Annotated in this window: 90 protein-coding genes (1 of these 90 running past the window's edge); 49 read left to right on the forward strand and 41 right to left on the reverse strand. The window is 63.6% G+C overall.

What is annotated here, in order from left to right:
• The first annotated feature begins 2 nt into the window (after positions 1 to 2).
• From ACFC3J_RS00005 to ACFC3J_RS00015, 3 genes are read left to right on the forward strand one after another with little or no spacing between them, the layout of a single operon-like run.
• A complete protein-coding gene (locus ACFC3J_RS00005; protein WP_375194275.1) occupies positions 3 to 125 on the forward strand; it encodes an SDR family oxidoreductase in 123 nt (40 codons plus the stop codon).
• A gap of 17 nt (positions 126 to 142) precedes the next feature.
• Positions 143 to 898 (forward strand): SDR family NAD(P)-dependent oxidoreductase, encoded by a 756-nt coding sequence (locus ACFC3J_RS00010; protein WP_375194156.1) that lies wholly within the window; start codon positions 143 to 145, stop codon positions 896 to 898.
• Positions 899 to 929: 31 nt separating this feature from the next.
• The gene (locus ACFC3J_RS00015; RefSeq protein ID WP_375194157.1) at positions 930 to 2,393 is read left to right on the forward strand and encodes an FAD-dependent oxidoreductase; all 1,464 of its coding nucleotides are present in this window, start codon (positions 930 to 932) and stop codon (positions 2,391 to 2,393) included.
• An 84-nt stretch (positions 2,394 to 2,477) separates the two neighbouring features.
• Here ACFC3J_RS00015 and ACFC3J_RS00020 read toward each other — a convergent pair whose 3' ends face one another.
• Entirely contained in the window at positions 2,478 to 4,832 is a 2,355-nt protein-coding gene (locus ACFC3J_RS00020) for a TonB-dependent receptor (RefSeq protein WP_375194158.1), read from the reverse strand.
• A 443-nt stretch (positions 4,833 to 5,275) separates the two neighbouring features.
• Between ACFC3J_RS00020 and ACFC3J_RS00025 the strand changes: the two genes are divergently transcribed.
• Positions 5,276 to 6,775: a flavin-containing monooxygenase gene (locus tag ACFC3J_RS00025; protein WP_375194159.1), complete on the forward strand. Its 1,500-nt coding sequence runs from the start codon at positions 5,276 to 5,278 to the stop codon at positions 6,773 to 6,775.
• Between the two features lie 46 nt (positions 6,776 to 6,821).
• Here ACFC3J_RS00025 and ACFC3J_RS00030 read toward each other — a convergent pair whose 3' ends face one another.
• Positions 6,822 to 7,466: a TetR/AcrR family transcriptional regulator gene (locus ACFC3J_RS00030; RefSeq protein WP_375194160.1), complete on the reverse strand. Its 645-nt coding sequence runs from the start codon at positions 7,464 to 7,466 to the stop codon at positions 6,822 to 6,824.
• Between the two features lie 93 nt (positions 7,467 to 7,559).
• Between ACFC3J_RS00030 and ACFC3J_RS00035 the strand changes: the two genes are divergently transcribed.
• The 5 genes from ACFC3J_RS00035 (at position 7,560) to ACFC3J_RS00055 (ending at position 14,553) form a co-directional block, all read left to right on the forward strand.
• On the forward strand, positions 7,560 to 9,041 hold the full coding sequence (locus tag ACFC3J_RS00035) for an efflux transporter outer membrane subunit (RefSeq protein WP_375194161.1): 1,482 nt from the start codon (positions 7,560 to 7,562) through the stop codon (positions 9,039 to 9,041).
• The gene (locus ACFC3J_RS00040) at positions 9,038 to 10,114 is read left to right on the forward strand and encodes an efflux RND transporter periplasmic adaptor subunit (protein ID WP_375194162.1); all 1,077 of its coding nucleotides are present in this window, start codon (positions 9,038 to 9,040) and stop codon (positions 10,112 to 10,114) included. The genes ACFC3J_RS00035 and ACFC3J_RS00040 overlap by 4 nt, the downstream gene beginning before the upstream one ends.
• On the forward strand, positions 10,111 to 13,206 hold the full coding sequence (locus ACFC3J_RS00045; RefSeq protein WP_375194163.1) for an efflux RND transporter permease subunit: 3,096 nt from the start codon (positions 10,111 to 10,113) through the stop codon (positions 13,204 to 13,206). The genes ACFC3J_RS00040 and ACFC3J_RS00045 overlap by 4 nt, the downstream gene beginning before the upstream one ends.
• A gap of 376 nt (positions 13,207 to 13,582) precedes the next feature.
• Positions 13,583 to 14,065, forward strand: coding sequence for an Lrp/AsnC family transcriptional regulator (locus tag ACFC3J_RS00050; protein ID WP_375194164.1), 483 nt, complete (start codon positions 13,583 to 13,585; stop codon positions 14,063 to 14,065).
• A 14-nt stretch (positions 14,066 to 14,079) separates the two neighbouring features.
• Positions 14,080 to 14,553, forward strand: coding sequence for an Lrp/AsnC family transcriptional regulator (locus tag ACFC3J_RS00055; RefSeq protein ID WP_375194165.1), 474 nt, complete (start codon positions 14,080 to 14,082; stop codon positions 14,551 to 14,553).
• Between the two features lie 48 nt (positions 14,554 to 14,601).
• Here ACFC3J_RS00055 and ACFC3J_RS00060 read toward each other — a convergent pair whose 3' ends face one another.
• Both ACFC3J_RS00060 and ACFC3J_RS00065 read right to left on the reverse strand, forming a co-directional pair.
• Positions 14,602 to 14,919 carry a hypothetical protein gene (locus tag ACFC3J_RS00060; RefSeq protein ID WP_375194166.1) on the reverse strand — a complete coding sequence of 106 codons (318 nt, stop codon included), beginning with the start codon at positions 14,917 to 14,919 and terminating at the stop codon, positions 14,602 to 14,604.
• A gap of 63 nt (positions 14,920 to 14,982) precedes the next feature.
• Positions 14,983 to 15,603: a TetR/AcrR family transcriptional regulator gene (locus ACFC3J_RS00065; RefSeq protein ID WP_375194167.1), complete on the reverse strand. Its 621-nt coding sequence runs from the start codon at positions 15,601 to 15,603 to the stop codon at positions 14,983 to 14,985.
• Positions 15,604 to 15,819: 216 nt separating this feature from the next.
• Here ACFC3J_RS00065 and ACFC3J_RS00070 point away from each other — a divergent pair, with 216 nt between their 5' ends.
• Genes ACFC3J_RS00070 through ACFC3J_RS00095 form a run of 6 tightly spaced genes read left to right on the forward strand, consistent with a single transcriptional unit; the run spans position 15,820 to position 26,753 of the window.
• Positions 15,820 to 18,039 (forward strand): beta-glucosidase, encoded by a 2,220-nt coding sequence (locus tag ACFC3J_RS00070; RefSeq protein WP_375194168.1) that lies wholly within the window; start codon positions 15,820 to 15,822, stop codon positions 18,037 to 18,039.
• A 3-nt stretch (positions 18,040 to 18,042) separates the two neighbouring features.
• Positions 18,043 to 19,335, forward strand: coding sequence for a glycoside hydrolase family 1 protein (locus tag ACFC3J_RS00075; protein ID WP_375194169.1), 1,293 nt, complete (start codon positions 18,043 to 18,045; stop codon positions 19,333 to 19,335).
• 21 nt (positions 19,336 to 19,356) lie between these two features.
• Positions 19,357 to 20,448: an alpha/beta hydrolase fold domain-containing protein gene (locus ACFC3J_RS00080; RefSeq protein WP_375194170.1), complete on the forward strand. Its 1,092-nt coding sequence runs from the start codon at positions 19,357 to 19,359 to the stop codon at positions 20,446 to 20,448.
• Positions 20,449 to 20,452: 4 nt separating this feature from the next.
• A complete protein-coding gene (locus ACFC3J_RS00085; protein ID WP_375194171.1) occupies positions 20,453 to 23,317 on the forward strand; it encodes a glycosyl hydrolase in 2,865 nt (954 codons plus the stop codon).
• Positions 23,318 to 23,343: 26 nt separating this feature from the next.
• On the forward strand, positions 23,344 to 24,315 hold the full coding sequence (locus ACFC3J_RS00090) for an alpha/beta hydrolase (RefSeq protein ID WP_375194172.1): 972 nt from the start codon (positions 23,344 to 23,346) through the stop codon (positions 24,313 to 24,315).
• The gene (locus ACFC3J_RS00095; RefSeq protein WP_375194173.1) at positions 24,312 to 26,753 is read left to right on the forward strand and encodes an alpha-L-rhamnosidase C-terminal domain-containing protein; all 2,442 of its coding nucleotides are present in this window, start codon (positions 24,312 to 24,314) and stop codon (positions 26,751 to 26,753) included. Before ACFC3J_RS00090 ends, ACFC3J_RS00095 begins: the two co-directional genes overlap by 4 nt.
• 432 nt (positions 26,754 to 27,185) lie before the next feature.
• On the opposite strand, the gene ACFC3J_RS00100 is transcribed toward ACFC3J_RS00095, so the two are convergent.
• Positions 27,186 to 28,607: an NAD-dependent epimerase/dehydratase family protein gene (locus tag ACFC3J_RS00100; RefSeq protein WP_375194174.1), complete on the reverse strand. Its 1,422-nt coding sequence runs from the start codon at positions 28,605 to 28,607 to the stop codon at positions 27,186 to 27,188.
• 360 nt (positions 28,608 to 28,967) lie between these two features.
• Between ACFC3J_RS00100 and ACFC3J_RS00105 the strand changes: the two genes are divergently transcribed.
• The 6 genes from ACFC3J_RS00105 (at position 28,968) to ACFC3J_RS00130 (ending at position 36,236) form a co-directional block, all read left to right on the forward strand.
• A complete protein-coding gene (locus ACFC3J_RS00105; RefSeq protein ID WP_375194175.1) occupies positions 28,968 to 31,379 on the forward strand; it encodes a TonB-dependent receptor in 2,412 nt (803 codons plus the stop codon).
• 520 nt (positions 31,380 to 31,899) lie between these two features.
• Complete coding sequence (locus tag ACFC3J_RS00110; protein WP_375194176.1) at positions 31,900 to 32,133, forward strand: hypothetical protein; 234 nt, start codon at positions 31,900 to 31,902, stop codon at positions 32,131 to 32,133.
• Positions 32,134 to 32,187: 54 nt separating this feature from the next.
• The gene (locus tag ACFC3J_RS00115; protein ID WP_375194177.1) at positions 32,188 to 32,874 is read left to right on the forward strand and encodes a hypothetical protein; all 687 of its coding nucleotides are present in this window, start codon (positions 32,188 to 32,190) and stop codon (positions 32,872 to 32,874) included.
• A gap of 199 nt (positions 32,875 to 33,073) precedes the next feature.
• Positions 33,074 to 35,014 (forward strand): NAD(P)-binding protein, encoded by a 1,941-nt coding sequence (locus ACFC3J_RS00120; RefSeq protein ID WP_375194178.1) that lies wholly within the window; start codon positions 33,074 to 33,076, stop codon positions 35,012 to 35,014.
• Between the two features lie 203 nt (positions 35,015 to 35,217).
• The gene (locus tag ACFC3J_RS00125) at positions 35,218 to 35,574 is read left to right on the forward strand and encodes a hypothetical protein (protein ID WP_375194179.1); all 357 of its coding nucleotides are present in this window, start codon (positions 35,218 to 35,220) and stop codon (positions 35,572 to 35,574) included.
• Between the two features lie 158 nt (positions 35,575 to 35,732).
• Positions 35,733 to 36,236 carry a nuclear transport factor 2 family protein gene (locus ACFC3J_RS00130; RefSeq protein ID WP_375194180.1) on the forward strand — a complete coding sequence of 168 codons (504 nt, stop codon included), beginning with the start codon at positions 35,733 to 35,735 and terminating at the stop codon, positions 36,234 to 36,236.
• A gap of 34 nt (positions 36,237 to 36,270) precedes the next feature.
• On the opposite strand, the gene ACFC3J_RS00135 is transcribed toward ACFC3J_RS00130, so the two are convergent.
• From ACFC3J_RS00135 to ACFC3J_RS00145, 3 genes are read right to left on the reverse strand one after another with little or no spacing between them, the layout of a single operon-like run.
• Entirely contained in the window at positions 36,271 to 38,007 is a 1,737-nt protein-coding gene (locus ACFC3J_RS00135; protein ID WP_375194181.1) for an amidohydrolase family protein, read from the reverse strand.
• 10 nt (positions 38,008 to 38,017) lie between these two features.
• Positions 38,018 to 38,863, reverse strand: coding sequence for a hypothetical protein (locus tag ACFC3J_RS00140; protein WP_375194182.1), 846 nt, complete (start codon positions 38,861 to 38,863; stop codon positions 38,018 to 38,020).
• An 18-nt stretch (positions 38,864 to 38,881) separates the two neighbouring features.
• A complete protein-coding gene (locus ACFC3J_RS00145; protein WP_375194183.1) occupies positions 38,882 to 39,745 on the reverse strand; it encodes a TauD/TfdA dioxygenase family protein in 864 nt (287 codons plus the stop codon).
• Positions 39,746 to 39,859: 114 nt separating this feature from the next.
• Between ACFC3J_RS00145 and ACFC3J_RS00150 the strand changes: the two genes are divergently transcribed.
• From ACFC3J_RS00150 to ACFC3J_RS00210, 13 genes are all read left to right on the forward strand, one after another.
• Positions 39,860 to 41,131, forward strand: coding sequence for a TetR/AcrR family transcriptional regulator (locus ACFC3J_RS00150; RefSeq protein WP_375194184.1), 1,272 nt, complete (start codon positions 39,860 to 39,862; stop codon positions 41,129 to 41,131).
• 85 nt (positions 41,132 to 41,216) lie between these two features.
• Positions 41,217 to 41,972 carry an SDR family NAD(P)-dependent oxidoreductase gene (locus ACFC3J_RS00155; protein WP_375194185.1) on the forward strand — a complete coding sequence of 252 codons (756 nt, stop codon included), beginning with the start codon at positions 41,217 to 41,219 and terminating at the stop codon, positions 41,970 to 41,972.
• Between the two features lie 76 nt (positions 41,973 to 42,048).
• Positions 42,049 to 42,708 carry a TetR/AcrR family transcriptional regulator gene (locus ACFC3J_RS00160; RefSeq protein ID WP_375194186.1) on the forward strand — a complete coding sequence of 220 codons (660 nt, stop codon included), beginning with the start codon at positions 42,049 to 42,051 and terminating at the stop codon, positions 42,706 to 42,708.
• 91 nt (positions 42,709 to 42,799) lie between these two features.
• Positions 42,800 to 43,909 (forward strand): Gfo/Idh/MocA family protein, encoded by a 1,110-nt coding sequence (locus ACFC3J_RS00165; protein ID WP_375194187.1) that lies wholly within the window; start codon positions 42,800 to 42,802, stop codon positions 43,907 to 43,909.
• Positions 43,906 to 44,793: a Coq4 family protein gene (locus ACFC3J_RS00170; protein WP_375194188.1), complete on the forward strand. Its 888-nt coding sequence runs from the start codon at positions 43,906 to 43,908 to the stop codon at positions 44,791 to 44,793. The genes ACFC3J_RS00165 and ACFC3J_RS00170 overlap by 4 nt, the downstream gene beginning before the upstream one ends.
• 216 nt (positions 44,794 to 45,009) lie before the next feature.
• The gene (locus ACFC3J_RS00175) at positions 45,010 to 45,651 is read left to right on the forward strand and encodes a GntR family transcriptional regulator (RefSeq protein ID WP_375194189.1); all 642 of its coding nucleotides are present in this window, start codon (positions 45,010 to 45,012) and stop codon (positions 45,649 to 45,651) included.
• Between the two features lie 202 nt (positions 45,652 to 45,853).
• Positions 45,854 to 47,197 (forward strand): amidohydrolase family protein, encoded by a 1,344-nt coding sequence (locus ACFC3J_RS00180; RefSeq protein WP_375194190.1) that lies wholly within the window; start codon positions 45,854 to 45,856, stop codon positions 47,195 to 47,197.
• Entirely contained in the window at positions 47,194 to 48,516 is a 1,323-nt protein-coding gene (locus ACFC3J_RS00185; RefSeq protein ID WP_375194191.1) for an MFS transporter, read from the forward strand. The genes ACFC3J_RS00180 and ACFC3J_RS00185 overlap by 4 nt, the downstream gene beginning before the upstream one ends.
• Before the next feature lie 88 nt (positions 48,517 to 48,604).
• Complete coding sequence (locus tag ACFC3J_RS00190; RefSeq protein ID WP_375194192.1) at positions 48,605 to 49,003, forward strand: c-type cytochrome; 399 nt, start codon at positions 48,605 to 48,607, stop codon at positions 49,001 to 49,003.
• A gap of 5 nt (positions 49,004 to 49,008) precedes the next feature.
• Positions 49,009 to 50,235: an iron-containing alcohol dehydrogenase gene (locus ACFC3J_RS00195; protein ID WP_375194276.1), complete on the forward strand. Its 1,227-nt coding sequence runs from the start codon at positions 49,009 to 49,011 to the stop codon at positions 50,233 to 50,235.
• A 20-nt stretch (positions 50,236 to 50,255) separates the two neighbouring features.
• Complete coding sequence (locus ACFC3J_RS00200; protein WP_375194193.1) at positions 50,256 to 51,740, forward strand: NAD-dependent succinate-semialdehyde dehydrogenase; 1,485 nt, start codon at positions 50,256 to 50,258, stop codon at positions 51,738 to 51,740.
• Between the two features lie 61 nt (positions 51,741 to 51,801).
• The gene (locus ACFC3J_RS00205) at positions 51,802 to 53,862 is read left to right on the forward strand and encodes a PQQ-binding-like beta-propeller repeat protein (RefSeq protein ID WP_375194194.1); all 2,061 of its coding nucleotides are present in this window, start codon (positions 51,802 to 51,804) and stop codon (positions 53,860 to 53,862) included.
• 16 nt (positions 53,863 to 53,878) lie between these two features.
• Complete coding sequence (locus ACFC3J_RS00210) at positions 53,879 to 54,355, forward strand: c-type cytochrome (RefSeq protein ID WP_375194195.1); 477 nt, start codon at positions 53,879 to 53,881, stop codon at positions 54,353 to 54,355.
• 28 nt (positions 54,356 to 54,383) lie between these two features.
• Here ACFC3J_RS00210 and ACFC3J_RS00215 read toward each other — a convergent pair whose 3' ends face one another.
• A complete protein-coding gene (locus ACFC3J_RS00215) occupies positions 54,384 to 55,166 on the reverse strand; it encodes an enoyl-CoA hydratase (protein WP_375194196.1) in 783 nt (260 codons plus the stop codon).
• Positions 55,163 to 56,350: a CaiB/BaiF CoA transferase family protein gene (locus ACFC3J_RS00220; protein ID WP_375194197.1), complete on the reverse strand. Its 1,188-nt coding sequence runs from the start codon at positions 56,348 to 56,350 to the stop codon at positions 55,163 to 55,165. The genes ACFC3J_RS00215 and ACFC3J_RS00220 overlap by 4 nt, the downstream gene beginning before the upstream one ends.
• Positions 56,351 to 56,497: 147 nt before the next feature.
• Between ACFC3J_RS00220 and ACFC3J_RS00225 the strand changes: the two genes are divergently transcribed.
• Positions 56,498 to 58,423, forward strand: a complete 1,926-nt coding sequence (locus tag ACFC3J_RS00225) for a pyrroloquinoline quinone-dependent dehydrogenase (RefSeq protein ID WP_375194198.1) — start codon at positions 56,498 to 56,500, stop codon at positions 58,421 to 58,423.
• Between the two features lie 9 nt (positions 58,424 to 58,432).
• Positions 58,433 to 58,765, forward strand: a complete 333-nt coding sequence (locus ACFC3J_RS00230) for a c-type cytochrome (protein ID WP_375194199.1) — start codon at positions 58,433 to 58,435, stop codon at positions 58,763 to 58,765.
• A 44-nt stretch (positions 58,766 to 58,809) separates the two neighbouring features.
• On the opposite strand, the gene ACFC3J_RS00235 is transcribed toward ACFC3J_RS00230, so the two are convergent.
• Genes ACFC3J_RS00235 through ACFC3J_RS00245 form a run of 3 tightly spaced genes read right to left on the reverse strand, consistent with a single transcriptional unit; the run spans position 58,810 to position 61,265 of the window.
• On the reverse strand, positions 58,810 to 59,820 hold the full coding sequence (locus ACFC3J_RS00235) for an SMP-30/gluconolactonase/LRE family protein (RefSeq protein WP_375194200.1): 1,011 nt from the start codon (positions 59,818 to 59,820) through the stop codon (positions 58,810 to 58,812).
• A gap of 57 nt (positions 59,821 to 59,877) precedes the next feature.
• Entirely contained in the window at positions 59,878 to 60,306 is a 429-nt protein-coding gene (locus ACFC3J_RS00240; protein WP_375194201.1) for a hypothetical protein, read from the reverse strand.
• Positions 60,307 to 60,356: 50 nt separating this feature from the next.
• Positions 60,357 to 61,265, reverse strand: coding sequence for a cupin domain-containing protein (locus ACFC3J_RS00245; protein WP_375194202.1), 909 nt, complete (start codon positions 61,263 to 61,265; stop codon positions 60,357 to 60,359).
• Positions 61,266 to 61,373: 108 nt separating this feature from the next.
• Between ACFC3J_RS00245 and ACFC3J_RS00250 the strand changes: the two genes are divergently transcribed.
• Positions 61,374 to 62,693, forward strand: a complete 1,320-nt coding sequence (locus ACFC3J_RS00250; protein WP_375194203.1) for an MFS transporter — start codon at positions 61,374 to 61,376, stop codon at positions 62,691 to 62,693.
• On the opposite strand, the gene ACFC3J_RS00255 is transcribed toward ACFC3J_RS00250, so the two are convergent.
• Complete coding sequence (locus tag ACFC3J_RS00255) at positions 62,671 to 63,132, reverse strand: hypothetical protein (protein WP_375194204.1); 462 nt, start codon at positions 63,130 to 63,132, stop codon at positions 62,671 to 62,673. The two genes, ACFC3J_RS00250 and ACFC3J_RS00255, sit on opposite strands and share 23 nt — an antisense overlap.
• Before the next feature lie 103 nt (positions 63,133 to 63,235).
• Between ACFC3J_RS00255 and ACFC3J_RS00260 the strand changes: the two genes are divergently transcribed.
• Together ACFC3J_RS00260 and ACFC3J_RS00265 are read left to right on the forward strand one after the other, a co-directional pair.
• Positions 63,236 to 64,186, forward strand: a complete 951-nt coding sequence (locus ACFC3J_RS00260) for a cupin domain-containing protein (protein ID WP_375194205.1) — start codon at positions 63,236 to 63,238, stop codon at positions 64,184 to 64,186.
• 109 nt (positions 64,187 to 64,295) lie between these two features.
• A complete protein-coding gene (locus ACFC3J_RS00265) occupies positions 64,296 to 67,262 on the forward strand; it encodes a TonB-dependent receptor domain-containing protein (protein WP_375194206.1) in 2,967 nt (988 codons plus the stop codon).
• A gap of 85 nt (positions 67,263 to 67,347) precedes the next feature.
• On the opposite strand, the gene ACFC3J_RS00270 is transcribed toward ACFC3J_RS00265, so the two are convergent.
• From ACFC3J_RS00270 to ACFC3J_RS00295, 6 genes are all read right to left on the reverse strand, one after another.
• Positions 67,348 to 68,310, reverse strand: coding sequence for an alpha/beta hydrolase (locus tag ACFC3J_RS00270; protein ID WP_375194207.1), 963 nt, complete (start codon positions 68,308 to 68,310; stop codon positions 67,348 to 67,350).
• A gap of 26 nt (positions 68,311 to 68,336) precedes the next feature.
• Positions 68,337 to 69,905, reverse strand: a complete 1,569-nt coding sequence (locus ACFC3J_RS00275; RefSeq protein WP_375194208.1) for an alpha-N-arabinofuranosidase — start codon at positions 69,903 to 69,905, stop codon at positions 68,337 to 68,339.
• Between the two features lie 45 nt (positions 69,906 to 69,950).
• Complete coding sequence (locus ACFC3J_RS00280; protein WP_375194209.1) at positions 69,951 to 72,575, reverse strand: glycoside hydrolase family 3 C-terminal domain-containing protein; 2,625 nt, start codon at positions 72,573 to 72,575, stop codon at positions 69,951 to 69,953.
• Between the two features lie 119 nt (positions 72,576 to 72,694).
• Positions 72,695 to 73,825 carry a glycoside hydrolase family 43 protein gene (locus ACFC3J_RS00285; RefSeq protein WP_375194210.1) on the reverse strand — a complete coding sequence of 377 codons (1,131 nt, stop codon included), beginning with the start codon at positions 73,823 to 73,825 and terminating at the stop codon, positions 72,695 to 72,697.
• Between the two features lie 124 nt (positions 73,826 to 73,949).
• Positions 73,950 to 75,494, reverse strand: coding sequence for a tryptophan halogenase family protein (locus ACFC3J_RS00290; protein WP_375194211.1), 1,545 nt, complete (start codon positions 75,492 to 75,494; stop codon positions 73,950 to 73,952).
• Positions 75,495 to 75,559: 65 nt separating this feature from the next.
• Positions 75,560 to 78,433: a TonB-dependent receptor gene (locus tag ACFC3J_RS00295; protein WP_375194277.1), complete on the reverse strand. Its 2,874-nt coding sequence runs from the start codon at positions 78,431 to 78,433 to the stop codon at positions 75,560 to 75,562.
• 291 nt (positions 78,434 to 78,724) lie between these two features.
• Here ACFC3J_RS00295 and ACFC3J_RS00300 point away from each other — a divergent pair, with 291 nt between their 5' ends.
• From ACFC3J_RS00300 to ACFC3J_RS00315, 4 genes are all read left to right on the forward strand, one after another.
• Positions 78,725 to 79,408 (forward strand): SapC family protein, encoded by a 684-nt coding sequence (locus ACFC3J_RS00300; protein ID WP_375194212.1) that lies wholly within the window; start codon positions 78,725 to 78,727, stop codon positions 79,406 to 79,408.
• 2 nt (positions 79,409 to 79,410) lie between these two features.
• A complete protein-coding gene (locus ACFC3J_RS00305) occupies positions 79,411 to 80,424 on the forward strand; it encodes a cupin-like domain-containing protein (RefSeq protein ID WP_375194213.1) in 1,014 nt (337 codons plus the stop codon).
• An 83-nt stretch (positions 80,425 to 80,507) separates the two neighbouring features.
• Positions 80,508 to 81,539 (forward strand): alpha/beta hydrolase, encoded by a 1,032-nt coding sequence (locus ACFC3J_RS00310; protein ID WP_375194214.1) that lies wholly within the window; start codon positions 80,508 to 80,510, stop codon positions 81,537 to 81,539.
• A 112-nt stretch (positions 81,540 to 81,651) separates the two neighbouring features.
• Positions 81,652 to 83,616 carry a sialate O-acetylesterase gene (locus ACFC3J_RS00315; protein WP_375194215.1) on the forward strand — a complete coding sequence of 655 codons (1,965 nt, stop codon included), beginning with the start codon at positions 81,652 to 81,654 and terminating at the stop codon, positions 83,614 to 83,616.
• 12 nt (positions 83,617 to 83,628) lie between these two features.
• On the opposite strand, the gene ACFC3J_RS00320 is transcribed toward ACFC3J_RS00315, so the two are convergent.
• Genes ACFC3J_RS00320 through ACFC3J_RS00335 form a run of 4 tightly spaced genes read right to left on the reverse strand, consistent with a single transcriptional unit; the run spans position 83,629 to position 91,137 of the window.
• Positions 83,629 to 85,539: an NPCBM/NEW2 domain-containing protein gene (locus ACFC3J_RS00320; RefSeq protein ID WP_375194216.1), complete on the reverse strand. Its 1,911-nt coding sequence runs from the start codon at positions 85,537 to 85,539 to the stop codon at positions 83,629 to 83,631.
• Entirely contained in the window at positions 85,536 to 87,881 is a 2,346-nt protein-coding gene (locus ACFC3J_RS00325; RefSeq protein WP_375194217.1) for a glycoside hydrolase N-terminal domain-containing protein, read from the reverse strand. The genes ACFC3J_RS00320 and ACFC3J_RS00325 overlap by 4 nt, the downstream gene beginning before the upstream one ends.
• Entirely contained in the window at positions 87,878 to 89,452 is a 1,575-nt protein-coding gene (locus tag ACFC3J_RS00330) for a glycoside hydrolase 43 family protein (RefSeq protein WP_375194218.1), read from the reverse strand. Before ACFC3J_RS00330 ends, ACFC3J_RS00325 begins: the two co-directional genes overlap by 4 nt.
• 17 nt (positions 89,453 to 89,469) lie before the next feature.
• Positions 89,470 to 91,137 carry a glycoside hydrolase family 43 protein gene (locus ACFC3J_RS00335; protein ID WP_375194219.1) on the reverse strand — a complete coding sequence of 556 codons (1,668 nt, stop codon included), beginning with the start codon at positions 91,135 to 91,137 and terminating at the stop codon, positions 89,470 to 89,472.
• 375 nt (positions 91,138 to 91,512) lie between these two features.
• Here ACFC3J_RS00335 and ACFC3J_RS00340 point away from each other — a divergent pair, with 375 nt between their 5' ends.
• Entirely contained in the window at positions 91,513 to 93,822 is a 2,310-nt protein-coding gene (locus ACFC3J_RS00340) for a TonB-dependent receptor (protein ID WP_375194220.1), read from the forward strand.
• 3 nt (positions 93,823 to 93,825) lie between these two features.
• Entirely contained in the window at positions 93,826 to 95,169 is a 1,344-nt protein-coding gene (locus tag ACFC3J_RS00345; RefSeq protein WP_375194221.1) for an ectonucleotide pyrophosphatase/phosphodiesterase, read from the forward strand.
• 67 nt (positions 95,170 to 95,236) lie between these two features.
• On the opposite strand, the gene ACFC3J_RS00350 is transcribed toward ACFC3J_RS00345, so the two are convergent.
• Both ACFC3J_RS00350 and ACFC3J_RS00355 read right to left on the reverse strand, forming a co-directional pair.
• Positions 95,237 to 95,950, reverse strand: a complete 714-nt coding sequence (locus ACFC3J_RS00350; RefSeq protein WP_375194222.1) for an EthD domain-containing protein — start codon at positions 95,948 to 95,950, stop codon at positions 95,237 to 95,239.
• Between the two features lie 25 nt (positions 95,951 to 95,975).
• Entirely contained in the window at positions 95,976 to 96,737 is a 762-nt protein-coding gene (locus tag ACFC3J_RS00355) for an SDR family NAD(P)-dependent oxidoreductase (RefSeq protein WP_375194223.1), read from the reverse strand.
• Between the two features lie 179 nt (positions 96,738 to 96,916).
• On the opposite strand from ACFC3J_RS00355, the gene ACFC3J_RS00360 reads away from it, so the two are divergent.
• Positions 96,917 to 98,605, forward strand: coding sequence for an FAD-binding protein (locus ACFC3J_RS00360; RefSeq protein ID WP_375194224.1), 1,689 nt, complete (start codon positions 96,917 to 96,919; stop codon positions 98,603 to 98,605).
• 30 nt (positions 98,606 to 98,635) lie between these two features.
• Here ACFC3J_RS00360 and ACFC3J_RS00365 read toward each other — a convergent pair whose 3' ends face one another.
• The gene (locus tag ACFC3J_RS00365; protein WP_375194225.1) at positions 98,636 to 99,436 is read right to left on the reverse strand and encodes an SDR family NAD(P)-dependent oxidoreductase; all 801 of its coding nucleotides are present in this window, start codon (positions 99,434 to 99,436) and stop codon (positions 98,636 to 98,638) included.
• Between the two features lie 108 nt (positions 99,437 to 99,544).
• Between ACFC3J_RS00365 and ACFC3J_RS00370 the strand changes: the two genes are divergently transcribed.
• Positions 99,545 to 100,249, forward strand: coding sequence for an aspartate/glutamate racemase family protein (locus tag ACFC3J_RS00370; RefSeq protein WP_375194226.1), 705 nt, complete (start codon positions 99,545 to 99,547; stop codon positions 100,247 to 100,249).
• 3 nt (positions 100,250 to 100,252) lie between these two features.
• On the opposite strand, the gene ACFC3J_RS00375 is transcribed toward ACFC3J_RS00370, so the two are convergent.
• The 12 genes from ACFC3J_RS00375 to ACFC3J_RS00430 all read right to left on the reverse strand — a co-directional run bounded on the left by ACFC3J_RS00375 (position 100,253) and on the right by ACFC3J_RS00430 (position 110,406).
• The gene (locus ACFC3J_RS00375; protein ID WP_375194227.1) at positions 100,253 to 101,473 is read right to left on the reverse strand and encodes an amidohydrolase family protein; all 1,221 of its coding nucleotides are present in this window, start codon (positions 101,471 to 101,473) and stop codon (positions 100,253 to 100,255) included.
• A gap of 138 nt (positions 101,474 to 101,611) precedes the next feature.
• A complete protein-coding gene (locus tag ACFC3J_RS00380) occupies positions 101,612 to 102,376 on the reverse strand; it encodes an SDR family oxidoreductase (RefSeq protein WP_375194228.1) in 765 nt (254 codons plus the stop codon).
• Positions 102,377 to 102,400: 24 nt separating this feature from the next.
• Entirely contained in the window at positions 102,401 to 102,829 is a 429-nt protein-coding gene (locus ACFC3J_RS00385) for a nuclear transport factor 2 family protein (RefSeq protein ID WP_375194229.1), read from the reverse strand.
• A gap of 24 nt (positions 102,830 to 102,853) precedes the next feature.
• Positions 102,854 to 103,300 carry a nuclear transport factor 2 family protein gene (locus ACFC3J_RS00390; RefSeq protein ID WP_375194230.1) on the reverse strand — a complete coding sequence of 149 codons (447 nt, stop codon included), beginning with the start codon at positions 103,298 to 103,300 and terminating at the stop codon, positions 102,854 to 102,856.
• Positions 103,301 to 103,304: 4 nt separating this feature from the next.
• Positions 103,305 to 103,730, reverse strand: a complete 426-nt coding sequence (locus ACFC3J_RS00395) for a lipocalin-like domain-containing protein (protein WP_375194231.1) — start codon at positions 103,728 to 103,730, stop codon at positions 103,305 to 103,307.
• Positions 103,730 to 104,482: an SDR family NAD(P)-dependent oxidoreductase gene (locus tag ACFC3J_RS00400; RefSeq protein ID WP_375194232.1), complete on the reverse strand. Its 753-nt coding sequence runs from the start codon at positions 104,480 to 104,482 to the stop codon at positions 103,730 to 103,732. Before ACFC3J_RS00400 ends, ACFC3J_RS00395 begins: the two co-directional genes overlap by 1 nt.
• Positions 104,479 to 105,606: a Gfo/Idh/MocA family protein gene (locus ACFC3J_RS00405; RefSeq protein ID WP_375194233.1), complete on the reverse strand. Its 1,128-nt coding sequence runs from the start codon at positions 105,604 to 105,606 to the stop codon at positions 104,479 to 104,481. The genes ACFC3J_RS00400 and ACFC3J_RS00405 overlap by 4 nt, the downstream gene beginning before the upstream one ends.
• Complete coding sequence (locus tag ACFC3J_RS00410) at positions 105,603 to 106,457, reverse strand: sugar phosphate isomerase/epimerase family protein (protein ID WP_375194234.1); 855 nt, start codon at positions 106,455 to 106,457, stop codon at positions 105,603 to 105,605. The genes ACFC3J_RS00405 and ACFC3J_RS00410 overlap by 4 nt, the downstream gene beginning before the upstream one ends.
• Positions 106,457 to 106,870: a VOC family protein gene (locus ACFC3J_RS00415; RefSeq protein ID WP_375194235.1), complete on the reverse strand. Its 414-nt coding sequence runs from the start codon at positions 106,868 to 106,870 to the stop codon at positions 106,457 to 106,459. The genes ACFC3J_RS00410 and ACFC3J_RS00415 overlap by 1 nt, the downstream gene beginning before the upstream one ends.
• 5 nt (positions 106,871 to 106,875) lie before the next feature.
• Complete coding sequence (locus ACFC3J_RS00420) at positions 106,876 to 108,108, reverse strand: DUF1214 domain-containing protein (RefSeq protein WP_375194236.1); 1,233 nt, start codon at positions 108,106 to 108,108, stop codon at positions 106,876 to 106,878.
• A gap of 1 nt (position 108,109) precedes the next feature.
• Complete coding sequence (locus tag ACFC3J_RS00425) at positions 108,110 to 109,369, reverse strand: sulfotransferase (RefSeq protein ID WP_375194237.1); 1,260 nt, start codon at positions 109,367 to 109,369, stop codon at positions 108,110 to 108,112.
• Entirely contained in the window at positions 109,366 to 110,406 is a 1,041-nt protein-coding gene (locus ACFC3J_RS00430; protein ID WP_375194238.1) for a zinc-binding dehydrogenase, read from the reverse strand. Before ACFC3J_RS00430 ends, ACFC3J_RS00425 begins: the two co-directional genes overlap by 4 nt.
• A 95-nt stretch (positions 110,407 to 110,501) precedes the next feature.
• Here ACFC3J_RS00430 and ACFC3J_RS00435 point away from each other — a divergent pair, with 95 nt between their 5' ends.
• The gene (locus ACFC3J_RS00435; protein ID WP_375194239.1) at positions 110,502 to 111,389 is read left to right on the forward strand and encodes a helix-turn-helix domain-containing protein; all 888 of its coding nucleotides are present in this window, start codon (positions 110,502 to 110,504) and stop codon (positions 111,387 to 111,389) included.
• A 60-nt stretch (positions 111,390 to 111,449) separates the two neighbouring features.
• Here the strand turns inward: ACFC3J_RS00435 and ACFC3J_RS00440 are convergent, their stop codons facing one another.
• Both ACFC3J_RS00440 and ACFC3J_RS00445 read right to left on the reverse strand, forming a co-directional pair.
• A complete protein-coding gene (locus ACFC3J_RS00440) occupies positions 111,450 to 112,397 on the reverse strand; it encodes a haloalkane dehalogenase (protein WP_375194240.1) in 948 nt (315 codons plus the stop codon).
• Position 112,398: 1 nt separating this feature from the next.
• Positions 112,399 to 113,574: a sulfotransferase gene (locus tag ACFC3J_RS00445; RefSeq protein ID WP_375194241.1), complete on the reverse strand. Its 1,176-nt coding sequence runs from the start codon at positions 113,572 to 113,574 to the stop codon at positions 112,399 to 112,401.
• A gap of 525 nt (positions 113,575 to 114,099) precedes the next feature.
• Between ACFC3J_RS00445 and ACFC3J_RS00450 the strand changes: the two genes are divergently transcribed.
• A protein-coding gene (locus ACFC3J_RS00450) for a TonB-dependent receptor domain-containing protein (protein WP_375194242.1) crosses the window boundary here: on the forward strand, positions 114,100 to 115,343 show its start. Its footprint extends 1,297 nt past the window's final position; only the first 1,244 of its 2,541 coding nucleotides appear in the window; it begins with the start codon at positions 114,100 to 114,102; its stop codon lies off the right edge, out of view.

The following is a 115,343-nucleotide window of genomic DNA, read 5'->3' on the forward strand; positions in this document are numbered from 1 at the left end:
GCGTGCTGAAGCGTCTGGCCCAGCCGGACGAAATCGGCGGCGCGGCGGCCTATCTGGCCAGCGACGACGCCAGCTACGCAACGGGCAGTACGATCACGGTGAATGGCGGCGCCTGGTTTGCCTGAGCGGGAGGGGATTGGGTATGAAACAGCTTGAGGGCAAGGTTGCGATCGTCACCGGCGGTGCGCGGGGCGTCGCGAAGGGCGTGGCGACCGCTTTCGTCAAGGCGGGCGCAAAGGTCCTGATCGTCGATCGAGAGGCAGAACTGGGTCGGGAGACCGAGGCCGAACTGAAGGCGCTGGGGGGCGAAGCTGCTTTCATGCAGGTGGACCTTTCGGACCGCGCGGTGCTGCCCACCATCGTAGCGACAGCGCTGGAAGGGTTCGGAAAGCTCGACATTCTGGTCAACGCGGCGCAGGCTTCGCGCCAGTTGCCACTTGCCGAAACGCCTGATGAAGCGATGGACCTTGCCTTCGACACCGGCTTCTGGCCGACTTTTGTGCTGATGCGCATGGCCTATCCGCATCTGGTGGCGAGCAAGGGCTGCGTCATCAACTTCGCCACCGGCGCCGCTTTCGACGCCATTCCGATGCAGGCCTCCTATGTTGCGGCCAAAGAGGCAATTCGCGCTATCTCGCGGGTTGCTGCGAGCGAATGGGGACCAGAAGGCGTTCGCGTCAACATCATCTGTCCCTTCGCCAATTCGCCTGGCGTGCAAGCGTGGAAGGAATGGGCGCCGGACGATTATGCTACGCAGATCGATAAAGTTTCTCTACGACGCATAGGAGATTGCGAAAAAGATATCGGCTCAGCTGCTGTGTTCTTGGCGAGCGAGGCAGCAGCCTATATCACCGGCCACACACTGATGGTCGACGGCGGACAGACCAAGGCTTTCTGATTCGCCGTGCAGGAGAGGCAAGGAAGCGCAATTGACAGATATATCGCAGCATCGACCCTTCCCCGCATCGCAGGTGGCGACGTGGGATTTTGAAACCGACGTCGCCGTGATCGGCTTTGGCGCGACGGGAGCCTGCGCGGCGATAGAGGCGGCCGCTGCGGGCGCCCGCGTCCTGCTGTTCGAGCGCGGATCGGGCAGCGGAGGGGCGTCCGCCCTGTCGGGCGGCGAAATCTATATTGGTGGCGGAGGTGGCACCGACGCCCAGCGGGCCGCGGGCTTCGACGATCAGACAGAAGATTTTGCCGCCTATCTGAAGGCTGCCGGCGGCCCCTGCGCCGATGAGGCGAAATGCGACCTCTATGCGCGGGAAGCGCTGGGCCATTATGCGTGGCTGAAAGAGCAGGGCGTGCCCTATCGCGGCAATTATCTGCCCGGCAAGCATATCGAGCCGACCGACGATTCCACCCTCATCTGGTCCGGCAGCGAGGCGGCCTGGCCTTTTTGCGAGATTGCCAAGCCGGCGCCGCGTGGCCATGTCATCGCGCACGGCGGTTGGGGTGGCGGGCGGCCGCTGGTCGACATTCTCGAACGGCGTGCTCGCGATCTGGGCGTGCAGGTGATGACGGATGCCCGTGCGGTCGCTTTGGTGCAGGATGATACGCGGCGCGTGGTTGGTCTGATTGTGCGCATCGACAATCAGAACCGTTTCGTGCGGGCGGCGAAGGGCGTCATCCTTGCCACTGGCGGCTTTGTCTTCAACGAGGATATGCGCCGCCGCTATTGCCCCGAAACCTTCAGGATCAGCAGTCCGATCGGCGATCAGGATGACGGGTCCGGGATCGAACTGGGCATGGGGGCGGGCGGCGACGCCATCCATATGGAGCAGTTTTTCACCACCTGTCCATGGACCATGCCGGAGCCGCAGGCCCATGGCGTGTTCGTCAATCAGGCGGGGCAACGCTTCATCAACGAGGATTGCTATCATGGCCGGGTGAGCCGCTGCGCCGTCGACCAGTTGGGCGACAGGGTTTATCTGTTGCTCGACATCGCGCATTTCGACCAGCCGCTGGAAATGGCGGGCATGACCATCGCGGGCACGGGCGACAGTTGGGAAGAGGTCGAGGCCGAACTCGAAATGGCGCCGGGCACGCTAAGCGCGACGATGGCCTTCTACAACGCCCATGCAGCAGAAGGCCGCGATCCCCTGTTCCACAAACGGCCGCCAATCCTGACGCCGCTGGATCAGGGGCCGTTCGTGGCGCTGGAGCTGAACTTCGCGACGAGCTATTTCAGCTTCTTCACGCTCGGCGGTCTCAGAACATCGACCGATGGCGAAGTGTTGGACCGGACGGGCGCACCCATATCGGGGCTGTTCGCCGCAGGGCGCTGCACTTCGGGTCTGCCCGCCTGGGGCCATGGCTATAGTTCAGGCCTCAGCCTTGCCGACTGCACCTTCTTCGGTCGGCAGGCGGGGCGCAAGGCGGCGCAGCGCTGAAAAAAGAAGGCGGCTCAAAGGCCGCCTTCAGTCCCCCAAAAAAAGCACTTGTCGGACGCCGCTCCTGAGCGGCGTCCGATTTGATCACCATTTGAAATTCAGCGTGGCGCCGAATTCACGCGGGTTCATCACGTTGACCGTGCGGTAGCCGGAGTCCAGGGCCGCACCTCCTCGCGTCGGCGTGATCGCATTCCCCAGCGAGATTCCTGTGATGCGTTTCTGGTTGAGCAGGTTGCGAGCAAAGGCCGTGATTTCCCACTTGCTTTCAGGTCCACGGAGACCAACGAACAGATTGAGCAATTCGCGACTGCGATAATCATAATTGACACGATCTGAATGGAAGCCGGGACGATAGGTGAACAATCCGCGCACGAATGGCGTGTAGTCTCCCATCGGGAAGCGCAATTCGCTATTTGCGGTCAGGCTAAAGTCAGGTGTTTCCGCCAGGCGGCCATTGGACGCACAATAGCTGACATTGCCGGTGCCGGTAATCACCGGTGTGCCATTCTGGTTGGGCACGCCAGACCCGTCGAAGTCATTGCATGGCAAGAGAGCGTTACTATAGCGGGCGCGGGTGTATGCGGCAGCTACATTCAGGTCCCAAGTGTCGATGAAGCGCGTGTCGATCGTCGCCTCGATGCCCTTCACCTTAGCATTGCCATTATAGTTGAAGTCGAAGTTGCCGTTGGTGGCTTCGCCAGGTTGGATCGCCGGGCCGCTGGCGCTGCAGGCGCCGTTGACCTCGGGGCAGTTATACTGAATGCCGGTAAAGCGGCTGAGGAAGCCATCAAACTTTTGATAGAAGGCTGCGACCGAATAGCTGACCGTACGATCGATCAGCGAACCCTTCAGGCCAACTTCGTATGAGTCGGTTTTTTCTCCCCGGGTGGAAATGAGATCGTTACTGATTCCGGCCGGAACCGACACGCCCGTGCTGCCCGCGCGGAACGCGTGGCCATAGGCGAAATAGGCGTTCAGGTCGTCGCTGACCGCAAAGCTTACGGTCAGGCCGCCGGTAAGCGGCTTGTTCGTGCGCTTCTGTAGAGAGGCGGGAATGATTTCCGTCGGACCTACGACCGCCCCGGAAGCTGCGCCCAGCAAGGGGTGCGTCCCGAAAATCAGCGTTTGTTGTGTCGTCTGATTGCCTTTGATAATCGAGTAGCGCAGACCGCCCTCAACTGTCAGCGGGCCAGTTTTGTACCGCAGGTTTCCGGCGAAGGACCAGGTCTGGGAGTCGACCGGCACAACGACGTTAACACCGATCGGCAGCAGGTTGGGCACGTTGAAGCCGGGAGCGAGCGGAATAACCGCATTGGGTCCCAATACCGGCGCGAGGAACGCGTCCGCCCGCTGATCGACGACCGTCGTACCGGTCTGCTTGGTGTAGAAGGCACTGACGCCGCCACCGAGGCCTTCGTCATTGTTGGTCTGCCAACGCAGTTCCGCCGTATCCACCTTGTAAGGCGTGGTTACCCTGGAAGACGCAATATAACCCGGCACCGAATTGGCGGAATCAAGATCGCGATTAATGGTGAGCTTGCTATATTGATGCGCGCCCACGAACGAGACGGTCGAACCGCCCAGATCATAATCGAATGCCAGATTGACAATATGGGAGAGGTTCTGGTTGCGAAAGCCGCCTTCGGTCACGGCGCCGTAATCGGACGCGGACAGGGCGGGGCCAGACCGGGCGGGGTTGAACGCGAAGGGCGCATTGCCGTTCCCGATCACCTGCTGGAGTTGCGTATTGTCGGCATGCAGATATTGATAGGTCAGATAGGCCGTGAACGCCTCACTTGGCCGCCAGCCCAACGTGGCGCGGACACTTTGCGTATCGCTGCGCGAACGCCCGTCGACATTGACGTTCTTGACCTGATTCCCGCGGTTGCCGTCGACCACCGCTGCAACGCGCAGTGCCAGTTGATCATTGAAAGGCAGTGAAACGCCGGCCTGTACGTTGTAGCCCGCACGATCGGTCGCGGTTGCCTGGGCATATCCTTCGATCGCATCGAAACTGGGGCGTCGCGTGCGGATCGTGATCGAACCCGCAGGTGCTGACAGGCCGCGAAGCAGGCCCTGAGGGCCGCGCAGCACCTCGATCTGCTCGATATCGTAAATCGCGGTGTAGACCGTTTGCGCGTCGGTTGGAATTTCGTTGTAATAGACGCGAACGGCAGGCGCAGTGCCCTGATCGGGATCGAAGGTTATGCCGCGCAGCGTGGTCGTGTTGTTTCGGCCGGTGGTGTTTGTAAGTTCCAGGCCCGGAGCAAGCTGCTGCACATCCTTGGCGTCAAAGATGTTGAATTTCTGAATCTGCTCTCCCGTCGCGACGTTCACCGACATGGGAACGTCCTGCAACTTTTCCTCACGGCGGGTTGCTGTAACGATGATGTCTGCTTCAGGAGTGGTTTGTGCCTCAGCCGCCAGGGGCAAGGCCAAGGCCGAAAAAGCGCAACACAGAAACAGGCTGCGCGAAACACGCGTTGTTCGCATCATTATCCTCCCCATTTACCGGCCGATCCGATCGATCGCGCCGAAACTCTTTTTATCGCGTTTATGCGTAGCTTATATAGGGGGTTCCAACGCATGTAAAAGGATATTTGTACGGCGCCGCCCGATAAATCGACTGCTTCCCCGGACTTTTTCCCTTTTCCATGGGCGACCGACGCGTAGCCGGAAAAATTTATTTATAATGCTGTTTCTTTTGAATTTTATCCATAGAAGTTTCTTTTCTTCTTAAGCAGTCCGCCCTTTCCGCATCATAAGCTGGGAATTATACCGTCTGCCTTCTCAATAGATGGGATGCGGCTGATCCAATTGGACGATGCGTAAGCGATCTTTGAATGTAGATACGAATCATATTCATTGGTCGGGAGAGTAGATTGTCCATTCAGAATGATCGCCGCCATCTTCGTTACGCTGTCGTGGGCGCCGGCATGGCCGGAATATTGGCCGCCATTAAGCTGAAGCAGGATGGCGAAAATTTTATCGTCTATGAAAAGGCCGAGCGGCTGGGCGGCACCTGGCGCGACAACCGCTATCCGGGGTTGACCTGCGACGTCCCGGCTCATGCCTATACCTACAGTTTCGAACCCTATGCAGAATGGCAGGCCTATTATGCGAAGGGTGAGGAAATCCGGACCTATTTCGAACTGACGGCCGCCAAATATGAGGTCACGCCCCATATCCGATTTGGCTGCGAAGTCATGTCCTGCGTCTGGCAGGATGAGGAAGCGGTCTGGCTGCTGGGGCTGTCGACGGGCGAGTCGGTGGAGGCCGATGTCGTCATTGCGGCCTCAGGCGTGCTTCACCATCCCCGGATGCCGGACATTGAAGGTCTGGACGGTTTTGCGGGCGATGTCTTCCATAGTGCCCGGTGGCAGGATGAAGCGCGGATCGACGGTGCGCGAGTCGGCGTGGTCGGCAATGGCTCGACCGGCGTGCAGATCATCACTGCGCTGCATGACCGCGCCGAGGCGCTGGTGCATTTCCAGCGTTCGCCCCAGTGGATCATGCCCGTCCCCTATTTTCGTTATAGCGAGGAGGAGCGGGCGGCATTCCGCCGCGATCCGGGCCTGATCGACGCAATCCGTTACGACAAGGAATATTGGGCCAATATCCATCGCTTCACGCAGGCGATCACCCATGTCGACGGGCCGGAAATCGCGATCATCGAGCAATTGTGCCTCGATAATCTGGAAAACAGCGTGCGCGATCCGGAACTGAAGGAAAAGCTGCGCCCCAATTACCGGGCAGCGTGCAAGCGCCTCATCTATTCCTGGTGCTATTATGATGCGGTCCAGCAGCCCAATGTCACGGTCGAGCGGGAAGGCATCGCCCGGATCGAGCCGGAAGGCGTCCGGCTGAAGGACGGCAGGCTGCAACCGCTCGATACGCTGGTGCTGGCGACGGGCTTCCAGGCGGATCGCTTCATTCGTCCGACGCAGGTGCTGGGACGCAACGGGTTGTCGCTGGATGATGTCTGGTCGACGCGGCCCACGGCCTATTATGCGGTGACGATTCCGAACTTCCCCAATTTCTTCATGCTGAACGGCCCGACGGGTCCTGTCGGGAATTTCTCGCTGATCGACATTGCCGAACGGCAATGGGCCTATGTCGAGCAGTTGCTCGCGCCGCTGCGCCGGGGGGAGGCGCTGACGGTCGAGCCGACAATGCGGGCGCATGCGGGTTATGAGGAGCGGCGGGTCGCCGCCGCGCGGACGACCATTTTCGGGTCGGGCTGTTCCAGCTGGTATCTGGACGCAACAGGTGTGCCGTCGAGCTGGCCGTGGAGCTATGAAGCCTTTGCCGAGGCGATGGCCGCGCCCATCATGGCAGATTATGTCCTGACGGCGGCGTCCGAACCGGTCGCTTTATCCTGATGGCGGGAGGGGGCGGCGCACACTCTCCCGCGCTGCCTCCTCTTTTTCAGCCTTCCTTCGCCAATAGCCCATCGCAGAACAGGCGCACCAGCTTGCGTGCATATTCGTCGAGCCGGCCGGGATCATTGGCGACATCGACGTCGTTCTGAAAGAAACGGCGATGGGATTCGGACAGTACCAGACTCGTCAGGGCCTCCGCCGCAAAGCCGATATCCTGCGGCGGGATCGCTCCGGCCTGCACAAGCCGGTTCAGAAAGCCGACCAGCGGATCCATATAGCGCCGCACGACGACCTGTTCGATACGCGGTTTCACCTCGTCCATGAAGGTCGGGTTGAGCATCAGCAGCCGCCGCAACGTCATGGCCTGCGGCAGACAGACTTCGTTCAGACTCTGATCGACAAAGGCGTGCAGGCTTTCCCGCCAGTCGGATCGTTCGGGGATGACCAGCGGCTCCAATCCATAATCCAGCATCCTCCTGACGACCGCGGCCATCAGCGCGGGCTTGTTGGGATAACGGGCATAGACGGTTTTGCGCGACAGGCCCGACGCAGCGATGATCGTGTTCATCGTCAGGGCCGGGCCATGCTGCGCCACCATGCGGATCGCCGCTTCGACCAGTTGCTGGTCGATGTCGCCGCTTTCTTCGCGCCGGGGGCGGCCCGGGCGTCGCGTAGGGACGGTCTCGTTCATCCCTGAACCCATGGCAAAAAAATCGCGGCTTGAAAATAAACAATCTTGTTTCTTTTTTTCTCTGCGCTATCCGCTGCGGCTGGAAGCCATCATGTGGAGCGCGCTGCCTTGCCGAGTCATGTCTCGCGTCAATATCTGGTTCTGCTGGGCGCGGCGGCTCTTGCCGGGTGCGCGCCGAAAGTGGAACTGGCGCGTCCTGAAATTGCCTTGCCCCGGCAGTTTGAAGGCATGGCCTCTGCTTCCGTGGCCAAGGACGCGGCCCTCGATCGTTGGTGGGAGAGATTTGGCGACGCGCAACTGACCGCGCTGGTAAACGAGGCGCTGGAACGCAGCACCGATGCGCGGACCGCTTATTTCCGCTTGCGGGAAGCGAGGGCCATTCGCGATCAATCCCTGTCCCAGCGGCAGCCTGTCGGCAGCATCAGCGGTTCCGCGACCGCTCGCGACGGCACGGTGATTTCCGGCACGGATGTTCTCGCCAGCACGGCTGGGGGAAACAGCCAGTCGCTGGGTTTTAGCCCTAGCTGGGAACTGGACCTGTTGGGCCGCTTGGCGGCCATCGGCCAGGGTGCGCGGGCCACGTACCTGGCGGCGGCCTATGATTATCATGCAATGCGCATGAGCATCGCGGCCGATGTCGCGACGACCCTGTTCAATGCGCGCGGGCTCGCAGTCCAGCGTCAGGATGCCGATGAAACGCTCCGCATCGCCAGCGAGCTGGCGCGGGCATCGGCGTTGGGACGCGATCACGGCCTGATTGCGGCGGCCGACACGGCGCGGCTGGACGGCGACGTCGCCAGCGCCCGGGCCGAGCTGACGCGAATCGATACGGCGTTGCGCAATGCCAAGCGGTCTCTGCTGCTGTTGGTGGGGCAGGCCGATGCGCCGACCGCCAGCCTGCCGATCGAGGCAAGGCTGGATGCGCCGCTGACGGTCCCGGCGCTGCTGCCCTCCATCCTGATGGAACGGCGGCCCGACGTGCTGGCGGCGCAGGCGCGGCTGGCGGCGGCGGCCAGCGCCGTGCAGGTCGACCGGCTGGCGTTGTTCCCGCGCCTCACCCTGCAGGGCAGCGGCACCGTCAATCGCAGTTCGGGATCGCCGCCGTTGACGTCGGGTCTTTGGTCGCTGGCGGCGGGATTGAGCCTGCCGGTACTTGATCGCACGCGCCTGATGGCGCAGTTGCGGGCGACCGAGGCGCAGGGTCAACAGGCCGTCATTGCCTATGAAGCGGCGGTGCAGGCCGCATTCCGCGATGCGGACATTGCCCTTGCGACCGCAAATGCCGACCGGCTGCGCCTGAACGACCTGTCGCAAGCAGAGGAACGGGCGCGCTTCGCCTTTGATGCGGCGCGCAAGGGCTATGGTATCGGGCTGACCGACCTCACCACCCTGCTCCAGTCGGAACGCAGCTGGCGCGCGGCGCGAACGGCACTTACCAGTGCGCGGGCGCAGGCGCTCAGCAATGTGGTTGCCGCTTTTCGCGCCCTTGGTGGCGGCTGGAATGCGGATGATCCGGCAACGATGCCGGGGCAGCCTTCCCTCTCTCTTCCCATCCAGTCCAAGGACCTGTCGTGATCCACAAGTTGCGTCTTGCGCCTGCGCTTTACCTTCTTCTGCTTGCGGCCTGCGGCGGACATGAGGAGAAGCGCAAGCAGCCCCCGCCGCCGATGGTGACGGTGGCGCGGGTGGACCTGCGCTCGCTGGATGGCGGGTTTACCGCTTCCGGACGGCTGATCCCGCGCGAGGAGGTGGCGATTGCCCCCGAACTGTCGGGCTATCGGATCGCCCGCGTGCTGGTGGAGGAGGATGCGCAGGTGCGCGCCGGGCAGGTGCTGGCGGTTCTGGATGATGCGTTGTTGCGTTCCCAGATCGCGCAGGCCCGCGCCCAGCTCACGCAGCAGCAGGTCGCTTCCGACAGGGCACGGATGGAGGCGGCCCGGGTCGCTGGACTCGATAATCAGGGCGTGTTGGCGCAGGAGGCGATCGACCAGCGCCGCATGGCTGATCGGTCGGCGCAGGCGTCGGTCGGGGTGGCGCGGGCCCAACTGGACGATCTGCTTACCCGCCAGCAGCGGCTCACCGTTCGCGCTCCCGTTGCCGGACGCGTGCTGCAACGATCGGCGCGGCCGGGCGAACCTTCCGCATCGGGCACGGTTCTGTTCACCATCGCGCGCGACAATCTCGTCGAACTGAATGCCGAAGTGCCCGAGGTCGCGATGGGCACGCTGGCGACGGGCGATCCGGTCAAGGTCATGCTGGCGTCGGGCGCGAGCATCGATGGGCGGATCCGTTTGCTCGGCGCCCGCGTCAGCAATCAGACAGGCCTGTCGACGGCGCGGATCGCGCTGCCGGTGCGGCGGGATCTGCGGCCCGGCGGCTTTGCGCAGGCGCGTTTCGTCAAGGCCAGCGCCGCGGTGCTGGCGGCGCCGGAGGCAGCGGTCCATTATGATGCGGATGGCGCCTATATGCTGCTGCTCGACCAACGGGACCGCGTCCATCGCGTGGCTGTCCGAACCGGACGGCGCACGGGCGGCATGGTGGAAATCCTGTCCGGGCCGCGTCGGGGTGATCGCGCCGTGCTGGGCGGCGGCGCCTTCGTGCTGGAGGGAGACAAGGTGCGGATCGCCGGCGGGAAGACAAGCGCGTGAGCTTTCGTATTTCCGCCTGGTCGATCCGCAACCCGATCCCGGTCGTATCGCTGTTCATCCTGCTGACGATCGCGGGGATCGTTGCCTATGTCGGCCTGCCGATCAAACAATTCCCCAACGTCACATTCCCGATCGTGGTCGTCACCGTCAGCCAGAACGGCGCGGCGCCGACTGAGATGGAAAATCAGATCACCCGGCCGGTCGAAAATGCGCTGAGCAGCGTGGCGGGGGTCAAGCACATCAGTTCAACGGTGGTGCTCGGCGTGTCCACCACGACGGTCGAGTTCGAGCTGCACAGTGACATGCAGAAGGCGACCGATGATGTGCGCACGGCGGTCGAGCGGACGCGCGTCCAGCTGCCCCCCAGCATCGACCCGCCTTTGGTGCAGCGGCTGGACATCGAGAATGCGCCGATCCTGACCTACGCCGTCAGCGCGCCGGGCATGGGGGGGACGGAACTGTCGCGCTTCATCGATAAGGTGGCGACCCGCGCCTTGCAGGCGCAGGACGGCGTGGCGCAGGTTACGCGCATTGGCGGCGCGGACCGGGAGATCAATGTCATCCTGGATGCCCAGCGCATGACCGCGCTGGGCGTGACCGCGCCGCAGGTGAACAACGCCCTCGCCGCGTTCAACAGCGACGATCCGGGCGGCCGGGCCGACATAGGGCAGGTGGAGCAGACCATTCGCGTGCTCGGCTCCTCGGCCGATGTCGCCCGGTTGCGTGACCTCACCATTCCGGTGCAGGGCAGCTATGTTCGCCTGTCCGACATTGCGGAGGTGGGCGACGGCGCGACCGAGACACGCGGTTTTGCCCGGCTGGACGGGCGGCCGGTGACGGCGATCCAGGTCAGCAAGACTCGTGACGCCAGCGACATCGCAGTCGAGGACAAGATCGTGAAGACGGTCGCCCGGCTGGAAAAGGATCATCCCGGCGTCCGCTTTACCAAGCTGGTGTCGACCGTCGATTCCACGCGCCGCAGCTTCGCCTCCACCCAGCATGTGCTGATCGAGGGCATTTTCCTGGCAGTGCTGGTCGTGTTCCTGTTCCTGCGCAACTGGCGGGCGACGATCATCGCGGCGGTCGCCATGCCGCTGTCGCTGATACCGACCTTCGTCGCGATGTCCGCCATGGGTTTCAGCCTGAACAGCATCACATTGCTGGCCCTGACATTGGTGATCGGCATCCTTGTCGACGACGCGATCGTGGAAGTCGAAAATATCGAAAAGCGTATCGAAGCTGGAGAATCGCCTTACAGGGCTGCGCTGATCGGTGCCGACGCCATCGGTCTGGCCGTAATCGCGACCACCGCGACGATTATCGCGGTGTTCGCGCCGGTATCGCTGATCCCCGGGCAGGCGGGGCAGTTCTTCCGGGAATTCGGGCTGACCGTGGCCGTTGCCGTGCTCTTCTCGCTGGTGGTGGCGCGTTTGCTGACGCCGCTGATGGCTGCCTATTTTCTGGTGCCCCTGACGGATCGCGTCCATCGGGAGAAGCGGCCGGTCAACCCTGTCTATGGTCGCGTGCTCGACTGGGCGCTCGCCCACCGCTGGATGGCGGTCGGGATCGGTACCGGCATTTTTCTGCTGTCGATGCTGCTCGCCAGCCTGACTCCGGTGGGCTTCCAGCCCGTCGGCAATCCGGGCTATCTCTATATCGCCATGCAGGGGCCGCCCGGCGCCACGCGGGAGGATATGGCGCGCGCGGTCGACGGCGCGACGCGCGCGCTGCTGGCGGAACCCGCGGTCGAGCGCGTCTTCGCGCAGGCTGGATCCACTTCGGGCGGGATGGGCGATGGCGCCGATTTGCGGACGGGGACGCTGACCGTCGTGTTGAAAGAGGATCGCGACCTGACGACGGACCAGTTCCGCCAGCATATCCGCCCCCGGCTGCGCGACATTCCCGATGTGCGCCTGTACAATCAGGGGAGTTTCGGCTCGGCGGGGGTCAACATCATCCTGGCGGGCGAAGATGGCGAGGCGCTGGAGCGCACGCAGACCCAATTGCTGCGCGAAATGCGGGGGTTGCGATCGGTGTCCGATCCCCGCCCCGCGCCGCCGCCAGCCGGGCCTGAACTGATCGTCACGCCGCGTCCGGCGGAGGCGGCACGCCTCAACGTCAACAGCAGCACGCTGGCGCAAGTGCTGCGCATCGCGACGATTGGGGACATCGACGCCAATGTCGCCAAATATTCCGATGGAGACGAGCGCGTGCCGATCCGCGTGCGATTGCCGGAGGGCGCGCGTCAGGATCTGGAGACAATCGCCAATCTGCGTGTGCCAACCCTTGACGGACAGACCACGCCATTGTCCGCCGTCGCCGACATTCATTTTCAGGCGGGGCCAGGCAAAATCGTCCGCTACGACCGGGAACGACGGGTATCGGTCGAGGCCGATCTGGTCGCGGGGCGCACATTGGGGCAGGCGCTGGGCGAAGTTGCGCAGCTTCCTGTGATGCGCAACCTGCCCAAGGGCGTGCAGGAAGCTCGGGAGGGCGACAGCGAGGCAATGATGGAGTTGTTCGGCGGCTTCATGATCGCGATCGCGGCCGGCATCGGCCTGACCTTCGCGGTGCTGGTGCTGCTGTTCCGCAGCTTCTTCAAGCCGGTGACGATTCTGGCGGCCTTGCCGCTCTCGCTGCTGGGCGCCTTTGCCGCGCTGGTGCTGTTTGGCAAGACGCTGGACCTGCCTGCGATGATCGGCCTGCTGATGCTGCTTGGCCTGTGCGCCAAAAATTCGATCCTGCTGGTCGAATTCGCTATTGAGGAAGAACGTAAAGGCGTGCCGATGACCCAGGCTCTGCGCAACGCCTGCCGGGAACGCGCCCGACCGATCGTGATGACGACCGTCGCCATGGCGGCCGGCATGTTGCCCACCGCGCTGGGCATTGGCGAGGGCGCGGAATTCCGCCAGCCGATGGCTTTGGCGGTGATCGGCGGGCTCATTACCTCGACGGCCCTGTCGCTGATCTTCGTGCCGGTCGTGTATGAAATTGTGGAAGGCGTCGAGAAATGGCTCGCGCCGATGGCCGCGAAACTGGTGACGTCCCGTCAGCCGGGCGATGATGATCCGCTTCCGCTCACCCCGTCATGACGCACGGGAACGTGGAGCGATTTTTCACTTGCAAAATCGAACGAATTCGTTCAATTGATAATTGCCTTATAGGCATCTCTCCTAACTCATATTGGGCTGGTCCATGGACCGGCCCAATTTTTTAGGGGCACTGTCCAGATTCCTCGCGTCTCCGGATGCATGCCGGGGATGCGCGTTATTATTTATGAAATGGGATGCGCATATGGAAAAAATATTCATAAATCTTTGCATCTTATCGTAGAATGTTTGACGTAGCTTGGCTTTTTTGTGCAGACTGCATGACCGGATTGGCCAGAGGCTGCGTGAGCAGGTTCATGCTGATCGATGGTTCGACCCTGCGCATGACAGGGCGGCATTTCGGGGGGAGGGGCGTGAAATGCAGATAAGAAGCGGGCGAACTACGGCGCCGCCATCGCTGGATAGTCTGGACTCGAGCATTATCGATATATTGCGCACCAACGGCCGCGCGACGAACCAGGAAATTGCCGAACGGCTGTCCATCACCGCGGCAACAGTATCCGCGCGGTTGCAGAAGATGGAGGAAGCGCATGTGATGCGCGTTGTCGCCGTCACCGATTTTGCGGCTCATGGTTATAATGTCATCATCGCTTTGGGCGTCAGGGTGCAGGGTCGCGACATTGGCGATGTCGGCCGGGATCTTGCCGAACTGCCTCAGGTTTTGAGCGTCAACATCATGAATGGCGACTATGACATAGAATTGCTTGTAGCCTTGCATGACTTCTCGGAGGTACAGAAATTCCTGTTCGATCATATCGCCGTGATTGACGGAGTCATGCACATCGCCTCGGGTATCGCGGTCGATATTGTGAAGTTCGAGTTCAACGTGGTGCCGTTGTGAAGCTGGAACAGCGATTGGAATGCCTGGACAGGCTGGACCAAGGAATCGTCGAGAGGCTGGCGCGCGACGCGCGGATTTCCAACCGCGCGATCGCGGCCGAACTGGGCGTGACCGAAGGGACGATTCGCACCCGCATCAAAAGGCTTCAGAGCGAAGGGCTGATTCAGTTTACAGTGATCACGGACTTTCGGATGGCGGGGTCGCCCAATCTGACCATGATGGGCATCAAGGTCGATCCCTCGCAAGTATCCGGCATTGCCCGCCGGCTTTCCGATATTCCGGAAATCACTTGCGTCGTCGTGTTGCTGGGGCGCTATAGCCTGCTGGCCATGGGGTTGTTTACCAGTGTGGAACAGATGAACGACATCATTGTCGAGCATATCCGGCCCCTGCCGGGTGTCCAGAGCGTCGAAACCTCGATTTCCGTCGACAGCCTCAAATATGAGCCGGGAATCGCGAAGATCACGCGAGCCGGGGCTGTCGGATAAAAAAGGGCGCCGGTCGGGGCGCCCTTCCTTACCTTATGGCAACCGCGTTCAGGGCAGCTTGGCCAGATCGGCGTCAATCGCAGCGAGGCGCGCGTCGGTGACGTCATCTGGAGCATATTGCTGGATCGCCTTCAGCGTCATGCCACGCGCCATGTCAACCTGATCATTGGTGGTCATGCCGGGAATGTTCTTCTCGATGATTGCCTTGGCGGCAGGATTGTCGAGCAGCGTGCCCAGATCGGTATCGGCCGTGCTGTATTTGGCCTTCGCCACTGCATTGGCAGCCGGAGCGGCGGCAGTCTGGGCCAGCGCAGGCGCGCCGGCCATCGTCAGGGTCATCGCGGCGGCAATCAGGAAATTACGCATGATTCAGCATCCTCACTTTATGGACGGAGGCTATATCGCACGCAATCGTTCTAAATTCAAGGGTCACCAGCTCGATCTTGCTGCCAGGAATAGATCCACCGTGCGATCGGCGGCTTCCAGCATTTCCTCAAGGGGTATCGCGCGTGCGCCGCTCTCCTGAAGATGCCATCCCGTGATGGCGGATACGAGCATGCGCGCAACGGCGTCCGGCTGGCGCGCAGGAATATTGTCCCGTTGGGCGGCGGCGGCGATGTCCTGCGCGATCAGGTCGACGATGTAGAGATAACCGACCTCATACATCGCCTTGGACAATTCAGGAAAACGGTCGCGCGTCGACAGAAGCAGCCGCTGGAGGGCGTTGACCTCGGGCGCGGAAATGGACTGTGCGATGGTATGACCATGGTGGCGCAGCCGTTCACCGATATCGGCGGTCAGCAGATGATCCTGCTGCGACGCCGTTTCCGACCATTCCTTCACCCGATCCTCCACGATCGCGGTGAACAGGGCCTCCTTCGAGGGATGGCGGGCGTAAAGCGTGCCCTTCGAAACGCCCGCGGCCGCAGCGACATTTTCCATGGCCACCGCGTCATATCCCCCTTCCAGGAACATTTCGCGCGCGGTTGACAATATCGTCCGTTCTATCGCCTCCACCTGCTTGGCGGTTGGGCGGCCTCTCTTGGGCACGAAGGCTTTTGCGGTTCCGGTTTTGGGCATGTTGCGACATTCTTTGACGCATAGCGACAGCCGGCGCAACGAAAGAGATGAGTCCCCAATCGCCCGGGACAAAATCGAACGGCATCGATCGAATATTGACGCTTCATCGGATTGGCGCTATCTCTTTTATTGAAACGAAAATGAGCGGCCGCATCGCTGCTTTTAAGAGGGGATTTTCCAATCGCCATGACCAAGCCGCCCGTTGCGCTGTTTCTCGCCCTGATCAGCAGTGCGCTGACGCCTTTTGCCGCTCAGGCGAAGGGAGGAGCCGCCGCCGCTGAACGGCGCGCGGAGAAGACGCTCGCCAGAATGACCTTCGAGGAGAAGGTGCGGCTTCTTCACGGTCCCATGACCGCATTGGTGCCGGCGGCAAAGAGGCCGCAGGGCGTGACGATCGGCGCGGGATATATCGAAGGCATCGAGCGCTTGAACGTGCCTATGCTGGTCGAAACCGACGCCAGTTTGGGCGTGTCCAATCTGATGGACATGCGCAAGGGTGACGTTGCGACGGCGCTTCCCTCCGGCCTGTCGCTGGCCGCCAGTTGGGATCCGGAACTGGCCCGTGCGGGTGGTGCGATGATCGGGTCGGAGGCGCGGGCCAAGGGTTTCAACGTCATGCTGGTCGGTGGCGTCAATCTGGTGCGCGATCCTCGGGCCGGGCGCAATTTCGAATATCTGGGCGAAGACCCGCTTCTTGCGGGAACTCTGGTTGGAAGCCAGATTGCGGGGGTTCAGTCCAACAACATCATCGCCACCATCAAGCATTTCGCGCTGAACAATCAGGAAACCGGCCGCAACGTCGCATCGGTGGAAATGGAAGAGGCGCCGATGCGGGAAAGCGATCTGCTGGCCTTCCAGATCGGCATGGAAAAGGGTGATCCCGGCTCGGTGATGTGCGCTTATAACCGCGTGGGCGGCACCTATGCCTGTGAGCATCCCTTCCTGTTAACCGACGTTTTGCGTCGCGACTGGGATTTCAAGGGCTTCGTCATGTCTGACTGGGGTGCGGTGCATTCGACCGCGGCGATCCTTGCGGGACTTGATCAGCAGTCGGGCGAGCAACTTGACGGCAAACGCTATTTTTCTGACCTGCTGGTCAAGGCGGTGGAGGAAGGCAAGGTGCCCAGTTCTGCCGTCGACACCGCTGCGCGCCGGGTCCTGCATGCGATTTATGCGCATGGGGTTGCCGATCACCCGCTCCAGCCGGGTCAGGCGATCGACTATGACGCCCATGCCGCAGTCGCCCAGCGTGCCGCCGAGCAGGGCATTGTCCTGTTGCGCAACGAAGCGAACATGTTGCCGCTTGCCGCCTCCGCCAGGAGCATCCTCGTCATCGGCGGCAATGCCGATGTGGGTGTGCCCGGCGGCGGCGGGTCGAGTCAGGTTGCTCCGGTCGGGGGCCTCAAGCGCATGACCAAAGGCGCGGAAAGCGGACCTGCGGCGGGCTTTGCCAAGCGTGCCTATGGCGGTACGGCACCGCTCGACGCGTTGCGCGCCGAGCTGCCCGGCGCCCAGATCAGCTATCTGGACGGGAAAGATGTCGCGGCCGCCGTGGCTGCGGCCAGAGCTGCGGACATCAGCATCATCTTTGCCGAAAAATATGCGACGGAGGCCGCCGACCATGAGGATCTTTCGCTGGGTGAAGGGCAGGACGAACTGATAGACGCCGTGGCGGGCGCCAATGCCAAGACGGTCGTGGTGCTGGAGACCGGCAACCCGGTCCTGATGCCATGGCAGGGGAAGGTGCCCGCAATCCTGTCCGCATGGTATGGCGGCCAGCGCGGCGGAGCGGCGATTGCGCGGGTGCTGACCGGGAAGGTCAACCCTTCGGGCCATCTGCCCGTGACCTTCCCTGCTTCGGTTGCGCAGTTGCCCAACCCGGTACTGCCCGGCACCGACGCCCCGCCGGCCGACAAGGAGACGCGTGCCGTCTACGGGCTTCAGGCGGGGACGAAGCCGTTCGAGATTCATTATCCTGAGGGCTCGGACGCCGGCTATCGCTGGTTCGACCGGAAGGGCGCGAAGCCGCTTTATCCCTTCGGCTATGGCTTGAGCTACACCAGCTTCCGCTATGAGGGGCTGAAGGTCACGGGTGGCAAGGCGCTGACGGTGCGCTTCACCGTGACCAACAGCGGCGGGCGGGAGGGCGCCGACGTACCGCAGGTCTATGTGACCCGCCCCGGCAAGGCGAAGCGCCTGATCGGTTGGGCCAAACCTGATCTGAAGCCTGGCGAAAGCAGGGAAGTGACGGTCACCGCCGATCCCCGCGTGCTGGCCGATTTCAACGCGAAGGCGCAGCGCTGGGAAATGCCTGCGGGCGAGGTGAAGGTAGAGGTGGCGACCTCCGCGACCGATACGGTATTGACTGGCGGCGCCAAGCTTAGCCGTATCAACCGGAAGCCCTGAGCCATGAGCCGGCGCATCGATCGTCGCGCCGCCATGGGCGCGGCGATGGGCGCTTTGGCAACGGTAGCCGCGCCGGTTTCGGCGCGCCCTCCCCGCGTCAGGGCCATGCGCGGGGACTTCCTTTGGGGCGTCGCTACAGCGGCACATCAGGTCGAAGGCAACAATGTCAACAGCGACTGCTGGTTGCTGGAAAGTCTGCGGCAGTCGATCTTTGCCGAGCCGTCGGGTGATGCCTGCGACCATTATCATCTCTACGAAGCCGATATCGCGATGGTTGCGAAGCTGGGTTTCAACAGCTATCGCTTCTCGATCGAATGGGCGCGGATCGAACCGGTGCCCGGCCGATTTTCGCTGGCGGAGATCGCCCATTATGGCCGGATGCTGGACGCGTGCAAACGCCGCGGGTTGAAGACGGTGGTGACGCTCCACCATTTCACCTCGCCGCTCTGGTTCGCCCGCGCAGGTGGCTTTGAAAATCCGGAGGCACCAGAAGCCTTCGCCCGCTATGCAGCGAAGGTGGTGGAGCATCTGGGCGACCGGATCGACTGGCTCTGCACCATCAACGAGGCGGATCTGGGCTTTGGCCCCATCCCCAAGGCGATGGAAAGGGCCGCCGCCGCCATCGGGTCGGATCGGTTCGCCTTCTTCCTGACCTCGACCCAACCAGCCGCCAAGGCCATCGTGCGCGCCTGCCATGCGGCTGCGCGCAAGGCGATCGCGGCAGCACGTCCGGGATTGCCGGTCGGCTATACGCTGGCGATGAGCGATTTTCAGGACGCGCCGGGGACAAGCGGCCACGCCGCAGAGGCGCGGGCAAAGCATTATGGCCCTTATCTTGAACTCGCTCGCGACGACGGTTTCATTGGCGTGCAGACCTATACGCGCGAACAATTTGGCGAAAAGGGCAAGGTTGCCGTGCCGAAGGACGCGCCGCGCACGCAGATGGGCTATGAATATTATCCCGCGGCGCTCGGCAACACGGTGCGCTATGCCGCCGAGACGGCCCGCGTGCCGGTGCTGGTTACCGAGAACGGTATTGGGACGCAGGATGACGCCCAGCGGATCGCCTATATCGACGGCGCGCTTGCCGCTCTGGGCGCCGCCATCGCCGATGGCGTCGACGTGCGCGGCTATATCCACTGGTCGCTGTTCGACAATTTCGAGTGGATGCTTGGCTATCGGCCGAAATTCGGTCTGGTGGCGGTCGATCGTGTGACGCAAAAAAGGACGCCAAAGCCCAGCGCGCTGCATTTGGGACGGATTGCTCGCGCAAACAGGATAAACCGGACCATATAAACGAAAAGAGGGAGGGGCTTCATGAAATGGACCCGCAAGCCGGTGGGCAGCATGATCGCGGCCAGCGTCGTGGCTTTATCATTGGGCAGCCAATCGCTGGCTCAGGAGAAAACGCGCGCGATTGAATCGGACGGCTCGGTCCATGTGCCCGCCTTCACCCTGCCGCCATCCCCCTATCTCAGCGACGCGGCCCGCGCAGCGCTGCCGCGCACGGCATCGGACCCGTCGGCCATGCTGGATCGGCTGGTGCAGTCGGGTGCGGTGCCCAAGGTGCGCGCCAGCATGCGCAAGGCGGCGGCGGGCAAGGTTGAGGCGCTGCGCCGCCAATACGGCGTCAGCGTGGAAGAAACGGAGGTCGGCGGCGTGCATGGCTATTGGGTGCGTCCGACAGCCAGGCCGCTGGGCAGGCACCGCAAGCTGCTCATCAACCTGCCGGGCGGCGGCTTTCTGGTGGGCGATGCCGGGTCGACTGGCCTGATCGAGTCTATTCCGCTCGCGGGATTGGGCGGTTTCGACATATTGACCATCGACTATCGGCAGGCACCTGAGGCGCAGTTCCCCGCGGCAAGCGAGGATGTCGCCAGCGTCTATCGCGCGCTGCTCAAGATATGGCGGCCCCGTGACATCGGCATTTTCGGCTGTTCGGCCGGCGGATTGCTGACGGCCCAGGCGCTCGCCTGGTTTCAGAAACAGCAGTTGCCCGCACCTGCGGCAGCGGGCATTTTTTGCGCGTCGGCGGATGCGCGCTGGGCAGGGGACAGCTGGTATTGGCAAAAAGCGATGCATGGCCTCACCAGCGCTCCGTCGCTCGACGAGCGCTACTATTATGGCGATCATGATCTTGACGATCCGTTGATGTCGCCGATTGCATCCGATGCCGTTTTGAAGCGCTTTCCGTCGACGCTGATCATCACCGCTTCGCGGGCTGGGGAGATGAGCGCCGCGATCAACACGCATCGTCTGTTGGTGCGCAATGGCGTTCAGGCCTCGCTCCATGTCTGGGATGGTCTGGATCATGCCTTCTACACTCAGACGGACCTGCCCGAATCCCGCGAGGCGTTCGATGTGATGGTCCGCTTTTTCCAATCGAATTTTAACCAGAGGGGCCGGTAACGCCATGACGACGAAGCGCAGGATATGGACGGGACTGTTGACCGCCACGGCCATGCTGGCATCACTTCCTGCCATGGCGGGTTCGCTGGAGGACGGCTTTGCCCATCCCTCGGCGGAGGCCAAGCCCCGCTTCCGCTGGTGGTGGCCGGGCGCCGCGGTGAACGACGAAGAATTACGCCGCGAAGTGAAGCTGATGGCGGACAATGGCTTTGGCGGCGGCGAAATTCAGGCGATGTCGCCCAATTTCGTGACGCTGACGCCGGAAGAGAAGGCGGTCGTCAACGACTATGCCGAACCGTCCTTCTTCGCCCATGTTCGCGCGGCCGGGGAAGCGGCGCAGGCGCTGGGCCTCAGTCTCGATTATACGCTCGGTTCGTCCTGGCCGTCGGGCGGCGGCGTCGCCATTCCGCCGGAAAAGGCCTTTACCGAACTCGCCATGGCGCGAACGGAAGTGAAGGGTGGTGCGACGGGTCCCCTCAAGGTGGACATTCCCAAGCGCACCCGCCGGCTGGGGGCGCTCAATTTTCTGGATGCGCGCGTCAAGGCGCCTGAATTTGCAGATTGGGGCAAGCGGCTGGAGGCCCGCGCCCGGATCGTTGCCGTCGTCGCCATGAAGGGCGCCGCGCCCACGCTCAAGGCGGGCGGGGCGGGGCCGATGGGCTTCACCATCTCGCCCTGGAAGGACGTCGAGACGCCGGGAGCGCTCGATGCGTCGAGCAGAATCGTGCTGACCGACAGGTTGCGTGATGATGGAACGCTGGACTGGACGCCGCCACCGGGTGTGTGGCAGGTCTTCGTGTTCAAGCAATATGCTTCCGATGTCGGCGTTTTGGGGGCAGCGGGGCGTGGGCCGCAGCTTATCCTCGATCATATGGACCCTACTGCCTTTGCGGCTCATGCGGCGCGGGTCGGCGATCCGTTGGGCAACAAGCCGGCCGGAATCCGATCGACCTTCGTCGATAGCCTGGAACTGATGCAGGACATTCAGTGGGGTCCGCAATTTCTGGCCGAATTCCAGAAGCGGCGCGGTTATGATCTGACCCCCTATCTCCCCTTCGTCGTGCAGCCCGGCTGGATGCAGGCATGGGACGAACATTGGTCGCCGCCCTATTTCAATGCCAGCGATAGCGAACTGGCCGAACGCGTGCGCGCCGATTATCGATTGACCGTGTCCGACCTGATGATCGCCGGGTTCATCGAGCCGTTCGTTGCGTGGAACCATGCCCATGGGCTGAAGGCCAAGTTTCAGGCGCATGGCGGCGCCTTCGACATTATCAGGGGCTATGGCCTTGCTGACATTCCCGAAACCGAGGATCTGGTGCATGGCGGCGATCCGCTGTTCATGCGCTTTGCCCGGTCGGCGGCGCATCTCTACGGGAGGCCGCTGGTTTCGGCGGAAAGTCTGGTTTGGAAGGACCGCGCCTATGAGGTGACGCCGGATGAAATGCGTCGCCGCGTCGACCTGTTGATGGCGGGCGGGGTCAATTCCATGATCCTGCATGGCATGAACTATCGCTTCCATGCCGATGACTGGCCCGGCTGGCATGCCTTCCAGCCCAGTCCCTTTGCGGGCGGCTTTTCCACAATGCTGAATGAAAGCAATCCTGTCTGGCCCGCGGTCAAGCCGCTCGCCGCCTATATCGCTCGCCTGCAATCGGTGATGCAGGCGGGGGAAGCGGTGGTCCCTGTCGCCTATTTCTATGGCCGCAGCGGCTATTATGTCGGCATTGAAGATGACGGCGCGGGCAGGCAGGGCGCGGAAAAGGCGTTCCTCGCGGGCGGCTATGATTTCGACCGGATCAACCCGGACTCGATCGCCAACGCCCGGGTCGAGAACCGCCAGCTCGTGTCGAAGGGTGGGCAGCGTTATCCGGCGCTGGTCCTGCCTCCGCTCGACGCCATGCGCGCCGATACGGCCGAAAAAATCGCCGCCTTCGCCAAGGCGGGCCTGCCGATTTTCTTCACCGGCAGAGCGCCAGGCCGGGACGAGGGACTGGCGGACAGGGCGCGGCGCGATGCGCGGGTGAAGAAGGCGGTCGCCGCCGCGCTCAGGGCCGGGGCGAAGGTCGTGTCCCAAGAAGCAATGACGCAGGCATTGCGGACGGCCGCCATCCCGGCCAACCTGACCTTCATGGGCGATCCGGCCGATCTGGTCTATGTGCAACGCAGGGTTGAGGGCCGCACCGTCACCTTCCTTCACAATCGCGGCGAGGCGGTCCGCAACGTCGCGCTCGGCTTGCCGCAGGCGGGGCAGGTCAGCCGCTGGAACGCGATGGATGGCAGCATCGTACCTCTAGCCTCGACGCGAAATGCCGGTGCGACGTCGTTGGCGCTGACTCTGGCGCCCGGCGAGAGCGCCTTGCTCATGCTTGACCCCAAGGCACCGCCGCAGTTCGTCGGCATGCCGCAACCGGCCGGACGGCTCGCCATCCCCGCCGACGGCTGGTCGCTCAAGGCCGAGGGCCATGTCATGCGCAAAGCCTATGCCCATGATTTCGGGCAGGTGACGCTCAAGGACTGGCGCGAGGTGCCCGAGCTTGCGGGCTTTGCCGGGAACGCCACCTATCGCCGCACGATCAACGTCGATGCGGGCTGGCTTGGCAGCGGCACGAAGGTCACGCTTGATCTGGGAGAGGTGCATGACATGGCGACCGTGACCGTCAATGGCCGCACCCTGCCGCCAGCGATCAGCGCGCCCTATCGCGTCGACCTGACCGGTGCGCTGAAGTCCGGTCGGAACGACCTCGCGATCACCATCGCCAATGTCCCCCAGAATGCGATGATCGATCCGAAAGACCCCACCTACCGGAAGCTGAAGCCCGTCGCGGCGGGGTGGACCGGCCCCGTCATGCTGGAGGCGGGGCGGTAATGCGGCTCGCGGCATTATTAAGCGCCTTGCTGCTGACCACTGCGGCAGCGCCGGTCTCAGACACGGTCCTCGCGCCGGTCGACCCGGAGTTGCGGCCGATGGCGCGTGCCCTCCTGCAAGCGCAGCAAAGCGGCGCGCAATTCACGCCGCCCAAGCCCGGCGCTTTGCCGGAGGGCGTGGTCGAGCGGCGCCTGCCTGCCCGCAACGGCCAGCCGCCCGTCACGGTCTATGTCGTTGATGCCGTCGCCAACGCGACCCGGACTCCACGCGGCGCGATCCTCTTCATCCATGGCGGCGGTTTTATCGCGGGCGATGCGCGGGACAATCTGGCGGCGTTGAAATCGCTGGCCGCCCGGCTCGACTGCGTGATCGTCAGCGCGCAATATCGGCTCGCCACCGCCGCGCCCTTTCCGGCGCCGATGGAGGACAATTACACGGCCCTCAAATGGCTGCACGACGAGGCCGCTATGTTGGGGGTCGATCGCCGCCGCATCGTCCTGCTGGGCGAAAGCGCGGGTGGCGGGCTTGCAGCGATGGTCAGCCTTGCTGCACGCGATCGCAAGGAGGTCCCGGTCGCTTTTCAGGCGCTGGTCTATCCCATGCTGGACGACCGTACCGGCACCAGCCGTCCGGTTCCCCCGAACATGGGCCAGATCATCTGGACCGCCAGACAGAATCGCGAAGGATGGACCGCGATGCTGGGTCGCGCGCCCGGCGGCGGGACGGCCCCGGCGGGCGCTGTGCCCGCTCGCGTCAAGGATTTGAGAGGCCTGCCACCGACCTTTATCGGGGTCGGTTCCATCGACCTGTTTGCGGACGAGGATATCGACTTCGCCCGTCGGCTCGTGAACGCGGCGGTGCCGACGGAATTGCTGGTCGTGCCGGGTGCCTTTCACGGTTTTCAGCTGATTGCCCCCAAGGCGCATGTTTCGCGGCAATTCAATGCTGCGCTTGAAGCCGCCCTGGCGCGCGCTCTCGCTTCGGAGATTAAAAGATGAAGAATTATTCGTGGCTTGCCCCGGTGCTCTTCATCGCTGGCGTTCCTGCGGCGATTGCGCAGACGGATGCGGAGGGCTGGATCAGCCATGTCGAGGCCGGGCCTCAGGCGCGGCCCGTCGTGCTGCATTTCCGCCGGACGGTCGATCTCAAGACAAAACCCAAAAGCTATGCCGTCCGGGTCACAGCCGATAATCGCTTCATCCTCTATGTGAATGGCCAGCGCGTGGCGTCCGGTCCTTCGACCGGCGATGTCGCGCACTGGCGGGAGGAGAGTATCGATCTTGCCCCCTGGCTGAAGCGCGGCGTCAACGTCATTGCCGCCACGGTCTGGAACGGGGTGCAACCGCTGAAGCTGCCGCCCAATGCCACGGCAAAGCAGATTTCCGCCGCGGAGGGCGCAGCGCTCTTCACCAACACGGCGCCGCTGTTTCAGCAAAGCGTGGCAACCGGCTTTCGCCTCATGGGCGAAGGCGATGCAGCCGTCCTGGCCACGGACAAGCCGGGCTGGAGGGTCAAGCGCGACGCGGGCCGCGGTTTTGCCAATGGATGGCGGCAGGAGAAATTCTGGTATTATGTTGCCGGCAACCCTGAGACCATCGATGCCGCCAAGGCCGATTTTGATGCCGCTGGGCCAAAGGAAAGCGGTGGTGGCTGGCAGGACGCCGTCCCTGCGCCGGAGGCCGCTGCGCGCACGCTGGTCGCCGACCGCCTGCCGCAGCAAAACTATGTGCCCACCTCTGCCGGGAAGGTGGTTCGCGCTGATCTGCCGGAGGCCATGGCCTTCCCCGCGCGCCCTGTCATCATTCCGCCTAACAGCAAGGTGAAACTGCTGCTCCAGCGGGATGCGTTGGTGTCGGCCTATCCGGAACTCAGCGTCTCGGGCGGAGCAGGCGCGACGATCAGATTGACCTGGGCCGAAGCGCTCTATGATGCGAAGAGGCTCAAGGGCGACCGGAATCTGATCGAAGATCGTAAGCCCATCGGCATCTGGGATATGTTCATCGCCGACGGTCAGCCTCGCCGCTTTGCGCCGCTCTGGTGGCGGACCTGGCGCTATGCGGAGATTGCGGTCGAAACGAAGGATCAGCCCTTGACGCTGGAGGGCCTGCGCGCTTTCGAAACCGGTTATCCCTTCCAGCAGGTGGGGCGCTTTGCGAGCGACGATCCGCAGCTCCAGCGTATTTTCGACGTCGGCTGGCGCACGGCGCGGATCGACGCGCATGAAACCTACATGGACACGGCCTATTGGGAGCAGTTGCAATATGCGGGCGATACGCGCCTGCAAATGCTGATCTCCTACGCGGTGTCGGGCGATACGCGTCTCGCCGAACAGGCGATCGACGCCTATGCGGCGTCCCATGTCGATGGGGGTCTCATTGAGAGCGCCTGGCCGACACGGGGGCATAATGTCATTGCGCCCTTCGCCTTGCTCTGGGTCGGAATGCTGGACGACTGGCGGATGCGCCAGCGCGATCCGGCGCCTGTCGTGCGCAACATCGGCCGCATGCGCGAGATACTCGACTGGTTCGAGAAATATCGGGGCAAACGCGGCCTGCTGACCAAAAATCCGCAATGGAATTTCATTGACTGGGTGGGGCAATCCGCGACCGACCGGACGGAATTTCCGTCCTATGGCAAGGACGCGCAGGAAAGCTGCCTGATGAGCGCCCACTGGCTTGGCGCCTTGCAGCAGGGCGCAGCGATCGAGGCGGCCTTTGGCGACAAGGTGACAGGACAGCGCTATGCCGCCCGCGCCGAAACCGTGAAGGCCGCGATCCGGTCCCGCTGCTGGGTGCCCGCGCGCGGACTGTTCGCGGACAATCCCGATGGCGACCGCTTCAGCCAGCATATGAACGCGCTCGCCATCCTCTATGATGTCGCGCCGAAGGAAGAAGCCCGCTCCATCGCGGATCGCATCATGGCGCCGGGCAAGGGGATCGCCGCACCGGAAGGCGTAACCGCGACAAGCTATTATTTCGCCTGGTATCTGGCGCAAGCGCTGGCCCATGGGGGCATGGGCGACCGCTATCTGGGTTTGCTGGACACCTGGCGCGAGCTGCTGAAGCTCAACTACACGACATGGCCCGAAGAGCGCGACGGCGCGGGACAGGCGGGGAAAAATGCATCGACCCGTTCCGACAGCCATGCCTGGAGCGCGCATCCCACTGCCGATCTGCTGGGAATCGTTGCGGGCATCGGGCCGGATGCCCCCGGCTATGCGCGGCTGAAGGTCGAGCCGGCGCTGGGGACGCTGCGCCATGTGAGCGCGTCGGCGGTCACGCCCTATGGCCCCGTCAAGGTGCGTTATCGCGTCCAGGGCAACAGGCTGAGCGCGGAAATCACCCGGCCCAGCGATTTGCCGGGTGATTTCGTTTGGAACGGCCTGCGCTATCCGCTGAGCCGTGTCACCACCCGGCTGACGCTGCCGATGCGTTAAGGGGCTGGCTGGACCTCCGCGCCGAAACCGCTAAGGTCCAGCCAGCGCAGAAAAGCGTTCGTCCAGCCCGGTGGGTCGCGCCGGACTTGCCAGGGCCGAAACCGCGCCCGCCCCGCTGGCAGGCGTGAAATTCGATAGGCGGCGGGCGGCGATCCAGCTTGCGATCAGACCATATCCCGCTCACCCAGACAGAGGATCGTCGATCGCCATCGCCACGAAAGCGGGCGGGACATCGGCGGGTACGCTGACGGTTTGCATGGGCGGATAGAGCATCGCTGCAAAAGCCGGGCAATCCGCCGGCGATGCTCATTCACCGGTCTTCCCGAACCAGATCCCAGGACCCGCTGGCTGGGGCACGGCGCCGGACAGCATTGCCGCAGCGATGATGGGCCGAAAAGTCACGGCATCCTCAACCCTTTATGCCCGTCCGTTTCAGCCCGCCGCGTCGCCCCAAACCTGCGCGAAGAAGGGGTTGCGCACAGCTTCCGCTTCATAGCTGGCGGGGTCGAGCATCGTCGTCGGACACCAATGACCGCCTTTCAGATAAAGGCGCGGAGTCATCATGAACCGATGGCCGGCGGACGAACGCCATTCGACGGGGGTGTCGGGTCCCTCGAAACTCTCCGCCAGACATTGCCCCCCGCGATAGTCCGCAGCCTGACGCAGGTCGTCGACGCGCCAATCCTCGGGTGCCCGGCTTTCGTCATAGCCATGGTTCAGCAGCGTCGGTTCGCGGGAAGGCTGGGCGAAAGCAAAACTGTCCCAGTCGCGCGGAATGGCTTCCCAGGCCGCGCGTGAACCGAAATAGGCCTTGATCTTGGCTTCTTCATCATGGGCAAACCAATGGAGCGATCCTTCAGGCGCCTTGGCGAGTTTTTCGATCCGTTTGCTGACCGCTCCGGGCATCAGTTTTGGGATGACCCGGGCGATCCAGGGCATGTGCCTTGGCGACTGCCTGAAATAGTCGGCCAGCGACTGTTCCCGGAACGGCACCAGCGCTTCCAGCCGATCGGAATCGGCATACCATTGGCCGTGAAAGTTACGGGTCGCGAACCAGTGCGGCTTCAGAACCTTACGGTAATTGGGCATGGTCTTCTCCATGAATTCATGGTTCACCACGCGCGACGTCGCGCCGCCGCCGATGTTATAAAAGCCGCGCCACAGTTCGGCAGGCAAGTCATCGCTGCACATCGCCGCCATCAGCCGCCCGCTGTCATTCGCGGTCGACCATTCGAACACGCCGTTCAGCGGATTGTGGAACATGATCGGGTCGAAGATCTTCCACATGTCATAATGCGCCATGCCGCTCTGGCGCAGCGAGACCCAATGGGTGATCCCGCTTTGCGCGACAATTGCTTCGGCCTGCGTCTTGGTGACCGCATAATGATCATAGGCGCTGATCTTGATCGGATCGCCGCAACGGCCCCAGTGGACGGGTTCGTTGCGGCTGCCGGTTTCCGCGACGGTGCCGATATAGATAAGCCGGGTGGTGGCCGGGTCTGCCACGGCGTGAATGGCGTCGACGATGTTGCGCGCGCCGCCGACATTGACTTTAGTTACCACGTCCTGAGGCAGGCGGTCGGCAAGAGGAGACACGAGAGCGCCGACGTGCAACACCACATCGGCGCCCGTAACCCCTTCCCGGATGGATGCCGCATCGGTCAGGTCGCCCCACACGATTTCCGCAAGATTTTTCTGGAGGATGTTCTTGACGACAGGATGGGCTTTTTCTTCCGGTCGGATCAGCACGCGCAGGCGCAGGCTGTCGCCCTGAGCCGCGATTCGCTTCACGGCTTCACGGCCCATATTTCCGGTCGCGCCGGTCAGAAATATCGTTTTCCGGCTGTCGATCACGACGACCTCCCCCTTTGCAATTGCTCAACGAGCCGCAAATAGAACGTTATCGTTCAAATATCAAGGGCGACGCCTGACGGTGGTGGATTGCGGTCCATGCGATGGTGTCAGTGCCATAATATGGGATTTATGGTTCGCAAATCGCCATATTATGAACAATAATTGCAGCGGATGCGTATAAAAAACAAAATCGTAAAACGCAAATTGACAATTGCCATTCCGGGACTGTTGCCATTATGATACGGATACGTTCGAAAAATGGCAAGAGAGACTTCTGCGCGGTTGCCGTGCCGAAATTGTCTGTCTAGTCGGCCGCCTAACGCAATCAGGCGTGCACCACGCGCACGAGGAAAGGATGTCATGAGGAAGGTTTTCGGCTTCGCTACATTGATGGCGGGAACGGCGCTGAGCTTGCCGGTTCACGCATGGGCGCAGGACGCTGTGGACGGTGAAGCGTCCAGTGAAATCATTGTTACGGCGACCCGCGAAGCGCGTTCGCTCCAGAACGTGCCGATGAGCGTCAATGTCGCAACCGGTGAGCAGATCCAGAAGCTGAACCTGCTCGATGCCAAGGATATCCAGCAGCTTTCGCCCGGCCTGGAGATGACGAATACGACGGGCCGCAACAACACGACCACTTTGCGCGGCGTCAGCTTTGATCCTGATCAGGGCACCAGCCCGGCGGTCCAGATCTATTTCAACGAGATCCCGACTGATGCGCAGACTGCCTTCACGGCTATCTACGACGTCCAGCAGGTCGAGGTTCTGCGCGGTCCGCAAGGCCTGCTGCGCGGCCTTTCCGCACCGGCCGGATCGATCACCATCGCGACCCGGCGCCCGAATTTCAACGAGATCGAAGGCTATGCGCAGGCTACGGCGACCGATCGTGCGGGCTATAACGTGCAGGGCGGCGTTTCCCTGCCGTTCAACGACAAGCTTGCGCTGCGCGTTGCTGCTCTCGTCGATGGCAACCGCCTCAACAATGTGCGGAACGTCAATCGCAACAATGATCGTTCCTATGGCCGCACGGAGAGCGTTCGCGCGACGCTGGGCTTCAAGCCGAGCGAGGATTTTACAGCCTATCTGACCTATCAGTATCTGACCGCAGACAACACCCAGTATCAGCAGGTCGTCGGTTCCGGTAACACGCCCTATTATCAGCTGTTGCCCCTGTTCGGCGGCTTTGCCGTACCGAACACCGACTATGTCTCGGGTCCTGCGCTTAAGGCGTCGGACTATGGCGCCGTTGCGGAAGGCGCTTTCCGTAGTCAGAATGAAACCCATACCGTCAATCTGGCAGCAGACTGGGATCTTGGTCCCGCCACCCTGTCGTTCGTGGGCGCGCATCAATATAGCCTGCTCAAGATCGCGCGCGACCTTGATCCCGGCAATTCCGTGCCGGATTATGTTGCGGCCTCCAATGTTCGCATTCCCTACAAGGTGGATACGGCCGAACTGCGCCTGAGTTCCAACAACAAGGAAGGTCTCGGATGGGGATTGGGTGCCTTCTACACCCATCAGACCGGTACCACTCGCGTACAGCAGACGAGCGACTCCTTCTTCTTCCCGGTTTCGGCTGATGACAGCCTGACGAACCTTGGCGCCCTGCCTTACCTGCCGATCGAGGCGAGCATTGCCGTGCCGGTCGACACGACGACCTGGTCGTTCAACGGCAATCTGCGTTACCGTAGCGGGCCACTGTCGATCGAAGGCGGGTTGCGTTACACCATCATCAAGGCGAACCAGACGAGCCAATTGTCGCTGACCTCGCCGGGCAACTTCCTTGCATGCCCCAACTTTGGATGCGCCGCCTTTACGGTTCCGGCCTATGAGATCATCCCGGCTGATCTCCAGCGCCGAACCTACAAGCCGCTCACCGGCGGCCTGACGGTCAGCTATCAGGTTATGCCGACACTGAATGTCTACGCGGCCTATGGTCATTCCTATCGTGCGGGCAGCACGGGTGTCGGCGTTCCGGACGGCGTGAGCGATGACCTCATCCAGACCAAGCCGGAAAAAACCGATTCGTTCGAAGCCGGCGTGAAGGGTAGCTTTGCCAATCGTCGGTTCAACTACACCCTTTCGGCCTATTATCAGAAGCTCGACAATTATCTGAGCCGCTTCACCGGCATCTATTATGAATCTTTCGTGGCGGCGCCGCCGACCGGCTTCTACGACTTCAATTATAATGGTGACGCGACGATCAAGGGTGTCGAGGCTTCGCTTGATGGCCGCGTAACCCGCGACTGGGATTTCGGAGTCAGCGTCGCCTACACCCGCGCGCGTTACGACAATGCGCTGATGCCCTGCAATGATTATGACGGCAGCGGTGTTCCCAACCAGAACGGCAGCACGCCCGCGGTTACCGGCGCTGGAAATGTCAGCTATTGCGTGTCAAACGACCGTCTTGCCGATGTTCCGGACTTCAGCCTGACGGCGAACACCGAAATTCGCGTGCCGATGGGTGCGATCACGCCGTTCGTCCGTGCGCTGTTCACATACCGCCCTGGCTTCTACTCGCAGCGCGTCGACTATAATTATCAGGATCGCGAGCTGCTGAACCTCTTTGTAGGTTTCCGCACTGAGGATCAGCGCTTTGAACTGACGGCCTTTGCGAAGAATCTGCTGAACCAGAAGCGGATCACGAACATCTCGCTGGGCAACGCGACCTATGCGACAGCGACCGGCAATGTACAGCTCGACTCGGCCTACCGTCTGGTCAATGTGATGAACCCTCGCGAATTTGGTCTGACCGGCAGCTTCCGCTTCTGATCGGATTATTCGAGGAAATGAACAGGGCCGGTGGAGCGATCCACCGGCCCTTTTTTTACCCGTCAGATACCCGCGTGGCTTGCGGACACCTTCGAACCGCGCATCATAAGGTGCGACAGCGACCTGATTTCCATCCAAATGTGGGAAGCCGGGGAGGACGATGTTACCTTGGGGCACTCGCTCGATCTTCCGGCGCGGCGCATCCTGTCGGCGGATATAGTCGCGGGTTTGCGCCCTAGTGCGTGAAGCTCGACATGCGAGACCGCCTTTCGTCGACCTCCAGATCGAAGGCTGCGCTCCGAGAGGGCGGAATTCCCATTTTATCACACTTTTGAACATACATGCCTCTTTCTTTGCGGTTTGATCGGCGATTATTGCTACGCGAAGTGTAATAAATCCTAGGCACGATCGCGGCTTTGCCGTATTAGCGCACGGTGGAGCTGACAGGTCGGTGCAGGCGTAAGATCCATGTGCCGAAGGGAGAGGGTCGACGAATGACGCTTGGGAAAGAGTATCGCTGATGCCCGCGGCGGTCTTTCAGGATGCGGGCAAACCGCTGATCGAAACCCTGCCCGATCCAGCGTCGGCACCGGCTCAGATGACCCTCGAGATCGCGGATGCGGGCGTTTGCGGGACGGACCTGCGCTTGAGCGAAAGCCTGAACGTGCCGCGCGGCGCGATATTGCGCAGGCGGATGAATTCCTCGCGGCCTGTGAAGCGCTGCGCAGCCAGCACCGGGAAAACAGGGTTTTGATCCGTCCCTGACCGGGCGGCCGATGACGCAAGAATAGAGAATGGGAGACTGAAGATGGCGACTGCGCCGAAGATCGAAGAACTGCATGGCCCTCGCTCGATGGGACATATGGCGCTGCACTATAAGAAGCTGGAGGAAGGCCCCCTGGCGGCGCGGCTGCTCGGCATGCTCGGCTATGTGCTGACGCAGGATCTGGTGTTGCCTTCCGGCGCGCATTTCTATCGCTTCGTGGTGGATTCCCGGCACCAGCCGCGGGGTGACGGCATCGTCTATCTCTCGCTCATTCCCGATGCCCAGCGCGATCTGATGCAGGCGATCCATGAAGCGCTGAATGTCGGCACCGATCATGAACATCCCGCCGTCGTCGCCATGCGCCAGAAGATGGATGAGGACCCCGAATACAGCTTCCACTATGGAACCCTGCTGGAAAGCCTGGAGGACCTCGAATCCATGTTCCTCGCCCTGGAGGATGCGAATGAAAATGATCCTGAGCTCAAGGGCAGGCTCAAGCTGGTTTACAATCGCGCGCTTCCCGGCACCCCCGAAGTTGATGCCCGGCTGGACGCTTCGCCGATCTACAGGGGCGTGACCCGCTATGCCTACGGCAAGAATGGGGTACAGGCTTTTCTAGAAACCGATGTTCTTTCGAGCGGGATGCTGGGCGAAACCATGATGCTCGAGTTTGACTATGTGTTCCCGGGCTATGCCAATCATGTGCTGTCCGTGGTGGAATGGGAATAAGGGACGATCCAGTATCGGAAGGGAGAGCGGGGCGCTGGATGGGTTCATCCGGCGCCCCGTCCCTATGGCGGCCGAAAGAAAGTAGATAAGTAAATACTCACTTGTGTCGAATCGCTCTATGATTTATCTGCTCTGCAAGGCGCGGCAGCCGGAGCAACGGCGCGGCGCCATCGGGACTTAAGAGACAGGAGCGGATCAGGTGACATCGGAAAAGCTGGGCAATCTTCCCCTCAAGGACAACGAAGAATTGCGGCAGGCGCTGGAGGCGGCCGATGTCCGCGCGCTGGTGATGACCTATGTGCATCTGAGCCGCGATGAGGAGATGCTGGACCGTTTCGCACCTGCTCTGCCATCGGCCAGCCTCGGTATGTTGCCCAATCCCTCGGACGAGCTGCTCGCCGACCTGCGGGGCAGGGTGCTGGCCTTGCTGACCACGCCGGGTGCGGCCGCGAAGGGGCCGATTTCGGTCGATCTGCTCAACCGCATCATGAGCGTGGGCATGGGCGAGCCGGTCGACCCGGAATTCATCCCATTGTTGCTGGAGCAGACCGGCCTTGGTCCCCAGCCCGACCGTTCCGGTCGCCCGGCCCGCAAGCGCATCCCCGCCGACTACAAGGCGCTGATCATCGGCGCTGGCCTCACCGGCATGGCCGCCGCGATCAAGCTGGACGAGGCGGGCTACCCCTATGAGATCGTCGAGAAGAATCCGGAAATCGGCGGCACCTGGTGGAGCGCCCGCTATCCCGGCGTCGGCGTCGACACGCCCAGCCACTTCTATTCCTATTCCTTCGAACTCAATCCGGACTGGACCACCTACACTCCGTCCGGCGGCGAGATGCAGGGCTATCTGGCCGGGGTCGCCAGCAAATATGGGCTGCGCGACAGGACCCGGTTCAACACCATGGTAACGACGCTGCGCTGGATCGAGGCGGACGGCCAGTGGGAAGTCACCATGCGCGGCAAGGACGGCGCGGAGGAGACGCGGCGCTATAATGTCGTGATTAACGCCCATGGCCCGATCAGCCGTTGGGAATGGCCGAAGATCGCCGGTCTGGAAGACTTTCAGGGCGTCAAGATGCACACCGGCGCCTGGGACCCGGCGGTGGAGCTGAAGGGCAAGAGGGTCGCGCTGATCGGCACCGGCGCGAGCGCGGCGCAGTGCGGCCCGGCGATCGCGGGCGATGTCGCCAACCTCACCGTCTTCATGCGGTCGGGCCATTGGGTGCTGCCCAACCATATTGCGGGCCTGCCGGTTCCCGACCCGATCAAATGGGCGATGCGCCACATCCCCTATTATCTCGAATGGTTCCGCTTCTCGGTCTACTGGACGGGGTCGGACGGCCTGTATCCCAATCTGCTGATGGACCCCGACTGGCACGACAAGGACCTCACCATTTCGGCCGCCAACGCGCAGCTGCGCGACTATTGCATGCACAATATGCATGTGAAGCTGGCGGGCCGCCCCGATCTGATCGAGAAACTGACGCCCGACGCGCCGGTCTTTTCCAAGCGGATCGTCATGGACACCAACTGGCTGCCCATGTTCATGCGGGACAATGTCGCGCTGGAGACGACGGGGATCGAGCGGATCACGCCCAAGGGCATCCGCACCGTCGACGGCGTCGAGCATGAGTTCGACGTCATCCTCTTCGCCACCGGCTATAATCTGGCGCGGATGACCGGATCGCTGGAGATTATCGGCCGCGACGGCCGCAATCTGGGCGAGGAATGGGGAGAGGAAGATCCCGAAGCCTATTTCGGCCTGACCGTGCCGGGCTATCCCAATTATTTCCATATGACCGGTCCCAACAGCGGTCCCAACCACGGCGCGGGCATCAACCTGCTGAGCGAGGCGCAGGTCCATTATGTGATCGAATGTCTCGATCATCTGGTCGAAACCGGCCACACGGCGCTGGAGCCGACCCGGGCGGCCTGCGACGCGTTCAACGCGCGGGTGCAGGGGCAGATGCCGAACATGATCTGGAGCCACCCGAAGGCGAAGACCTATTATAAGAACAGCAAGGGCAAGGTGATCGTGTCCTGGCCCTTCCGCCTCGTCGATTACTGGAATGAAAGCCGCAGCCTGAAGCTGGCCGATTATCAGTTCCACGGTGTGCCGGCGGAAACCGAGGCGGCCTGACCTTACGGCCAATAGCGGATAATGGCCTGAAATCCCTGAAGGGGTGGAGCGGATGAGCGCGCCGCCCCTTCATGCCGCTCATCGCGCCCCTGCGCCGCGCCTGATCCCATTTTAACGGGCATTTCATATTTTGGGATATATGTCGTTCCCGCTCTGCCGGCCGGGCTTGCGGCAGGCAGGGCGATAAGGGCGGAGGGAGCGGGATGTTTGAATTTCAGTGGCAGGCGCCCGGATTCCTGCATGTGATCGTCAGGGGCCTTTGGTCCGATACCGACGCCGACGACTATGTCGCGGGGCTGTCGGCGAAGGCGGCCGAAATCAGGCGCATCTATGGCAGCGCGCGCGTTCTGGTCGACGGCCGGGAAAGTCTGGTCCAGCCCGCATCCGTCATGGCGAAAATGGCCGGGATTCAGGCGATCCTGATTTGCGTGCCCAATGATCGTGCCGCCTATGTGGTCCGGTCCGCGCTGGGGAAATTGCAGGCGCAACGCCTGTCCACCACCGACCAGTTGCAGGTGTTCCTTTCGGCGGAAGAGGCGCAGCAGTGGCTGCTTTCCTGAACCGCGAGCGATTCCCGAACATTCGCTGATACTATCCTCATTCTGAACGCAAACGGCTGGTTATCGCTACATTTGCCTTTGATTTGCGTATTCGATCCTCCTTGGCTAGAAGGGTCCGGCCCGCCGCTAGAGCGGGGCGCCATTGCAAGGAGAAGCCCATGTCCCTCAGCATCGAAAATCTCGCCACGCGGCTTCAGACGCTGGAGGATAAGGAAGAGATCCGCCTGCTCAAGTCACGCTATCTGCGCGCCTGCGACCTGAAGCAGCCGGAGGTCGTGCGCGACTGTTTCCTGCCCGGCACCGTGCGCATCGACTATCAGGGCTTCCCGCTGTTCACCGACCGGGATGCCTTTGTCGCCGTCTATGAAAGCATGGCCTGTCAGGGCGGCGTCTATGACCTCCATCACGCCACCAACTGGGACATCAGCCTGACCGGACCGGATGAGGCGAAGGGCCTGTGGTCGCTCAATTTCCGGACGATCCTGACCGGCCCGCGCCATGTGGTCCGCCTCTCCGTCGAATATGAGGACGTCTATCGCCGCCAGGACGGCCGCTGGTGGATCGCGGAAAGCGTCAGCCGCCAGACATCCATCCTCACCGAACAGATTGGCGAGGACGGATCGATCACCGTGCTGGCTTCGGGCGCGCCGTCCGCGGCTTGAGAATGGGTTTGGTAATGCGCCTTTTCGGCGCATTTCAGATCGGCGCCGCCTGCGCGCCGCGCACGACTCGGCCGGGCCGGGCGCCGGTCGGCTGGTCGTGGCGGCGGACGGTCTGCCCTGATACGATCGTTGCGACAAAGCCTGTCGCCAACTGGTCCAGCCGCCGCCCGCCGCCGGGCAGGTCGTGCCGCACGACCGGCGCGTGGAGGCGCAGGGCATCAAGGTCGATGATGTTGAGATCCGCCTTGTAGCCCGGTGCGATCCGGCCCCGGTCGCGCAACCCCATGGTTTTGGCCGGACGGTCCGTCAACGCGGCGATCGCCTGCGGCAGGGCGAGCCGGGGTCCCTTGCGGTCGCGCAGCCAGTAGGTCAGCAGGAAGGTCGGATAGCTGGCGTCGCAGATCGCGGCATAATGGGCGCCGCCGTCGCCCAGCCCCATGACCGTGCCGGGATGATTGATGAGGTCGTGCACGGCATCGAGCCGCCCCTGATAATAATTGCCGAGCGTATTGTAGAGCAGGCCGCGCCCATCGCCGCCGTTCATCAGCAGGTCGTAGGCGACTTCCTCCGGCGTGCAGCCGCGCGCGCGGGCCTGCGCGCCCATGCTGCTTTCCAGCGGCGGTTCGTAATTGGGCGGATCGGACAGCGGGAAGATCCAGTCCCAGTTGCGCGTCATCATCGCCAGCGGATGGCCCTCACGCGGGGCTTCCCCCAGCAGACGGGCGTGGAAGGCGGGATCGCGCAGATGGACGAGCTGCTCCTCGATCGGGAGCGCGGCGATCGCCTCATAGCTGGGGCACAGGCAGAAGGGGTGGGTGGACAGTTCAAAGCCTGAAATCATGCCGACCGGGCGTGGCAGGATCTGCGGGCTGACGGCCACGCCGCTCTCATTCGCCGCGTCGCAGATCCGCAGCGCCTCCTTCCACACCGGCTCGCCCTGATTGGAGGTGCCCAGCGTGAAAGTGGCGGGGCGGCCTGACGATTCCGCGACGGCCAGCAGATGCCGTAATTCGCTCTCCCAGCTGGAGAAGGGGGCGTCGAGCACCATTTGCAGCACGCCCGTATCGGCATCCCGCATGGCGCCGGCGATGGCCTTGAGTTCCTCCACATCGGCGGCATAGGTCGGGATGTTCTCGCCCGCCTTGGTGCGGTGGATCAGCAGGCGGGAGGTGGCAAAGCCGATCGCCCCGGCCTCCAGCGCCTCGCGGGCGATGCGGCGCATCTGTTCCAGATCCTGCGCCGTCGCCGCCTCTCGCCGGGCGCCGCGCTCGCCCATGACGAAGACGCGGAGCGGGCTGTGCGGCAGCAGCGCCGCGATGTCGATGTCCCGGCGCCGCGATTCGAGCGCATCCAGATAATCCGGGAAACTTTCCCAGTCCCAGCGCAGTCCTTCGGCCATGACTACGCCGGGAATATCCTCCACCCCCTCCATCAGCCGGATCAGCCGTTCGCGATCATCGGCGCGGCAGGGGGCGAAGCCGACGCCGCAATTGCCGATCACGACCGTGGTGACGCCATGGGAGGAGGAGGGGGAGAGTTCCTCCGCCCAGGTCGCCTGCCCGTCATAATGGGTGTGAATGTCGACGAAGCCGGGCGTGACGGTCAGGCCGGCGGCGTCGATCCGCTCACGCGCCTCGCCGACTTCCAGTTGACCGACGCCGACGATCAGGCCGTCGCGAACGGCAATGTCTCCGGTGAAGGGATCGCCGCCGCTGCCGTCGACAATGGTGCCGCCGCGGATCAGCAGATCGCAGGTGGGGATGATGGTCATGGCGTGCCCGTCAGGCCGGTTCGAGGATGGATTGCAGCGGGGCGCGTTCGGCCCAATAGGCGCCTTCGCGATCCGTGTTCACATCGACCACGCCGCGCACGCCCAGCGCCTCCCGCGCTTCGCCAAGCGGCAGGTGGAAGACCGTCTCCAGCTTCTTCATAAACAGGGCGTCGCTTTCCTGACCGACCCGCATGCCGCGCTGGATCGCGTTGACGCAGGTGGGCCAGACATGCGGATAATGGAGCATGGTTCGCACCGTGTAGCGCAGCGATCCGAAGATCTGAATGAGGTTCACTTCGGCCGCCAGTTTGGGATTTTTCATGAATTTGGGCACATTGGTCAGCCGATACCAGTAGGGGACCAGCTCGCCCATGAAGTTGAAGCCGCCGCCGCAGAGAATATGTTCGAAATCATGGGTCTGGCCGGAGCGGAGATTATAATAATCAAGCTGGGTTTTCGGTTCGCGCCATGGCGTGATCTGAATTTCATAATTGCCCGAATGCATCTGCTCGTAGAAGATGCCGCCCAGCGATCCGGGAGCATATTGGCTAAAGTCGTCGATCGTATAGGTCGAAACGAAGCCTTCGCTGAACCAGGCGTCCAGTTCCGGATTGACCTTGCGTTCCTGCGTGAACATTTGCTCCACCGCATCATAGTCCCGCAGCGAATCCAATATGCCGATAAATTCGTGCATCTCTGCCTGCGGCGGCATGTCGGCGCCGTTTTTGCGCAGGCAGATCATCGCCAGCCATTCGCGCAGTCGCGGATTGTTGAGATATTTGGATGAGGAAATCAGCACGCTGCTGTCCGTGCTGACCGGCATCACGCCGCGCAGCAGATAGGGTATTTCGGCCATGGCCATCCTCTCCTCGCTTTAATTCAGTTCCAGCTTCCTGCCGCCCGACCCCCAGGCGCTGATGCGCGGGTCGCCAATCTGGAATTGCGGCAGCAGTTCGAAGAAGCTCTTGTCGGCCACGCACACGCGCTGAAGGCGGCGGGGCGTCATGCCCGTCAGGTCGCAGCGACTGTGCTGAAGCGCGATATTGTCCCAGATCAGGAAATCGCCCCGGTTCCAGCGATGGCGATAGATGCGGTCTTCGGCGTAAAGTTCGTCGAACAGGGCATCGAGCAGCGCGTCGCTTTCCTCACGGGGAAGGCCATCGATCCGCGCCGTCTGCATATGGTTGATGTAAAGCACCGGCTCGCCCGTGCGGGGATGGGGGATGATCGCGGGCCGGGTCTGCTGCGGCACGAAGTCGGGAACCTCATGCTCCACGGCGCGGTGCGACTGGATCAGCGCCAGCGCCGTCACCGCGTCGCGCTTGTCCAGTTTCTCGGCAAGGCTGGCCGGCAGGCTTTCCAGCACCGTCACGCCATTGGCGAAGGCGGTCCAGCTCTGGCCGTCATTCACCTCCAGCGCATGGAGGGAGAGGATCTTGAAAGGAGCCTCGGTGAAGGCGAGATCGCTGTGCCATGTCAGCGGCCCGGCGCCCAGATTGCCGTCGCTGGAAATCTCCCGGAATTCGCCCTTCGACCCCAGGACCTTGCCGAAGAGGGAGAGGATGCGGACCTGCTCCGCCTCGCTCAGCTGCTGGTTGCGGAACAGGACCAGCTTGTGCCGGTCGAACAGGGTGAGCAGCCGTTGCTCGAAGCCCGTCGGCCAAGGCCCGTCCAGCCGGACGTCGATTTCCACGCCGAACGGTTCGATCGGCCGTTCCTGCCACAAGGCGTCGGTCATCCTCTCGCTCTCCTTGTTTCTGTGAACGAACGGTATCGAACCGTTCGGTTATCGTCAAGGCGTTCCGATCGGGGTGGGGGTGCATCCGGCGTCCAAGCTGATATAGCCGCGCCCATGGGGCAGCAGGATCAGCGCGACATAGAGGCGGCGGAACAAGGGCGGTCAGAGCCGATGTCGCAGCGCGTGCGGCATTTGCTGGCGGTGGCGCGTGCGGCATTTGTGGCGCGGGGGCTGGATGCGGTCAGCATCGATGCGATCGCGCGGGCCGGTGGCGTCAGCAAGGAGACGATCTACCGCCATTTCGCCGACAAGGAGGCGCTGTTCCGCGCTGCGCTGGAGGCGGCGGGCGAGGAGTTTACGGCGCGGGCGGAGGCCGTGCACCGGGCTGCGGGCGATCCGCGAATCGAGCTGGCTGAACTGGCGCGGGCGATCCTCGATTCGGCGCAGGATCAGGGCATGTTCAGCGCGCTCTGGGTCGCGGCAAGCGTGGCGCAGCGCATGCCGGATCTCGCGGTCAGCCTGCAGGAAGGCCAGTGGCGGCGGATGGAGCCGGTGCGCCACGCGCTGGAGGATTATGCCCGGCGGCAGGGCGTGACGCAGCCCGTGCCGCTGGACATGGCGCTCGACTTCGGGTCGCTGGCGGTGGAGGGGCCGGCGGTGCTGATGGGCTTTCCTTCGCCCCCGCCGGCCGATCGACAATTTATATCGGAGCGCGTCGCCCGGCTGTTTTCCCAAGGTATTACCGGAGCGATCGCGACAGGGGAAGACGCCGTGTCTGGCGATGCCGATGCGCCGGTTGATCGCCCTGCCGCCGCACCGCACCATATCCGCACGCTGCTGGATGTGGCGGGGCGCCATTTTCTCGATCAGGGATATGAGGGCGCGAGTCTTGACCTGATCGGCGCCGAGGCGCGGGTGGGGCGGGGCACGCTCTACCGGCATTTCGGCAGCAAGGCGGGGCTGTTCGCGGCTGCCGTTCGGCAACGGGCGCATGAACTGGTCCCCGCCACGCTGCCTGCGCTGCCGCCCGGCGTCATGGATCGCGCTGCGCTGGCGCATTTTGTGGAGAAGGCGATCGGCAGTCTGGCGTCGGAATCCTCCATCCAACTCCACCGGATCGCCATCAGCCAGTCGCGCCGTGACGGCGAAAGCGCACGGGCCGTCTTCGCGATCGTGCGCGCGCCATGGGTCGCGGCCCTGTCGGACTGGCTCGCGTCGCTGGGGCTGCGCGGGAACCTTTCATGGTATGGGCGCGAGCTACTCGTGCTTGCGATCAGGGGCAACCGCCTGTTCGCCGGCGGCGGGCCGGTCCCACCGGCAGATCGCCGGCTTTTCGCGACGCGCGCGGTTACGATTTTTCTCGATGGATTTGTCGGCTTGCTCTGATGCATCCGCATTTCATCATCAATATTCGTTATTGACCGCTATTTGCGTAAAGTCATAGTGCATCCAACGGACAGGAGTGGATGCGATGATCGATTATGGTTTGCAGGGCAAGGTGGCAATGGTGACGGGCGCGGGAGGCGGAATCGGCCGGGCCAGCGCCCTTGCCTTCGCGCGGTCGGGTGCGAGTGTGCTGGTGAGCGACGTGCATGACGGCAATGGCGAGGAAACGGTGGCGCTGATCCGCGACATGGGCGGGACGGCGGCCTATCAGCGTTGCGACGTCAGCGACGGGGCGCAGGTGAAGGCGATGGTCGCCGCCGCGCTCGACCGGTTCGGACGGCTGGATTGTGCCTTCAACAATGCCGGGATCAACTCGGTCGCGCTGGACGAATATGAGGATGCCGTCTGGGACCGGGCGATGTCGGTCAATCTGAAGGGCGTGATGCTCTGCATGCGGGAGGCCGCTGCCGTGATGCTGAAGCAGGGCGGCGGGTCGATCGTCAACACCGCGTCGATCAACGGCGTCGTCGGCAATCCGGCGCAGCCCGCCTATACGGCGGCGAAACATGGGGTGGTCGGCCTGACCCGCCATGGCGCGCTGCGCTGGGCGAAGGCGGGGATTCGCGTCAATGCGGTCTGCCCCGGCGTCATCGATACGGCGATGACGGCGCAGGCCGTGGCCAATCCGCAGGCCCGCGCCATGATCGAATCGATGACCCCGATGGGCCGCATGGGGCGGGCCGAGGAAATCGCCGAAGCGGTGGTGTGGCTCTGTTCCGATGCGGCGAGCTTCATCACGGGCCAGCCCTTGCTGGTCGACGGGGGCGTGACCGCCATCTGACGGCGGCCATAATGACCGTTGTGCCATGCCCCTGCGATGTCCCATAGGGTGGTGGTATCGATCAGGCAGGGGACCGATGGCGGGAGCGGCGGAAGACAAGGCGGACGGAAAGGGCGCCCCGGTCGCAGGCGGACGGGCGGCCTATCTGGAACGGCGGCGGGCGGCGACGCGCGCCGCCATCCTGTCTGCGGCGCGGCAGGTGTTCGCGGAGGCAAGCTATGGCGACGCCCGGATCGACGACATCATCGGGGGGGCAGGAGTCAGCCGGGCTACCTTCTATGCCCATTTCGAATCGAAGTTCGAACTGGCCTGCGCCATCTACGACGAGATTGCGCCGCAGACGGCCGCGCTCTTTGCCCGGCTCCCGGCGCTGACGCGGGGCGACCGGGCCGGGATCAGGCAATGGCTGGACGATTTTGTCGGCATCCATCTGGAGCATCGCAACGTGACGTCGCTGATCGCGCAGCTTCAGCTGTTCGAGCGGCGTTTCCGCGCCCGCATCCTGAGCGATGCCGAAGCGCTGATCGATCTGGCGGCCGCAGGGAAGGGAACGGGCTTTGCCCAAGCGAAGGGGCCGGAAGATGCGGCGCGGCGGCAGCGGGCGCGGGTCCGGCTGCTGTTCAACCGGGTGGCGATACTCTGCGCGGAAGTGGCGCGGGGCGAGCTGTCGCGGGCGGATGCCGACATCAGCCTGGAACTGGTCAGCGAGGAAATCGCCCAGTTCCTGTCGGCGTGAAAACAGGAACAGACCTTCATCGGCGCGCTGGACTCCAAACTAGACTGAGAGTATAGTATCAAAAAAATGGAGTGGTAGAGGAGAGGCGCCGGTGGTGATCCGCGTGGGCATGGTTGGCGCGAATCCGGACTATGGCTGGGGGTCGGGCGTGCATCGCCGGGTCATCGAGCATCTGCCCGGCTTCACCTTGCAGGGCGTGTGCACCACGCGGGAGGACAGCGCCCGCCGGGCCGCCGCCCAGTTCGGCGCGCCGAACTGGTTCACCGATCATGAGGCGCTGAGCGCGCATCCCGATATCGATCTGGTCGCCATCTGCGTGAAGGCGCCGCATCATTACGCCATCGCCCATGCGGCGCTGAATGCGGGCAAGCATGTCTATTGCGAATGGCCGCTGACGATCAGCGTCGAACAGGCGGACGAACTGGCCGCGCTGGCCCGCCGTCAGGGGGTGAAGGCGATGATCGGCCTGCATCTGCGTGGTTCGCCCGCGCTGCGGCAGGCGGCGCGGCTGGTGGCGGAGGGCTATGTCGGACAGCTCTACGGCCTGACGGTTCATGCCCGGATGTTCGGGCCGCAGATGCGCGCCATGGCGACGCGGGCGGGCGGCACGACGCTGCTGTCCATTTATGGCGGGCATCTGATGGACGCTATCGACCATGTCGGCGGCGGGATTGCCGAGTGCGCCATGCGCGCCGCCATCCACCTGCCGCCCGTCGACGAAAAGGGCGCGCCGGTCGATCGGGATGCGTTCGACCATCTGCAATGTCATGGCTCCCTGCAGGGCGGGGCGCTGTTCGCCCTCGATCTGGCGGGGGTCAGTCTGAGCGGCATGGGCTGTAGCTGGCGGATCGACGGCAGCGAGGGCGCGCTGATGCTTTCGACCCGCGACGCCACGCTGCCCGCGATCGAGGCGCTGGCCCTGCACGGGGCGCGCCATGGCGGGCCGTTCGAGCCGATCGCCATCGCGCCCGAACTGGACTGCGCCGCGATACCCGCCGGTCCGGATCGCTACAGCGCCTATCCCGGCAGCTTCGCCTCTCGCGAGGCGCTGGCTTCGATCGGCAATCTCTATGCCGAACTGGGCGCGGCGATCCGCGCCGACACGCCCGTCACGCCCGATTTCGACCGCGCCGCCGCCATTCAAAGTCTGCTGGCGCGGCTGGACGTTCAATCCCACCCCATGACCGGAGTTGCCGCATGAGCGCCGATGCAGACCCTGAAATCCATGACGTCACCTCCGGCAGCCCGGTTTTCTACCTGAACGGCCGTCGCAAGATCCGCACGGAGAGCAGCGTGCCTGTCAGCTCCTCGCGCTGGCTGAACGATGCGCGGGTGCGCGAATGGATGGCGACCGAAAGCCTGCGCCGCAACGGTCACGATTATCCGCTGCTCTATGGCCTGCCGACGCTGATGGAGGCGGTCGATCAGGTCCGCGACGTCGAACAGGCCGAAATATTGGTGGCGCAGGAGCGGGCGAACAATCCCGCCTTCGATCGCTGGCTGAGCGAAGCCTTTGTTTCGACCTATTCCAAGGAAGATCTGCGCGCCTATCCCGAAGGAACGGTCGGTCGGCAACTGTTCGACTATATGGATGAATATGATCTCTCACCCGAACTGAATTCCCGCATATTGGCCGATCCGGACTGGAAACCCGCCAATGCGCTGGACTATTGGAATTTGCGCATGGGGCAGACGCATGACTGCTATCATATATTGGGCGAAATCGGGTTTGGGACCATCGCGGAATATTTCATTACCGGCGTGGTGACGGGCAACGCCTTTCGCCATCTGGGCGCGGAACTGGCAGGGGCGCTGATGACCGTCAATACGCTTATCATGTTTCCCTGGATGACGCGGACCATGCTGCACTATCCCGGCGCCTGGCCCGACCTGTGGCGGAACCTCAGTTATGGCTATGAGGTCGGGCAACAGTCCGACATGCTGTTTTCCGCCCGGTTCGAGGACATATTGCACCTGCCGCCCGCGCAGGCGCGCGAGGCGCTGGGCTGGCGCGGACATCGCGGGCCGGTCGACAGCCGGGAGGCGTCGCTGATCTTTGGCGAGGGACGGGAAATCATCCCCTGACAGTCGACCTGCTTTACCCTGCTGTCGTCCGCTCCCGTTCGGGGCGCCGTGATGCGCGAGTCCGGACATGCCGGTCAGTGGCGGAAAAGGGCGGGCAAAAAATATCCTATATGTTTTCGGCCCCGATATGATAGGCTGAAACCTGCCATGCCGGATACAATAGAACCCCAGTCATCGACCGACCGCAAAGTCTCTCCGCACCGTTCCTCGAGAGGCATGACCCTTGTCGAGCGCGCCTATCGCCATCTGCTCTCGATGCTGATGACCGTGAAGATCGCCCCCGGCGAACGCATTCCGATCGACAGCGTGGCAAGGCAATTGGGCATTTCCCAAACGCCGATCCGCGAGGCGTTGAGCCAGCTGGAGGCCGAGAAGCTGGTCTATAAGACCACCAATGTAGGTTATCGCGCTTCTCCCCCAATGACTCCGGAGGAAGTGCAGGACCTCTATGCCCTGCGGTTGCTGGTGGAGCCTTATGCCGCCGCCCGGGCCGCTGAATCCATGGATGAGCAGGAGCTGGCTGCCCTACAGGCGATTCAGGAAAAGATGGACTCGATCGTCGATCGCAGCGAGCAGGCCTATGCGGAGATCGCGGATGCGGACGCGCAGTTGCATCGCCTGATTGCCCATGGCAGCGGCAATCGTCTGATCGAGGAAACGATCGAGCGGCTTCATGCGCATTTTCAGATCTTCCGGTCGCTGTATCAGAACAGCGCTCAACCCAATGCGCCGGACGCCGCGGCGGACGAACACAGGCGCATCATTGCCGCGCTGCTGGCGCGCGATCCGGCGGCGGCCGAGGAAGCGGTTCGGGAACATCTGATGCATTCGCGCCGGCGCATGGACAGGGCCATCTGACAATCCGTCCCCGACGGCTGGCCGGGCCGATGCGGGGGCTTTTCTCTCAAAATGGGATCGCTAACATAATCCCCCTCAAAGCTACTTGACGAGGTGAGAGCCACCGCTTACGACGGTAAGGCCAGATCATATATGATATGAAAAAGGTCTGGAGGGGATTGCTATGCGTTTGATGCAAAGAGGCAAACGACTTGGTTGGGCTGTGGGCGCTCTGGCAGTGCTGGCCTGCTCTGCGCCCTCCGGCGCGGAAACGATCGTCTTGCGCGATTTCACGCTGATCGACGGGACGGGGCGTGCGGCGATGGCGAACCAGTCGCTGATCGTCAGCGACGGCCGGATCAGCTGGGTCGGGCCGTCCGCGCGGCTGAAGGTTCCGGCCGGGGCGAGGATCGAAAGGCTGAAGGGCAAATATGTGATGCCCGGTCTGATCGACAGCCACGTCCATCTGGGTCTGGTCGACGGCATTGCCCAGAACCTCCAATATCAAACGGCCGAAAACATCGAGAAGCAGCTGAGGCTCTATGCGGCTTACGGGGTCACGACCGTCCAGACGCTGGGCACGGAAAAGGATCTGATCTTTCCGATCCAACAGATGCGTCAGCGCCGCGGCGCCATGTCGCGGGTTTATACCGTGGGGCAGGGCGTGGTGTTCAAGGGCAGCTATGGTGGCGTTCCCGGTCTGGATCAGTCGGTCGCGACGCCGGCGGAGGCGCGGGATATGGTGGACCGGCAGGTCGCCAAAGGCGCCGACCTCATCAAGCTGTGGGTCGATGACGAATTCGGTATGCTGGAAGAGCGCATGCCGCCGCAGATCAGCAGCGCGGTGATCGACGAGGCGCACAAGGACGGCAAGAAGACCGTTGCCCACATCTTCTATTATGACAATGCCGCCGAACTGACGCGGGAGGGGGTGGACGCCTTTGCCCATTCCGTGCGCGACCGGGCGGTGGACGATGCGCTGCTGGGCCAGATGAAGGCGAAGGGCGTGTGGCAGATGGCCGCGACGCTGAGCCGGGAGGCGTCCTTCACCTACAGGACGCTGCCCTTTCTGGACGATCCGTTCTTCACGCGGGGGGTGACGCCCGCGGTGCTGAAGGAACTGGCCAGTCCGGAGCGGGCGGCGAAGCTGGGCGCTGCACCCAACTTTCCCAAATATGCGCCGACCCTGCGCCATGCGATGGACAATTTCGCGCGAGAGGCGAAGGCCGGCATCCGCTACGGCATGGGCACCGATAGCGGGCCGACCGCCCGCTTTCCGGGCTATTTTGCGCATTGGGAGCTGGAGCTGATGGTAAAGGCGGGCGTGACGCCGATGCAGGCGATCACGGCCGCGACCAGCGCCAATGCGGAGTTTATGGGCGCGAAGGACATCGGCACGGTCGCGCCGGGCAAATGGGCCGACCTGCTGGTGCTGGACCGCAACCCCATAGCGGACATTCGCAACAGCCGCGCCATCGACGCCGTCTACATCGCGGGGAGTAAGGTGCCGACGATCTGGCAGACCTGCACCGGCCGCCCGGCGGCTGCCTGCGGAGCCCGTCCGTGACCGGCGAGGCCAGCGTCGCGGAGCCGGGGGAAGTGTCGGCCGGAGCTGCCATGGCGCGTCCCACGCGCGCGCGCCACGCCGTCCTCTGGCTGACGGTGCTGGCCTATCTTATCACCTATATGGACCGCGTGGTGATCGCCACGGCGGCGCCGGTGATCGAGAAGGAATATGGCTTTTCGCCCGTGACGATGGGGTGGATATTCGCCTCCTTCTCCATCGCCTATGCCCTGTTCCAGATTCCCGGCGGCTGGCTGGGCGACAGGTTCGGGCCGCGCCGGGCGCTGACCGGCGTGGTGCTCTGGTGGTCGGCCTTCACCGCCGCGACGGCCATGACCTGGTCGGCCGGGTCGATGATGGTCTGCCGCTTCCTGTTCGGCATGGGGGAGGCGGGCGCTTTCCCGATCGCCACCCGGTCGCTGTCGCGCTGGATGCTCCCGTCGGAGCGCGGATGGGCGCAGGGCGTCACCCATGCGGGTGCGCGGCTGGGTGGGGCGGTGACGCCGGTATTCGTGGCGCTGCTCATCGTGCATTTCGGCTGGCGCATGCCCTTTATGGTATTTGCGCTGGTCGGCATCGGCTGGGCCGCCCTGTGGTTCTTCTATTATCGCGACACGCCCCGCGAGCATCCTTCGGTCAACAGCGCCGAACTGGCGATGATCGAGGGCGCGCTGGGCGCGGGCCGCGCGCGGGTCAGCGTGCCGTGGCGTCCTCTGCTCGCCAATCCGCAGCTCTGGCTGCTGTCGGCCATGTATTTCTGCTACGCTTATTGCATCAACATCTTCCTGACCTGGTTCCCCAAATATCTGCACGACGCCCGCGGGTTCGACATCGCCATGATGGGCCTGTTCGCCAGCCTGCCGCTGATGGCGGGCGTGGTGGGGGACCTGATGGGCGGATGGGCGTCGGACCTGCTGGTGAAGCGCGGCGCCGGGCTGAAGATGGCGCGCCGCGTCGTGGCGGTGATCGGATTTCTTGTGGCGGCGATGATGATCCCGCTGGCCGCCGCCATGGATGGAGAAGTCGCGAGCATCCTCTGCTTCTGCGTCGCGCTGTTCGGGCTGGAACTGACGGTCGGCGTCTCTTGGGCGGTGACGCTGGACATTGGCGGCGAATATGCGGGGTCGGTCTCGGCGGTGATGAACACGCTGGGCAACAGCGGAGCCGCGGTCGCGGCGGCGGTGACAGGTTATATCGTCAGCATGAGCGGCTGGTTCGCGGCCTTTGCGGTCCTGTCCGTCCTGTGCCTGATCGCGGCGGCGCTGTTCCTGCGGATCGATGCGTCGCGCAGGCTGGACGACGGGCAGGGCATGCGGGCCTGATGCCCCGGAACGACAAGGATCTGAAGCGCCCGGCGGCGCTTTGATGGGACCATTGCGCGCCCGGCGCGCACGACAGGAGATTGCTTAGGTGAAGATTTGGATATTCGCTGCGGGCATGGGCGCCGCGATCGCGGGCACGGCGATCGCCGCCCCCGCGCCGACCGGCAATGCCGCGCATGGGCAGCAGCTTTTCGCGCGCTGCGCGGCCTGCCACAAGGTCGGGCCGAACCCGGCGCGCTCCATGGGGCCGTCGCTGAACGGCGTCGTCGGCCGGGCGGCCGGAAGCGAGGCGGGCTACGCCTATTCGCCCGCCATGAAGGCCGCGGGCATCAAATGGGACGAGATCAGCATCGACAGGCTGCTGCAAGGTCCCGCGAAGCTGGTTCCGGGCACGAAGATGATCTTCCCCGGCATGGCCGCCGCGCAGGATCGCGCCGACGTCATCGCCTATCTGAAACAATATGGCGCGGATGGTAAGCGGAAGTGAGCGAGATGCCCCCCGCCTTCGGCGCGCTTCGCCTGCCACGCTCGGTCCTGTTCGGGCGGGGACAGCGGCATGCGCTCGGCTCCGTCGCCGGCAAGCTGGGCAGGCGCGCCCTGCTCTGCACCGACGAACGGCAGGCCGCCCAGCCCGAATTTCACGCCATGGTCGCGGACCTGCATGCCCATGGCGTGGAGGTCCGGACCTTCGACCGGACGATCCCCGACCTGCCGATCGGATCGATCGAGGCCTGCATTGAGGAGGTGCGCGATTTCGCGCCCGATCAGGTCGTCGGCATTGGCGGCGGCAGTTCGATGGACATGGCCAAGGTGGCCGCCGTTCTGCTGACCCATGGCGGCGACGTCCGTTCCTGTTATGGCGAATTCGCCGTGCCCGGTCCGGTCATGCCCCTGATCGCCATGCCGACGACGGCGGGCACCGGATCGGAAGTCACGCCGGTCGCCGTGGTTTCCGACGACGAGCGCGGCGCGAAGGTCGGCATTGCCAGCCCCCATCTGATCCCGCTGGTGGCGATCTGCGACCCGGAACTGACCGTCACCTGTCCGCCGGGCCTGACCGCCTGTTCGGGAGCCGACGCGCTGACCCATGCGGTGGAGGCCTATACGACATTGGCCCGGCCCGCCGACCCCATGTTGACGCAGGATCATGTGTTCGTGGGCAAGAACCTGTTGTCGGATCATTTTGCGCGGCTGGCCGTCGCCAACATCTTCCGGTTTCTGGAGCGGGCCTATCGCGACGGCAGCGACATGGAGGCGCGCGAGGGGCTGATGCTGGCCGCGCTGGCGGCGGGCTGCGCCTTCGGCACGGCGGGGACGGCGGCGGCGCATGCGCTGCAATATCCGGTCGGCAACCTGACGCATACCGCACATGGCGACGGGGTGGCCACGCTGCTGCCCTATGTCATGCAGTTCAACCAGCCATTCTGCATTCCGGCCTTTGCCGAGCTGGCGCGGACCGTGGGCCTGCCCGGCGCGGCGGAAGAGGCGTTGTCGCAGGCGTTCATCGATGCGGTCGCGGACCTGCTGGGCCGCGTGAACATTCCGCGCTCTCTCGCGGCGCTGGGCCTTAAGCCCGACCAGCAGGATTTCGTGGCGGAAAACGGATTGAACGCGGCACGGCTGGTCAAGAACAATCCCCGGCCCCTCGACCTTTCCGCCATGCAGGCCATCACCCGCGCCGCCTTCTCGGGCGAGCGGGCGGCGCTCAGGTCCGCCTGATTTCTCAAACAAGGTTCCCCATGACGACCCAAAGCTACACCTGCACGACGACCGACGGCCATGACGGCCCCTTTGCCATTCCCACCGGACTGCTGATCGGCGAGACGTGGATGCCCCCTGCCAGCGGCAAGCGCATCGACATTCTCAACCCCGCGACCGAAACGGTGCTGACCTCCGTTGCAGACGCCAGCCCGGCCGAAGGTCTGGCCGCCGTCGATGCCGCCGCCGCTGCCGCCGCTGACTGGGCCGCGACCCCGCCGCGCAGACGCGCCGACATATTGCTCGCCTGTTTCCACGCGATGATGGCGGAGCAGGAATGGCTGGCGCAGCTCATCGCGCTGGAAAATGGCAAGGCGCTGTCCGATGCGCGCGGTGAGGTGGCCTATGCCGCCGAATTCTTCCGCTGGTATGCGGAGGAGGCGGTGCGCATCAACGGCGAGCTGGCCGTTTCGCCATCCGGCGCGAACCGCATCATGGTGCAATATCAGCCGATCGGCATCGCCCTGCTGATCACGCCATGGAATTTTCCGGCGGCCATGGCGACGCGCAAGATCGCCCCGGCGCTGGCGGCGGGCTGCACCTGCATCCTGAAGCCGGCCGAGGAAACGCCGCTGACGGCGCTCGCGGTGGCGGAGATCATGCGCCGCGCAGGCGTGCCCGCAGGCGTGGTCAATGTCGTCAACAGCAGCGATCCGGGGCCGTTGTGCAGCCGTATCCTGCATGATCCGCGGGTGCGCAAACTGTCCTTCACCGGATCGACCGAGGTCGGCCGCATCCTGCTGCGCCAGGCGGCCGACCAGGTCATCAGCTCGTCCATGGAACTGGGCGGCAACGCGCCCTTCCTGGTGCTGGACGACGCTGACATAGACGAGGCGATCGAGGGCGCGATGGTCGCCAAGATGCGCAACGCCGGGGAGGCCTGCACGGCCGCCAACCGCTTCTACGTTCAGCGCGGCATCCATGATGCCTTCGTCGCGAAGCTGGTGAAACGCATGGGCGCGATGCGGATGGGGCCGGGCACGGACGAGGCGACCCAGTGCGGCGCGATGATCAACCGGCAGGCCATCGACAAGATCGAGCATCTGGTGGCGGACGCCGTGGTGCGGGGCGCGGAAGTGAGGCTGGGCGGCAGGGCGCCGGAGGGTGCGGGCTTCTTCTACCCGCCGTCGGTGGTCGCGAACATCCAGCCGGGGTCGGAGATATTGGTGACGGAAGTATTCGGCCCGGTGGCGGCGGTGGTTCCGTTCGACGATCCGGCGGAGGCGGTGGCGCTGGCCAATGCCACCGAATATGGCCTTGCCGCCTATGTCTATACCGGCGACCTCAAGCGCGGCCTGCAACTGGCCGAGCGGATCGAGGCAGGCATGGTGGCGGTCAATCGCGGTCTGGTGTCGGATGCGGCCGCGCCTTTCGGCGGCGTCAAGCAGAGCGGCCTTGGACGCGAGGGCGGGCATCACGGCCTGCTCGAATATTGCGAGGCGAAATATATCGCGGTCAGTTGGTAAGCAGCGGCCGTGTCACGACGCTACAGGAAATAGGAGAGGGGCCGGGATCGCGATGTTGAGGATGACCCGACGCAGGCTGTTGGGCGGGACGGTCGCCGTCGCCGCAACCATCGGAACGGTTCCGGTGCGGCGCGCCATGGCGCAGGACCTGCCCGGCGGGCCGGATACGGAATGGCGCCATTATGCGGCCGATCAGGCCAATACGCGCTATTCGCCGCTTGACCAGATCAACGCCGGGAATTTCAGCGATCTGCAGGTTGCATGGACCTTCAAGACCGACATATTGGGTGCCCGCAAGGAATATCAGTTCGAACCGACGCCGCTTCTGGTCAAGGGGCGCCTGTTCCTGACCGCCGGGTCGCGCCGCGACTGCGTGGCGGTCGACGCTGCGACCGGCGAGTTGCTCTGGATGTTCCGCAAGGACGAGGGGCAGCGCGCGCTCAACTCCCCGCGTCAGCTTTCGGGCCATGGCTGCTCCTACTGGACCGACGGCAAGCTGGAGCGCATCCTGTTCGTGACCATCGGCTATCAGCTCGTCTCGCTGGATGCTGCGACCGGCCTTCCCGATCCCGCCTTCGGCATCGATGGCGTGGTCGATCTCAAGAAGGATTTCGATCAGGAACTCGATCCGGAAACCGCTGATGTGGGACTGCATGCGACGCCGCTCATCGCGCGGGACGTCGTCGTCGTGGGTGCCGCACATGCGGCGGGCGACGTGCCCGCCGTGCGCAAGAATGTGAAGGGCTATGTGCGCGGCTTTGACGTGCGCACCGGCAAGCGCAAGTGGATCTTCCATACCATCCCGAAAAAGGGCGAATATGGCTATGACAGCTGGCTGAACGGTGATGCCGATGAGGCGGGGAATGGCGGCGTCTGGGCCGAAATGTCCGCCGACGAGGAACTGGGACTGGTCTATGTGCCGGTGGAGCTGCCCACCGGGGACGAGATGGGCATGTTTCGCCGCGGCAATGCCCTGTTCGGGGAGTCGCTCGTCGCGCTGGATCTGGAGACGGGCGAGCGGCGCTGGCATTATCAGCTCGTCCATCATGGCTTGTGGGACCGCGACATACCCTGCGCGCCGATCCTGTGCGACATACCGGTGAACGGCAGGACGGTGAAGGCGCTGGCCCAGCCGACCAAGCAATGCTTCCTCTATGTGCTCGACCGCACCAACGGCCAGCCGATCTGGCCGATTGTCGAACGGCCGGTGGAGGCGGGCGACGTGCCGGGCGAATGGTATGCCAAGACGCAGCCCTTCCCGACCAAGCCCCCCGCCTACGACGTGCAGGGCGTCGGCATCGACGACCTCATAGATTTCACGCCGGAACTGCGGGCTGAAGCGGTCGAACTGGTGAAGCAATATAAGATCGGCCCTCTTTACACGCCGCCGGTGGTCAGCAAACCGGGCCGCTGGGGCACCATTTCCGCGCCGGGCATTCAGGGCGGAACCAACTGGCCGGGCGGCTGCTACGATCCGGAAAGCCACACCGTCTTCGTCTATTCAAAGACCCAGCCCTCGGTGATCGGCATCATCCCGAACGAGGATAAGGGCGTCTCTGAATTTCCGCAGGTGCATGGCATTGCGGGAGCCGAAGTGCAGTCGCAGGTCGCGATGGGTGCGGAGGCGCCCAACCCCTTCCGGCGACCACCGGCGGCAAGGCCCGGTTCGGGAGCGCCGCCCGGCTTTCTCGCGGTACGGGGGCTGCCCTTGCTGAAGCCGCCCTATGGCCGGATCACCGCCATTGACCTGAGCAAAGGCGATCTCAAATGGCAGGTCGCGCATGGCGAGACGCCTGACAATGTGCGCAACCATCCGGCGCTCAAGGGGCTGAAGATTCCGCGCACCGGCCGCGCCGGCAATTTGGGACCGCTTTGCACCAGGACGCTGGTAATCTGTGGCGAGGCAGGCTTCTACACCAATGAATATGGCATCAGGGGCGCGATGCTGCGGGCCTATGACAAGGCGACCGGGGAGGAAAAAGGCGCGGTCTACATGCCCGCTCCCCAGAGTGGATCGCCGATGACCTATATGCTGAACAACCGCCAATATATCGTCGTCGCTATCGGCGGCGGCAATTACAGCGCCGAACTTGTGGCGTTCCGGCTTCCCGGAGTGGCTTAATGGCAGGAGTGGCTTGATGGGCAGGGTGACGCGGGGATATTGGCTGGCGGGCGCGGTGCTGCTGCTGGGTGGCGCGGTGGTGACGCGGGCGCAGGCGCCCGATCGCCATGTGTGGACCGGCGTCTATACCAAGGCACAGGCCGAACGCGGCAAGATTGCCTATGCGGAAAATTGCGCGGCCTGCCATGGCGAAACGCTGGCCGGGATCGATGTCGCGCCGGCGCTGGTCGGGCCGAATTTTCTCAACAACTGGAACAACACCTCGGCCGGGGACCTGTTCGGGCGCATCCAGTCGACCATGCCTTTGAACGCGCCGGGCAGTCTGGGCGGGCGGAAGGTCGCCGATATCGAAGCCTATATGTTCGAGGCCAACGGCTTTCCGGCGGGCGATCTGGCGCTGCCGCCCAATGCGGCCCTGATGCCCAATGTCAGGATCGTGGCGCAGAAGCCCGAACCGGCGGCGGCGGGCCAGGCATGCACATGCGGTAAATAGGGCAGGACGGCGGTGACGCCGCCCCTCATCAGGTGCCGGTCCAGTCCGGCACCTTCTTCGTCCGCGCCAGAAACTCGGCCACGCCCCGTCTGAAATCGGCGCTGCCATAGACCTCCGCGATCAGATCCTCGACATCGGGGAGGGCGTCCAGGGTCATGCGCCGGATCGTTTCCTTGGTGGCGCGGGTAGTGAGCGGCGCATTTTCTGCGGCGCGCCGCGCCAGCGCGTCGGCCTCCGCATCCAGCGTTTCGCGCTCCACGATCCGCAACAGGAAGCCGCTGGCGAGCAGTTCTTCCGCCGTCAACATCTCACCCAGCAGCACCATGCGCTTTGCCCGCTGCACGCCCACTGCCGCGCCGATCCGCGCGACGCTGGCGGCGGACAGGCAATTGCCGATCGTGCGCCCGATCGGTGATCCGAAGCGCGCGTCCCGCGTCGCGATACGGAAATCGCAGGCCGAGGAGATATTGATCCCGCCGCCTACGGCCCAGCCCTCCACCACAGCGATCGTGGTGCAGGGGATGGCGTCGATCGCGCCCATGCAGTCGTCGATGTCGCGCTCATAATCGACGCCCTGCTGGCCGCTCTGATAATCCGCGAACTTGGAAATGTCGGTGCCGGAAATGAACGCCCTTCCGCCGACGCCGCGGAACAGGGCGACGCGGATGGACGGGTCCGCGGCGATGTCCCGCGCCGCATCGCGCAGTTCGTGCCACATGGTGCTCGTCAGCGCATTATGGGCGGCGGGGTTGTCGAACAGGATATGGGCCTGATTGCCCCGCTTTTCGTAGATCAGGCGCGCTTCGCTCATCTGGCGACCTCCTGCTGCGGGGCGAGCAGGCCCATATCCATCAGTTCCTGCCGGATGAGGTCGCTATGCTCGTTCAGCAGCGGGGGCGGGAGTCTGACCTCCTGTGGCGTGCCGCGCATCTTCACCGGGAAGCCGAGCGCCTTGAACTCGCCCTCCACCGGATGCGGCACCTGCATCACCATGTCTCGGGCGACGGCCTGTTCGCTGGCCACTGCCTCGCCATAGTCGAGGATCGGTGCGGCAGGCACGCCCGCTGCGAGCAGGGCATCGATCCATTCCTGCCGCGTGCGGGCAAGGAAGGAGGGCGCAAGGTCTTCGATCAGCACGACGCGGTTGGTTACGCGTGCGGCGTTGGTGGAATAGCGCGGATCGTCCTGAAGCTCCGGGCGACCGAGAACGTTGAGGAAGGTCAGCCAGAGTCCCTGATTCGCTGCGCCGATGACGAACCAGCCGTCCGACGCCTGTACCGCCTGATAAGGGGCGGACATGCGGTTGGCCGAGCCGATGGGCGTAGGCGACCTGCCCGTGCCCCACAGTTCGGTCGTCTCCCAGATCGAAAGGCCCAGCGCGGCTTCCAGCAGGGAAGCATCGATATATTGGCCCTGTCCGCTCTTTTCCCGGCCGATGATGGCCGAGAGGATGGCATAGGCCGAGAAAAGGCCTGCACCCAGATCGGCGACGGCGATGCTGTTCTTCGCCGGTTCCATGCCCGGAAAGCCGTTGGAGCTCAAGATGCCCGACATGGCCTGCGCGATCAGGTCGAAGCCGGGGCGCTGCGCCCACGGCCCGGTCTGGCCGAAGCCTGAAATGCTGGCATAGACGAGACGCGGATTGATCTTCGCCAGCCTGTCATAGTCAATGCCGAGCCGTGCCGCGACGCCGGGGCGGGCATTTTCCACCAACACGTCGGCGCTTTTCACCAGCGCATAAAGCACCTCGCGGTCGGCGTCGTCCTTCAGGTTGAGCGCAATGCTGCGCTTGTTGCGGTTAAGCGCGAGGAAGCCGGGGCTATCCTCGCCCTTCAGGCGGAAACCCATCGAGTGGCGGGTCGAATCGCCCGTCACCGGCGGTTCGATCTTGATGACGTCAGCACCCATGTCGCCCAGCAGCATGCAGCAGAACGGGCCTGCCATTACCTGCGAAATGTCGAGCACTCTTATGCCGGACAACGGCAGCGTCGCCATATTCCATCTCCCTTACGCGCCGATCCACAGGCGCAGATTTTTCCGTCACAGATCATATTGTATATGATTTTGCCCTCTGCTACCATTACTAAGACAAAAGAACAACCGGGCTTGTCGTGAAAGATATGCCCCGCCTTCAGGAGAGGCATGTCGTTGAAAATTCCATCCTCGTTCCGCCGGCCCATCATTCTGGCTTCGCTGGTTTCCGTGGCCGCCAGCGCCCTTGGCGGGGCAGCCCCGGCCGCCTCGCCCGCCGATGGCGACTGGGCCGCTTATGGCCGCGATCCCGGCGGCGCGCGCCATTCGCCGCTCAGGCAGATCAGCACCGCCAATGTGGCGATGTTGCGGCAGGCCTGGACATATCATATGCGTCCGCCCGGCGTGACCGCCGATACAGGGCCGATGCCCGATGGCATGCGCGCCAAATTCGCCACGGGGTTTTCAGCTTCCGAAGCGACGCCGCTGGTGGTGGGTGGCGTCATGTATCTAGCCACCCCCTATAATCGCGTCGTTGCGCTAGACGCAGCGACGGGGAAAGAGCGCTGGGTCTACACGCTGGCAAACAGGGATCAGCCCTCGACCCGCGGCGTGGCCTATTGGCCCGGATCAAAGGGCAAGGGGGCGCGCATTTTCTTCGGCACGCGATCCGGCAAGCTGATCGCGCTGGATGCTGCGACAGGCCAGCCTGCCGACAGCTTCGGGGACGCCGGGATCGTCAACATGAAGACGCCCGAGGTGATGAACGGTCTGAAGGCCGCGCCGCTCGGCATGAGCAGCCCGCCTGCCATCTACAGGGATCTGGTCATCACCGGATCGCGGGTTCAGGAGATGCCGGTCAAGGGCGCGGCGGGCGACGTGCGCGCCTGGGACGCGCGCACCGGCAAGCTGGTCTGGACCTTCCACACCATCCCGCAGGCGGGCGAAAAGGGCGCCGACACTTGGGAAGGGGACAGCGCGAAGGCGCGATCGGGGACCAATGTATGGACCTTCGTCCAGGTCGATGCGAAGCGGGGCATAGCCTATCTGCCCGTCGGCGCCCCCACCTTCGACCGCTGGGGGGCCGACCGCAAGGGCAGCAATCTTTACTCGAACTCGGTGGTCGCGGTGGACGCGGCGACCGGAAAATATCTCTGGCATTTCCAGACGGTCCATCATGACATCTGGGACCTCGACCTGCCGACGCTGACACTCGTGGACATCAGGCGGGGCGGGCGGGTCATCCCTGCGCTGGTGGCGATGAACAAGACGGCGATCATGTTCATCCTCGATCGCGTTACGGGAAAGCCGCTGTTCGACGTGCACGAAATGCCCGTTCCGACGGAAACCGACGTTCCGGGCGAACAGCCCTGGCCGACCCAGCCGATGCCTGTTGCGCCGCCGCCGCTGACGCGCCTGTCCTATGCCGCCGACGACATATTGGATGTCACGCCGGAGCTGAAGGCACGGTGCGAGGCGCTGGTCAGGAAGCTGAACATCGCCCCCAGCAAGCCGTTTCAGCCCCTACGGGCCGACAGCGCGATCAACTTCTTCCCTGGCAGTCTGGGCGGCGCCGACTGGGGTGGGGGGGCTTTCGACCCGGATCTGGGGCTTTACGTCATCAACCTCAATGAACTGGCCAGTCCCCAGCAGCTGGAGCAGCAGCCCGATGGAAGCTGGAGCATGAAGGGCGGTTACGCCTATTTCGCGGACATGGAGACCGGCTTTCCCTGCCACAAGCCGCCATGGGGCGAACTGGTGGCGGTGGATGTCGTCAAGGGCACGGTCGCGTGGCGCCGTCCGCTGGGCGATACCGGCCATCCCGCGCTCAAGGATGCGGGCATCACCAGCGCAGGCGGTCCGTTCACGACGTCGGGTGGCCTGACCTTCATCGGCGCGACCAAGGACCAGCGCCTGCGTGCGTTCGAAACGAAGACGGGCAGGCTGCTCTGGACCGCGGAACTGCCCGGTTCCAGCTACGGAACGCCGATGACCTATGCCGTGGGGAAACGGCAGATGGTCGCCGTCGTGGCGACAGGGGGCTTCGCCTTTTCACCGGCCACCAGCGACGAGGTGGTGGCCTATGCGCTTCCTTGAGGACCAGACATGCGTAACGCCGGACTGACGATCATCGCTTTGGCCCTGCCCCTGATCGGGGTAGGGGCATTGGCCCAGCACCTGCCCGCGCAGGCGGCGGCGCCGCCGCCCGGCCCGGGCCTCGATCTCATCAACGAACGGTGCGGCTTCTGTCACACGATCGGGCAGGTCTTTCAGAAGCCGCGGAGCGAGGCGGAGTGGGAGGCGACGGTGCAGGGCATGGCCGATCGCGGGGCCGAGGTTTCTCCGGAAGAAATCAGGACGATTACCGCCTATCTGGCGAAAAATTACGCCACGCCCGGCGCAGCGCCGGCTGGCGCGCCGCACGCGGGCGGCCGATAACGGCGGGCGGGTGGGCGGGTGGGCCGTCCCCGTCCGCCCCCATTTCATTTGCGGTCTGCGTAGAGCGGCAGCATGCCTTTCACTTTGCTGTGCAGGCGATAGATGCTTGTGCTGCCAGTGATATAGACCGTGTAGCCATCTTCCGCGAAGGCAAGGTTGGCCGCCGTTTCCGGCAGTCTGATCTGGCCCAGCACCTTGCCCTTCGGCGTGACGATGCGGATGCCGCCCGGACCCGTCATCCAGATATTGCCTGCGGTATCGACCTTCAGACCATCCGGGCCGCCGCGACCGCCGGGGAAGCGGATCAACTCGCGCGGCGCGGACAGGCTGCCGTCCGGGCGCACGTCATAGGCGCGAACATACATTTCCGGCCCGTAATTGCCGACATAAAGGGTCCTGAAATCGGGCGAAAAGCCAATTCCGTTGGGCAAGGTCATGTCCGTGATGACCGGCGTCAGCCTTCCCCCGGCATAGCGGAACACCGCGTTGAACGGCAGCTCCTTGGCCGGATCCCTGTCCATGCCGTTGAACAGGCCGAAGGGCGGATCGGTGAACCATAGCGCCCCGCTCCCGTCGTAGACGAGATCATTGGGACTGTTCAGCCGCTTGCCCTGATAATCCGACAGAAAGGGGGTCAGCCTCCCGTCCTTGCCGACCTTCACGATGCGGCGAGCGCCCATCTGCGTCATCAGCACCGTCCCGTCGGGCGCGGGTGCCATGCCGTTGGACCCGATGCTGGCTCCCGCCGGGGGATTGGGCAGCCCGCCCGAATTGGCGATCAGTTCCTCGACCCTGCCGTCCGGACTCACCGCCCGCATTCTGTCCCCGGTCACATCGGAGAACCAGAGGCGGCCTTCATGCCATAAAGGCCCCTCGGTGAAGCCGAAGCCGGTCGCCACACGCTCGACCGGCGTGCCCGGAGCGATCACCGCGTCGAGCGCCGGATCGAGCCGTTCGACAGATGGGGCGGGGGCCGGTTCTTGCGCCAGCAGCGGGGCGCAACTCAGGTGACAGAGCGCGGCTGCAAGCAGGGCGGAGCGAAGACGGGACGGCATGGCGGTTCCTTCGGCAAATGGCGGGACTGGTCGGAGGCGGCGATTTGGCGCCGCAGATCAGACGCTGTCGGTCAGCAGGACCAGATAATCCTTGTTGAGGACGGTATTCTCGATCAGCGGCCAATTCTTTTCATGCACATCCGACCTGATCCATAGCTGCCGCTGCTCCTCGCTTTCATAGGTGAGCTGGAAGCGATAGTTGATGCCGCGGCTGGGCGCCGGACCGCCCTGTATCACGGTCCGCAGCTTCAGCATTTTGAGATCGACATAGCCACGACCGCGGAAGCTCTCGGCGGCTGGTTTGAAATGGTTGTGAAACGCATCGAGCATTTCCCGCTCTCGTGCGGGATCGACGGCCAGGTCGCAATAGAGGACGATGGGTTTGCGCGCGGATGGAGCGCCGGTCCGTGCGGCGGAACGGGCGGCTCCTGCGGTCGTACCGAGGCCCAGCAGGGCCAGTCCCTTCAATAAATGACGCCTGTTCATGGCTTCTCTCCTTGTCATGGTGGTCCCCTTTCCGGGGGGCGAAACAGCGGTTATCGGCGAGGCGGCAGGCGTGCCTCGGTCTCGGCGCGGTAGCGGGCTTTCGCCGCCAGATCGCGGGCGACGCCGATGACCATGAGTTCGAGCGGCTGGCTGCCCGTCTGGCGAATCGCCCGCGCTTCCCCCAGGTCGACCGGCACGGCGTCGCCTGCCCCGACCGGCGCCGTTTCCTCGTCCAGCGCCACTTCTCCGGTGCCGGAGATCACATAGTAAACCTCGCTCATGTCCGCCTGCGCCCGGCGTTCCAGCGTCGCGCCGGCGGGCAGCAGTATATGATCGACATAGGACCAGGGCGTCGAAAAGACCGTCGGTCCCAAAGCGCGGCGGTAAAGGACGCCTCCGGCCGCGTCGGGGAGGTTGGCCGCCGCTGGGTTCAGCAGGCTGCGATCCAGCCGCATGGTGATGAATTGCGGCACGGGGTCGAGCGTCGCGCCGGTCCGCGGATCGCCCAGATCGAAATTGTCATAGCTTTTCGTCATGCCGACATTGATGTTCAGCCATTGCAGGGGTCTGTCGGTCGGATTGTAGATGCCATGGGCGTGGCCCATGCGGTCGGGCACGCCGACGGGGCCGGCAAGGCGCGAAGTGCGACCGTCGATGGTGAATTCCGCTTCGCCGTCAAGGATGACAAACATCTCCTCGCAATCATTGTGGAAATGCTGGCCGATGCCGCTTCCGGGCGCGATCGTGCCGCGATGAACGAAGAGGAGGTTGGTGCTGAGCGCATGGGCGCCGAGCAGCGGGCCGAACCGCATCGAACCCGCACCGCCATGAACGCCGGTTGCGACGCGCATCCCGCCCGGATCGGCACGGCCGATGCGCTGCGCCAGCGGCGGCGCGGCATGCGCCGCCGCGCCAAAAGCGATCAGCGCTGCAATCAGCCCCATGCGCGGCATGCCCATCTTCCCCTCTCCGATGCTTGCTCTTGTCGGTTTATACCGACATACATTATCTCACGACGAATCATATAGTATATTGTTTGGCGCAGAAGCCAAGCGGGAGAGAAGCGTATGAGCGGAGCGGCGCGGTCCAGGGTCAGACTGGGTCTGATATTCCTTTTGTTCATCATCAGCGCGATCGCCTTTCTCGATCGCACCAACATCTCCGTCGCGGGCGTTGAGATGCGCAAGGAATATGCCATCGATCAGGTGCAGCTGGGCTGGGTCTTCAGCGCCTTTCTGATCGGCTATGCCCTGTTTCAGGTGCCGGCTGGCTGGCTGGCGGCGCGTTATGGTCCGCGGGTCGTGCTGACCGGCGCGCTGCTCTGGTGGGGGCTTTTCACGGCAGCGACGGCGCTCATCCACCCCGAGGGCAGTTCCGCGCTGCTGCTGTTGGCGTTGACGCGCTTCGCGCTCGGCATCGGGGAATCGGTCGTCTATCCGTGCGGCAACCAGTTTCTCTCACGCTGGATCCCGGCACAGGAACGGGGCAAGGCGAACGGATGGATTTTTGCGGGAGTGGGCGCCGGGTCAGGCATCACGCCGCCGCTGATCACCGCCATCATTCTCTGGGGCGGCTGGCGCGCATCCTTCTACGTCTGCGCGGCTGTCGGTGTAGCCGCCGCCGTCCTCTGGTACCTGCTGGCGCGGGACCGGCCGCAGGAGCATCCTGCCGTCAATGCGGCAGAGCTTGCCCATATCGAGGCAGGCCTGCCGCGCGCCACGACGGAATCAGCCGGGGCCATCCCATGGGCCGCGATATTTTCCAGCCGCAACGTCTGGGGTCTGTTCGTCAGCTATTTTGCCTTTGGCTATGTGATCTGGATCTTCTTCAGCTGGTTCTTCATCTATCTGGCCGAGGCGCGGCATCTGGATGTCAAATCAAGCGCGCTTTTCTCGATGCTGCCCTTCCTGTGCATGACCTTCGGCTGTCTGCTGGGCGGCGTGATCAACGATCGGGTGTCGGCGCGCTACGGCCTTTATTGGGGCAGATCGGGACTGGGCGTCCTGTCCTTCATCCTGACCGGGCTTTTTCTGGCGAGCGGATCGATGGTCGACAATGCGCCGCTCGCGGTGCTGATTCTGGCGGGCGGCGCGGGTGCGATCTACCTCTCGCAGAGCTCCTTCTGGTCGGTGACGGCGGACATTGCGGGGCCGCATAGCGGCGTCGTCTCGGGCTTCATGAACATGGGGTGCCAGATTGGCGGAGCGCTGACTTCCACGCTGACGCCGATGATCGCGGCGCAATTCGGCTGGACGGCTGCCTTCATCGCGGGGGCGGCCGTCGTGCTGGCGGGCGTACTCGCCTGGGCGGTCGTCGATCCGAACCGGCTGCTGGCATGGCCGGTCGAGGAGGGGGGCATGGCGCCTATTGGCGGCGCGACAGCCTGACGCTAAGGGATTTGCGTCCCTCGATGTCGAAGAAGGTGGTGCCGAACGCGGTGCGGCGGACATAGATCGCTGTACCGACTGCCGGGGGCGGGGCCACCGTCGTCATGTCGTAGGCGGTGCCGTCCTCCAGCTCCAGCCGGTGATAGCCGTGACGCAGCGGGATCGCCGCCCTTAAACGACTGTCGAAACCCGTCCGGCGTTTCAGGACGTCGCGCCTGTCCTGGTAGCTGCCGATCGGCGGCGCCAAAGCGGCTGCGGATGGAGCCGACGCGACGGTTGGCGGGCTGTCCTGCACTGGCCGGCCGAAACGCCGGTCATAGCAGGCAAGGCGCGTGGCTGGATCATCCATATGGGCGCAGCCGTCCTGCTGCGCTTGGGCGGTGCAGGGCAGAAACAGCGCAAATCCGCCAAAAATGGCCAGTTTCCAGATACTTTTCACGCCCTTCTCCCTTTTTGCAGCATAATTTGTTTGACTAATGCTCCAATATCATATCCTATATGATTAATTGCAAGACGCGAAAGTCTGCTCAAGGGGAGGTTTGATGGCACTTTTCAAGGCCGCTGCTTATCTGTGTTCGCCTGCTCTGCTCATCCTTGGGGCATCCGCGCAGACGCAGTTTCCTTCCGTGCCGTCCAATCGGCCGCCTATGGAAAATGCATGGTCTCCCAAGCGGACGCCGCCGCGGGCCTATGACAAGCCGAATCGTCCCTTATGGAAAATCGCCGACGTTCTCGCGGCCCATAAGGGCGAAAAAAGCTGGACACATGCGATCGTCCGTAACCGCGATCTGGAGGCGGACTGGCACCAGATGGCAGCCGGACAACGCACCGAGCCGCTCATGTATGCCGACAATGCGACCGCCCTGATCGTGTGGGGCGGGCAGCTCAAGGTCAGCATCAAAGGGCAGGAGCCGTTCGTCGCGGTCAAGGGGGGGGAGGTCAACATTCCCTTTCGCCTGCCGTTCACTTTGGAGAGCGTTGGCGAGGAACCTGCCTTGTGGCTGGAGGTGCATGGTGCGGGCGACGTCCCGCTCTATCCAGCAGCGACAAGTCCGGACAAGCCCAGGGATGTGCCCGGCTTCACCTATGTGAAGGCTGCGCTGATGGGCGGTGACGGGCGCTATGGCCCCGCCGACCGGCCCTATCTCGACTATTACCGGGATGTGGTGAATGGAGCGCAGCGCGCCGGTTCCTTCATCGCTGGTGACCATCTGTTCGTGAACAATATTCGCGGGCAGGGCATCAAGACCCCGCCTCCCAGCGATCTTGGTCATTTCCACTTCGGCTATGACGAATTCTGGTTCGTCATGGAGGGCCATATCGATTATCAGATCGAAGGCGTGCCGTTCTTCACTGCCTCGCCCGGCGACGTGGTGACGGCGGCGCAGGGCCGCTGGCATCGGGCGAGCTTTGGCGGGGAGCCGGGGCAGATGGCCACGCGCGTTGCGATCAACCCTTATCCTCGCGGTCTGCACAGCTTCCAGCCGCACTGAAACGCGCCCGACAAAGCGCATCGCCAATGCCAATCCAGACGCTTTCCGCCTCCGGAGAGCCATAATCTCAACCAAAAATCCTATAGTATATTATTTAGGGGAGAGAGATATGTTGAGGAACAGATTGCCTGCAGGACTGAACAGCTCGCTGATCGCCATTGCAGCGGCGATGGTGGCCGGTCAGCCCGTGCGTGCCCAGGAAAATGCGACGATCGCGCCGCCACCGCAAAGCAGCCCGTCCGTGGCGGACACCGACATCATCGTCACCGGATCGGCCATCCGCGGCGTGGCGCCGGTCGGATCCAACCTGATTTCGGTCGGTCAGGAAACGATCGAAAAGACCGCGCCAGTCAACGTTTCGCAGCTCGTAAACACGGTGCCGTCCATTTCCACCGCGGGGTCGGTGGCGCAGGGCGAGAATGCCTATTCCTATTATTCGCCGCAGATTCACAGTCTCGCAGGGTCGTCGTCCAACACTACGCTGGTGATATTGGACGGCCTGCGTCTGCCGGGCGGCGGCACCCAGTTCGCCCAGACCGACCCCAATATCATCCCGGTCAGCGCTATCCAGCGGGTTGAGGTGCTGGCTGACGGCGCGTCATCCGTCTACGGGTCCGACGCGGTCGCGGGCGTGGTCAATTTCATCACCCGGCGGACCTTCGACGGGTTCGAAGCCAATGCGCAGGCAGGCTTTGCCGACAGCTATCACAACACGAATTTCAACTTCATCTGGGGCAAGAAATGGGACACAGGCGGCGTCTATGTCGCCGGTTCCTATGCCGACCAGTCGGAACTGAAGAACAGGGACCGCAGCTTTTCCAGCCTGGGCGATTATCGTCCGGTCGGCGGCACCAACACGAACAGCTACCAGTGCAGCCCCGCGACGATCATCGCGCCGGGGGTGAGCGGCGTATTCCTCTCGCCCGGCGCGACGACGACCGTTCCCAACATTCAGGCCAATGCGCCCTGCAACAATTCGGTTTACGCAAACCTCCTGCCCTCGCAGTTCCGCGCGAACGCGATGATCAAGGTGACGAACGATTTTTCCGACAAGTTCACCGTCACCGCGATGCTGAACTACAACCGTCAGGAAACGCATAACGCCTCCGGTCCCGGCGGCCTGACCAACGCGGCCGTGTTCGGCCCCGGATCGGGCCGGGGAGGACAGATCAACCCCTTCTATCAGGCGCCCGCGGGCGCCCCCGGAGCGACGCAGCAGACGGTCACCTGGCTCGCCCTGCTACCCGATGCGGATTATGGCGAACAGGAATCGCAGTCGGACTCGATCTATTCGACCGCGGTGGCCGAATATCATGTCAATGACGACTGGACGCTGACCTTCAGCGACGCCTTCGGTTGGAACCGTTCCGCGTTGAATACGGTCAACGGTTTCTGCACCGCCTGCGCCCTGCTCGCCCTGAACGGCACTGCGCAGTTGAGCGGCAGCACCACGGCGACGGACATTCCGGGGCAGAATGTCATCGCGCTCAACCTGCCGCTGACGGCGGCGAACGCGCTCGACGTCTGGCGGCCGTTCGACGGCACCAATCGGACTTCCGAAGCCGTCATCCGTTCGCTCTACCGCAACAATAGCGAGAATACGAACTACAACACCTTCAACCAGATGAAGCTGGACCTGAACGGCTCTCTGTTCAGTCTTCCGGCAGGCAAGATCAAGATTGCGGTCGGCGGCGAATATCTCTGGTACGAACAGACCCAGAAGATCACCGGTTCCAACAATACCGGCCCGACCACGACAGGTTCGAACTTCCGCGTCTATAATTACAAGCGTGATGTGAAGTCGCTTTATGCCGAACTCTATATTCCGGTCGTTTCTCCGGATATGGGCGTGCCGCTGGTGCGCAGTTTCGACCTCAGCATTTCGGGCCGCTATGACAGCTACAGCGATGTGGGTTCGACCACCAATCCCAAATTCGCCGCGAACTGGGAACCGGTGGAGGGCGTCAAGCTGCGCGGCAACTATTCCCGTGCCTTCGTGGCGCCGCCGACCGCGGTCATCGGCGATCCGACGCAGGGCTATCTCTACGCGTCGGGCAGCGTTGGCGTGAACGGCACGCAGATCGCGGTTCCCATCGCCAACTATCCCGATGTGGTAAACATCCCCGGCGTGCAGTGCAATGCGACCACCTGCACCATCGGCACGCCGGCGGTTCAGGGTATGCGGCGCCAGCTTGGCGGCGGCTTTTCCAACATGACGCCGCAGAAGGGCCGGAGCTGGTCGGCGGGGATCGACCTCGCGCCGCGCTTCCTGCCCGGCTTCACGGCTGCCTTCACCTATTTCCACAACAAGTTCATCGGCGGCGTTTCTTCCCCCAGCCCCAGCGCCATCGTGAATTCGGCGGGGCTGCGTGATCTGCTCACCATCTGCCCGCAGACCTGCTCGCAGGCGCAGATCGACGAATTTGCCAATATCGCCAACGGCGCGACGGTGTCGGGCGCCATCCCACCGCAGGTCTATTATCTGATTGACCAGAGCAGCCGCAACGCGCTCAACCTGACGGTCGAAGGGATTGACGGCCAGTTCAATTACCGGACGGACATCGGTGAACTTGGCAGCTTCGTGATCGGCACGGGCTTCACCTATTTCACGAAGTTCCGGCAGAATTTCGGCGGCGGCACGGATTTCAGCATCCTCAACACTTCGGGATATAATACGACATTCCCGTCGGTGCGGTTCAAGAACCGTGCGCAACTGGGTTGGACAAAGGATGGACTGTCGGCAGATCTGTTCTGGAACCATACCGGCTCATACCGGAACTGGATCAGCACCACGGTCGAGCCGATCGTGGTCAATTCCGTCGGCAATCCCATAGGCGGCGGCGACAGGGTGAAGGCGAACGACATTTTCGACCTGCACCTTCAATATGAATTCCAGGGCGAGAGCTTCGCCCGGGGATGGCAGGTCTATGTCGATGCGCAGAATATCTTCGACAGGAAGCCGCCCTTCTACAACGGCAACACCAACGGCATATTGGGCGGCGCATGGGGCTATAACGGTTTCGTGTCGAATCCGATCGGCCGCATGATTTCGCTGGGTCTGCGCGTCCGCATGTAGCCCCCTCCACAGGCCGCGCAGCAAGGCGCCCTGGAGCCGGACTCCAGGGCGCCTTCATTTTACGAAGCTGGAGGCCGGATCGATCTCAGCCTGCCTTTTTCAGCATGCCGTGCATGTCGAGCCAGCGCACGAATGCATCGAACCAGCCGGTGCTGGTTGTCGATTTCTGATACATGCCAAAGCCGTGGCCGCCCCGCTCGTAGAGGTGGAATTCGACCGGGCGGCGGGCGGCACGCCAGTCGTCGATCAGCCTGAAGTCGCGATGGCCGAATAGCGGATCGTCGGCAGCGATGGCGGCAAACATCGGCGGGGCGTCCTGCGGCACCGCCATGCTTCCCAGTGGGCCGTAGATGTTCCCGATAAAGGCTGGCTTCGCCTCCCGCGCCGACAGGGTCGTCGCCATGGTCAGCATGGCCCCTGCGGAAAAGCCGATCATGCCGATGCGGTCGGGATCGACATGCCATTGCGTTGCGCGGGCGCGGATCAGGCGGAAGGCGGCAGTGGAATCCGCGAGTTGCGGGGCAAGGTCGGTTGCCGCCGATGCAGGAGCCGTCGGCGGCGTCCGCGCCACGCCGGAGAACATCTCCTGCATCGACCGTTCAAAGCCCGCCATGTCGGACGGCGTCTGGCGCAGCCGATATTTGAGCACGAAGGCGGCGACGCCCTTGGCGGCGAGCGCCCGCGCGACATCATAGCCCTCATTGTCCATGGAGAGGGTGCGGAAGCCGCCGCCGGGCGCTACGACGACCGCCGCGCCCGACGCCCTGGCCGGATCGGGCAGGAATGGCGTCAGCGTCGCGACGGTGACGTTGCGCGCGAAGCGGCTGCCATATTGGCGGTGCCAGGATTCTTTCGCGGTGGCGCCGGGGAGGTCGCCGGTTTCCAGATCGATCGCGTCCGGCTGTGCCGGAGCGGCGATCGGCACCATCCTGTCGTCCTGTGCCCACCCCTGAGCGAAGGGAACGAGGGCGGAGGCGGCGAGGCCAAGCGCGATCATGCGTGCCGTCCGGAAACGCGATGATGTTTTGCTGGCAGACAGATGCGTCATGTCATCCTCCTTTAGTTTATCCGTCGTCATTGCAGGTCGATTACCACCACCGATTTGGGCGGCAGGATGACGCTCAACGCGCCATTTGCGATCTGCGCGCCGGTGAAGACGGCCGGCTTCACCACCTCCGGTGCGTCGAAGCTGTTGTGCGCATTGATCGCACCCGCCGTCAGGATGCGGCCGGAAACCGACGTTGCATTCACGCCGTCCAGCTTCACCGTGACCGTGTTGGTCTGGTTGGGGTCCAGATTCGACAGGCCGACATGGATCTTGCCGTCCTTCGCCCTGACCGCCGATCCGCTGACCGCGGGCATGACGAACCGGTCCTTGTGATACCAGGGCGTGTCGATGTCGATCGGCAGCACGGTGGCGTCCTGCCAGGGCTTATACATTTCGAACACATGATAGGTGGGGGTGAGCACCATCTTCTTGCCCTCCGTCAGGATCATCGCCTGAAGGACGTTCACCATCTGCGCGATGGCGGTCATGCGGACGCGGTCGGCGTGGCGCGCGAAGATGTCGAGATTGACCGAGGCCACCAGCGCGTCGCGCAGCGTATTCTGCTGACGCAGGAAACCGGGATTGGTGCCGGGATCGGGCGCGTACCAGGTGCCCCATTCGTCTACGGCCAGGAACACGCGCTTTTCCGGATCATATTTGTCCATCACCTTGCTGTGCCCGGTGATCAGCTCGTCCATCCGCCAGGTCGCCGCCAGCGTGTCGGCCCAGCCCGTTTCATCGAAGTTGACCGGATCGGCCTTGGGCGGCCATCCCCCCTGCGGCAGCGTATAATAATGCAGCGACAGGGCATCGAGATGCTTGCCCGCTTCGCGCATCATCACTTCTGTCCAATTGTAATCGTCGCCGTTGGCGCCTGACGCGATCTTCACCGTCTTCGTCCCGGCGGGCACCTTGATGAAGGTGGCGTAGCGCTTGGTCACGTCGGCCGCATATTCGGGCCGCATATTGCCGCCGCAACCCCAAAGCTCGTTGCCGATGCCGAAAGCGGGGAGCGCCCAGGGTTGCCTCTGGCCGTTCTTCGCGCGTTCATCGGCCAGACTGCCGGCAGGCGCGGTGATATATTCGACCCACTCGGCCATTTCCTGGGGCGTGCCGTTGCCGACATTGCCCGAGATATAGGCCTGCGCGCCGACCTGCCGCAGCAGTTCGAAATATTCGTGCGTGCCCACGCTGTTGGGTTCGGTGACGCCGCCCCAGTTGGTGTTGACCTTGACGGGGCGCTTGGCCTTGGGGCCGATGCCCTCCCTCCAGTGATATTCATCGGCGAAGCAGCCGCCCGGCCAGCGGATGACCGGCACGGAGAGGTTGCGAAGCGCGGCCACCACATCGTTGCGGAAGCCGTTGGTGTTAGGGATCGACTTGTCATTGCCGACCCAGAGGCCGCCATAGATGCCATGGCCCAGATGTTCGGCAAATTGCGTGAAGATGCGGCGGTCGTAAACCGGACCGGCTCGGTCGGCATGGATGGTGGCAGCGGTGGGCTTTCCATCCGTATCGGCGCTGGCGGCCGTCGCCCCCAGTGCACTGGCGCAGAGAAGCAGCGCGGTGGTCGTGCGGCGCAGAGTGTTGATCATGTCTGTCCTCTTTGAAAACATCGCGTCGGATTGCGAGCGCGTGGGTTATTTGGGCAGGGAGACTTTTTGGGCGATGCTGTAGCGTGCCTGCTGGCTCTGCACGCCATCGTCCGGCTGGCCGCTGCCGACGCTCAGGGCGTAATCGCCCGGGATCAGCCCGCGCTCGCCCGCTGCGGTGACGAAGCTCAGATCGCGCGGGGTCAGCGTGAATTCCACATTCTTCGTCTCACCGGGTTTCAGCGTGACCCGCTGGAACCCGCGCAGCGCAATGCGCGGTGCCCCGTCGAACCGCGGCGGGGTGATGTAGAGCTGCGCGACATCGTCGCCCGCCCGTGCCCCGCTGTTCGTGACACTCGTGCGCACCCGCAGGCCATTTTCCACCGACCCGTTTACCGGCTCGACCGCCAGCGGCGCGTAGCGGAAGCTGGTGTAGCTGAGGCCATGACCGAAGGGATAGACCGGCTTGCCCCTGAAATAGCGGTAGGTGCGCCCCTCCATCCCATAGTCGGTGAAGGGCGGAAGATCGTTCACGCTCCTGTAGAAGGTGACGGGCAGGCGTCCGCCCGGATCGGCCTTGCCCGACAGGACATTGCCGACTGCCAACCCGCCCGACTGGCCGGGATACCAGGCCTCGACAATCGCGGCGGCATTGTCCTTCGCCCAGGACAGGTCGATGGCGCTGCCGTTCATGGCAACGACGACCAGCGGCTTGCCCAGCGCCCTGGCCTTTTCCAGAAAGGCGCGCTGGTCGGCGGGCAGATCCAGCGTCGTCTTGTCGCCGCCGGCAAAGCCATCCACCTTAACGGGCATTTCCTCACCCTCCAGGTCGGATGTCAGGCCGACCACGGCAACGACGACATCAGCATCCTTCGCGCCTGCCGCCAGATCGCGGTCCAGATTGTCCGTGACGCGCTTCCAGAAGATGGCGGGGCTGGCTGCGACGCCGCTCTCGCCCTGCAGGCGAATGGCATAACGCTCGCCCTTGGTCATGCGCACGTCGACCAGCTTGAGCGGTTCGGCCCAACCCGAATATTCGCTGGCGGCGACGACCGGCCTGCCGTTCAGCGAAACGTCGCCCTTCACCCCGGTCAGGGCGAGGCGATAGAGTCCGGTTTCCGGTGCGATCAGATAGCCGCTCCAGCGGACCTGATGGCGGTCCGACACCTGCCGGAACTCGGCTGCGCGAGAAACGATGCCGTTTTCGGTGCGGGTCAGGACCGGCCTGGCCGCAAAGCCATCCTTGCCGGTGGCGTTGAAATATTCCGCCCTGATGCCCGGCTTGCCGTCCGGCGTCAGCAGCGAGGTGCCGGGGACCAGATCGCCATCGGTGATCGATGGGCTGAAGGGAATGAGAGTCACTGCGCCCGCGCCCATGGCCTGCCTGAGCCCGTCGGCCACAGAAATGGGCGGCGCGCTTTTGGGGGAGGAATAATTGCCGCGCAGCACGCGGGTCGCATCCGCCAGCGGGCCGGCCAGCGCTATCTTCGTGCCGGGCTTCAGCGGCAGCACGCCATCATTCTTGAGAAGGACCAGGCTCTTTTCCGCGGTCGCGAGGGCGAGAGCCTGATGATCGGGGGTGCCGATCGCACTGGGCGGCGTTGCATTGGGCCGGCGCCCGGACAGGCCGGGCAGGTCGCCGTTGCGGTAGCGGGCGGAAAAGAGCCGGACGAGCGCCCTGTCGATATCACCCATGCTGATATGGCCGCGTGCAAGCGATTCCTTGTAGCGGTCGCCAAGGTCGGTGCGTCCGCCCAGCGTCGCATTATTGCATTCGCTGTCGACGCCGTAACGCAACGCGACCGCCACGCCGGTCGCGGCGTCGGGCGCATATTTATGATGATCGTAAATGTCGACCACCGCGTCGCAGTCGGACACGACATAGCCCCTGAAGCCCCAGGCGCCCCGCAGATAATCCTGTAGCAGCATGTGGCTGCCACAGGCCGGTTGCCCGTCGACGCGGTTATAGGCGCACATGATCGATCCGGCTTTGCCCTCCACAATGGCGGCGCGGAAGGCGGGGAGGTAGGTGTCTTCCAGATCGTGCGGGGTAGCGAAGATATTGTCGGTGTGGCGACTGGGTTCCGGGCCGCTATGAACGGCGAAATGCTTCGGGGTGGCGACGACGAGGGGCAGGTCGGGATTGTTCCCCTGCATGCCCTGGATGAATGCGACGCCGATCTGCGCGGTCAGATAGGGATCCTCGCCATAGGTTTCCTGCCCCCGGCCCCAGCGCGGATCGCGGAAGATGTTGATGTTGGGCGACCATGTGTCGAGCCCGGTGCCGATCCGGCCGAGATGTCCTGTCTGCCGCCCCAACGTGTGCAGGGCGCGGACTTCCGTGCTGATGGTCGAGGCGACCTGCTTGATCAGCGGTGCGTCGAAGGTCGCGGCGAGGCCGATCGGCTCGGGGAAATTGGTCGTGGGCACCGCACCGATCGCGCCGTGCAGGGATTCGGTCCACCAGTTGTAAGCCGGGATGTCGAGGCGGGGAATGGCAGGCGCGACGTTCAGAAGCTGCGCGACCTTTTCGTCCAGCGTCAGCCTGTCGACGATGGCGCGTGCCTTGTCGTCCGCCTCCGCCCTTATTTCCATGGTCTGCGCATGGGCAAGGACGGAAGTCGCAAGGCACAATGATGCGCCGGCCGCGCGGAGGAAGGTAACGGTCTTCATGTCAATCTCCCCAGAGACGCGCTGTCTTCAGCGTCTGTCGATATATTTTCCGGCTTCGCGGAGCTTGTGCTGCAAATATTAGGGCGCGGGGGATGGCACTTCCCCCGCGCCCGGCGCGCTCAATGGGCGGCGCCGCCCTTCGCCTTTTTCGGGACGAAGGGATTGATCGTCTGGATCGTGCCGTCGGGATTATATCGCAGTTCGGTAACCTTTACGTTGCGCAGACGCGTTTGACCCGACAACTGGCTGTCGGCGTAGAACAGCCACCATTTCCCATTCCATTCGATGATGGAGTGATGGGTGGTCCACCCTTCCACCGGCTCCAGGATGCGGCCCTTGTAGGTGAAGGGTCCATAGGGCGTGTCGCCGGTCGCGTAGGCGAGATAGTGCGTGTCGCCGGTCGAATAGCTGAAATAATATTTGCCCTTATACTTGTGCATCCATGATGCCTCGAAGAAGCGGCGGTCATGGTCTCCGCCCAGCAGGGGCTTGCCCTTTTCATCGAGTATCTGGATCGCTCGGGGCGTTTCGGTGAATTCCAGCATGTCGCCGGTCAGCTTCGCAACGCGCGGCGCCACGGCAGGCTTGTCGTCCTGGCCCAGATCGGTCTTCGACCCGTTGGGATCGTATTTGCCGTCGATATTGCGCTGAAGCTGCCCGCCCCAGATGCCGCCGAAATACATATAGCTCGACCCGTCGTCATCGGTGAAGACGGCCGGATCGATCGAATAGCTGCCCTTGATCGGCTGCGGTTGGGCCTTGAACGGGCCCATCGGATCCTTCGACGTCGCGACGCCGATGCGAAAGGCGCCCGTCTTGTCCTTGGCCGGAAAATATAGATAATAGGTTCCGTTCCTGTAGGCGGCGTCCGGCGCCCACATCTGCTTTTCGGCCCAAGGGACGTCCTTGACGTCCAGCGCCACCGGGCCGACCGTAACCGGGCCGCCGATCCGGTCCATCGACAGGACGCGATAATCGCGCATCTCGAAATGGCTGCCCAGATCATCCTCGGGAGTGGGGCCGTCAATGTCGTGACTGGGATAGACGTAAATCTTCCCGTTCCATACATGTGCGGACGGGTCGGCGGTGTAGATGTCCTTGACCAGCGGCTGAGAAAGATATTCGGACGCGTCCCGCTTCGTTTCCTTCGCCTGCTGGGTCTCATTTGCCGGCTGCGATTGCTGGCATCCGGTGGCGAGCAGGGCGATGGCAAGCGGCAGCGCTTCCAGTCTGCGCAATTTCATGGGCATGCTGATCCTCTCTGGTTATATCGGGTACGATAGCGCTACCATAAGGTGGACGCAATCTTGTGCTGCAAATTATCTGAACCGGAAAGCGACCAGAATGTTGGAGGGCGCGCCCGGCGGCCTGCGGTCAGACCGGTTGCAATCCATGGGTTACGATCCTGTCGATCAGGTCACGATGGCTGGGCAGGCCCGCGCGCAGTTTCGCGGTCATGGCGGCATTTTCCCGCCGGGCGCGATCGGCAAGATGGGCGTCGCGTGTCAGGGACGAAGGGTCTACCTCCGTACGGAAGCCCATGCCGTAGAGCACATATTGATAACTTGCCGCCGGAAACACTTCCTCGACCCGATCGAATTCGTCGAGGAACCAGGGCGATTGATAACGCCAGAGCAGCATCAGCTCCTTCAGCCGGTCGGGAATGCTCTCTTCCCGGACATTGTCGCGCCAGAAGTCGCTGTCGATCCGCTTGGTAAGCACATAATGGAGCTTGAGGAAATCGATGATCCTTCCCCAGCGATAATGGGTCGTCGCGTTGAAGCGGGCTGCGATGATGTCCATGACTTCACGGCAGGCGGGCATTTGTTCGGCGATGATCTTGGCCGACAGTTCTATAAGGACGATGGCCGATGCTTCGAGCGGTTCGAGGAATCCGGCGGCAAGGCCGACAGCGACGCAGTTGCCCTTCCAGAAGGTTTCGCGATGACCTGATCGGATCGCGATCTTTCGGGCGTTGAGGCCTTCGGCCTGCGGGCCGACATAGGCGCGCAACTCGCGCTCCGCCTCTTCGTCCGAAATATGGTTGCTCGAATAGACATGACCGATGCCGCGGCGCGTCGGCAGACCGATGTCCCAGATCCAGCCTGCGCTCTGCGCCGTGGAAATGGTGTGCGAAGCCATGGGGCTGTCGGGCCGCTCATAGGGCACCTGCATGGCAAGCGCGGTGTCGCAGAAGAGGACGTCGTTGCAGTCCCTGAACGGCACCTTCATCGCGCCCTCGATCAGCAGCGCCCTGAAACCCGTGCAGTCGACGAACAGGTCGCCCTCGATCTCACCGGCCTGCGTGGTGCGAACGGCGCGAATATCGCCATTCTCCTGCATCAGCACCTGTTCGACGTCGGCAAGCACATGGCGCACGCCCAGTTTTTCGCAGCAGTGGCGTTGCAGGAAGGGCGCGAACTTGCCGGCGTCCAGATGATAGGCATAGTTGGCAAGGGCGTCATATTCGGCAGTTGCGATCGTCTTGGGCGCCAGCCCGTCGTCGCAGATGCGTCCTTGCGAGCAGACGCTGTCGCAGAAACTTTCGCCATCCTCCCGAGCGAGCCAGTGAGGCGCCAGATTTATCTGCCCGAAATTCTGGGGAAGCATAAGCGGATGATAATAGCCGTCGTCGGGCGTGCCCGTCGTCCAGCGGGCGAAGCGCGCGCCCTGCTTGAAAGCGGCGTCACATTCGCGAAACAGGTCGGTTTCGGAAATGCCCATGCGCGACAGGGTGGTGCGCAGCGTCGGCCACGTCCCTTCGCCCACCCCAATGATCGGGGTGTTGGGGGATTCGACGAGCGTGACGGTAAAGCCGTTGCCGATGCGGCTCTTGTGGCGGGCGGCAATGATGCCCGCGGTCAGCCATCCGGCGGTTCCGCCGCCGACGATCACGATATTGCGGACGGGGTGAACCATATGAGCATGACCTGTGGAGAAAAGGGGAGGGATGCCAACCGGCATCCCTCCCAGGGCGAGATAGGTTAGAAGCGGTAACGGACGCCCGCGGTAAAGCGGCGGCCGTAGCCATAGACGTCCAGCAGCTGATTGCTGAAGCGGCCATGCGTGCTCAACGTCTCATTGGTGACGTTAAGCGCTTCACCGAAGACGCTGAACTGATCGGTCAGCTTGATATTGGTGCTGAGATCGATCTGAAGACTGGAGTTGACGAAAGTCGGCTCCGCACCGAACAGCGAGTTGTTCTGGGCCTGACCGAACTGGAGCAGATATTTGTCGCGCCAGTTGACCGCGGTCCGGAATTCAAAGCCGTTCTTGTCGTAGAAGGCGACCAGGTTCGCGGAATTGGCAAGACCGGTCACGGCAAAGCCGCTGGTCGACAGGTCGTTGCGGTCATAAGGCTTGTTGGTTTCGACGAAAGTGGCGTTGGCGTTGAAGCCGAAACCGCTGTCGCCGAACACATGCTGCCAGGCGAGTTCGACCCCCTTGACCGTTGCTTCGGGGCCGTTGACCCGTTGCGATACGGTGAAAATGGCCGCCTGTCCCGTCGACGGATCGATCACATTGTTGATGGTCTGGCGCTGCGTGCCCGCGACGATGAAGTTGGATACGTCCTTGATGAAGAAGTTTACCGCCGCATAGGAGTTGCGCTGATAATACCATTCCGCCGCGAGATCGAAATTGTCGGCCAGATAGGGCTTGAGCGCCGGATTGCCGCCGGTGGCGGTAAGCGCGCCCACGCGCTGGCCGCTGCCCACATTGAGGACCGGCGTCAGTGTGTTGAGCGCAGGACGGGTCAGCGTGCGCGAGGCATCGAAGCGCAGGTGCAGATTGGGCGTCAGTTCCAGCTTCATGTCCAGCGCGGGCAGGAAGTAGGAATAGCTGCTGCTGGTCGATACGGGCTGCGCGTCGGTAAATGCGACTGTCAAAAGCGTCGGGTCGGCCGCGCTGCCCACGATCGACGTCGGCAGACGACCGATGCCGGTTGAAATGACCTTCGTGATTTCCTCGCGGCCACCGGCGTTGAAGTGGAAGGGCATGCCCGCGATTTCGGTCTTGAAGTTCACGCTGACCCAGGCGGACCAGCTCTTTTCCAGAATGTTCTGGACCGAACCGGGGTCGAGAGCGAGATCGAGCGTTCCGTTGAAGCCGGTGCAGCAACCATTATTATATCCCGGCGTTCCGGGACCCTGCCAAAGACCTTCCAGATATTGCTGATAGGCGCGTGCATCATAGTTGAGCAGCACGGGCGGCAGGTTGCCCTTGAAGCCGGGAATCCAGCTGCCGGTGCCGATCGTGCCCTGGATCAGGCTTGCCGGAATGGGGACGCCGCTGGTTCTGCCGGACGCCGCGCCGTAACCGGCATAGGCCTGCCAGAAATTGTTGGCGAAGGTGTTCCGGTTCTGGAGCGAGAATTCATCCTCCATGTAACGGGCGCCGATCTTGACCGTCAAATCATCCTGCTTCCAGGTTGCGCCAAGGCGGAACTGCTTGATTTCGTCACTGTTCTTCTGCGCCTGGCGGACGGTGACGTGGGAGCCGAGGATGGCCTGATCGGTCCAGCGCGCCTGATCGCCATTGGGGCCATAGGTGGTCAGTTCCGGGAAGGCGTTGCTGCTGTTGCCGGTCACCCGTACGCCCAGAGTCGTGCCGAGCAGGCCGCCATAGCCGATATCGGCATTTTCGCTGCTGACCTGACCGTCCGGATTGAGCCGGCTCTTGGAGTAGCTGGCGTCCGCGTCGATCGTCAGATTCTCGGTCGCATCCCATTTGATGTTCGCGCCGACCTGATTGGTTTCGAGGATGTTCTTGTCGGTGCCCGCCGTGAAGTCGGTGGGCGATCCCGCCTGCAGGAAATTGACGGTGGTGCCGTTCGAATCCAACTCCACGTTGCGCAGGTCGCCCTGATTGAACCAGATGCCGAAGCCGGCAATGTCGGTCACGACCTTCTGACGGGAATAATTGTCGTCGATCGTCAGCACGACGTCGTCGGACGGCTGCCACTGAAAGGCGATGCGGCCGTCGATGCGCTCATCCTTGGTATAGCGCTGATCGGCGCCATATTGCTGCTGATACCAGCCGTTGACGCTTTTGACCTGCGTCGGATCTGTGCCGGCATCGACCGGATTGCAAGTCGTCGCCGTGGTCCCTGCAAGTTGACATGGCGCGAACTTGCCGCCCTGCCAGCCGGAAACATAGACGCGATTGGTCTGCGTGTCGCGGCGCGTATAAATGGCATCGACCAGGATGCCCATCGTGTCGTCGGCGAAGGTGGTGCTGAATAGGCCGCCGATCGTCGGAACGATCTTGCCCGATTCATCCTGCACCGAGCCTGACGCGCTCATCGCAACGCGGGTGCCCGGCTTGTCGAAGGGCTTGGGGTAGGAAATATTGAGCGTGGCGCCGATCGAGCTGCTGGACAGGGAAACGTCCGGCGTCTTGAATACGGCGAGCTGGCCGACAAAGTCTGCGCCGACCGTGGTGAAGTCGACAGAGCGTCCGCCCGAAGCCGTCGAAATGCGGCGGCCGTCGATCAGCGTCTCGTTGAAGTCTCCGCCAAAACCGCGCACGGAAATGCCCTGCGGTTCACCGCGTGAACCCGATCGCTGGATTGAAACGCCGGGCAGTCGTTGGAGCGAAGCCGCGACGTTGGAGTCCGGGAACTTGCCGATATCTTCCGAAGAAATGACGTCTACGACGCCGGAGGATTCGCGCTTGATGTCGAGATTACGCTGCAATGAGCCGCGAATACCCGTGACGATGATGTCGGCATTGCTTGCTGAAGATGCGGAAACGCCCTGATCATCTTGGGCGCTGGCTGGAACGGTGATCGCCAGCGCAAGCAGGCTTGCCGTGGCGGCAAGCGTGGCCCGGCCACGCATGCGGTCGGCTTTGTTCATTCTGTACGTCATGATCCTCCCCTTGTTCAGACAACATCTCGCCCGAACGCCGCAGCACGATTGCTTCGGCGATCATGTTTATTTTGACTGGGGTGACCCGCTCCGCATTTTTCTGCGGATTTCATCATCCTCACCCAGCTCTTCTTTTTTTCTACGGAAAATGGTAGCGCTATCTAAACACATGATCAAGCGGAATTGTCAGTCTAATCATTGTCGGCACAGATGTGGCTTCAGCATGGAACGGGACCGGTAAAGATCGGACCGTGTGCCGGGCAAAAGGTGGGAGAGGAAATGGAACGGGTTGAACTGCTGAACAGCGAGATTCACGCGGCTTTACGCATGCGCCGTCCGGATCGGGAGGCCGGACCTTTCGTCCGGATCGTGACCAGCGAATTTTCGGCGGCGGCGGTCGCCTGTCCGCTGCTCTTTTCGAAACATCAGGAAACAGGTGCCTTTTACGCAGGAGCGCTGATCGGTTTCAGAACGGGCGAGTGCCTGATCGATTCGCCCGATGGCCGCCCCGCCTTTCGACCGTTGGAGGCGGACCGCGACGGCTTCTTCGCAATGGGAGACAGCATCGCCTTCGACGCCGGGCATGTCCGTTTTACCGATCCTCAGGGCGAATCGCTGTTCGATGCGCAGGGCGCGCCGACGGCATCGCTCAAGGCGGTTCAGAATGCGCTTGGCCGCCTGATGGTGGGCGCGGCGGCTACCGACGCTTTTATCGCGGCCATGCTGGCCCATCGGCTGATCGAACCTATCGATATCTCGCTCAATTTTGATGATGGGGAGCGTCTGCGACTCGATGGGCTTTACACGATCAGTCTCGACGCTCTGGGCGATCTGGACGATCAGGCGGCGCTGGGCCTGTTTCGCGCAGGGCATATGCAATGCGCCTATGCGATGATTGGATCGCTTCAGCATATCGCGTTGATGGCGCGCCGCCGCAATGAGCGGCTGGCGCTGCCTGCCTGACCATGGCGAGCACCGACAGGCTGGAGGAATTGGCGGCGCTGGAGATCGCGGATGCGGACGACCTGCGCCGGTTCGCCAGGACCTGCCGCCCTGCGGTCATACGGGGGCGGTTCAGCACCTGGCCAGCCGTGGCAGCGGGCAAGCGAGGTGGGACTGAAGCGCTTGCCTACATCGCCCGGTTCGACGCGGGTCTAAGCGCCGAATATTTTGCCGGCGGGGCGGAACTGGGCGGCCGTTATCATTATGGCGAAGAGGCTGGCGGCTTCAACTTCATGCGGGAGACGGCAAGCACAGCTCACGCGCTGGACCGGATTGCCGGCAATTCGGGACGCGGGAATGAAACCGTCTATCTGGGTTCATTGCCCGTAGACGCCTATTTTCCGGGGTTTGCGGAGGAAAATCCCTGCGCTCTGCTGGGCGCTGACGTGCGTCCGCGATTGTGGGCGGGCAATCGATCAACGGTGGCCTGCCATTATGACAGCTATGACAATCTTGCCTGTGTGGTCGCAGGGCGGCGGCGTTTCACCCTTTATCCGCCCGCCGCGATAGGCGATCTTTACATAGGGCCGATCGACCATACGCTTTCCGGCCAGCCTGTTTCAATGGCGGCTGGCGCGTCCGGTGACGAGGCCTATCCCCGCTTTGCGGCGGCACAGGCCAGCGCGATCGTCGTTGATCTTGAGCCGGGAGACGCGCTCTACCTGCCCAAGCTCTGGTGGCATCAGGTCGAGGCGCTCGATCCCGTCAACATTCTCGTGAACTATTGGTGGGACGGCTTTGCGGCGGGTCCCGACTCGCCTTACACTGCGATGCTGCTGGCGATGATTGCCGTAGCCGAGCGGCCGGAAGCGGAACGCGCCGCCTGGCGCGCCTATTTCGACCATTATGTTTTCCGCCCGAACGGCCATCCGCTGGCGCATCTGCCGGAGGAACGGCATGGCGTGCTCGGGCCGCTGCGAGACGGTAATTATGGCCGTATCAGGACATTGGTCATGCGGCTGCTGCGCGGCGGCTGAGCATGACGGCAGGACAGATCAACAAATGAAGAGGGGATGAGGTGAAGAGAAACATCATCATGGCGGCAATGTCTGGAGTGTTCATGGCATTGTGCCCTGCGTCCGTATCGGCACAAGTGGCGACGGACGCGCCGAAGGCGGTGGCCGGCGCGAAGGTTGTGACGATCGAGAGGATAAGGGTTCACGCGCCGACGATCGAAGGCAATCTGGAAGGGGAAGTGGCTGACCGCGATGTTCTGGTGGTGCTGCCGCCGAGCTATGGTCGCGAGCCGCGCCGGCGCTATCCTGTCGTCTATGCTCTCCACGGCTATTCGATCGGGGCAGAGCAATGGGCGAAAGAAATTCATATCCCGACGACTGTGCAGAATGCCTTTGCCAAGGGTGCGAGAGAGATGATTCTGGTCCTGCCCGATTCGAAAACGGTCCATAACGGGTCGATGTATTCCAGTTCAGTGACCACCGGGGACTTCGAGACCTTCATCGCACGCGATCTCATCCACTATATCGACGGTCACTACCGCACGATTGCGCGGCGCGAGAGCCGCGGACTGGCGGGACACAGCATGGGGGGATATGGTACCAGCCGCATCGGCATGAAACATGCCGACATGTTCGGCGCGCTGTATATGATGAGTCCCTGTTGCCTGTCGGCGCGGGGGCCGGGACAGATGGATGGGTCGGCGGTGACGGCGTTGGAGGCGGTGAAGACTCCCGCGGATTCGGCCGCTCTACCCTTCTTCCTGCGGGCGCAGCTTGCCGCGGCAGCCGCCTGGTCGCCCAATCCGCAAAATCCGCCCCTTTTTCTCGATCTGCCGGTCAAGGGCGGGGCGGTGCAGCCGCAGGTTCTCGCCCGGTGGGCCGCCAATGCGCCCTTGGCCTTTGTCGATCAATATATCGGTAATCTGCGCCGCTATAAGGCGATTGCGATCGACGTTGGCGACAGGGACGGGTTGAAGGATGACGCGCGGACCCTGCATGAAGCACTCGACCGTTATGGCATCGCCAACAGCTTCGAAATCTATGATGGCGACCATACCAGCCGGGTCGCATGGCGGTTTCAGGATGAGCTGATGCCCTTCTTCTCCAGCCATCTCGACTTCGGATCGGCAAGATAGTCGCCGGCCTGTTGATAGCGATAGCTGAGCCGGCTGGCGCCGGTGAAAACCGATGATCCATGCGCCGCAGGCCCGACACAGGACCCGGCGACCAGGAGGAGTGAACGATCCCATGTTTCCCCGTAATCCTGTCTTCTGCATCTTTGGCTTGACCGTCAGCCATGTCGTGCTGGGCGCAGTACCGGCGTCGGCGTCGCCGCGCTTCGATCCGCTGTTCGGCGACCATGCGGTGATCCAGCGCGGTCATCCCGTGACGGTGACGGGCAGGGCAGATCCCGCTGAAATGGTCGAGGTCAGGCTGGCAAGCGAGGTCCGTCAGGTCCGCGCCGGCAGGGACGGCCGATTTGAAGCGCAGTTCGGCCCGATCAGCGCTGCGGGGCCGGTGGCGCTGGCGGCGCGCGCACCGTCCGGCAGCGTCACCGCGCAGGATGTGGCGGTAGGCGATGTGTTTCTTTGTTCCGGCCAGTCCAACATGGAGCTGGAAGTGCGCAACGCGCAGGATGCCGTGGGCCAGATCCGTGCATCCGCCGACGGTCAGCTTCGGCTGATGCTGGTGCCCCGCGCGGTCGCGGACGATCCGTTGCGCGACTTCCGCCAGGCGCCGGCCTGGCGGCGCGCCGGGCCGGAGAGCGTCGCCGATTTTTCCGCCGCCTGCTATTATATGGCGCGCGAATTGCGCAAGACTGCCGGGGTGCCGATTGGCGCCATCGCCAGCAGTTGGGGCGGATCGCGGATCAGTCCGTGGATGGGCTCACGGGCACAGGCCGCAGTCGGGCAGACGGCGCAGTCGGCTTTGGTATCGCTCCACGGGCGCGATCCTTTTGCGGCGGAACGCGCCGCGAGCGCCCAGTGGGAGAAATGGTGGCGCACGGAGACGGGAGAGGCGGCCGGCAAGGAACCATGGCAACCGGACAGCGCTGTTGCCTGGCAGGATGTGCCGCGCATCGGTCCCTGGGAAGAATGGGGCGTGCCCGCGCTGGCAAATTACAACGGCATGGTCTGGTATCGGCGTGAGATCGATCTGACGGCGGCGCAGGCGAAGGAGGCGGCGACGCTTTCCCTGGGGCTGCTCGACGATGTCGGGCGGGTGTGGATCAACGGCAGGCCGGTGGCGATGAGCGCGCGAAGCTGGCAGCCGAGCATATTCGACGTGCCGCCCGGCGTGCTGAAGGCGGGGCGCAACGTGCTGATCGTCAATGTGCAGGACAATTATGCCAATGGCGGACTATCCGGTCCCGCCGACGTCATGGAACTGCGGCTGGCGCAGGGCGGGGAACTGCCGCTGGGCGACGGATGGCGCTATGCGGTGGCCGCCCGATCGCCGGCCGGCGCGCCACGCGTGCCATGGGGCGATACCACCGGGTCGGGCACGCTCTACAACGGCATGATCGCCCCGCTGGGGCCGATCGGGCTGAAAGGCGTCGCATGGTATCAGGGGGAATCGGATGTCGATCTGCCCGGCTATGCCGACCGCATGAAGGCGATGATGGCGGACTGGCGGCGGCAGTTCGGAGCGCCCGATCTTGCCTTTGTCGCGGTCCAGCTCGCCGCTTATGGCGCGCCGGTGACGCAGCCGGGGGAAAGCGGCTGGGCGGCGATGCGTCATGAGCAATATCGGTCGATGGCGCAGGATGCGCATGGCGGGCTGGCGACGGCGATCGATCTGGGCGATCCGTTCGACATCCATCCGGGCGAGAAGCAGGAGGTCGGGCGCCGGTTGGCGCGGGCGATGCGCGCAGTCGCCTATGGCGAGACTGTTTCGCGCACCGGGCCGCAGGCGGAACGGGTGGTTGCGATGGCGGACGGCGGGGTCGCGGTCGAGTTTACCGGCCTCACCGGCAGCCTGCACACGCGCAGCGCCGCGCAGGCCATCGGCTTTGAACTTTGCGGCGCGGCGTCGGGCAGCTGCCGTTTCGTGCCCGGCCGGGTGGAGGGGGCGCGCGTCCTGTTGGCGGGCGATGGGCGGCCGGTGACGCGCATCCGTTACGCCTGGGCGGAGTCGCCCGTCATAAACCTGTATGACGAAGCGCCGTTGCCGGTCGGTTCCTTCGAAATCCCGGTGACTGCGGCACGCTGACGGGAAAGGGGATCAGCGGCGCAGCGCTGCATCCCCCCAGGTCACGGGCACCGCATTGCCCGTGACGCCGTCGGCGCGGGCGACCAGTTCGAGGATCGTCATCCCCTTCACATCGGCGGACAATGTTTGGGCGGCCATGCCGCGGCGCATTGGCGGGGTGCTCGCCAATGGCCTGCCGTTGCCATAAAGGAAGAAGCGGACCGGCTGACCGCCATCACCCGCGCTGTCGTCCACCCCCACCTGGGCGGTGAAGCGGGTGAAATCCCTGTTGCGCACTTCCAGCCGCGAGTTGGCGAGGACGCCGATGCCCGAGGCGAAGGGCTTACCCGCAATCGTGAGCGGCTGGTTATAGGGGGTGGCGTCTGCCATCGCCCCGCCCCAGCCCGCATAGATCGGCCGCTCCCCCATGCCGCGGGTGCTGCGCCAGCCGGGAATGGAGCGGTAGATGGTGGGATCGGGTTCCGGCTGGACGACGCCGTCGACTGCCGGATTGACGCTGCCGGGCTGCTCCGACAGATAGAGGCCATCTGCCAGCGCATGTTCGCCCGATGCGCGGAAGACGAGGGTCTGGCGCGGTTCGACCCGCAGTTTCATTTCCCCGGCAAAGCTGCTCCGGGCGCCGGTCCAGAGGTCGGACAGGGCAATGGTGCGGTCGGCGCGGAATTTGAGATGATCGGCGGTCAGCACCGCGTCCACCGGCGCCATGCCACGGTTGAAGAGGGCCACCGCCTTGTCCCCATTGGCCAGCGTCTTGACGAGGATCTGGAGACTGTCGCTATCGAAGGCGACGACCGCCTGATTGCCTGCCGCGTCCTGATTGAGCGCGATCAGGCCGGCATTGCCGAAAATGTCGATCAGCGCCTGAGGCGTCTTGCGCAGGTCCGCGCCGATCAGCAGCGGCGCATTCATCATGGCCCAGAGTGCGAAATGGGATCGCGCCTCCGTCAGATGCCGTTCGTCAAAGTCTCCGGCGCCGATGAACAGCATGTCCGGATCGTTCCAGGAACCGGGATGACCGTAGAGCGCCCGTCGCGCCGCGCTGTCATAATTGGTCAGCATCCGGCTCCAGCTGGGTGAAATATCGTCGCTGGTGCGTGAGATGTTGCCGACATCCTTGCCCCAGGCCCGGACATTGGCGCTGCCCCATATGCAGAGCGAGAGCAGATAGTCGCCGTCCGGATTATAGCGGGCGAGCGAGCGGTTGATGTCCGCAAACAGCGCCTTGACCGCGGGGATGTCGGATCGGTTGGTGGACGCCTGATCGATGAGCGGCGTAAGGGCGCGATATTGGCCGTTGCGCACCCGCTCGGCATCGGCGGCGAAGGCCCGGATGCCGCAGCCGTCGACCTTGATCGCGTCGAACCCCCAATCCGCAAAGAAGAGGCGGATGTCCTGATCGATGTGGCCGTAAAGGCCGACCTCCCGCTCCGCCACCGTGCCTTCCGGCAGTTGCGCCTCTCCCGTGGAATAGGCCTGCGAGCAGATGTTGCGGCCAAGGTCGGAATAGATGCCCGCCTTGAAGCCCATGGCGTGCAGTTTGTCGGTCAGCGGACGGAAGGAGGGATCGCCCTTGACCGTCAGCGACGAGGGGAACTTGTCCGAACGGATCATCAGCCGGTCGTCGCTGGTGCGGCGCTTGATCCACCAGCCGTCGTCGATATTGATGTAGCGATAGCCCTTTCGCGCGAGTCCGCTGTCCAGAATGCGTTGCGCTGATCCCAGCAGCTTTTCCTCGTCGATCTCGGTGAAAAAGGCGTTCCAGCTGTTCCAGCCCATGGGCGGCAGTTCCGCCCGGCCGCCCTGATAGGCGGTCCACCGCCCGGTCGGCGCGAGGGGATCGGTCGTCTGCGCGGACAGGGCGGTGCCAGCGCACAGCATGGCCAAAGAAAGCGATAGGCGAGGGAGCAGGCGGTGAAAGGTCATGCAAAATCTTTCTCAGTCAAGGTGACGGGCACGCCGGCCCTGAGAGTGAGGGCAAGGCGACGCTCGCCAACTCGGACGGTCCTTTGCCCGTTCAGTTCGGGACGCAATATGGCGCGGTCGAGCCGGCCGCCCCGCCACCACAGGTCGATGGTGCAGCGCCCCCGTGACCGCAGGCCGGTGACGTGACCGTCCGGCCATGCGCGCGGCAGGGCGGGCAGCAGGTCGACAAGGTCGCCCCGGCTTGCCATCAGCATCTCGACGATCCCCGCGGCCCCGCCGAAATTGCCGTCGATCTGGAAGGGCGGATGCGCGTCGAACATATTGGGGTAAGTGCGTTCCGGCCCCAGCAGGAAGCGCAATATGGCATGGGCATGGTCCCCCTCGCGTAGCCGCGCCCACAGATTGATGCGCCATGCGGTTGCCCAGCCGGTTGCGCGGTCCCCGCGAATTTCGAGCGTCTTGCGCGCGGCGGCGGCAAGATCGGGCGTGCCGTCGGGCGTGATCTGATGCGAGGGGTGAAGGCCGTAAAGGTGCGATACGTGCCGGTGATTCTGTTCCGGCGCGTCGGTGTCCCAATCCTGCTGCCATTCCTGAAGCTGACCCTGCCGCCCGATCCTGTAGGGCGCAAGCCGATCGCGGGCGGCGCGCATTTCCGCGATCAGGACCGCGTCGGTGCGCAGAATTGTCGCGGCCTCCACCGTTCGGTCGAACAGGTCGCGCAATATGGCCATGTCCATCGTCGGACCGGCGCAGATCGTGCCGCCATGGCCATGCGGATTTTCCGGACTCATCGACGGATTGGTGACGAGGAAGCCTGTGGTCGGATCGCGTTGCAGCGTGTCGAGGAAGAAACGCGCCGCGCCGGCCATCAGCGGGTAGATGGACGCGAGATAGGCGCGGTCGCGGCCGTAATCATAATGGTCCCATAAATGGGTGCACAGCCATGCGCCGCCCGTGGGCCAGAGGCCGAACTGCGCCCCGTCGATCGGCGCGGTGGCGCGCCACAGATCGGTATTGTGGTGCGCGACCCAGCCGCGTGCGCCATACATGGTCTTCGCCGTCCGCGCTCCGCTGATGGCAAGTTCGCGCACCATCTCGACCAGCGGCGTCACGCATTCGGCAAGATTTGCCGGCTCGGCGGGCCAGTAGTTCATCTGCGTATTGATGTTGATCGTATATTTGGAACCCCAGGGCGGGTTCAGACTGTCATTCCAGAGTCCCTGAAGATTGGCGGGCTGGCCGCCGGGACGCGAAGAGGCAATCAGCAGATAGCGGCCATATTGGAAATAGAGAGCGGCAAGCGCGGGGTCGTCGCTGCTCTGGGAGGCGGCGATGCGCTCGTCGGTGGGCATAGCGGCGGCAGCCGTGTTGCCGAGGTCGAGCGAGACGCGACGGAACAGCCGCCGGTGCGCGGCGGCGGTATCGGCGGCGATCGCGGCGAAGGAGCGTCCGTTCGCCCCGGCAAGGACCGCGGCCGTGTCGGCAATGGGATCACCGCTGACGTTGTCGAACCGCCTGTAGCTCGTCGCCATGGCGATGAGCAGTGTTGCCGCGGTGGCCCCTCTTATCCGGAGGCGGCCGTCGGCGGCATGGGCGACGCGGCCTCCCTCGACCGTCGCGTCCAGACGCGCGGCGAAGCGGAGATGGCCTTCTACTCCCCTGGACATGCCGTTGCGGCCGGTCATCAGCAGGCCTGCCGGTCCGTCCGCCATGACCTGCACTTCTTGCTGGGGTGAGCGCAGGGCAATGTCGACGTCGAGCTTGCCCCGGCCGGTGGTGGAGAGGCGTATCGCGATGAGCCGGTCGGCGGGCGAGGCGACCACCTGACGCAAATGGTTGACGCCGCCGGCCGTGAAACGGGTCGCAGCCAATGCGCTGTCGAGATCGAGTTCGCGCTGATAGCCATCGATAGCGTCCAGTCCCGGAAAGTCGAGTATCAGGTCGCCCAGCGTCTGATAGGGCATCTGCGCCAGCGGCTGCGCCATCAGTGTTCGGTTGGCGAGGGCCTCGGCTTCTTCGATCCTGCCCTCGAAGATCAACGCGCGGACCTTTGGCAGCATCGCCTTAGCCTGCGGGTTGACGGGATCATAAGGCTGGCCCGCCCAAAGCGTGCTTTCATTCAGTTGCAGCCGTTCCTGCGCTGTCCCGCCGAAGACCATCGCACCAAGGCGGCCGTTGCCGACCGGTAGCGCCTCGGTCCACTGGCCGGCAGGCTTGCGATACCAGAGGCTGAGCGGCCCGGCAGGTGTTGCGGTTTTGCCCGCGCTGCGAGCGGGCGTCACGGCGAGCGCCAGCGTCCCGGCTGCGATGCCCACCGCGGCTTCACGACGGCTGACGCTCATGGACGCGCCGCTGCCGGAAGGGCGGAAAGGGTAAAGCTGTCAATGTCGAGATAGCCGCCGCCCGGTTGCGAATTGTAGCAGGAAATGGCGAACTGCTGTCCCTGAAAGGTGCCTGTACGCCAGTCGAAGGCGAGGGGGAAGGGGCCGCCCACCTCGGTCCAGCGGCGATTGTCGGAACTATAGGCGACGCGGCCCTCCTTCCTCTCGAAATCCATGTCGGTGCGCAGCCAGAGCGTGCGTCCCGCGATCGGGAGGGAAGGAATGCGAACCTGCGTGCGAGGCCCCTGCGTGGTGGATTCGGTAAGTTGCATCCGCAGCGAGCGGGTGCCCTTCGCGCCGCCGACGACCGACAATTGTGCGTTATATTTGCCGAAGCTGCCGACGCCGCATATATCTCCGGGTCTTATCCCGCCCGTGTCGATCTTCGCCACGGCGCGGGCGCGCGGCCCCTGCGCTTTTTGCGTCAGTGTGTTGCGCGCGGTCCAGATGCCATCCGCCTGTGTCGCGTGCATCCGCATATAGCCCGGACGCTGCGTCAGCGACCAACGGCTGTCATCGGGATTATGGTTCCACTGCCATTGCAGGCCCAGTTTGGGAGATGAAAAATCGTCTGAAGACGGCGGTTCGGCGAAAGGGTGGCCCGCGATCGGCTTGGCGGCGCGGTCGGGTACGCGGTCCGGCGCATCGGGCGTGCCCCAGATCGGCCATCCGTCCTTCCAGTGGATCGGGCTGATATTGGTCATGCGCCCGATCGCGCCCGCGTCGACCATGACGAAGCCGTACCAGCTTCCGTCGGGCAGATCGACGATCGCGCCCTGATGGCCGCCGGTCCTGTCGTCGATCGAGGGGCGGGTTTCCCATGGTCCCCAAAGACTGCGGGAGCGGGATATGGTCATCGCCAGTTTCGACGGAATGGCGTTGAACAGATAATACCAGCCATTGTGACGGATGATCTTCGATCCCTCCGCCCCCTTGTTGTAATAGGCGACTTTCGCAGCGGTGACGGCGCTCAGATCCTCGTTCAGGGTGAGCAGCGTCAACGTGCCGTTGGTGCCGATGGAGGTGCCGAGATAGGCGGTGCCGTCGCCGTCGATGAACAGCGCCGGATCGAAGGCTTCGCGGTCCAGTTCCTTGTAGGTCCACGGCCCCTCGATCCGGGCGGAGCGATAGATGCGGGTCTTGTGCCCGACCGGCGTGACGGCGAGGTAGAAGAGGCCCTGATGCCGGCGCAGGCTGGCCGCATAGAAGCCGTGGCGATAATCGCCGCCGTCCTTCAGGTCATAGCGCGGATCGCCGTCCAGCCGGTCGGCGACATGGCTGGCTATTTGCCAGTTCACCAGATCCTTCGAATGGAGAATGGTGATGCCGGGCGCATTGGTGAAGGTCGTGCTGACGAAGTAGAAGTCCTGCCCCACGCGGATGATGTCGGGATCGGGATAGTCGGCGAACAGCACAGGATTGCGGTAGGTGCCGTCGCCCTGATCGGATCGCCAGACCTGCGAGGACAGGGTGGAGGCAAGGGCAAGGGCCGCCATGGCAAGCCCGGTGCGAAGTGCGAACGAACGATGCATCGTCATCCCCGACCGTTTCAGGAAGCAGGCGTGTAGTGATAGGGGCCGATGACCGTTCCCACGAAGCCTCCCGCCTTTTCGGTGCTGAGCAGGGTGGCGTTCACCCCGGCCTTCAGCGTCTGCACCTTGCCGTCGATGTCATAGTCGAACGCCATCGTGCCGCCCGTGGCGCGGATGGTGAGGGTAAGGGGGCGGCTTGTCGCTACCGGCGCGGATGCCACAAGCGTATCGGTGTCCGCCGCATCGCGGGTATAGAGCGCGACCATCGGCTTGCCAGCAATCTGCGTCAGGCCGAAGAAGAGGTTGCTTCGGTCACTCTGCACCGCGGCGAGTCCCGCGCGATCACCGTCACGCATCGGCGTATAGCGCAGCGTGGTGGAGATGGTGGCGTTGGCATGCTGCTGCCGCCGCCCGATGAAGGCGGGAACGCCGTTCAGATCCCCCAGGGGGGCGCCGCTGTCCAGTTCCAGCGCCCCGCCCGACAGCCGGTAGAAGGGCCGACGCGGCGTGCGGATGCCGATCCACTGCATTGGCAGGCTCTTGCCATCAAACTCCTCCCGGTAGGAGAAGTCGCCGCTGGTCGGCAGGGCTGGCCGGACGCCGCCCGGCAGGCGGGGAGCCTTCAGGGCGTGAGGAATCGCTTGCCCCCTGGGCAGGATGATCGGCCATCCGTCCTTCCACGTGACCGGCAGCAGGAAGGTTTCCCGCCCGATATTGTAGAGGTCCCCCGCATAGGGACGCACCGCGAGGAAGGTCGCCCACCAGTCGCCATTCTGTGTCTGAACAAGTTCCGCATGGCCGGCCGATCCGATCAGGTCAGGCCGCGCGGGATCGAGGTCGCGCTGGGTGAGAATGGGATTGCCCTCGAACGGGATATAGGGGCCGCGCAGAGCCTTTGAACGGAACACGACCTGCGAATGGTTGACGCTGGTGCCACCTTCGGCCGCTGTCAGATAATAATAACCGTCCTTGCGGAAGATATGCGGCCCTTCAATCCAGACCGGCTTCTTGCCGATGTCCACGCCGCCGTTGATGAGTGGCGTGCTTTCGCCGACCATCCTGCCCGCGCGCCAGTCATATTCCTGAATCCAGATGGCGCGGTGGCCATCATAACGGGGCGGCTCATCAGGGGCGCGGTTGTTGACGATATAGGCCTTGTCCCCTTCCCAATAGATGGAGGGGTCGATCCCCTCGAACGGCAGCCAGATCGGGTTCGACCAGGGGCCGGCAGGGTCTTTCGCGGTAATGACGAAATTGCCGCCACATTCGACGCAGGTGTTGGTGATGTAGAAGGTGCCGTCATGATAGCTGATGTCCGGTGCGAATACAGCCTGCGACATGCGACGCCCCGTAAAGTCGAGCTGTTCCGGCCGATCGATGGCATTACCGATCTGGATCCAGTTGACGAGATCTTTCGACTTGAAGACTGGCAGGCCAGGGAAATGGGCGAAGGAGGAATTGACGAGATAATAGTCTTCGCCCACTCTGGTCACCGAAGGATCGGGATAATAGCCCGATAAAATGGGATTGAGATATTCGCCCGCTTTGACGATGACTTTCTCCATCGCCTGTCCGTCATAGGTAAAGCGCTCGAAGCGCGCTGGCGCGCCCGCAGCTGTAGCAGGAGCAGTGACGGAGGTAAGGGCAAGTGACAGGATGGGAAAAATCGATGTCCGGTGCTTCATTCATCTCTCCTGGCGCTGCCATTTCTATTGCAGCTGCTACGTGATAGCGCTAACATCTCTCGATGTCGAGCGGTGGAGGCAGCAGCCTGGCCTTCGCCTCTTCCGCCCCATCAACCCCCTTTTCGCTTTGTCGGGTCGGATCGTATATGATCGGAATGAGGCGTCAATAACTCCCACAAAATAATTTCACCTGCGCTTGCGGTGAGGGAGCGCTCAAACGGGTTGATCCTGAGGTAGACAGGCCGGACGGGTCTGCCGCTCATGTATCATTACCGTCAAAACAAAGCCTTCCGCCCGTCACCATATTGGCATCGTGTTGCAACATCCTGCCGCTAGGGCGCCCCCATCCATATTCAGACAGGGGGACTTGCTACCATGCGCATCACTGCCGCTTTCCTGATGGCGTCGACGGCCTTCATAACTTCGCCAGCCTTGGCGCAGAATGTTCTTCCTGCCGACGCTGCGGCTGCAGAAGGCGCCGATATCGTCGTTTTTGGCCGCGGCGAAACGCGGCAGGTTCAGGAAATCCAGTCGCAGGACATCGTAACGCTGACGCCCGGCACCAATCCGCTCAAGGCCATAGAGAAACTCCCCAGCGTCAATTTTCAGAGCGCCGATCCGTTCGGCAATTATGAATGGTCGCAGCGCGTCACCATTCGCGGCTTCAGCCAGGAACGGCTGGGCTTTACCTTCGACGGCATTCCGCTTGGCGACATGAGCTATGGCAATCATAACGGCCTGCACATCACCCGCGCGATCAGCTCGGAAAATATCGGCAGCGTGCGAGTGTCGCAGGGCGCAGGATCGATCGGCACGCAGGCGACAAACGCGCTGGGCGGCACCGTGGAGACCTTCTCTGCCGATCCGGCCAATTATCTGTCCGGCGGTGCGCTCGCCGGTCAGGGCAACCTCACTTATGGCAGTAACGAAACATGGCGGGCCTTCGCCCGGCTGGCGCTGGGCAGTCGCGACGGCGTCAGGGGCTACGTTTCCTACGGCTATGGATCGACCGACAAGTTCAAGGGCGACGGCACGCAGGACCAGCATATGGGCAATGCGAAAGTCGTGATTCCGGCAGGTGACCTGACAGTCGATGGCTGGCTCAGCTATTCCGACAGGCGCGAGCAGGATTATCAGGACATGTCGATGGCGATGATCAGTCGTCTCGGTTGGGACTGGGATAACAGCTATCCCGACTATGCCCGCGCGATAGATTATGCGAACCGCCTGAACGACGTCGATCGGATCAGCAACAGCGGCGGATCGCCTTTCCCCGACGGGCGCTATGACTATAGCGGCGCACTGGTGTCCGGGGGGCAGGTCTATCCCGGCAACGTCACCAGCGCCGACGATGCCTATTATGACGCGGCCGGGCTGCGCAAGGACTGGTTGGGGGCGATCGGCGTCTCCTCTCCGCTGGGCGAACATGCCAGCTTCAAACTAAACGGCTATTATCATCATAACAAGGGCATGGGCCTTTGGGCGACGCCCTACACTGCCAGTCCCAACGGCGTGCCCATGTCGGTGCGGACCACCGAATATGAAATGGACCGGATCGGCGCCTTCGGCAGTGTCGACTTTACGCTGGGCATCCAGAATGTCACTGTCGGGGGCTGGTATGAGAATAACCAGTTCAACCAGGCTCGCCGCTTCTACGCCTTCGCCAGCCGCACCGAGCCGGGCCTGAGCTTCCGCGACTATCCCAAAAATCCCTTCGCTACCCAGTGGGAATTCGATTTCACCACCGATACGATCCAATATTATGTCGAGGACAGGATCGATCTGGGCATGGTGACGATCAATCTCGGCTGGAAGGGATTCAAGGTCACAAACCAGGCCGAGGCCGTCGTCCAGTCGACTTTTCCCGAAGGCCGTATCAAGGCGGAGGACTGGTTCCAGCCCCATGCCGGCTTCGCGGTGGAACTCACGCCGCAGGCCGAACTCTTCGGCGGTTTCACTCAGGCGACCCGTGCGTTTCAGGCCGCAACGACTGTTGGTCCCTTCTCGACCAGTCAGCTGGGTTTCGACGCCATCAAGGGCAGCCTGAAACCCGAAGCGTCGGACACCTATGAACTGGGCCTGCGATTCCATAACGGCTTCTTCAACGGCGTCATCGGCGCGTATCTGGTCAATTTCCGCAACCGCCTGCTCAGCGTTCAGGTGGGCAGCCCGATCCAGGGCTTCGCATCCGCCCTGCAGAATGTCGGCAACGTCCGCGCCGCCGGTGTGGAGGCCGCCGGCACGCTGACGCTGGGTGGGGGCTTCAGCCTCTATGGCTCCTACAGTCATACCGACTCCACCTATCGCGACGACGTGGCGGACAGCGGCGGCGCGATCACGGCAATCAAGGGCAGGACCGTGGTTGACAGCCCCAGGCATATTGCGCGCGGCGAAATCAGCTATGAGCGTGAGGGCGCTTTCGGCCGGATCGGCGTCAATTACATGTCACGCCGCTATTACACCTACACCAACGACCAGTGGGTGCCGGGGCGTGCAATCGTCGACGCGACCATCGGCTATCATTTCAATGAAAGGCTCGAATTGCAGTTGAACGCGACAAACCTGCTCGACAAACGCTATGTCGGCACGATCGGGTCGGGCGGCTTTGGCAATAGTGGCGATGCGCAGACGCTGCTGGTCGGCGCGCCGGCGCAATTCTTCGCCACGTTGAAGGCGGGCTTCTGATCCATGAAGGGTGCCGCGCTTCTCCTCAGTCTGATCGCCGCCGCCGTTCCGGCGGTAGCGTCGGCCAAACCGGTGTTGATGATCTCGATCGACGGGCTTCGTCCCAACGACGTGCTGGAAGCGGAGAAGCGCGGCCTTGCCATTCCGAACCTGCGCCGCTTTCTGCGGGAAGGCGCCTATGCGACGGGGGTAACGGGCGTTCTGCCGACGCTCACCTATCCCAGCCACACGACGCTGATTACCGGCGTCTCGCCTGCCCGGCACGGAATCGTTGCCAATAACAGCTTCGATCCGATGCAGATCAATCAAGGGGGCTGGACCTGGTATGCGTCCGACATCCGGGTGCCGACGCTCTGGGAAGCGGCGGCCAAGGCGGGCCTTACCACCGGCAATGTCCACTGGCCGGTCAGCGTCGCGGCGAAGGGCGTGACCTGGAACCTGCCGCAGATCTGGCGCACGGGCCATGCGGATGATGTCAAGTTGCTCGATGCGCTGGCGACCCCCGGCCTCAAGGCGGAGCTGGAGGAGGCGACCGGCGAGTCCTATGCCGCGGGGATCGACGAAAGCCTCTCGGGCGACGAAAATCGCGGTCGTTTCGCAGCGGCGCTGATCGCGGCGCATCTGCCCGATTTTCTGACCGTGTATCTGACCGCACTCGACCATGAACAGCACCTCAAAGGCGTTGGCAGCGTGGAAGCGAAGGCAGTGCTGGAAAGGATCGATGCCATTGTGGGCCGGCTGATCGCCGCCGAACTGGAGGCGCACCCAGACGCAGTGATCGCGCTGGTGAGCGATCACGGGTTCGACGCCGTGCATCATGCGCTCAACCTCTTCCGTCCCTTTATCGACGATGGATTGATCGTCCTGAACAAGGACGGCCAGATCGCTTCCTGGCAGGCGATGCCATGGATTTCGGGCGGATCGGCCGCCATCATGCTCGCCAGACCGAAGGATGACGCCCTGATCGCCCGCGTGAAGGCAGTGCTGGACCGATTGGCCGGAGACCCGGCCAATGGCGTTGCGCGCATCGCTGATCGTCAGGTTGTCATGGACATGGGAGGCAATCCGGCTGCCACTTTCTACCTCGATCTTGCACGAGGTTTCGTCACCGACAGCTTCCGCGGCGCGAACGCGCCCACCGTCAGTGAGACGTCGCTCAAAGCCATGCACGGCTATTTTCCGGGCGATCCTGAACTCATGTCGACCTTCATGCTGCTGGGAGAGGGTGTCGCAAAAGGGCGAAGGTGGGGACAGATCGACATGCGCGCCGTCCCCTCGACCCTGGCGGAAATTATGGGGTTCCAGCTCACCGATGCGGAGCAGAAGGCGGTCAGTTGGCGCCCCTGATTCTTCAAAACGATGCCCGTCCCCCACGCGCATGCTGACGGTGCAATGCCGTGGGAGCCGCGTTGCTTCAATCGAGATTGCGGAAGTCGAACTGGCTGGTCGGGATGATGTCGATCCGCGAAAAGTCGATGAAACCGGCGCAGCTGTCGGCCATTTCCTTCGTGTTGCGCGCGAATTTGGCGTCATCGTCGACCGCGTCGAAGAAGACCCGGGGATCGGTCATCGCTTCCAGTGGAAAACATTCCTCGACGAAAGCGCCATAGGCCGGCGCCTCGTCCGTCAACGGACGAACGATGATGTTCTGCACATATTCGAAGTTGGACTGGGTATCGATCGCGACGCGGCTGTGGTGCCGGTGCCAGTGCGCGACCGCGTCGTGCCAGCTCATGTCGGGCCGGAAGGAAATGAAGCTGGCCTGGCTCCAGCCCCACGTCCGCTGCCCGGTCTGCGGTGGATGATCGCGGTTCGGAATGATCGTGGATTCGGCAACCAGCCAGGCTTCGAAGCGGTCACTCATTGCGGCCAGTGCATCGTCCACCGGGCCGCGGAAGATGGCGTTCGCCGACGGCAGCCAGAATTGCACCACCGCATCCTGTTGTCTCTCCTGCCATTGCTGGACCAGTGCGGCGGCGGGTTCGACAGTCGCGTCGCGGACGTTGAGGCGGATGCCGCTGGCGCCGGCCGCCTTCAGCGCCGCAGGCAGTTTTGCAATCAGGCGAGCGGCATAGTCGGCACGGCTCTCGCCTTCGGGTGCCCAGAGGGCACAGATCAGCTTTTCCATTCAGTCTCTCTCCAGCCCTGTCGCGTCAGTCGAAATTGGCCTGCCCGCCGTCAAGCGGGATGGTTGCGCCAGTCAGATAGTTCAGGTCCGATCCGCACAGGGCGACGATGGCGCGGCCGATATCTTCCTCCAGCCTGCCGATGCGGCCGAGCGGAATAGTCCGGAAAAAAGCTTCCGCTTCTTCCGGATTATTCTCGATCCACCATTTAAGACCGGGCGATTCTGCATGCGGAGCGATGGTGAGGACGCGGATATTCTCCCTGCCCCATTCCGACGCCGCGGCGCGGGTCAGGGCGCGGGTCGCCTGCTTGATCGCGCCATAGCAGCCATAGGTCGCCATGTCCCACCGGATGCCGGCCGAGGAGGCGAAGTTAAATATGGTGCCGCCGCCCCGCTTTGCCATCAGGGGATGGACCAGCTTCATCAGACGGAAGGAGGCGAGCGGTCCAGATTCGAATCCGGCAGTGAAGGCTTCGTCGGCGACGTCGTCGATCAGGCCCAGCGGCACTTCCTGCGCGTTGTTGACCAATATGTCCACGCCGCCCAGTTCGCGCGCGGCCGTCTCGACCGCACTGGCGAGATCATCCGCGGCCTTCACGTTGCAGCTGACGGGAATGGCGCGCACGCCGCGTTCCTTCGCCAGACGGGCGGTTTCCTCGACCTTTTCAAGGGTGCGGCCGGCAAGCAGCAGGTCGACCCCCTCGCTCGCCATGGCGAGGGCGATGCCCTGGCCGATCCCTTGCCCCGCTCCGGTTATCAAAGCGACTTTGCCTTTCAAGGCGGACATGACCTCTCCTTTGGATTCATCGTAGAATATTTGACACCATACTACGCAGCAAGTTGACATTATGGCAAGTAAGGCCACAATCTGCGTGAATATGTCGGGAGGGGAGCGGCAAGGGTGCGGATGCAGCCTGCCTGCCTTCGGCCCGCAGCAGAACAGTGGATTTCAAGAAGCGGACGGGCATGAGCAACTGGGACAAGGAAGTCGACATCCTCGTGGTGGGATCTGGCGCGGGCGGGCTGCTGTCGGCGCTGGTGGGCGCCCACAACCGGGCCGATGTGCTGATCGTCGAAAAGGCGGATCTGTGGGGCGGGACCTCCGCCACGTCGGGCGGCGGCATCTGGATTCCGGGCAGCGATCCGGCAAAGGCGGCGGGGTTCGACGATAATCTGGACGACGCCTTCACCTATTTGCGGGCGCTGTCTGCGGACAATGTGCCGGACGCCAATATCCGCGCCTATGTCGATAATGCCGCGCCGATGCTGCGCTGGGTCATGGCGCATACGCCGGTGCAATATATGGCCTTTCCCTATCCCGACTATCATGCCGAAAATCCCGGCGGATCGGCGCAGGGATTCCGCACGCACCTGCCGCTGCCGCTCGACGGCAAGCCTCTGGGCGCCGACATCCGCAAGCTGCGCTTCGCCTCTCCGGCCGCAAGCCTGTTCGGCTATCTGAACTGGCATTTCAGCGAGACGTATGAGTTGCTCTACCGGTCCAAGGGGTGGATCAGAAATCTGATCGTCAACATGAGCAAATATTGGCTCGACCTGCCATTCCGCCTGACGTCGCGCAAGGACCGGCGGCTGACGCTGGGCAATGCGCTGACGGGCGGACTGCGCATGGCGCTCAACAAGCAGGGCGTGCCGCTGTGGCTGGAAACGCCGCTCAAGGAACTGGTGCGCGAAAACGGCAAGGTGACGGGCGCGGTCGTGGAAAAGGACGGCAAGCCCTATCGCATCGGCGTGCGCAAGGGCGTGGTGCTGGCCGCGGGTGGTTATGACAAGAATCAGGCGATGCGCGACGGCAATGCGCCGCTCTATCCCACCGCTCAATATTCGGGCGGCGTCACCAGTAACACCGGCGACAGCATCCGCGCAGGCGAAGCCATAGGCGCGGATACTCTGAACATGCAGTCGGCATGGGCGGCGCCGGTCTTCCATGTGCCCGGCGAGGACCGCGGACGGCTCTGCACGGTTGAGCGGGCGTTGCCGGGTTGCATCATGGTGAACCAGTCGGGACAGCGCTATCTGAACGAGGCGGCCTCCTATCATATCGTCGGGCAGCAGATGGCGCGGCGGCAGGCGGAGCAAGGCGATGCCTCCCCCAGCTGGATGATCTTCGACCACCGCTATCGCCATCAGTTCCCGATGGGACCGCTCTATCCGTTGATGCCGACCTTCCTGCACAACCGGGCGGTGCGATCGATCCTGAAGCAGGGGCGGTCGATCGAGGAACTGGCCGCGAAGATCGGCATCGATCCGGCGGCGTTGTCGGCCACGGTCGCCCGTTTCAACACCCATGCGGTGAAGGGCGAGGACCCTGAGTTTCACCGGGGCGAGGCGGCCTATGACAAGATGTATGGCGACTTCCGCCATGGTCCCAATCCGTGCCTGCGGCCGCTGGATCAGGGGCCATATTATGCGATGCCCATTTATCCGGGCGATATCGGCACCAATGGCGGCCTGCTGACGAATGCGCAGGCGCAGGTAGTGGACGATGCGGGCAATGCCATCCCCGGCCTTTATGCGGTGGGCAACAATGCAGCCTCGGCCATGGGGGAAAGCTATCCCGGCGCGGGCGTCACGATCGGACCGGCCATGACCTTCGGCTATGTCGCGGCGCGGCACATGACGGGCGGCAACAGGTAACGCATCGCCCGGCCGGGCAGGACGTGCCGGTCAGGGATGGCCGGTGAAGGCGGTGATGCCACCGTCGACCACCAGTTGTGTCCCGGTAATGTAGCGCGCCTCGTCCGAGCAGAGGAACAGCGCGGCATGGGCAACGTCCCATGCGTCGCCCATGCGGCCCATCGGAACCTGCGCGTTGCGTTTGGCGACCATGCCTTCATAATCGCCCTGATTATAACGCTCCGCGAGCCGTTGGACGAGCGGGGTCAGCATCAGGCCGGGAATGACGCAGTTGAGCCGCACCCCCTTGTCGGCATAGGAGACGGCGGTGACCTTGGTAAACTGAACCAGTCCTGCCTTCGCCGCGGCATAGGCCACCTGATCCTTGCCGACCCAGCGCATCCCCGCAATGGAGGAGATGTTGACGATGGCGCCGCCGCCCTGCTGCACCATGACCGGCAGTGCGGCCTTCGCGGTCAGGAAGGCGCTGCTGAGGTTCAGGTCCAGTTGGGCCTTCCACACCGCCTCGTCCATGGTTTCGGGATTGCCGGGTTCCGAGCGGCCGACATTGTTGACGAGGATGTCGAGGCGGCCGAACCGTTGCACGCAATCGGCGACCATCGCGTCGATGTCCGCCGAACTTGTCACATCGCAGGCCGCCACATGGATGCTGTTGCCCTCGCTTTCCACGATCTGCTGCGTGGCGCGGGCGGCCTCCGGACTGAGGTCGACGCCATAGACTGTCGCGCCCTGCCGCGCGAGCAGGGTGGCAATCGCCTTGCCATTGCCCCAGCCGGGTGCGAAGGAGCCGCACCCCGTGACAATCGCGACGCGTCCGTCCAGTCTCAACATAGCTGCCCTCCTGCATTTTTATGGCCGCCGGTTTAGGGCTTGCGGGGGCCAGATTGCACGGTAAAGGCTTAAATACAACGAAATGTGCAAATTATTGGGGATGAAGCGATGAGTGCAGGGCCGCGTATCATGCTGATCAGCGCACTGGCGCAATCGCCGGGGCCTGCTCTGGCTGCGATGCGCGACGAATGGCCGGAAGCGCGAGCCTTCAACCTGATCGACGACTCGCTGGCCAGCGATTTCGCCACCATCGGGGAAATCAGCCCCGCCATTTACGATCGTTTCCTGACGCTGGGCCGCTACGCCGCGAGCGCCAATGACGGAGAGGCGCCGACGCGCGGGCTGCTGTTTACCTGCTCCGCCTTCCGGCCCGCGATCGAACAGGTGAAGGCTGACCTTTCCATCCCGGTCATCACCCCCAATGAGGGCGCGTTCGACGAGGCGCTGGCGATCTGCCGGGGCAAGGATAATGGCGGGCGGATCGGCCTGTTGCTGACCTTTGAAGGGTCGGTAGCGCCGCTGGCCGGCGAAATCCAGACCATGGCCGACGCGATCGGGCAGCAGTATCCAGAGATCATTCCCGCTGTCGCGACCGGCGCGCTGGAGGCCTTGCAGGCCGGTGACGCCGACCGGCATGACGCGTTGAGCGCTCAGGCAGCGGAAAGCCTGCCGCCGGTCGACGTAGTCGTCATCGGCCAGTTTTCCATGGCGCGGGCGGCGCCCCTCGTGACGGCGCGGCGCCTTGAGCCAGTGTTGACCACGCCGCACATGGCGGTGCGCAAGATGCGGCGGCTGGTCGAGCAGGCGGGCTAGGGTTCAGGTCCCCGCCAGTTCCTGCACCACGCCGGGAATGACCAGCGGATCGCCCATGCGGTCATAGACCGACAGCACATTGCCGCTCATGAACAGGTCGCGGCGATGCTGCGGCAGCCGGTCGGCATGACGGGCGAAAAAGGCGCCATAATGGCCCACCGGATCGCCGAACCCCTCAAAATGCGGGAAGTCGGAGGAGAACATCAGCATGTCTTCCGGCAATTGCTCCATAATCCGCTCCAGCGGATTGTCGCTGCCGCAGTCCAGCGGCGTGCCGCGCACGTTGCGGCGGATATAGTCGCTGGGCTTCATTGGATATTTCCACTGGCCCAGGAACAGTTCGGCGGTAGGCGTCGCCCGCTCGTCAATGTCGTTGAGGACGAAGGGCAGCCAGCCCACGCCCAGTTCGGCGAAGGTCACGGTCAGCGTCGGATGGCGTTCGAACAGGCCGGAAAACACCATGGCGTTGATGTTCATCATCGCCGTCACATGACGAAAGCCGCCTCCGAACTGGCGCAGCAGCGTCGGATCGGCCGCCATGTTGGACCAGCCCGGATCGAAGGCCATGCGTTCAAACCCGGTGTGAAGCATGGCCATCATGCCATTGTCGGTCACCGCCTGCCAGAAACGGTCCCAGTCGGGATGGACGATCGACTTGCCCGCGACCGGCGCGCCGGGGATCAGCACGATGCGGCTGCCGCGCCGCCGCATCCGCTGAAGTTCCGCGATGGCCCAGTCGAGATCCTCATAGTCGAGCGCCGTGACCGGGAGCAGCCGCCCGCCGCCCTCGTCGCAGGTGTCGGCCAGCCAGTCATTGGCGGTGCGAATGGTTTCCTGCCGCAGACCGATATCGTCGATGAACGTCTGATAGGTGATGCCCGACAGGCAGATCACATTTTGGAGCGCGATGCCCTGATCGTCCATCCATTTGAGGCGCGCTTTGGTGTTGGCGACCTCCATCTGGTTCTTCCCTTCGAATTCGGCCCGGCGGCCCTTTTCGTCGGCCTTTTCCTGCGCGAACAGGGTCAGCAGGCCGGGCGGCGTCAGTTCGGCCATGGAGGGGCGTCGGTCTTCGGGAATGGAGCGGACCAGATCGCCGCAGATCACCTTCACCGCCAGCGCGCCGCCGTCCAGTTCGGGCAGGCGTTTCGCGAGATCCGGATAGTTGGTCAACCATTCCGGTCCCGGTTCGAAATGCGCGTCGATGTCGATGATCAGGCTCATTTCTGCTCTCCTTGCTGATGGTCGCGCCAGCCTGTCCTTCTGGCGGGGCAGGCTGGCTCCTTTCTTTCCGTCCGGCGCATCTTATCATGCGCGGGAAAACATGCCTCGTCTTCCGCCAATGCGGAAAAAGTGCCGATGTCAGACCAGTTCGGGCCGCAGGATTGCGTCGCTGCCGCCGTCGATGAAGATGATCTGGCCCAGCAGATAGTGATTTTCCATGCCGAGTAGGAAATCGATCAGTTCGGCGATCTCCGCTGGCCCCGCATAATCCTTGACCGCGATCGGGTTGCTCTGCCCGATCAGCTTGACCATGTCGGGTTGCTCCAGCAGCGGGGCGGTCATCGGCGTGGTGACGACACCCGGTCCGATCCCGTTCAGCAGGATGCCTGCGCCCGCCCATTCGGCGCTGATGGCGGTGCGGCGCAGCCAACGCGACAGGGCGTTCTTCGACGTGGCGTAGGAGCTTTGCGGATCGGCGGCGATGGCGTCGAGCGCGCCTGCCTCATCGCCTGCGAGGCAGAGGTCCACGACCTCGCGGTTTGACGGCAGGAAAGCGGCGGTAGAGCAGATGGCGACGGCGCGGGGGCGGGGCGATTTCGCCATCATCGGCCGCAGTCCCTCCAGCGTGGCGACCGCGCCGAAATAATTGATGGCGACGGTTTCGCGCGGCATGTCCCCCCGCGAAATGCCCGCGCCGGCCAACACGGCATCGATGCCGTTGGGGGCAAGGCGCGCAACCTCCGCCACCATGTGGGCGCGGCCCGCTGCGGTGCCCAGATCCGCCTCGATATCCGCGTTGCGCAGGTCGACGCCGATGACCTGCTGGCCGGCCTGCTTCAGCCTTTCGACGGTAGCGGCGCCGATGCCGGATGCGGCGCCGGTAATCACGGTAATGCGGCTCATATAATCCTCTCTTTCCAAAAAAAATCAGCCGAAGACGGCCATTGATCCGATCAGTGCGCGATTGAGCTTGCGTCGTTCGGCCAGCCGCCAGCGCCCCTCGATCCGTCGCCAGCGGTCGTGATAATCGCCCAGCGAGCGGAAATTGGGTTCCGGCGCGTCGTCGCTGCCCAAATGCATGTCGCTGACATAGCAGCGGCTGGTCGCAAGGTCGCCATCGACATCGACGACCAGATTGCCGAGCAGATGCTGGGTCGTGCCGCAGGCGTCGAGATAGCGGCGGATCAGCGTGATGATCGCGTCGCTCCCCGTAATCGTGCCGGTGCCGAGATCGGCGATGGCATCGTCGGTCAGGATCGCCTTCAGCACTCCCCAGTCGCGATCGTCCATGGCGCGGGCGAAGCGGGTCAGTTCGCGCCCGATTTCATAATGGGCCAGCACGGTTTCGATGCTCATGGGGTTATGTCTTTCATGCCGGGGTCAGCCCTGTTCAACCCGCAGCCGGGTCAGGCGGATCGATGCGATGCGCCATGTGCCGTCGATGCGGCGGTAGCGTTCATGATAATGGCCCCAGCCGTGCAGCCAGCGGAAGGGCAGGGCAGAACCCTCACCCGGCCAGAGCCAGTCCTCCATCGCCCAGATGCCGCTGGCATGATCGGCATCCTCGACATGGATTTCGGGCATATGGCCATGATGCACGGTGACGACCGCGTCGAGCATCGGCGCCAGCATCGCCAGATAAGGCTCTGCGCCGTGGATCAGCATGGCCTCATTCCGCTCGGGCGTGGCCTCCCGGAAATCGGCGATCAGATCGGGCGCGAAAATCTCCGCGAGGCCCGTCCAGTCCTTTCCGTCCATGGTGCGGAAATAGCGGGCCTTGAGCGATTTGATGGCCTCGATCGTCAGCATTTCAGCGCTATTGTCCATCTTTCTATCCCTTGCGGCGCCATTTGATGCGGATGAGGTCGGCGCCGACTTCCGCTTCCAGGAACAGCCGATCGCCCTCGAACCGGAAGCGGCGGGGCTGGATCGACCCGATCCAGTCGGGATACCATGCGCCGTCGACATGGTGGGTGACGATGCCCGCCTGCGCGTCGACGCTGTAGCGGCCGAAATAGCCGCTATAGGCGCGGATCGCCTGTCCCAGCGTGGCATCGTCCACGTCGTAGATGCTGGGCGCGCCCAGTGGAGGGCGGTTCGCCATCATCAGATGGCAGCTCATATGCCCGTCGGCGCTATACAGTATCTGACCCAGCGCATCGCGGCCGAAGGGGAAGATTTCCGTCCCGTCGGCGCGGTGCGTGGTCCAGAGCACGAGTTGCCACGCGCCGACAAACTGTTCGACCGGATCGCGCATCAGCCCGATACCGTATAGCCGCCGTCGACCGCCAGCGTCTGGCCGGTGATCCATGCGGCGGCGGGGCTGGTGAGGAAGAGGATCGCTCCGGCTATGTCCTTCGGCTCGCCCAGCCGGCCGAGCGGCGTGCGGGCGAGGGTCGGCGCCGTCCAGTCCTCCTGCGCGAAGGTGCCTGCCGTCATATGGCTGCGGGTGAGACCGGCGGCGACGGCGTTGACGCGAATGTTGCGCGGTCCCCATTCGACCGCCAGCGTGCGGGTCAGGCCAAGGAGGCCGGTCTTGGCCGCGCCATAGCCGGGCACGATCGGGATGCCGAAGAAGCTGCTCATCGACGCAATGCCGATGATCGATGCCCCACCCTCGATCCGGCTTTGCGCCAGCAGATCGGCGGTGCGGCGGGCCATGCGGAAAGCGCCGACCAGCAGCATGTTGACGGCGCGGGCGAAAATGTCCGGCTCATATTCGTCTAGGCCGATGCTGGGGAGCGCCATGCCCGCATTGTTGATGAGGATGTCGAGCCGGGGCAGGGCGGCGGCCACCGCGTCTATGCTGGCGCCATCCTCTATGTCCATGCTGAGATAGCGATAGCCCGACAGGTCGGTGTCATAATCGGCAGCGCCGGGGCGCGTGCCGGTGATGGTGACATTCGCGCCCGCTTCGCGATAGGCGGCGGCGGTGGCGGCGCCGATGCCGCTGGTGCCGCCGGTGACGAGGACATGGACGCCCCTATAGTCATGCGTGATGCCGGTCATACCGCCTCCACCTCGACCCATCGGCCTTCGGCAGCGGACTTGCGGGCGGCGTCCAGCACCGCCTGCCCCGCCGCCGCGTCGCGGAAGTCGCCGCCAGGATCGGGCAGGGGCGGGGCATGGCCTTCGATCCTCGCCTTCATCTGCCCAAACAGCTTGGCATAAGGGGCGACGTCGAAGCCCTGCGTGTGCCAGCGGTCCATTTCGGTCTGGATCAGTTCGGCGATGCCGAAAGGCTCAGGCGCGGGGTTCACCAGTTCGGAGGGCATGGGGATCTGGCGCGTGCCGTCCCCATTCTTGACCCACACTTCTTCCGGATCGCCGAAGGCCGCGCCGGACTGGATCCAGGCCGCGCCCTTCGTGCCCGCGATCTTGGTCGCCATGACGAAGGGGCCGGGAAAGGTCATCGCCGCCTCGATCACGCCGCGGCAGCCATTTTCCGTCACGAACTGGACATTATAATAATCGTCGGAGGTCATGGCGGGGCGGTTGGTCGACAGCTTGCGCAGGATCGCGCTCACCGCCTTGATCGGGCCGATAGTGGAGAGCACCTGATCGATCATGTGCGTGCCGAACGCGCCGAGGAAGCCGCCGCCCTGCGCTGCGTCGGTCCACCAGTCGGCCAGCGGCTCGTCATCGCCGCTGCCGGGCTGCTGGTAGAGGCGGCTGAACATCAGCGGATCGCCGATCATGCCCTCGTTCACCACCCGGCGCAGCAATGCCTGGGCGCTGTCGAAGCGGAATTCGGCGCCCAGCGCATGGACGACGCCCGCTTCTTCGGCGGCGGCCAGCATCTCGCGGGCCCGCGGCAGGTCCTTTGCGAAGGGCTTTTCGCACATGACGGCGCGGCCTGCGGCGATCGCCTGCATTACCGGCCGGTAGTGGGCGTGGGGCGGGGTGGCGACAGTGACGAGGCGGATGGCCGGATCATCGGCCAGCACCTGCTCCAGATCGTCGGACGCCAGGGGGATGCCGAGCGGCGCGGCGCGCTGGGCGGTGCGTTCGCGGTCGCGGCCGACGATGGCGCGCACCTCTATCCCTGCGTCGCGGAGCGCCCGGACATGGGTGAACAGGCCAAAGCCCGTTCCCACCACGACGGCGCCCAGCGCTTGCCCTTCCTTGCTCATTTTCCGTTCCTTGCTTTTTGGATGACGGCATGGGCCGCGCCGGGCCAGTGCCGGATGGCCTCTGCCATGGGTCTGGATGCGATCCCGCTGGAGAAGATTTCGACCGAGACCGGCGCGGTGCAGCCGGTCGCGTCCAACGTGCGGATGAAGCGGGGAAGGTCGAAACTGCCTTCGCCCGGCAATAACCGCCCGGTCATGGTTTCCTGCATCAGGTCTTCGCCCGGTTGTGCGGGCGCGTCGTTGATCTGGACGGTGTGGATATAGGCGCCCGGAATGGCGGCGAGCAGGTCGAAGGACGATCCGCTGCGGAAGAAATGCCAGCTGTCCACCGTCAGCCCACCATTGGGACGGGCCGCCGCCTGCACGATGGCCCAGGCGCTGGCGAGGTCCGGGATGCCGCCAAAGGGCAGGAATTCGATATGCACCTTCAGCCCGTGCGGCGCGGCGAGATCGCAGAGATAAGCAAAGGCTTCCGCCGCTTCGTCGAGCGAGGGGGCGATGCCCATCATCTCGACCGCCGTGACCGAGGGCGCGCCGATGCGGGCGGCGGTTTCGATGACGCGCTCGGGCGTCAACGAACGGAGCAGAGAGGCCATGGGGATGTCGTCGCCCGCGCTGCGGTGGGACGGGAGCCAGCAGGCGGTGCAATCCACCTCTTCCAGGCTGAGGCCCTGATCTGTTATCCGGCTGCGGATTTCGGCGGCGGTCATGCCTTCCCTCTCCAGCGACCAGATGTCGCCGGGCATCAGGGAGATGCCGCTGAAACCCGCCTCGCGCGCAGGGGCAAGCCGGTCCAGCAACGGCACATGGATGAAGGGCGGGCCGGAAAGGATGAGGCCGGTGCCGAGCATCACTGTGCCCCCATGCGGAAATTGAGTTCGAGGAGGATGCCGTTCACCTCTTCGACGAAAATCTGCGTCAGGCTGGCGGGCGGATAATCCTTGCGCACGAAGAGGCGGCCCGTGCGGGCGAGCCGTTCCAGCATGTCGGGCAGGTCGTCGCACTCCAGCGCGACATGATGCAGGGCGGCGCTGCCGCGCGCGGGCGTGAAGGGAAAGCTGTCGTCGCTGGGATAGACTGCGTCGACGGGGCCGATATGGATGATCGGGTGCCCCGCCGGATCGTGCATCCAACAGCCCTGATCCATGGTCGCCGCGCCCGGCGCAGAGCGCGCCTTCAGCCCCAGCAGATCGCGGAAAAAGGCTGCGGTTCCGGGAACGTCGGGCGTGCGGATGTTGACATGGTCGAGTGTGCGAACGGGCATGGCGGTCAATCCACGAACTGGCCAGTGTCAGTTGCTTGCGCGGGATCGAGCGCGGCGGCGCCTTCGCTTTCCAGCCGGGCGAGGGGCAGGCGCCAGAGCTTGACCGCGGGCGTCACCTGCGTCTGGACGAAGCGCAGGCCCCATTGGCCCTTGTCATGGCCGAAGCTGTTGACCCAATTGCCGCCCGCGCCGGGGTCCTTCTCCGCGATCACGATGCGGACGCGGCCGTCGGGTTCGGCGACATGGCGGTAATTGTTCACCCAGCCGTTGCCGTCCTCGAACGTGTCCAGATTTTCCTGCCAGATGTTGCAGATCTGGAAGTTCCAATATTCGCACGGCGGCGGGGTGAATTCCAGCACCAGCGCTTCATCCGGCCGCTTTTCCCAGCCGCCAAAGGCGACATGGCGATCCGGCACCCCGCCATTGGAGAGATATTGGGCGCGGCTGAAATCGAGCCGGTTGAGATTGGCCGAGAAATTGCCCTGATTGCCCTGCCACCAGTTGCGGACCAGCTCGGCATAACCCAGCACGCCCTGTGCCGCCCAGGCGAGATTGTTCGCCATCAGCGCGGGGGTGAGGGGTTCGGGGGCGGCGCCGTCCATGCGCTCGATGGTCATGGCCGGCGCGGTCTGGCTGGCGCGGTCGCTCCAGACCAGACGGATCAGGATGCAATTGCTGTCCGGGTTGAGCTTCAGCCAGTTCTTGCCGGGGCCGGGGTCGTTTTGCGACAGGATGATCTCGAAGGTGCCGTCCTCCGCGATCGTCAGTTGCTGGCTGGCGAGGAAGGCAGTGGTCTTGAGGTTGGAGGGGTCGAAGCCAGTCAGGCCATCGACGCCCAGCGGCGCCCAGTCCTGCGCGCCCGGATCGACGGGGGCGGGCGCGGTCAGCAGCGCGAGGACGAAATAAGGGATCGTCCCCCGCGTGCCGGTGATGCGATAGTCGCGCGCCTCGTCGAACTGGCACATCAGATGGTCCTGATCGACCGTCTGGAAATTGATCGACTGCCGCCAGACCATGTCGCGCAGGCGGGGCCGGGTCGGTTCGGCATTTTCGACCAGCCGCTCAAGGCTTGAGCGGGTGAGACGCGAGAGGAAGCGATACCATTCGGCCCGATCGAGGTCCGAGGGCTGGTCGCCGAAGCGGTCGATCATGCGGCCCGCCACCTTCAGCGTTTCGCAGAAATCCTCCCATGCGGCGCCGGAAAGCAGGCGCTCCGCGGATTTGTCGCCAGCGTTCATGTCAATTCTCCTGCCTGACGGGGAAGCGGTCGTAATAATAAGCGAAGCGTTCGCGCAGGGCGGGGACGTCGACGCCGAAAACACCTTCCAGATCATAGAGTACGCGGCCCTGCGCATGGCGCGGATTGTCGCTGAGATAGCCGAGCAGCGCGGCTTCGGCCTCTTGCGTCAGGGGCAGGCCGGCAAGGTCGTAGACCTTGCGCATCATCCCTTCCTGATCGGCCATATAGTCGTGGAACAATATGTCGATCGACTGGTCCGGACCCCAGACATGCCGCTGGTCGATGCAGGCGTGCAGAAGCCGGTCGATGCGGTCGATCCAGTGGCGGGCGAGGCCCGGCGGGTCGGTCGGATCGCGCCGGATGCGGTCGCTGTAACCGAGCATGGTGGTCAGCGATCGCAGCACCGCGACGGGATCGCGATGGGTGATGACCAGCGTGGCGTCGGGGAAGGCGGCCTTCAGAGCGCCAAGATTCTCCATATGCTGCGGCGATTTCAGGACCCAGCGATTGGGGCCGCGATACCAGGTCAGCACCTGAAGCACCTTCTTCTCGTAGAGATAGCTCTGTGTGCGGTCGTGCGCGAAATAATGGTCGATCCAGCGGGGGATGCGCGTCTGGAACTCCCAGCTGTAGCAATTTACGTCCATGTAGAGCAGCTCATTATCCTCATGGATCGAACTGGCCTCCATGCCGTGCATCGCCGCCATATGAGGGAGCATGGATTCGAAATGAGCCCAGAATTCGGCGGAGCGCTGTTCGCGAGGATCGGGCTGGCCCGGCGGCGGGGGCGGAGCGGAGGGGACCGGTTCCTCCGACTCCCAGAGGGTGAGCGAGCGCAGCCGCGTGTCGCGCGCCAGCCAGTTGACAAGATGGGTGGTGCCGGAACGGGGCAGCCCCGCGATGATCAGCGGCTTTGCGATGGGAATGTCGAGGATTTCTGGGTGGCGCTTCACCAGATCCTCGATCCGCAGGCGGTTCGCCATCACCCGGATCGCATGGTCGATGATGGTGATGCGACCGCCGCGGGTCAGCCCCCCATCCTCTGCCAGCGATTGCAGCACGACGGCCAGCCGCTCGCGAAAGCCGGTGTCCTCGCCAAAATCGGTAAGGCCGCCGGTGAGATCGCTGGCGCGGGCGAGGATCGCGCCCACGCCCATATGTTCGTCGAAATCGGCCGGCCCCTGTCGCGCGGCGATGATCGCGGGGGTGAGGCGCGGCTCCGCCAGATCGTCGATGATGATGTCCTGCGGCGCGGTCATGCCGTTTGCCTTTCGAAAGTCAGCATGACCTTGGCGGAATGAGCGGCGTCAGCCGCGACCGACAGCGCTTCGTGAAAATCGCCGAAGTCGAAATGGTGGCTGATGAGCGGCGTCAGGTCCTGCCGGCCGCCTGCGATCATCTCCAGCGCCTCGCCAAATTCGGCGGCGCGGTCGACGGCGATGGAGCCGCACATGTGGATTTCATTCGCCATCATGCGCCATAGGTCGATGGGACAGGGCTTCTTGTAGAGGGCGACAATGGCGATGCGGGCCCGATATTTGGCGACGCCGAACGCCTCCGTCAGCGCGGCGGGCGCGCCGGCGGCGTCAATGAAGACGTCGGTGCCGACAGTGGGGGAGCCGAAGCGTTCGCCATGGCCATGGTTGCGGCTGAGTGCATCGGTCATGCTTTCATGAGTAACGTTGCAGGCGAGGGTGGCGCCCAGGGCGCGGGCGCGTTCCAGACGGCTCTCCACCCGGTCGAATATCGCCACGTCGCGCACGCCCAGATGGCGCAGCATGGCGACGGCGCAAAGGCCGATCGGGCCGGCGCCAAGAATGGCGACCCTGTCCTGCGGCTGGACCTGCATGAGTTTCAGCGCATGGAGGCCGACCGACAGAGGTTCCGCCAGCGCTGCCCTGTCGAAGCCGACATGGTCGGGCAGCGGAAAGAGGGTTTCGCCGATCCGCGCACCGCTCACCCGGATGAAGGGCGCCATTGCCCCATCCGGCCCGCCGCCGCCGATGTAGCCATGGTCGGGATTGACCGCGACCCGCATGCCGGTGCTGATACCTTCGACATCGGTGCCAATGGCAGCGACGGTTCCGGCAAACTCATGGCCGATGGGGAGTGGCGCCTTCAGCGGTTCGATGCCGCCAAGGCCGCCCTGCCGGATATAGCTGAGGTCGCTGCCGCAGATGCCGCATGCGCCTACCCGGACCAGCACTTCGCCGGGGCCGGGACGGGGCAGGTCCACCTCATCCAGCCGGACGTCGCCGGGACCATGCACGCGGGCGAGCCGCATCGTGCCGTTCATCTCTCCGCTCCTTTTATCGTTGCGTTGAAGATGGCATCACGAGCTACGCATTGCCAGCAGTTGTTCTATCGAACATGTGAGATTATCGTTTTCCTGTGACTCATAATTCGCCCATAGATCTGCGCGCCTCTCGCCCCGCCGATCCCAAGCCCTGGACGGTGCTGGCGGTGGCGGACGGCTCGGCGGCGCGGATAGAGTTGCGCCGTTATGAGCTGCCAACGCCCAACGAGATGTGGGAGCTGGATGACGCGCCGATTCTCTCCATCGTCATGCCGCGCGCGGAAGGAACGCGGGGCGAGATCATGTTCGACATGGGCAAGCGGCAGCGGCATCGCGTTGGCCGCCTGATGCTGCGCCCCGCTGGAATCGCGATGCATTCGCGGGGCGATGGCGGGGTGCTGGACATATTGACCTGCCGGTTCGATCCGGTGCGCTTTGCGGCGACGACGGGTCTGGCGGAATGGGATGCGCGGCGGCTCAGCCGCTGCGCTGCGATCACGTCGACGGCAATCCTGACTCTCGCGGAACGGCTGAAGCAGGAGGTGCAGGCGCCCGCCTTCGGGTCCGCCGTGGTGATCGACGCGCTGGTCGACCTGTTGATGGTCGATCTGGGCCGGATCTTCCGCGGGGTGCCGCAGCGGGAGGAGGGGCAGGGCGGTCTCGCCCCCTGGCAATTGGCGCGGATCGAGGAGCGGCTGCGGTCGAGCGAGGGTGATTGGCCTACGACTCAGGATCTTGCGGCGCTGTGCGGCATCAGCCGGTCCCATCTGTCGCGCTCCTTCGCGGCGACGACGGGGACGGCGCTGTCCGACCATGCCGCCCTCATCCGGCTGGAGCGGGCGCAGGACATGATCCGGGCCGGGGCCATGCCGATGAACCTGATCGCGCAGACACTGGGCTTCGCCACGGCCAGCGCGTTCAGTGCTGCCTTTCGCCGGTCGACGGGCCTGACGCCGCGCCAATATCGGCAGGCATTTCACTAGAGTATCGTGCGCAAAAGGCGGGAACCGGTTTTGCACCAAAAGCCATGCGATAAAGGAAAACTAGAGCCTGCGGTTGGCGTTCAGGAAGGCGATCAGCACTTCTGCCAGTGCGGCCCCCCGGTCTTCCTGCACGAAATGGCCGCCGCCCGCGATGCGGGCATGGGGCTGGCCCTGCGCGCCGGGGATGCGGCGCTGGAAAACCTCTTCCCAGGCGATGGTGGCGGGGTCCTGGTCGCTGAAGGCGGTGAGGAAGGGCTTGTCCCACGTTTCAAGAAAGCGCCAGGCGGCGCGATTTGCTTCCAGTCCTTCGGCGCCCTCCGCGATCGGGATGCCGCAGGTGATCTGCAACATCCCCTTCTTGTAGCGTGCGTCGGGAAAGGGTGCGGCATAGGCGGCCAGCACCGCTTCGGCCACGTCGGTTGCGCAGGCGCGTCCGACCAGCAGGTCGAGCGGCAAGTCTTCCGCCGTGCGGCAAGTTTCGACCCATGCAGCGATGGCTTCGCCCGGCCAGCCGGGCACGCCCAGCGGCGGCGGATCGCAATTCTGGAGCAGGGTGTTGGTGGCGAGGATGGCGGCGAAACGATCCGGACTTTGCGCGACGACGCGCAGACCGATGGGACCGCCCCAGTCCTGACAGACCAATGTGGCCCCTTGCAGGTCGACCGTTTCCACAAAGGCCTGCATCCACGCGACGAAGCGGTCGAAGCCATAGTCCGTGCGGCTGGCGGGCTTGTCCGACCTGCCGAAACCGATCATGTCGGGCGCGATCACGCGATAGCCTGCGGAGACGACCGGCCCGATCATGTGACGGTAGAGATAGCTCCAGGTCGGATTGCCGTGCAGCATCAGCACGACGGGCGCGGCGGGGTCTCCCTCATCGATATAGTGCATCCGCAACGCCCCGAGCTGCGGATCGGCAATCTCCACATAATGGGGCGGGAAGTCATAGCCCGGCAGTCCTGCAAAGCAGTGATCGGGCGTGCGCAGGATGCCGGGACGTATCTCCATCCTACAGGATGTAGCGTTCGCGATAGGCAGCGAATTCACGCTTGATCGCCTCTTCGTCCAGCCCGAAGCGTTCCAGCGAATAATCATGCATGGGTCGCTGTTCGCGCTTGTTGCCGGCCAGGAACTCGCCCAGCACCGCCTCCAGCCGCTCGTCGACGGGAATGCCGACGCGGGAGAGGACGCGTTCCGCCTGGGTCATCGGGTCTTTGCCCACTTCGCGATAGTCGATGTCGATGAAGCGATGTTCGCCGATGCGCTCGCGCGCGCCTTCGAACAGGCGCATCCATTCGACCAGGCGCGGGAACCAGAATTCGCCCACTTCCCTGTCAGTCAGCGTCGCGCTGAGTTTGTAGAGCGCCGCCTGCATCGAGACATAGGACGGCACGGTCTGCAGCGGGTCGCGGTGCGTCATGATGAGCAGTGCGTCGGGGAAGGCTTTCGCGGCGACCTCGGTATAGGGCAGGTTTGAGGGACTCTTGAGAATCCATTTGGCGCCCCGGCGCGTCGGGTCCTGCCACTGAAGATATTGGAGGATGGTCCTGAGGTCCTCATGCCCCTTCGACTGGTCATAGTCGTTCAGCCAGCGGGCGAATGAAGGCACGAAATTCATGCCCTCGATCATCGTGCTGACGAACATCTGGCCAAGAACGAGGATTTCCTCGTCGGGCGCGTCGGGTTCGAGCGGGTGGATCGACGCCAGTTCGGGCGCCAGTTGCAGCCAGCCGTCGATCATCGCCTGAGCATAGGCGCGGCGCTCGCTGGGATTTCCGCGTTCTTCGCCGGGGAAGGGAGCGAAATTCTGCGCCTCATACCAGCGTAGGCCGGTCATGCCGGGCGCGCTGGCGAGCAGGCGCTGGAAAATGGTGCTGCCGGTGCGCGGCAGACCCAGGATGATGCCCGCGACCTCCACCTTTTCGTCCAGTATTTCGGGGTGGCGCTTGATGTCTTCGACCATGCGCAGCCGGCTGACGAGGCCCTTGACGATGACTTCCGTGGTGGAGGCATGACCGGCGGGGGTCAGACGGCCTTCCCGGTTGGAGGCGGCGATGAACTGGTCCATGGGTTCAAGGAACCAGATATCGCCGAAATCGGTCAGCTGCGCTCTGTCGCGCGCCAGATCCAGCAGTGTGTCGCGATCGAGGGACGGGGAAGCAATCTGGTCAGTTTGGGACGCCATGAAACTCACTCTGTCTGAAAGGCCGGAACATCGTTCATGACCGGCAGGAGCGCACCGTTCGCGGACAGGCAGGGTGTCAGTCTCAACACATCTCTCCAGCTCTTTTTTCCGAAGTCTTTACAGCGGCTTCGGCGCACTTGGCATGGCGCGGTCTGACGCCCGCGGCACTTCCGATCAATTGCGTAAACGGATAGCTCATTTGCTCTGTAAAAGGCAATGGATTATTGGATTATTCCCCATTTTATGCCGATGAGCGCAAAAACGGCTTTGACACAAATACGCAAATGCGGCATTGTCTAACGGTGGCGGATAGACCGGATTCCGGGGGTAAATTCCGGACAAGCCTGGAAGCTGCATATAAAATAAAAAAGTGGAGAGGGTGGAGGCATTCGCAATGCCCAAGGCTGACAACGATCGGCAAACGACGCGAGCATTGCGCCTTTCGGGGCAATCCTCTCCGCAATGGTCCCATGAGGACATACAAGATTCCGGTCGGCATAAGGCCGGATATATTGGGAGAGAGACATGAATTCTTGCGTTTCGCGGATTTCCAGACGGCGCTGTATCGGGCTGCTGGCCAGCGTTGCCCCTTCGACATTGCTGTTTCCGGCGCTCGCCGCCGCGCAGACGGCCGAGCAGGGTGCTGATCAGGTCGGCCAGGTGGGCATGGCCGAGATCATCGTCACTGCTAACCGGCGCGCAGAGCGCGGACAGGACGTACCCATTTCGATCACGGCGCTGTCGCCCCAGCGGCTGGAGCAGCAGGGCATTGCCAAAGAACAGGATCTGGCGGCGAGCGTTCCGTCGCTTGTCGTCGGCCAGAATGGGCAGGGATCGCGCGACAGCCAATCCTTTACCATCCGTGGCCAGGGTGCCACGTTCCAGGCGTCGCCGGGCGTGGTCGTCTATCTGGGCGAAGTGCCGCTGCCTGCAGCGATTACGCTCAGTCAGCAGGGTGGTCCGGGTAATTTCGTCGACCTTGAAAATCTGCAGGTCCTGTCCGGTCCGCAGGGCACGCTGTTTGGTCGCAATACGACGGGCGGTGCCGTCCTGCTCGTGCCCAAGAAGCCGACCAATGATTTTGGCGGCTGGATCAAGGGCGAATATGGCAATTATGACCGCAACTATATCGAGGGCGCGGTCAACCTGCCGATCGTCAATGACAAGGTGCTGTTGCGTGTCGCGGGCGCCTATCATGACCGTGACGGCTTCACGCGTGACGTGACCTTCAACAAGGACCGTGACAACGAACACTGGTTCTCAGGGAGGGTTGGCCTGACATTGAAGCCGACCGACGCGCTCGAAAACTATACAATGGCGTATTATTCCAAGTCGGACAATAATGGCACGGGCCTTGTCAACAAGGGTTTCAACATTAATGGTCTGAAATTGGTCGGTTTTTGTACCGATCCGGGCGAGGTGTCATCCGGCATCGACGTGCCTTGCGATGTGTATCGCGGGGTCACCGCTCGGTCCGATGCGCTTGGTCCGCGCCAGACGGCCTTTTCGACCGATGTGTTCCAGCAGACGATCAGCTGGGGCATCTCCAATACGACTGACCTGGAACTGAGCGACGAACTCAAGTTGCGCAACATCCTCAGCTATCAAAAGCTGCGTATCCGCTATCGTTATGACGGCGATGCGAGCGTATTGCAGCAGCATGACGTGGATCCAGGCGTGTTGCCGGGACCCGGTGTCGTGACATCGCCCTTTCCGATTAATTATTTCAATGCGACACTGGCGACCGAATTGCCTCGCGACGACCTGCG

It is taken from the genome of Sphingobium sp. (assembly GCF_041987595.1).
Classification (GTDB): Bacteria; Pseudomonadota; Alphaproteobacteria; order Sphingomonadales; family Sphingomonadaceae; genus Sphingobium.

Excerpts from the sequence above, each read along its gene's own strand:
- ACFC3J_RS00095 (WP_375194173.1), top strand. The coding sequence starts at position 24,312 with ATGAAGAATTATTCGTGGCTTGCCCCGGTGCTCTTCATCGCTGGCGTT.
- ACFC3J_RS00155 (WP_375194185.1), top strand. The coding sequence starts at position 41,217 with ATGATCGATTATGGTTTGCAGGGCAAGGTGGCAATGGTGACGGGCGCG.
- ACFC3J_RS00280 (WP_375194209.1), bottom strand. The coding sequence starts at position 72,575 with ATGAAGACCGTTACCTTCCTCCGCGCGGCCGGCGCATCATTGTGCCTT.
- ACFC3J_RS00260 (WP_375194205.1), top strand. The coding sequence starts at position 63,236 with ATGGCACTTTTCAAGGCCGCTGCTTATCTGTGTTCGCCTGCTCTGCTC.
- ACFC3J_RS00355 (WP_375194223.1), bottom strand. The coding sequence starts at position 96,737 with ATGTCCGCCTTGAAAGGCAAAGTCGCTTTGATAACCGGAGCGGGGCAA.
- ACFC3J_RS00350 (WP_375194222.1), bottom strand. The coding sequence starts at position 95,950 with ATGGAAAAGCTGATCTGTGCCCTCTGGGCACCCGAAGGCGAGAGCCGT.
- ACFC3J_RS00235 (WP_375194200.1), bottom strand. The coding sequence starts at position 59,820 with ATGCCGTCCCGTCTTCGCTCCGCCCTGCTTGCAGCCGCGCTCTGTCAC.
- ACFC3J_RS00275 (WP_375194208.1), bottom strand. The coding sequence starts at position 69,905 with ATGATCAACACTCTGCGCCGCACGACCACCGCGCTGCTTCTCTGCGCC.
- ACFC3J_RS00105 (WP_375194175.1), top strand. The coding sequence starts at position 28,968 with ATGAGGAAGGTTTTCGGCTTCGCTACATTGATGGCGGGAACGGCGCTG.
- ACFC3J_RS00445 (WP_375194241.1), bottom strand. The coding sequence starts at position 113,574 with ATGGCGTCCCAAACTGACCAGATTGCTTCCCCGTCCCTCGATCGCGAC.
- ACFC3J_RS00250 (WP_375194203.1), top strand. The coding sequence starts at position 61,374 with ATGAGCGGAGCGGCGCGGTCCAGGGTCAGACTGGGTCTGATATTCCTT.
- ACFC3J_RS00200 (WP_375194193.1), top strand. The coding sequence starts at position 50,256 with ATGACGACCCAAAGCTACACCTGCACGACGACCGACGGCCATGACGGC.
- ACFC3J_RS00320 (WP_375194216.1), bottom strand. The coding sequence starts at position 85,539 with ATGACCTTTCACCGCCTGCTCCCTCGCCTATCGCTTTCTTTGGCCATG.
- ACFC3J_RS00310 (WP_375194214.1), top strand. The coding sequence starts at position 80,508 with ATGGCATTGTGCCCTGCGTCCGTATCGGCACAAGTGGCGACGGACGCG.
- ACFC3J_RS00110 (WP_375194176.1), top strand. The coding sequence starts at position 31,900 with ATGCCCGCGGCGGTCTTTCAGGATGCGGGCAAACCGCTGATCGAAACC.
- ACFC3J_RS00085 (WP_375194171.1), top strand. The coding sequence starts at position 20,453 with ATGACGACGAAGCGCAGGATATGGACGGGACTGTTGACCGCCACGGCC.
- ACFC3J_RS00195 (WP_375194276.1), top strand. The coding sequence starts at position 49,009 with ATGCCCCCCGCCTTCGGCGCGCTTCGCCTGCCACGCTCGGTCCTGTTC.
- ACFC3J_RS00010 (WP_375194156.1), top strand. The coding sequence starts at position 143 with ATGAAACAGCTTGAGGGCAAGGTTGCGATCGTCACCGGCGGTGCGCGG.
- ACFC3J_RS00175 (WP_375194189.1), top strand. The coding sequence starts at position 45,010 with ATGACCCTTGTCGAGCGCGCCTATCGCCATCTGCTCTCGATGCTGATG.
- ACFC3J_RS00410 (WP_375194234.1), bottom strand. The coding sequence starts at position 106,457 with ATGCTCGGCACCGGCCTCATCCTTTCCGGCCCGCCCTTCATCCATGTG.
- ACFC3J_RS00340 (WP_375194220.1), top strand. The coding sequence starts at position 91,513 with ATGCGCATCACTGCCGCTTTCCTGATGGCGTCGACGGCCTTCATAACT.
- ACFC3J_RS00080 (WP_375194170.1), top strand. The coding sequence starts at position 19,357 with ATGAAATGGACCCGCAAGCCGGTGGGCAGCATGATCGCGGCCAGCGTC.
- ACFC3J_RS00300 (WP_375194212.1), top strand. The coding sequence starts at position 78,725 with ATGGAACGGGTTGAACTGCTGAACAGCGAGATTCACGCGGCTTTACGC.
- ACFC3J_RS00440 (WP_375194240.1), bottom strand. The coding sequence starts at position 112,397 with ATGGAGATACGTCCCGGCATCCTGCGCACGCCCGATCACTGCTTTGCA.
- ACFC3J_RS00425 (WP_375194237.1), bottom strand. The coding sequence starts at position 109,369 with ATGACCGCGCCGCAGGACATCATCATCGACGATCTGGCGGAGCCGCGC.
- ACFC3J_RS00325 (WP_375194217.1), bottom strand. The coding sequence starts at position 87,881 with ATGAGCGTCAGCCGTCGTGAAGCCGCGGTGGGCATCGCAGCCGGGACG.
- ACFC3J_RS00285 (WP_375194210.1), bottom strand. The coding sequence starts at position 73,825 with ATGCCCATGAAATTGCGCAGACTGGAAGCGCTGCCGCTTGCCATCGCC.
- ACFC3J_RS00060 (WP_375194166.1), bottom strand. The coding sequence starts at position 14,919 with ATGCGTAATTTCCTGATTGCCGCCGCGATGACCCTGACGATGGCCGGC.
- ACFC3J_RS00125 (WP_375194179.1), top strand. The coding sequence starts at position 35,218 with ATGTTTGAATTTCAGTGGCAGGCGCCCGGATTCCTGCATGTGATCGTC.
- ACFC3J_RS00395 (WP_375194231.1), bottom strand. The coding sequence starts at position 103,730 with ATGCGCGATCCGGTCGAACAGTTTGTCGGCGCGTGGCAACTCGTGCTC.
- ACFC3J_RS00215 (WP_375194196.1), bottom strand. The coding sequence starts at position 55,166 with ATGAGCGAAGCGCGCCTGATCTACGAAAAGCGGGGCAATCAGGCCCAT.
- ACFC3J_RS00305 (WP_375194213.1), top strand. The coding sequence starts at position 79,411 with ATGGCGAGCACCGACAGGCTGGAGGAATTGGCGGCGCTGGAGATCGCG.
- ACFC3J_RS00400 (WP_375194232.1), bottom strand. The coding sequence starts at position 104,482 with ATGACCGGCATCACGCATGACTATAGGGGCGTCCATGTCCTCGTCACC.
- ACFC3J_RS00265 (WP_375194206.1), top strand. The coding sequence starts at position 64,296 with ATGTTGAGGAACAGATTGCCTGCAGGACTGAACAGCTCGCTGATCGCC.
- ACFC3J_RS00430 (WP_375194238.1), bottom strand. The coding sequence starts at position 110,406 with ATGAACGGCACGATGCGGCTCGCCCGCGTGCATGGTCCCGGCGACGTC.
- ACFC3J_RS00420 (WP_375194236.1), bottom strand. The coding sequence starts at position 108,108 with ATGAACGCTGGCGACAAATCCGCGGAGCGCCTGCTTTCCGGCGCCGCA.
- ACFC3J_RS00390 (WP_375194230.1), bottom strand. The coding sequence starts at position 103,300 with ATGGACAATAGCGCTGAAATGCTGACGATCGAGGCCATCAAATCGCTC.
- ACFC3J_RS00030 (WP_375194160.1), bottom strand. The coding sequence starts at position 7,466 with ATGAACGAGACCGTCCCTACGCGACGCCCGGGCCGCCCCCGGCGCGAA.
- ACFC3J_RS00365 (WP_375194225.1), bottom strand. The coding sequence starts at position 99,436 with ATGTTGAGACTGGACGGACGCGTCGCGATTGTCACGGGGTGCGGCTCC.
- ACFC3J_RS00330 (WP_375194218.1), bottom strand. The coding sequence starts at position 89,452 with ATGCATCGTTCGTTCGCACTTCGCACCGGGCTTGCCATGGCGGCCCTT.
- ACFC3J_RS00245 (WP_375194202.1), bottom strand. The coding sequence starts at position 61,265 with ATGGGCATGCCGCGCATGGGGCTGATTGCAGCGCTGATCGCTTTTGGC.
- ACFC3J_RS00290 (WP_375194211.1), bottom strand. The coding sequence starts at position 75,494 with ATGGTTCACCCCGTCCGCAATATCGTGATCGTCGGCGGCGGAACCGCC.
- ACFC3J_RS00205 (WP_375194194.1), top strand. The coding sequence starts at position 51,802 with ATGACCCGACGCAGGCTGTTGGGCGGGACGGTCGCCGTCGCCGCAACC.
- ACFC3J_RS00160 (WP_375194186.1), top strand. The coding sequence starts at position 42,049 with ATGGCGGGAGCGGCGGAAGACAAGGCGGACGGAAAGGGCGCCCCGGTC.
- ACFC3J_RS00380 (WP_375194228.1), bottom strand. The coding sequence starts at position 102,376 with ATGAGCCGCATTACCGTGATTACCGGCGCCGCATCCGGCATCGGCGCC.
- ACFC3J_RS00135 (WP_375194181.1), bottom strand. The coding sequence starts at position 38,007 with ATGACCATCATCCCCACCTGCGATCTGCTGATCCGCGGCGGCACCATT.
- ACFC3J_RS00225 (WP_375194198.1), top strand. The coding sequence starts at position 56,498 with ATGTCGTTGAAAATTCCATCCTCGTTCCGCCGGCCCATCATTCTGGCT.
- ACFC3J_RS00415 (WP_375194235.1), bottom strand. The coding sequence starts at position 106,870 with ATGCCCGTTCGCACACTCGACCATGTCAACATCCGCACGCCCGACGTT.
- ACFC3J_RS00170 (WP_375194188.1), top strand. The coding sequence starts at position 43,906 with ATGAGCGCCGATGCAGACCCTGAAATCCATGACGTCACCTCCGGCAGC.
- ACFC3J_RS00115 (WP_375194177.1), top strand. The coding sequence starts at position 32,188 with ATGGCGACTGCGCCGAAGATCGAAGAACTGCATGGCCCTCGCTCGATG.
- ACFC3J_RS00270 (WP_375194207.1), bottom strand. The coding sequence starts at position 68,310 with ATGACGCATCTGTCTGCCAGCAAAACATCATCGCGTTTCCGGACGGCA.
- ACFC3J_RS00385 (WP_375194229.1), bottom strand. The coding sequence starts at position 102,829 with ATGAGCATCGAAACCGTGCTGGCCCATTATGAAATCGGGCGCGAACTG.
- ACFC3J_RS00240 (WP_375194201.1), bottom strand. The coding sequence starts at position 60,306 with ATGAACAGGCGTCATTTATTGAAGGGACTGGCCCTGCTGGGCCTCGGT.
- ACFC3J_RS00070 (WP_375194168.1), top strand. The coding sequence starts at position 15,820 with ATGACCAAGCCGCCCGTTGCGCTGTTTCTCGCCCTGATCAGCAGTGCG.
- ACFC3J_RS00075 (WP_375194169.1), top strand. The coding sequence starts at position 18,043 with ATGAGCCGGCGCATCGATCGTCGCGCCGCCATGGGCGCGGCGATGGGC.
- ACFC3J_RS00220 (WP_375194197.1), bottom strand. The coding sequence starts at position 56,350 with ATGGCGACGCTGCCGTTGTCCGGCATAAGAGTGCTCGACATTTCGCAG.
- ACFC3J_RS00150 (WP_375194184.1), top strand. The coding sequence starts at position 39,860 with ATGGGGCAGCAGGATCAGCGCGACATAGAGGCGGCGGAACAAGGGCGG.
- ACFC3J_RS00405 (WP_375194233.1), bottom strand. The coding sequence starts at position 105,606 with ATGAGCAAGGAAGGGCAAGCGCTGGGCGCCGTCGTGGTGGGAACGGGC.
- ACFC3J_RS00210 (WP_375194195.1), top strand. The coding sequence starts at position 53,879 with ATGGGCAGGGTGACGCGGGGATATTGGCTGGCGGGCGCGGTGCTGCTG.
- ACFC3J_RS00360 (WP_375194224.1), top strand. The coding sequence starts at position 96,917 with ATGAGCAACTGGGACAAGGAAGTCGACATCCTCGTGGTGGGATCTGGC.
- ACFC3J_RS00295 (WP_375194277.1), bottom strand. The coding sequence starts at position 78,433 with ATGAACAAAGCCGACCGCATGCGTGGCCGGGCCACGCTTGCCGCCACG.
- ACFC3J_RS00370 (WP_375194226.1), top strand. The coding sequence starts at position 99,545 with ATGAGTGCAGGGCCGCGTATCATGCTGATCAGCGCACTGGCGCAATCG.
- ACFC3J_RS00050 (WP_375194164.1), top strand. The coding sequence starts at position 13,583 with ATGCAGATAAGAAGCGGGCGAACTACGGCGCCGCCATCGCTGGATAGT.
- ACFC3J_RS00230 (WP_375194199.1), top strand. The coding sequence starts at position 58,433 with ATGCGTAACGCCGGACTGACGATCATCGCTTTGGCCCTGCCCCTGATC.
- ACFC3J_RS00315 (WP_375194215.1), top strand. The coding sequence starts at position 81,652 with ATGTTTCCCCGTAATCCTGTCTTCTGCATCTTTGGCTTGACCGTCAGC.
- ACFC3J_RS00345 (WP_375194221.1), top strand. The coding sequence starts at position 93,826 with ATGAAGGGTGCCGCGCTTCTCCTCAGTCTGATCGCCGCCGCCGTTCCG.
- ACFC3J_RS00145 (WP_375194183.1), bottom strand. The coding sequence starts at position 39,745 with ATGACCGACGCCTTGTGGCAGGAACGGCCGATCGAACCGTTCGGCGTG.
- ACFC3J_RS00140 (WP_375194182.1), bottom strand. The coding sequence starts at position 38,863 with ATGGCCGAAATACCCTATCTGCTGCGCGGCGTGATGCCGGTCAGCACG.
- ACFC3J_RS00335 (WP_375194219.1), bottom strand. The coding sequence starts at position 91,137 with ATGAAGCACCGGACATCGATTTTTCCCATCCTGTCACTTGCCCTTACC.
- ACFC3J_RS00130 (WP_375194180.1), top strand. The coding sequence starts at position 35,733 with ATGTCCCTCAGCATCGAAAATCTCGCCACGCGGCTTCAGACGCTGGAG.
- ACFC3J_RS00375 (WP_375194227.1), bottom strand. The coding sequence starts at position 101,473 with ATGAGCCTGATCATCGACATCGACGCGCATTTCGAACCGGGACCGGAA.